This is a genomic window from Planotetraspora mira (assembly GCF_016863275.1).
Lineage (GTDB): Bacteria > Actinomycetota > Actinomycetes > Streptosporangiales > Streptosporangiaceae > Planotetraspora > Planotetraspora mira.
In genome coordinates this window covers 1-85,119 of the sequence record NZ_BOOO01000044.1, presented here as the reverse complement: position 1 = coordinate 85,119, position 85,119 = coordinate 1, and the positions used below count along the sequence as shown (strand labels likewise).

Sequence of the window (85,119 nt, the reverse complement as noted above, 5' to 3'; positions counted from 1 at the left end):
CGCCCGGCAACGGGAGCTGGAGCGCCTCTCTCAACCCTTGTCTCGTCCGGCGGGCTGGTCCGAAGCGCGCGGCGCCAAGCTGCGGCGTGAGGCCGAACAGGTCCGCCACGACATGAGGAGCCGGCTGTCTCGGGAGCGGGGCGTCGCTCGGCGAGCCGCTGCGATCTGTCTCGCACGGCCTTCGTTGATCCGCTATGCCGAGGAGCTCGACTTGGCTCTCTCCGGCTCGGACGGGTGGACCGTACAGGAGGTGGCCGCGCTGTTCACAGCGATGCGAGACCGAGGCCTTCTCTATGGGGATGACGCGTGGCTGTCGCGGGTGGTGGAACTGGCGCTGGGTTTCAGGGACGAGGAGCGAATGGCACTTTGGGAGCACATGAAGCCGCTCATCAGGGCCGTGGCCGACAGCGGCATCGAGGCCGGAAAGCGGCGTCGGCTGCATCGCCTGATCGCGAGCGCCTTCCGGACGGATCCCGACGCGCTGCCGCCATCGGCCCTCGTCCCCTGTGACGAGTGGGCCATGACCCTACGCGATCACCTCGGCGACGCGCCGCCGGCGGACCTGGTGCGGCTCATCGAGCACCTCTGCGAGCTCAACGGGCCACGGCCCACGAAGACCTGGCGAGCCCGCTGCCTGGAGTTGCTCCAGGCAGCCGGCGCCGAGGACCTGGTGCGCACCGCTCTGGACGCCTTCGCCCGCGTCACCGAGTGGAACACCGACTGGGGCACGGCCCGGCTGATCGTCTCGGACCCCAACGCGGACGTGGCCCGCGGGTTCGTCTGGGCCGCCGCCCTGCTCCGGGCGGAAAACGTCGTACCAGCGCTGACGGACCTCGCCCTGCGCACGTCGGGAGCCCGCCGAGACGTGCGGGAAGACCTGAAGCTGGCGGGCGCCGCGATCAACGCGCTGGGCGACTGCCAGGATCCGGCGGCCATCGAGGCTCTGTGGCGGCTGCAGCGATCGATCAGGCATCGTGCACTGCGCAAGCAGATCGACACCGCGCTCAACGCCGCCGCCGGCCGCCAAGGGATCACACCCGGCCAACTGCTCGAGCGCAGCGTCCCCGATCACGGGCTCGGCCCCGAGGGAATGCTGACGCACACGATCGGCGACTGGACCGCGGTGCTCACGGTCGAGGACGCGATGACCGTACGGCTCAGCTTCCGATCTCCGGACGGCACCACGGTTCGCACCGCGCCCGCCGTACTGAAGGAGACCGACGACCTGAAGGCGCTCAAGGCCGTGGCGAAGGAGATCCGCCAGACGCTGTCGGCCGAGCGGGCGCGCCTGGAGGGGCTGTTCACCACGGACCGGGTGTGGCCGCATGAGGAATGGGCCCGCTACTACCGGGACCACCCGATCACCGGCGCCGTCGCGCGCGGTCTGATCTGGGAGGCGGGAGGGAAGGGCTTCCTGCCGGACGAGGCCGCGCCGGGCTCTCCGGTTCAGCTGTGGCATCCCGCCCGCGCCACTCTGGAGGAAGTCACCGCCTGGCGGGAGACGGTGACCGAGCGGCGGCTGCGCCAGCCCTTCAAACAGGCGTTCCGCGAGGTCTACCTGCTCACCCCCGCCGAAGAGCAGACACGCGTCTACTCCAACCGCTTCGCCGCCCACATCGTCGACCACCCGCGGCTGTACGCGCTGCTCAAGGAGCGTGGCTGGCAGACGAACTGGCTGGGGCCCTTCGACGGCGGCTACGACGCCGATGCCAAGAAGGAACTGGCCGAGGGCGCATGGCGGGTCCGGTTCTGCTACGAGACCGCAGACGTCGACGCAGGCCATGAGGTGACGCTGGCCGCCACCGACCAAGTCCGCTTCGACCGGCGGGAGGGGCGTGCTTTCCGCCAGGTCGACCTGGCCGAGGTGCCGCCGCTGGTGTTCAGCGAGGCCATGCGGGATGTGGACCTGTTCGTCGCGGTCACCTCGATCGCCGCCGACCCCGAATGGGTGGACCGCGGCGAGGACCGCTACCGGGACTACTGGCGAGAGATCTCATTCGGCGATCTGCCGCCATCGGCCGAGGTGCGCCGCGACGCCCTGGCGCGGCTGCTCCCCCGTACGGCTGTCGCCGACCGCTGCAGCCTCACCGACCGTTTCCTCGTCGTCCGCGGAGACCTGCGCACCTACAAGATCCACCTGGGCAGCGCCAACATCCTCATGGACCCCGGCGACGTCTACTTGTGCATCGTCTCCGCTCGCAAACGCGACACCAGGTTGTTCCTCCCCTTCGAAGAAGACGGCCGCCTATCCCTCATTCTCAGCAAGGCATTCCTCCTCGCCAACGACAAAAAGATCACGGACGAGACCATCCTCCGGCAGATTTCGCGGGGTTCCGGCTGAAGCAACACTCGGAATCGCACAGCGCTCGCCCATCGGCCGGCGGCATGGAACCGCCTTTCGCTGATCTACTTGCCGGTGGCGGTCCGGTCGAGCCAGTCGCGGTAGCGGATCCGGCCGAGGGCGGCGCCGTCACCCGGCACCAACGTGCGCTCGCCCGGCACGCTGCCGTAGTAGCGGGCCTGCGGGTCGGTGACCACCTCGCGCGGGTCACCCCACGCGGCCAGGGCCTCGCGGAAGAACTCGTCCATCCGGGACTGCTCGGGCCCGCCGATCTCGATCCGGCCGTTCAACGGCGAGCCCACCGCGACCCGGCCCACCGCCTGAGCGACGTCGTCACCCGCCATCGGCTGAAAGAGCACCGGCGCGATCCGCACCTTGTCACCGTCCGTGGCCTCATCGGCGATGCTGCGGACGAACTCGAAGAACTGGGTCGCATGCACGAGCGAGAACGGGATCGACGACTTCTCGATCAGCTGCTCCTGAGCGATCTTCGCCGCGAAGTAGCCGTTCTCCGGCATCCGCTCGGTGCCCACCACCGACACCGCGACATGGTGACCGACACCCGCCGCCGCCTCCGCCGCAAGCAGATTACGCGTGGACGTCTCGAAGAACTCCAGCACCGCGGCCCGCTCGAACGACGGCGAGTTCGACACGTCGACCACCACCTGCGCGCCCGCCAGCACCTCGGCCAGACCTTCACCGGTGAGGGTGTTCACACCGGTGCTCGGCGCCGCAGCCACCGCCTCGTGACCGTGCTCCCCCAGCTTCGCCACCAGCTTCGACCCGATCAGACCGGTCCCACCGATAACCACGATCTTCATGACGATCCCTTTTCCTGTTCGCCGGGGCACTTGATCGCCGCCGGTCGTCAGTTAAGACAGGACAGTCCTCCGGCATGTGACAGCTCAGGCGAAAATTTCTGGGGCGCACACCCGCCGGGTCGGCCCGTGGCCGGTCCACCCGCTGCGGGAAGGCGCGGTTCCGACCTCAGCCCATGCTTTTGGCGCCGTCGAGGGATTCGCGGATGATGTCGGCGTGGCCGGCGTGCTGGGCGGTCTCGGCGATGATGTGGATCAGCACCCTGCGGGCCGACCACCGCGCGCCGGGCTCGAACCACGGGGCCTTCGGCAGCGGCTGAGTGGCGTCCAGTTCAGGCAGGGTGGCTACCAGCTCGTCGGTCCGGTGAGCGACCTCGGCGTAGGCGGCCAGCACACCGGCCAGTGTCTCGCCGGGCAGCAGCCGGAACTCGTCGGCCCTTCGGGTCCAGTCGGCCTCGGTCATGGTGGTGACGTCGTCCATCGCCGACGGGCCGTTCAGGATGAAGTCCGCCCAGGTCCGTTCGACCGCCGCGACGTGCTTGATCAGTCCGCCCAGGCAGAGCTCACTGGCGGTGGTCCGCCGCCCGGCCTGCTCGTCGGTGAGGTCGCGGGTGGTGAAGCGCAGGAAGTGCCGGTGCTTGGCCAGCATCGCCAGCAGGTCGGCGCGCTCGCCCGTGATGTCGCGGGTGGTCGGCTCGTTGACGGTCGTGCTCTCGCTCATGGTCTCCGCGCTCCGTTGTTCTGTTCCGTCGGTCAGAACTCACGCTAGGCCGCATAGCGGTCACTTTCTGGCCTGAATCGCGGAAGAATCAAAACATGGCGAACACCAGCACCCGGACGCTGCGACTGCTGTCCCTGCTGCAGAACCACCGGTACTGGCCGGGCACCGACCTGGCCGAGCGGCTGGGAGTCTCGGTCCGCACCCTGCGCCGGGACATCGACCGGCTGCGGGAACTGGGCTATCCGGTCGAGGCGCACCGTGGCGTGGACGGCGGCTACGAGCTTGCCGCGGGCGCGGCGCTGCCGCCGCTGGTGATCGACGACGAGGAGGCGGTCGCCCTGGCCGTGGGGCTGCAGGCCGCCGCGCAGGGCGCGGTGGAGGGCATCGCCGAGTCCTCGGTGCGGGTGCTGGCCAAAGTGGTGCAGGTGATGCCGGCCCGACTGCGGCGCCGGGTCGAGGCGCTCCGCGCGATGACCGTGCCCGCCGGCTGGGACGGCCCGGCCAGGGCGGGCGTCGATCCGGGCGTGCTCACCGCGGTCGCGCTGGCCTGCCGGGACAACGAACATCTCCGCTTCTCCTACACCGCCGCCGGCGGTCAGCTCACCGACCGGCACGTCGAACCGCTTCGGCTGGTCTGTCTCGGCCGCCGCTGGTATCTCGTCGCCTACGACCTCACCCGGCACGACTGGCGCAGCTTCCGGGTCGACCGGCTCACCACGCCGCACGGCACAGGTTCCCGGTTCCGGCCCAGGGACCTGCCCGCCGCCGACGCCGCCGAGTTCGTCCGTTCCGGCCTGGACAACCTGCCCCGGCCGTACATGGTGGAGGTCCTGGTCGACGCCCCGGCCGCGACCGTGCGCGAACGGATCGGCAGGTGGAGCACAGCCGAGGAGGTCGACGCCGAGCACAGCCGGGTGCGCATGACCGCCGACTCCCTCGACTGGGCGATCATGGCACTAGGCGTGCTCGGCGCCGATTTCCGCGTCCTCGACCCGCCCGAACTGCTCGAGCAGATCCACGACTGGGGCGCCCGGTTCAACCGGGCCTAGGGCCTGGTCCGCTTCCCACGGTCGACGCGCCCGCCGCGTCACCACCCCATCCGCTCATCGGCGGAGTCGAGCAGCTTCGGGCCCTTCCGCCCCATCAGCGGCGGAAGCGGGCGTCGGCGTTCGCCTGCGAACCGTCAGTGGCCCGCGGTGAGGTACCGAACCGCGCCCCAGTAGTCGGCGTTGAACCGCGCCGGGGTGATGCGGACCGGTGTCGCAGCGTCGTACGCCTCGATCATCTGCTGGTCGCCGATGTACATGGCCACGTGGTAGATCGAGCCGGTGCCGTTGTTACGGGCGTAGAAGATCAGGTCGCCGGGCTGCAGGTCGGCCCGGTCCACCTTGGTGCCACCGCCGTAGGTGGCCTGCGCGCCGGAGTCGCGCGGGATTGCGATGCCGTTGGCCTCGTACACGGTGGAGGTGAAGCCGGAGCAGTCGAAACCGAACCCGGCCCGGCCGGCCCACAGGTACGGAACGTCGATGAACTTCTTCGCGAAGTTCACCAGATCCGCGCCGGTCGGGTCGGGGATGTCCGCTTCCGACTTGTACACACTGACATCGGCGGCGGCAAGCCATTTCGTGCCGTGGTCAGGGGTGTAGACCAGGACGGAGTCGCCGACGCGGGCGAGTTCGGGCAGCCGGGTGTTCACGCTGATCTTCAGCGCCTTCGACCGCCGTCCGAGGTCGTTGTACAGCCACGCGGTCGGGGCCTGGTCCACCAGCGCGAAGGAGCTGTGCGCGGCCAGAGCGGCGTAACCGGGGTTGCTGGTGAGCTGCGCCTTGGGCACCCAGCCCGGGTAGCCCAGCGAGTTCTTCGGCGTGGCCTGGCCCGGCACCGCGACCTCGGCCCAGTCACCCTGCTGGGCCAGCACGTAGACGGGATGGCCGTAGAGGACCTGCGTCTGGGTCAGGTTGCCGCTCGTCAGGCCCCGCTTGTCGTCCACCGTCATGCCGGCGAGCCACTTCTCGGGGTCCACCGGGTTGGTCAGCGCGGGAGCGTCGATGGGACGCGGGCTGTCAGGGCTGGTCCAGACAGTCGCTACGGACACATCCACATATTCGATGGGTGGGGTCGCGGGCGCGGACTGGACGGCACCGGCGGCCGGCGCGAACCCGGCCGTGGCGGCGACGGTCGCGACCGCGACCGCGACCGTGGCGAGCCTTCCGCCGAAGCGGAGCTTGCGGGTCATGGGGTTCCTCTCATCGCGGGGGAAGGGATTCGCTGCTGCACTGCGGGCGAGCCCGGCGATGCCGGGCATTCACCGGCCGGGACGATCTTGTCCTCCGTCGGAAGATGTCGATTCCAGCGAGGTCGACCCCGGTGTTGATCAGCACGAAGACGACCACCCACAGCCACCGCGGCACCCCGGCACGATCGCCGCCGCTCCCTCACCGATGACCACGAACCCTCCCGGGGACCCCGAACGGTGCCACCATCTTGATCACTAAAGGGTCGAAAAAACAAGACTATTCGCCAATTTCGGTCAGTCTCTAACACTGACGCCCTGGGGGAACACGCAGTGACGAAGAGGACGTCACCACCGCCCGGCCAGAGATCTGGCTCGAGGGGATCCGGGGCCGGTGCGGGTGGCCGGCGCCGTGGACGATGACGAAGTCACCGTCTGCCTCACAGGTAGGCCAGCAACATATCCAGTGGCCGCGGCACGTGATCGAGATCGAGTGCCGCGACGAGCGGGCCAGAGTAGCGGATCTTGCGGCCACTGCCTGATCCCATGAACCGGCGCAGTTGGTCGTGGGTGGGGCTCCCGCGCCATGTGGGTTGCTTCTGAAGGGTGCGAAATGACCTGAGCTCGCCGGCGGCGTCGACGACGCGCTCGACCGCGGCGGTCCCGAGGGCGCGGATCAGCTCGTCTTCCAGGTCGGCGACACACGCGAAGAATCCGAGCGCCTCCAGATCGCTTCGGCTGAGATCGGATCCAAGGCCGGCGCGCTCGAGCCCCCTCCGGAAGTCGCCTTCCTCCCCGACGTCGTACAGACCGGCCAGCCGTAGATTGCGACCGGAAGGGCCGAACCTGGCGACGTACGTCCCGATGTTCGTGGCACCGCCCATCGCCACAAGGGAGATGCCTTCGGCCGCCAGGTTCCGGCCACGGCGCTCGGCCAACGCTTCGACGGCCGACCTGTCACTGGCCCCCTCGACCAAGACCACGGTATGCGTGTCGCTCACGGGCCCAGCCTCGCACCGAACATGGGGAGGATCATCCCCTTTTGCGCGCTGGAAGGTCACCAGCCGTAGTTCGTTCTCTTGAGCCGGCGGGTCGATGACGCCGGTCAGTGTGCGGTGCACCAGTGCCAACGCAGTCACGTCGGTTCCCGGTTCCCCGGTCCCCGGCCGCCTCCGCGATCCTCACGGAGGCGGCCGTCGCCGTTCGAGGTGTGGGAGACGTGTCATGAGCCCCGCACCTGAAGAAGGGAGGGACGCGTGACCGGGAACGCGGCAGCCCGTCAGGCGTTGAAGCCGCCGTCCACGTTCAGCGTGGCACCGGTCACGAAGGTGGCGTCGGGGCCGGCGAGGAACGCGATGGCGGCGGCCATCTCCTCGGGCCGGCCGTACCGTCCCAGGGCGTTCATCGAGCGCTGCACATCGGCGAACGGCCCGACATCGGGGTTCATGTCGGTGGCGATCGAGCTGGTCTGCACCGCGTTGACGGTGATGCCACGGGGACCGAGGTCTCGCGCCCACGCACGGGTGTACGCGGTGATCGCGGCCTTGGTCGCGGAATAGTCACCGAGGCCGGGGAAGGGGGTGCGGTCGGCGCTCACGGATCCCGCTGAGACGATCCGGCCGCCCTCGCCCATCACCTTGGCGGCGGCGCGCGTGACGGCCACGACTCCCGAGACGTTGACGGCGTACTGCCGGCCCATGGCCGCCTGGTCGGTCTCCTCGGCGTCGATGGGGCCGGTTACGAAGATTCCGGCGTTGTTGACGAGGATGTCCAGCCGGCCGAACGCCGCAACGACCTCGTCGACCAGGTTCGCGGCCTGTTCCGGGTCGGCCTGGTCGGACGCGAAGGCCCTACCCCGGACACCGCGCTGCTCGATCCTCGACACCACACTCCTTGCCCGCTCGCCCGAGGACACGTATGTGATCGCGACGTCCGCTCCATCGTCGGCGAGACGCAGGGCCGTGGCCTCTCCGATGCCCCGCGAGCCGCCGGTGACCAGTGCGACCTTTCCAGCCAGAGGGTGATGAGACATGACACTCCTTCTTTCGTTCATATAGAGGTGCCGCCAGGACGGATTCGGAACCGATCACTCAGTGGCCGTCCACACGACCGGGGGAAGGCGGCACCGGTCCCCCGGGCCGCACGTCAATCGGCCTTCACCAGGTGGTGCGCGGGAAGCGTGCCACCGGGGAACTGGAGGAGACGGGATCCGACGGCGAGCGGACCGAGGTCCAGGCCGAAGAAACCGAGGCGGTCGATCAGCACTCGCACCGTCTGCCGCGCCTCACGGTCGTCTCCCGACAGGAACAGGACCCGGCGACCGCCGCGCGCCGCGGGATCGGCGGTGAGCAGGTCGGGACTCAGGTGTCCGAAGGCCTTCACGACGCGCGCGCCGGGGACCATGCCCGCGAAGACCTCGCTCGACGTCTTGCCGTGCAGTTCGAACGGCTGGAACGACGGCGCCTCGATCGAGTTGTTCGTGTCGATGACGATCCGGCTGTTCCAGTCGGGCAGGCCCGCCACGGCGCGAGGCAGTTTGGACCAGTTCACCGCGACGAACACGACGTCCTGCTCGGCCGCCTGTTCCCGAGTGCCCGCGTGGACGTGGGGTCCCAGACGCTTCGCGAGATCGGCGAGCGTGTCCGGCCCGCGGCTGTTGGAGATGGTGACGTCGAGGCCCGCTCGAGACAGGATCTCGGCTATCGCCGAACCGATGGCGCCGGCGCCGATGATTCCGATGCTCATGTTGTTCCTCAGGTAATTGACGCCGAATCGGCCGAGTGATCGCCCGGACGTCGGCTCCGGGCACGCCGAAAGCCGGCCACCAGTAGTTGAACGAGCACTCTCAAATGAGTTTGAGAGTGTGCGTTCTCAAATATGGACGATACCGGTTTGAGAGCGAGCGTTCAAATTGAGGTATCGTCAGATCATGGCCCGACCTCGAACCTTCGACGAGCAGGACGTCATCGACCGCGCCATGGAGCTGTTCTGGACGCAGGGCTATGAGACGACGTCGGTCACCGACCTGACCTCGGCGCTCGGCGTACATCCGGGCACGCTCTACCGCACCTTCGGTGACAAGCACGCGCTCTTCCTGCGCGCACTCGCCCACTACCGCGCACGCCTGGCCGACGACTTCGCTCCCACGCTGCTGGAGGGAGGCCCGGTCCTGCCGCGGATCCGGGCCGTGCTGATCGGTTGGATCGACCTGGCCGTACAGCAGGACCAGCCCCGCGGATGCCTGATCGCCAACACCGCGGGCGAACTCCTGCCCGGAGACGAAGAGGTCACCCTCAGCGTGCGCGGCATCCTGTCCGTCGTGGAGGACGGCTTTCTGCAAGGTTTGCGGGCCGCCGCCCGACAGGGAGAGATCTCCCCCGCGCTCGACCTCCCCGCCGCCGCCGCCATGCTCACCATGCTCCTCGAAGGACTGCAGGTGATCGTGAAGGCCGACCCCGACCCACGCCGGCTCGTCTCCGCCGTGGACACGGCCCTGCTCTCACTCGCGTCGGTACGCGACTGAGAGCACCGGCGGATGGCAGGCCGACCCGACGGGCAAGGTCGACACCATCAAGGTGGCCGAGACGCCGCCCGCCTGGCCCCGGCACGTCACCCCGGTGCGGGAAGCCTCAGGCCGAGCTGGCTGTAGCACTCCAGTTGGTCGTAGTAGCCGCGGTGGCTGACGATGAGGTCATGCTCCACCGTGAAGACCCAGCAGCAACGCACGCTGACGCTCCGACCGGTCGCCTGGAGCACCTCGCCCTCGGTCAGCAGGAAGGGTCCATTGTGAGTGCCGGTGACCGTTCCCTCGACCACCACGGTGTCGTCGCACACCAGCTTGTCCCACACCGTCACCCGTAAGTCCGGAAAGCCTTCAACGATGTGCCTTTGGAAGGCGATGATCTCGTCCCAGCCTTCTGCCTGCATTTCCGGCGACACGGCGACGGCCCCTGGGGCGTAACACTCCACCAGCGCGCCCTGATCATGGGCATTGACCGCGCTCATCAACCGATCGACGACATCAGGCATCGCGGGCCCCCTTCCCGAACAGAATCACGCTACCAACCTGGGCAAACACACTGACTGGCCCTGCCTGTGACGCTTGACACGCACGTCCCCGGCCCCGGGAAGGCAGGCGTTGTGCCGTGGACGCCCGTTTCGACGGCCGGAGGCGCCCTCACGACGGTCCCTGGGCGTACTCGTGGGCGGCCGGCATCGTGGTGCGCCTTCCCCTGCGCCGGGATCCCTGCCAGTCTCCGGGGAGGTAACTGGCCTCAGGGGCTGAAAGGCGGGTCATTCATGACAGATGCCAGTGACAACAGCGCCCAGGCGACCCCGGGCCGCCATGAAGGGACCGCGGTGCGACGCGCCGCAGGCGGACACACGCCCGGCACCAGCGGCTACGACGCCGAGCTACGGCGGCACAACCAAATGCTGCGCCGGGTCTGTGACGTCCGACTCCACGACCGCGTCCTCGACATCGGCTGTGGGACCGGGCAGACGACCCGGCAGGCCGCGAGGACGGCCCGGGCGGGCAGTGCACTCGGGGTCGACGTCTCGGCGACCGCGATCGAGCGCGCCCGCGAGGTGGCGCGGGCGCAAGGACCCGGCAACGTCACCTTCGAGCATGCCGACGCGCAGGTCCACCGCTTTCCGCAGGAGCACTTCGACCTGGCGATCAGCAGGTTCGGCACGATGTTCTTCGACGACCCCGTCGCCGCCTTCGCCAACATCGGGCTGGCGCTGCGCCCGGCCGGGCGCCTGGTGATGATGGTCTGGCAGACCCACGAGCGCAACGAGTGGGACGTCACCATCCACCGATCCCTCGCAGGACCCGAGGGGCCGGTGGCCGCCGCTTCCGCCGGACCGGATCCGTTCTCGCTCGCCGACCCGCCGACCGTGAAGCGGATCCTTGGCGCCGCGGGGTTCGCCGACATCACCTTCACCGATGTCCACGAGCCGGTCTACTACGGTCCGGACGTGGCCGCCGCCCTCGACTGGGTCCGCGGCTTCACCTGCACCAGCGAGGTGCTGAAGCGGCTGGAGCCTGCCGCCGCTGCACGCGCGGTCGGGCGTCTGCGCGAGACGCTCTCCGCGCACCTGAGCGATGACGGTGTCTGGTTCGACTCCCGCGCCTGGATCATCACCGCTCGTCGCCATTGAAAGGGGACACAACCGCGCTCACGAGTCGCGGCGGGAGAAACTGAGACTTGCCGCCCCCAGTGTCACGACCACGTAGAACGCCAGGACCGCCGCCGCCACCGGAGGTGCCAGCAGATACGCCGACTCGGCGCCCGCGATCTGGGGAGCGAGGTTGGGAATCAGCACCGAGGCCACCCACAGATGGACGGGCTCAGGCAGGACGTGCGCGAACATCGGCACCACCAAGGTGAGCGCCCCGATCACCGCGACCGTCGCCGCCGCCGACCGCAGGACCGCTCCGAGTCCCAGCGCCACGAGGCCGGTGGCCAGGGTGGTGACGGCTGTGCCGGCCGCGGGAGGGACGGCTTCCCACCAGTGCGTCCAGGGATTGAGCGGCGCGGGCCGGTCGCCCAGGATGAGCATGGCGCCGATCTGCGACAGGCTCGCGAACAGCACGCCGCCGGCGAGCGCCACGCAGGTGACCACCACGGATTTGGCGGCCAGAAGCGTCCGCCGCTGAGGTACCGCGACCAGGCTGGGGGCGATGGAACCGGTCGAGAACTCGGTCGTCATGACCAGGGCACTGAGCGTGCCGATGAAGAACGCCACCAACGGCATGACGGCGACCGCTGGATCGGCGCTCTCGAAAGACGCCTGCTGCCCCGGTGTGGCCTGATCGTAGGAGCCCACGTGGCCCATGATGATGATCAGGCCGATCAGCGTGGACACGGCGGCTCCGGCCCAGACCACCCACGCGGCGCGCATGGTCCGGAGCTTGAGCCATTCCGCCGCGGCGACGTCCATCACGGACGCGAGCACGGACACGGTGGTTTCAGCCGAGGCGTTCCTCGACGGTGCGGTCTGCAGCGTCATGAGATCACAGGCTCCTTCTGCCGCCGGCGCGATAGTCGGCGGCCTCATCGGTCATTTCGAGGTAGACGTCCTCGAGCGTGGCGCTGCGCTGGGTCAGCTCGTGGATCGGGATGCGACGCTCAGCGGCGAGATCGCCGATCGTCGCGGTGTCGGAGCCCGTCACGACAAGGCCGCCCCGCGGCTCGGACGACACCGACATGCCTGCGGCCCGCAGGACCCCGCCCAGTTCCACGTGCATCGGGGAGCGGACCAGGATGTCGCGGCGGAAGCGCTTGGCGAGGTCCTCCATCGAGGACTCGGCGATCAACCTGCCCCGTCCGATGATGAGCACGTGGTCGACGGTCAGGGCCATCTCGCTCATCAGGTGACTGGACAGCAGCACCGTCCGGCCCTCCGAGGCGAGCGTGCGCATCAGGCCGCGCACCCAGTGGATGCCCTCGGCGTCCAGGCCGTTCACCGGCTCGTCCAGCAGGACGACGCCGGGATCGCCCAGCAGCGCCGCCGCGATGCCCAGCCGCTGCCGCATACCGAGCGAGAAGCCACCGATGCGCTTGTGCGCCACGTCCTGCAGCCCCACCTGCTCCAGCAGCGTCTTGACCCTTGAGGTGCCGATGCGGTGGCTACGGGCCAGGCAGGCGAGCTGCTTGAACGCGGTGCGGCCCGGGTGCACGGCGCCGGCGTCGAGCAGCGCACCCACCTCGTACAGCGGCCGGCTGATCTCGGCGTAACGACGCCCGTTGACCAGGGCCACGCCGGACGTCGGGCCGTGCAGGCCGACGATGACGCGTAAGGTCGTGGATTTCCCCGCGCCGTTGGGCCCCAGAAAGCCGGTCACCCGCCCGGGGTGAGCTTGGAAGGACAGCCGGTCCAAGGCGAGCGTCGGGCCGTATCGCTTCGTCAACTCTCTTACTTCGATCATGTGAACACGGTGACAAACCATCCCTGCCGGCGCGTCTGACCACGGTCGGAACTTCCGCGTCCGTCCACGGTCATACGTACGCGGCTGCCCGCCGTCGAAGTGAACCTCTCCCGCATTGAGAGGTTCGGACGTTCCCTCTTGGACGTCTTTGCCGCAGCACTGGCACAACCAGGTACGACCCCGGACGGATGCGAGATGTCTTACCGTGGGCAGATGCCAGATGATCTGATGAGGAGATAGCTTCTCGTCATGGAATGGGCTCGGCGGCTCGGTGGAAGGGGCGTTGCCGACGCGGTGGTGGCGGTCATCGTGGCGCTGTTCGTCGTGTACGCCTTCGTCGATCCGCCTGGACCGTCGTCGTCGTGGCCCGCCTGGTCGGCCTGGCCGGTGGCGGCGGTCGTGAGCTTTCCGATCGCGTTGCGGCGGCGCCGACCGTGGGCGATGCTCGGTCTGGCCTGCGCCGCGGGCGTGCTGGCGACCGTGTTCGGTGCAGTCGTGGTGAGCACGATCTCGGTGACTTTCCTCCCAACCGTGCTCGTCCTGTACATGGTGGCCGCCACCGCGTCGATCGCCTGGTCGCTGGCGGGCTTGGCGGGTTGCCTGTTCGCCGCGGTGACCGCGGTCCTGATCTTCTACGGCCAGGTGCTCCCCGGTCTCGCGCCCGCGGCGAACCCCACGGAGATGCCGCCCCATTGGCCGGTGGAGATCGGCGTGATCGGTGTCCTGCTGACCGCCGCATGGGCCATCGGGACGGTCGTCCGTTGGAAGCGGGACACGACCGCTCGTCTCGTCCGTCACCTCGCTGAGGCCGCGGTGGCCGATGAGCGCAGGCGCATCGCCCGGGAACTGCACGACGTCATCGGCCACAGCATGAGCCTGATCGCCGTCAAGGCCACCGTGGCCAACCATGTCGCCGACGCCCGCCCGCAGGAGGTGCGCGCCGCGCTGGCCGTCATCGAGCAGACCAGCCGAAGCACGCTCACCGAGATCCACCGCGTGCTCGACCTCCTGCGCTCCGACGGCGAGCCCCAGCAGCCCCATGTGCCCGCTCCCGGCATGGCGGACCTACCCGAACTGGCCGCCCACGCGCGCTCGGCCGGAGTCGAGGTGGACCTGACCGTCCGCGAAGAGGCCGCGCTGCCTCCTGCGGTCGCGGTGTCGGTGTACCGAATCGTGCAGCAGGCCCTGACCAACGTCGTCACTCACGCCGCGCCCACCCGCTGCTCGGTCAACGTGGACGTCGACGGACGGGAAGCCGTGATCGAGGTCGTCGACGACGGTGGCCGTCATGGCCGGCCGCCGCGAGCGGGCCGCAGCGGACACGGCCTGATCGGCATGCGCGAACGGACCAAGATGTATGGAGGCACATTCAGCGCGGGGCACCGGCCTGAAGGAGGCTTCCGGGTGTCGGCTCGACTGCCCTACGACCTGAACGGCACCGAGGCATGAGCATCGACGGCATGAGCATCGACGCCGCACCGCACGACCCGCCACCGCCCGTCCGGGTCCTGCTCGCCGAGGACCAGGTATTGGTCCGCGACAGCCTCAAAGTCCTCATCGACACCACACCGGGGCTGGCCACCGTGGGCGAGGCGGGTACCGGCGCCGAAGCCGTGCTCCTGGCCCGCCGGCTCCGGCCCGACGTCGTCCTCATGGACGTACGCATGCCGGACATGGACGGCATCGAGGCGACCAGGCACATCTGCGCCGACCCCGCCGGCTCCGGCGTGCGCGTGCTCATCCTCACCACGTTCGACCTGGACGAATACGTGTACGCGTCCCTACGGGCAGGCGCCAGCGGCTTCCTCCTCAAGAGCGCCACCGCGACCGAACTCCTGGCCGCCATCCACGTCGTCGCCTCCGGCGAAGCACTGCTCGCGCCCACCGTGACCCGCCGGCTCATCGCCGAATTCCTGCAAGGCCCCGATCTTGCCCCGGCCGTACGAGACCTCAACGACATCACCCAACGCGAGCGCGAGGTGCTCGCCCTCATCGGCAGAGGGATGTCCAACTCCGAGATCGCCGCGCATCTGCACCTCACCATCGGCACGGTCAAGACCCACATCGGCCGTCTCCTGGCCAAGCTGCACGCCCGGGACCGGGCCCAGCTCGTCATCGCCGCCTACGAAGGCGGGCTCATCACGGATGGCCGCCGCTAGCGGAATCGATCGCCAGGCCCATACGAACCCCGGCGGACCGACTCCAGGCCGCGCCCAGCCTGGACAGCACGCGATCTCCCCCGGCAGGCCGTTGTTCGAGGCGGCCGCGCATGCTCCCAGGCGAGGTGGTCGAGCCGACCGCATTCAAGCGGGCGGCGAGGACGGGCGGTGCGTCGTCGGACAGGCTTCAGCGCACGATGGTGCCGAGCACCTCGTTGAACGCCTCCGTGGAGCTGGGGTGGGTGTAAACGGCGTCTCGCAACTCGGCCGCCTTCATGCCGTGCCGCATGGCGAGCGCGACCGTGTTGATCAGCTCCTGTGCGTCGACGCTCAGCAGCGCCGCCCCGAGGATCTCGTCCGTCTCGGCCTCGATCACGAATTTCATCATCCCGCGCGTCTCCTCCACGACGTATGCGCGAGGCATGGCCACGATGTCGGCCACCAGCTTGCCGGCGATCTTCACCTGGCGGCCCGCCTCGCGGGCCTGCCTCTCGGTGAGGCCGACGGTCGCCAGCGGCGGGGTCATGAAGAGCGTGCTGGGGATCGCCATCCGGTCCGCGGTCGAGCGGCGGCCCTCCCCGACGAGCTGGTCCATGACGATGCGGCTGTCGTCAAGGGAGACGTAGGTGAACTGCGGCCCGCCGTTGACGTCGCCGATGGCGAAGATGTGCGGCCGGCTCGTCCGCAGGTGCTCGTCGACCTCGATCGCGCCGCGGATGGTCGTGCGCACGCCGGCCGCCTCCAGCCCGAGATCGCGGATCGCCGGCACCCGCCCGGCCGCGGCGAGTACGGCGTCGGCTTCGACGGTCTGCCGCCTGCCGTCCTTTTCGTAGACCAGGGTCGTGGCGCTCTCACCGTCACGCACCTCGGCGACGTTCACGCCCGTTACGATCTTGATTCCCTCGCCTACAAGGATGCCCTCGGCCACGGCGGCGACGTCGCCGTCCAGCCGGGCGAGGATATCCGGGGCGGATTCGAGCACGGTGACCCGCGAGCCGAAACGGCTGTAGATCGAGGCGAACTCGATGCCGAGATACCCGCCGCCCAGGATCGCGAGCCGCTCCGGCAGCTCCGTCGTCTGAATGAGGTCGGCACTGGTCACGACCCGCTTGCTCGCGCGCAGGCCGGGGATGTCCGGGATGATCGGCTCAGAGCCGGTGTTGATCAAGATGGTCTCGGCGGTGACGGTGAGCCGGTCCTGGCCTGTGCCTACGGCCACGGTATGCGGATCGACGAATGCGGCGCGGCCGGTGACGACCGTGACGGTGTCCGCGTCGTTCAGCGCGTCGTAGTTGCCGCCGCGGAAGAGCGCGGTGAGCGCCTGGACGCTGCCGACGGCGCGCTCGTACCACTCCTGCGGCGAATCGCCGGCACGGCGCTTGCCGGAGTGATGCACGAGCGCCTTCGTCGGCACGCATCCGACGTTGGGACAGGTGCCTCCGTACATGCGGTCCGACTGCTCCACGAGCACGACGGTTCTGCCGAGGCGGCCCATCTCGGCGGCCACGGTCTTGCCGCCCTTGCCGAAGCCGATGATGAGGACATCGGCGTGGAGTCCGGAGTTCAGGGTGCTCATGGTGCCAGTCTTGAACACTTACAATTGAGCGCGTAAGACGAATTCATCTCACTTTTCTTCTCGAGCGTCTCATCATGGACTGGATCAGCGAGATCGTCCGCCTGGCGAGGCTGCAGGCGATCCTCGACATGCGTTGCCTGCTCGCCGGCGCGACGTCGATGGACGTGCCCGCGTACGGCGAGGGCAGGGCGGCCTTCCACCTGCTACTCGAAGGCGAGTGCACGATCGAACTGCTCGATCGGCGCATCGAATTGAAGGCGGGCGACGCCGTGCTGCTGCCCGGCGGCCAGGCCCACCGCATCCAGACGGCCGGCGCGGACGGCCAAAGCGGGCAAGGCGTCGTCGCGGAGCCGGGCAGCGCCTTCCCGATCGTGCGCAGCCAGAGGGGTGAGAGCGTCATGGACCTGCTCTGCGGCCATTACAGGTTCGGCTCCGGCGCGGGCGCCATGTTGTTCCACAGCCTGCCCGACCCGCTCCACGTCTCGTTCGGGCATACCGATGAGATCGTGCGGATGCTGAGCACGCTCATTCGCCGGGAGGCGTACAACGACGGACTCGGCACCGGGGCGATCCTGTCGTCCCTCTGCACCGCGCTGTTCGCCATGGTCCTGCGGGCCTCACCGAACCGGTTCGTCGGGGCGCCGGCATGGACCGCCGCCGACGATCAGCGGCTCCGACCGGTCATCGAGGTCGTGTTGCGAGATCCCGGAGGCGACTGGACGATTGCGCGGCTGGCGGAGGTGGCGGCCATGTCACGGGCCACTCTCGCCCGGAACTTCTCGCGGTCCACAGGGCTGACGGTGGGCGAGTTCGTCACACACATCCGGCTGATGATCGCGGCCGAGCGCCTCATCGAGACCGATCTCACCGTCGCCGCGGTCGCCGCCGGGGTCGGATACGACTCGGAATCGGCGTTCAACCGGGCCTTCCGTCAGGCCGCGGGCTCCACCCCGGCGCGGTTCCGCCGCGCCGTCCAGCGCGGATCCTGACTCCCCCGCCCTGATCAGCCCGCCGTGCGTGAGCCGCAATCGGCCACGGGTGAGCCCGGCGGCCGACGCCCGGCGGCCGGCTGTCAGGCGGCGCTGCGGGGCGGGGTGGCGGTGCCGTACAGGCGCTTGGCGTAGGAGGCGTAGATCCGGGGGCCGACGAACGGCATCGTCAGACGTGCCATGAACGGCGCGAAGCGGAGGACCTCCTTGATGACCTCGGGGTCGCCCTCGTACATCGCCATGCCGAAAGCCAGCGGCAGCTTCTTCTTCGGCACGTCGTTCATCGCCTGGGTGCCGAGTTCCTGCCATTCCGCCGCGGTGACGTACTTCTCCGCCAGCGGGAGGATGTGTCGCTCCTCCAGGGCGGTGTGCTCCACGAGCACCGAGTTGAGCCGTTCGAGGGCGTCGGCGAGCGCGTCACGGTGGGCGACGTCCGCGTCGGCGCGCCACGGGCCGAGTTCCTTCTGGATCTCCTGGTACGCCGCGTCGATGGCCTCGTGGTGCCCCTCCATGAGATGCACGACGGCGGCGACCTCGTCGGATCCACGATCCAGGAGCTTCGGCCACAGCAGCGCGTCCTCGGCCGCGTGATGGCCGTGGAGGAGGCCGGCGATGAGCGCGATGTGGTCGGAGACCAGTTCCGCCCGGCTCACGTCACCCCCGTCGACCGCGCGGACCACGCCGGGAGCCAGACCGAACTCCCTGCGCATCAGAATGTGCGCCATGTACATGTCGCGGATGTCGGCCATGGGCCCTTGCTCGATCGCCATCTTCGTTCCCCGATGATCGCTGGAACCGTACAGGTCGCTGAGGTGTACGGCGCCTTTGCTGAACAAACAAGGGTGAAGAATGACAGGCAGCCAATATCGGCGTCAAATGCGAGTCCACGCTGGTCAGGCCATTGTTTCGTTTATGTGAACTCTCTTTTTCGGCGATGTGGCCTCGGTCGCTCGGTGCCGAATTCTCGATGTCGACACCGTGAATGTGCTCCGTATGAAAGGCGAAACAATCGGTGAATCGCCGTCTTCCATGGTCAACGGCTCCCGCGGGTCGGCCGTCCGCTTTCAGGCGGGCCGATCACCCTGCCCGGACAGAAGAAGCCGTGGTCAGAGGGGTGCGGCATGTGCTCTCGTGTGGGGACGACGCTGCTGTCACCTCTGGGTGGGGCGCCGGCCGAGTGCGACAGGATCACTTGAGCGTGCGTGCCAGGGTCTGGCGCCATCGGATACGAATCGCAGGCCCACCTCGGCTTCAAGCGTGACGTCCCCGGCGCCCAAATCGGCAGCCCATGTATGGGGCTCTACCACTCCGCGCTCCGATAGGCCGTGCCAGCGCTGGAAGGCCTGGACTGCCGCCCTCGTGGAGGGGCCGAACACCTTGTCGATGAGTCCTGGAGTCGTGATCCATCGCTCGGCGGCGTACTCGGTGAGTGCCGTCTGCAGGCGCACGACGATCTCGCCTCGTGTGCCTTCCGACAGCACCGGCATGGCCCCGCCGGTAGGCAGTTCGGCCCACGTGTCCGGACCGCAGACGCCATCGGGCGTGAGTCCGTGGGCGCTCTGGAACGCGCACAACGCCTGTTCGGTGTCGCGGCCGAACAGACCGTCGATGTGTTGGGGCATGTGCTCGGCGCGATGCAGGGCCCGTTGCAGATGGCGGACCGCCGGCCCCTGGTCGCCGAATTGCAATACGGGTTGCGCCGCGGTCGGGGACGTCACCCCCGGCGCGGACTGGCCGAGTTTCCCTTGCTGGAGCAGATGAAGCATGCGCAGGTTGAGGACGTACACCTCGGCGCTCAGACGATCCAGTCGGTGGCCCAGTGGCGGCACTTCGAGATCGTCTACCGGTACGGTTCCCACGTCACGAGTGAACTGATCGAGTGCCCGCCCGACGGCCGCGTAGTGGTCGTACAACTCTTCCAGTTGCTCCCGTAAGTCACCGCCGAAGTACGCCTCCATCAATGCGATTCCGCGGTTGAGGTTGTCGTTCCAGTCGAGCAGTACCTCTCGGTAGCCGTCGAGAGCAGCAGCCAGACCGTCGTGGGCGCTCCCCCTGATACGACGCTTGGCTGCCCAATGGACCAGCCGCATGCGGTAGAGCCGCTTGTCGAGCAGAGTGCTGATCTCTTCGAAGATCTTGATGGCCCGTTGGCGTTCCTGTTCTTGAAGCTCGACCACCCGCTGATGCTCGCGTTCCTCGCGCTCGACCTCATGCTGATGCGCCCACGTCCTTCTCTGGAAAACGTAGGTCAGCAGGCCACCGGCCACGCTGGTGAGGACGAATCCCAGCCCCAGCAGAATGAGCTGGTCAGCCATTCATCTCCTCCGGGTCTCGCGCCGCTTTCCCAGAATGCGCCGTGATCGAGTCGCGATCAACAGGAGGTGTGGCGATCCCGGTCGATCGTCACGAGGCGCGCTCCCCGGCGGTCCACTCGACCTGCATGCTCACCGGTCCGCGGAACGAGATGTTGCGTGGATAGCGGACCTCTTGGCCTGGAACGTGAGTTGAGCTCGGAGGTTGATGGCGGGAAGGATCACCTCATGCTTATATGTCCGGTCTGCGACAAGAACATCGATCCTGATGGCCCAGGGGTCGGGTCGCATCCGATGGATGACCGGGTCCTTGAGGGCGGATGGAAGGGTTACTGGATCCCCTTCATCTACGACCTGCGCGGCTCACCTCGCCGACTCGTCCATGCGGAGTGCTACGCCGTAGAGCATGGCGTTTCAGCCTTGGTGGCCCTTTTCCATCGCACCGATGAGACGCGCCGCGCGCAGGGTTGCCACCACGGGTCATGATCCTGCCGCCTGTGAGGTTCAAGGCATGGGACCGTACCTACGCCGTGGTCGAGGAGTCCGAACCGTATTGGTAGGAGATGCTCCCGCGATGGCACAGCGAGCACGCCGACAAGACACTCGAGGACCTCACTGGTCGGCACTCCAGGCCCTGAGGCTTGTTTCTTCGGCACTCCGTTCAGCGGAGTCAAGCCGCGCAAGCATCGGCGACGCGTACTCAGCGCGGGTAGGTGAAGTAGTCCGTCGGGGTGGTGCCGAGCGTGCGGCGGAACATCGCGGTGAATGCGCTGGGCGTGGCGTAGCCGAGGCCGGTGGCGATGCTTGTGACCGGTGTCCCCCTGGCGAGCAGGGTCACCGCGTGGATGAGCCTGGCCTGCTGCACCCAGCGGGCGAGGCTCATACCGGTCGCGGCGGTGAATCTGCGCTGCAGGCTGCGCGGACTCATGTGCATGCGGGCCGCTGCGGCCGCGGTGGTCCACTGGTCGCCGGGCTCCCGCTGGATCGCCGCGCAGAGCTCGTCGAGCCGGGCATCGGCCGGAGCCGGGAGGTGCAGTGCCGGGACGGGGTGCGGTGCGAGCTGGAGGAGCAGCAGTTCCATGACCTTGCCGTCACGGCCGTCACGGTCGTACTCGACGGGAAGCCGGGTCGCTTCGTCGATGAGTTCACGCAGCAGCGGGGAGACCGAGACGACGGTGGGAGCCGAGGGCAGGTGCCAGGCCGACTGCGGCTCGATGTAGAGAGTGCGCATGGCGACCGCTCCCGCACAGGTCATCGCGTGGGTGAGACCGGCCGGGACCCAGACTCCCCGAGTGGCGGGAACCACCCAGACGCCATGGTCGGTGACGACGGTGACGGCCCCCGTCGTGCCGTAGATCAGCTGAGCCCACCGGTGGCGGTGAGCGGGGATGTGATGGCGGTCGGGAAGGTCGCGTGCCATCGCCGCGATCGGCCTGGGCACGTCCTGATAGTCGTCACGGTGCTCGCTCTTCCCGTACATGGCGCAATCTCGATAGACGATGGCGTGGCCACGAAAGTATGCCAGTGCGAGTCCGGCCTAACGTCGACTCACGTGATCGAACCCCACTCCGCCCCTGTCCTCGGCCCTGCCCCCGGGGTCCGTGGACCGGACCGGCGACTGACCGTCCTGCTGGCGATCACCAGCGCCGTCACGGCGGCCAACGTCTACCTCAACCAGCCTCTGCTGGGAGCCGTGGCCACCTCGCTGGGAGTCGGCCCGGACACACTCGGGGCCGTCCCCACGGCGACGCAACTGGGTTACGCGGCAGGCATCCTCCTGCTCGTTCCGGCCGGCGACAGCCACGACCGGCGCAGACTGATCCTCTGCCTCGGTACGGCGTCCGCGCTCGCGCTCGCCGCCTGCGCCCTGTCTCCTTCGGCATGGTGCCTGATCGTGTCGAGCTTCGCCGTCGGCCTGCTGTCCCCGATCCCCCAACTGGTCACGCCCCTCGCCGTCGCACTGGCCGCAGGACAGGACGGGCAAGTGGGCCGGGGGCGGATCGTCGGCACCGTTCAAGGCGGACTGTTGGTGGGTGTGCTCGCCTCCCGCGCCTACTCGGGGGCGTTCGCCGAGTTGGCCGGCTGGCGTGCCGTGTACGGCTGTTCCTGCGCGCTCACCCTCCTGCTCATGCTGGTTCTGCAACGGGCGCTGCCCCGCGTCCCGAAGACCGGCGCCGCCGCCTATCGCGCCACGCTGGCGTCGCTCCCGCGGCTGTTCGTCTCCCAGCCGCTGATCCGGCGCATCACCCTCTCGGGGGCGCTGGTCGGGATCGCGTTCGGCGCCTTCTGGACGACGTTGACGTTCCTGCTGCAGCGGCACTACCACGTCGGCTCGACGAGGATCGGACTGTTCGGGCTGGTGGCCGCGGCCAGTGCCCTCGCCTCGCCCTACGCCGGCAGGATGGCCGACCGCCTCGGGCGGCGCGGCGCCCTGGCGGCGCTCATCGGCCTGGTCATCGCGGGGTGGCTGGTGTTGCTGCCGGGCGGCAGCAGCCTCTGGTGGCTGACCGCGGGCGTGCTCATCCTCGATGTCGGCGTCTGGGGCGGTCAGGCCGTATGCCAGACGATCCTGTTCACGCTCGATCCCGCCACCCACAATCGCCTCAACACTCTTTACTTCGCCCTACGCTTCTCGGGCATCGCGCTCGGCTCCCTGCTCGGCTCGCTGGCCTGGGGAGATGGCGGTTGGCCCGCCGTGGTGATCACCGGAGCCGCCGCCGCTCTGGCCGGACTGCTCGTCGGCGTCCTCCCCGTCTCCGCCCGCTCGAGACGACCCGCACGCCGTCCCGTCGGTGACGACGGCGCGGCAAGGCCGTGATGATCGTCCTGACATAGCCGCGCTCTATCACCCGATAGGAGCAAACGCTTTGACCTGTGGATCTTCATGGGCGGAAGGTGAGGGCAACCCCCACCACCACGGAGAAGACATGGTCACCAAGCAGGAAGCAGCAGCCGCCGTACGCCACGCCAAGGTGGTCACCGGCGTGACATGGGCACAACTCGCCCAAGCCGTCGGCCGGCCCCTGGCATGGACCACGGCGGCGCTGCTCGGCCAGCACCCGATGAGCAAGGACGAGGCCGCAACGGCAGCGGCCCTGCTCGAACTCGGAGAGGACGCGGCACTCGCCTTCCAACAGCAGCCCACCCGCGGAGCCCTCGACTCCGCCGTGCCCGTCGACCCCACCATCTACCGGCTCTACGAGGTCATCCAGGTCTACGGGCCCACCGTCAAAGAGCTCATTCACGAACAGTGCGGCGACGGCATCATGAGCGCCATCAACTTCCGCCTCGACGTCCAGCGGGTCCCCGACCCCGCAGGCGACAGAGTCGTCATCACCTTGGACGGAAAATACCTCCCCTACCAGTGGGAATGACTGGCCGCCACCTGATGCGAGCAGCCCGGGCACCCGCACGGGTCTTGCGCGTTACGCCCCTCCCCTAATCAGCGTGGCTCAGGCGGAGCGCAGCGCGTCGGTCGGGGCGAGGCGGGCGGCTCGCGTGGCCGGGTAGAGGCCCGCGAGCGCGCCGATCAGCACAGCGGCGCCGAGGCCGGCGGCGATGCCCGTGGGCGGGATGAGCGGTTGCCAGTGGTGGTTGATCGCGGTGATGTAGGTCGCCCCTGCGCCGAGGATCGTCCCGGTGAGGCCGCCGAGCGTGGCCAGGAGCAGTGATTCGAGCAGGAACTGGGTGGCGATGTGCGGGCGGGTGGCACCGAGGGCGCGGCGCAGGCCGATCTCGGTGCGGCGTTCCAGCACGGAGATGACCATGACGTTCGCGATGCCGATGCCCCCGACGAGCAGGGCGACGGTGCCGAGGCCGAGGAGGAGGGATGTGGTGGAGTCGGCGACGAGCAAGCGGGATTCGAGCGCGTCGGACGGGCGGGTGACCGCGACGTTCTCGGGCGCCTGGGGATTGACGGCACGGGCCAGCAGGCCCGCGGTTTTCGTGACGTGCTCGACGGCCGCGCGCAGGTAGAGGCGGGTGGGGTGCCCGGTGTAGCCGAGTGAGCCGGCCACGCCGGTGCCGATGAGCGCGGACCGGTCGATTTCGGGGGCGAGCTCGACGGGCTGCAGGATGCCCGCGACGGTGAACCATCGGCCGCCGAGCCAGACGCGGGTGGCCGGATCCAGGTGGGCGATGCCCAGCGTGTCCGCGGCCCCGTGGCCGAGCACCACGACCGGGTAGCCGCTGGTGGCCGAGGTGAGGAACCTGCCGGCCGCGAGGTGGCCGTCCAGGGTGGACAGCAGCGTCGTCTCGGTGACCCGGACCTCCAGCCCGCCCGACTGTCCGCCGGGGATGCGATCGTTGCGGTAGACGCCGGTGTCCGGGAGTTGGGCGGTGGCGGTGACGCGTTCGACGCCGTCGGTGCGGGCGATGCTCGTGCGCGCGGTCGGCGGCAGCGGCTCCTCGTTGCCGCCGAGGTCGGCCACGGTCAGCAGGTTGGTGCCGAGACGGTCGATCCGGCTGAGCAGTTCGGACTGGCTCGACCGGGTGATGCCCAGCACCGCCACGATCGCGGCGATGCCGATGGCGATGCCGAGGGTCGACAGCGCGGTCCGCGTCCTGCGGCTGCGCAGCCCGACCGTGGCAAGGGGCACCAGATCACCGGCGCGCAGCCGGGAGACGGGCGTGGTCATGACTCACCGCCGATCCGGCCGTCGTGGATCTGGATGCGGCGGGTACAGGCGGCTGCGACGTGCGGATCGTGGGTGATCACGAGCAAGGTGACGCCGTCGGCGTTGAGATCGCGGAGCAGGGTGAGGATCTGGTCGCCGTTGGCCGAGTCGAGGTTGCCGGTGGGCTCGTCGGCCAGCACGAGGGCGGGACGACCGACCAGGGCGCGGGCGATGGCGACCCGCTGGCGTTCGCCGCCGGACAGGAGGCGGGTCAGATGGCCGACCCGGTGGGACAGGCCGACGCGATCGAGCGCGTCCATGGCGGCGGTACGGCGGCGGCGCGGCGGCAGGCCGCGGTAGAGCAGGCCGCCGGCGACGTTGTCGAGGGCCGTGAGATGGTCGAGCAGGAAGAACTGCTGGAAGACGACGCCGATCGTGTGGGCGCGCAGCCCGGACAGCCGCCGGTCCGACAGCGTCTCGATGCGCTCGCCGGCCAGGTGGACGGACCCCGCGGTGGGACGGTCGAGCCCGGCGGCAAGGTTGAGCAGCGTGGTCTTGCCCGATCCGGACGGCCCGAGGACCGCGACCATCTCCCCGGCCCGTACGGTCAGGTCGACCCCGCGCAGCGACTCGACGGGAGGCGTGCCCGGGTAGGTCTTCACCGCGCCCTCGAAGGACAGCACGACATCGTTCATGGGGCGGTTCATGAGATCGTTCATGAGGCGGTTCACGGGGCGGTTCACGAGACGGGCACCTCCACCTTGGCGCCCTCCTCGACGCCGGTCACCTCGACGGTTCCCGACTGGTCGTCGTAGACCCCGGGCACGACCTGGACGAGCCTGCGAGCGGTGCCGTCCAGCACCGCGACCTGGTAGCCGCCGTTCGTACCGGCCAGCAGGGCGGTGACCGGGACGGTCAGCACGTCCTGTCGCCGCTCGCTGATCACGTCGACGTTGACCGGAGCCTGGTCGAGTTGGGCGAGTTCTCTGCCCGGCTTGACCAGGCTGATCGTCAGCGGGATGGTGGCCGGGCCCTCACTACCCGGCGGCCCCTGCTGCTGCTGGGGCGGCGTGGTCGCCACCTTCCCGATGGAACGGATCCGCCCGTCATAGGTGTGTGAAGATCCGTAAAGGGAGACGCTGACCCGGTCTCCCACATGCACCTGCGACCGCCGATCGGTCGTCAGGGAGACCCGGACGACCTTCGTCGTGGAGCTCACCACGAGCACCTGAGCGCCGGGCCCGGCCAGAGCACCCGCGGGGCTGTGGATCTGCGTGACCCGCACAGCCCCCGGCCGGAAGATCACGTCGCCGGGCTCCAGTCGTCCCGTCCAGGACGCGTAGGGCAGGCCGCGCGCCTTCTGCCAGCGCCGCACGGCCGCTGCGGTGGAGGCGGAGAAATGCCGGTCCACGGTCCCCGGCTCCATGCCCAGCGCGGCCAGGTTGCGTTCGAGTTGCTTGACGTCGGCGCCGTCGGCCATGCCCAGAGCGAAAGCCCGGTAGGCGGGCGTCCGGCCATACAGCAGCACCGTGGACGCAGCCCCGACGGCGAACAGGCGGCGGCCGCGCTTGATCACCGCACCCGGTGCGGGAACCGAGGTGATCACTCCGGGCGGGAGCTGGCTGACGATCGTGAACGACCCGTCGTAGCCGAGGGTCCCCCCGAGCGGCATCCGGGCGACGATGTCACCCCGGCCGACCGTCACCGACGTGACGGCCACCGGCGATCCGCTCACCTTGGGAGCGGCAGGATCTTGACGGGTGATCGCCCAGGCACCGGTCCCGGCCGCCGCGACCACGGCGACGACAACGAGCACGCGCGTGGTCCTCATGAGACACCGATCCTGCCGGACCAGAACTGCTCGCACGCGGTTGCGGCGGTCCTGATGCGGTTCGATTTGCCTTCGGCCTGCAGCGGCGTCCCGGACAGCGGGAACGTCCCGTCGGCCTTGGGATCGGGCCACTCCGGAATTCCGTGCTGGCGCAGGCATTTCGCGAAGTTCCGCAGGGCGGGCACGTCCTTCGGACCCGGGTCCCCCACTCGGGGCGGCCTGCTCTTCCTGGGTGGGGATGCGTCCGACATCTGGTTGAGGAGTGACTTGCACTCGGGGAAGCCCTCCAGCGAGCGGAACACGGTCTTCACATCGCCGTTTCCACCGGGAAGGTTGAAGACGATGTCGTCGCCTTCGACGTTCGCGACCGGGTCGGGGAAGTTCGGGTGGCCGTGGGCCCGGGCGCACTGGGCCATTTTCCTTCCGATCGTCATCAAGCGCTGGAAGTTGTTCTGGCTGGGCGAGGGGGACGGCGTGTCGTCGCCGCCAGCGGCTGAGCACCCGGTGATGCACACCAGGGCCAGGGCCGTACAGGCAAGGATGCGTTTCATGCTCCCAAGGCTGAACGTGCCGCCCGGGCCGCCGCGTCTGCCGTCCGGTGGACCCGGATGTATATCTCACGACAGATCCGCTTTTCCTGCCGGCGCGGATACCCTGCCGCCATGCGCACGTTCCTGGGTGACTGCGCCATGGTCATCGTGCTCGCCGTGACCAGTGCGCTGCTGGGCGCCGACCCCTTCTTCGACACGCCGGCGCAGCGCAAGATGATCAGCGTCTACGGGTCGGTGGACGACTGGCGACTGCAGATTCTCTGCTGGTGGCTGGCGGCCCTGCTCGCGATCGCGGCCGTCTTCGCCCGGCACCGGTGGCCGCTGGCGGCGATGCTGCTCGCCACGGCGTGCGCGGCCTCGCACCTTCTTGGCTGGCCGGCGACGATGTTGGTCTCGCCGAGTCCCAAGGCGGTGCTCGGCAGCGATCTGCTGCCCCTCGACCTGGTCGTTCTGGTCGTTCTGTACGCGCTGGCGAGTGCCGCCGGTACTCGCCGGCTGTCGCTGGCGGTGCTCGTCACCCTCGAAGCCGGGCTGGTCGGCATCGGCCTGTTCGGTCCTCTCTTGGACACCCCGATGCTCACCATCCTGGCGAAGACCAACCCGAAGGGCCCTGTCGACAAACCCGCTCTGGCGGACCCGCTGTCGGACGTGCTGTGGCAGGCTCTGTCGTATGCGGTAGTTCCAGCGCTGCTGCTGGGCATCGCCTGGGCCGCGGGTGACAACGCCCGGACCCGCCGTTTCCACCTGGCCGTCCTTCAGGCGCGGGCGGCCGACCTGGAACGCGAACAGGAGCAGCGGACGGCCCTGGCCGTCGCGACCGAACGCGGACGGATCACACGCGAACTCCATGACGTCGTCGCCCATGGCCTTTCCGTGATGGTCGTCCAGGCCCAGGGGGCGCAGGCGGCTCTGCGCCGGCATCCGGAACGCAGCGAGGTCGCGCTGACCAATGTGATCACGACGGGAAGAGCCTCGCTGGCCGAGATGCGCCGGCTGCTCGGCCTGGTACGCACCGACCCGTCGCTCGCTCCCCAGCCCAGCCTGGCCGCGCTTCCCGACCTGATCGAAAGCGTCCGGTCCAGCGGAACCCCGGTCGAGTTCGCGGTCACCGGCGAGCCCGCCACACTGCCCGCGGGCATCGAGTTGTCCGCCTACCGGATCGTCCAGGAGGCGCTCACGAACGCCTTGAAGCACGCTCCGCCGGGCAGCCGCTGCAGCGTGGACCTGTCCTTCAACGCCGACACCTTGCACATCAGGGTCGCGGACACCGGCACGGCCGGGGAGACACCGGTCTTCGGTAACGGGCTGCGCGGCATCGCGGAACGGGTGAACGCACTGGGCGGGACATTCAGGGCGGGACCGGCCGACCATGGTGGTTTCGAGGTCACCACGGTCCTGCCGGTGGCGGTGCCGGCATGATCCGGGTCGTGATCGCCGACGACCAGGCCCTGGTCCGCACCGGCTTCCGCATGATCCTGGACGAGACCGACGACATCCGGGTGGCCGGTGAGGCCGCCGACGGTCTGGCGGTGTTGTCAGTGGCGGCGCGGGAGGCGCCTGACGTCGTCCTCATGGACGTCCGGATGCCCGGGATCGACGGCATCGAGGCGACCCGCCGCCTGCGCTCCGCGACCGGCCCGCATGTGATCATCCTGACCACCTTCGACCTGGACGAATACGTCTACGCGGGCCTGCACGCGGGTGCCGCGGGTTTCCTGTTGAAAGACACCCTCGCGGCCGACCTGGTCACCGCGATCCGGACGGTCGCCGCAGGCCAGAATGTCGCCGCGCCCACGGTCACCAGCCGCCTGGTCAAGCACTTCGTCGACACGGCGACGCGCCCGGCGGACGGGTCAGGCCTGGCCCTCCTGACGTCCCGCGAACGCGACGTCCTTTCACTCATCGCCCAAGGCATGTCCAACCACGAGATAGCCGACCGTCTCGTCATCGGTGAAGGCACCGTCAAGACCCACGTCAGCCGCATCCTCGCCAAGCTCCAGCTCCGCGACCGCATCCACGCCGTCATCTACGCCTACGAAACCGGCCTCGCCAACTAGGGGCTGTCCTGGCGATCATGAGCGGAGCCAGATGACGAGTGCTGCGGCGGTGACGGTGCCGAGGTAAACGTAGGCGCGTTTGTCGTATCTGGTCGCGACCGCGCGGAACTGTTTCAGCTTGTTGATCGCCCGCTCGACAGTGTTGCGCTTGGCGTACCGCTCCTTGTCGAAGCCGGGTGGCCGGCCACCGGTGCTCCCGCGCCGCAGACGGCCGGCCGCTTGGTCGGCTTTCTCCGGGATGACGTGCCGGATCCCGCGTCCACGCAGGTAGACGCGGGTGCGACGGTTGCTGTAGCCCTTGTCGGCGCTGACGCTGTCGGGTGTCGTGCGAGGCCGGCCGGTGGCCAGGCGGGGCACCCGGATCCGAGCAGTCCTGACTGCCTGGGAGGAGCCCCCTTCGACGCGCGGGGGCGGCGAGTGTCGGGCACCAGCCGCGTGCGGATCCGGTACAGCACCCCGTTCATCACCTGGCGGTGATCCCGCCACCGGCCACACCGCCCGTTGCTCACCGGGAGGAGCGGCGCAAGCCGCTCCCACTGAGCATCCGTCAGCTCACCCCTATGCCCGGCCGTCGACGCGTTCGTCCGACAAATTCGCTACCCGGCGGCCGGAACGCCGTGATACACAACCGACGTGCAAAACATCTTGGAGTTCCCCGAGGTCCTGCGGCTAATCGAAGACCGCTCGGCCGCGTTCCGCGCCGCGATCGCGTCCGCCCCCGACCTTGACGTCCAGGTCCCGACCTGCCCGGCCTGGACGCTGCGCGAACTGGCGCAGCACCTCGGCGACGGCCGCCGCCGCCAGGCCGCCATCGTCGCGGCGGGCCCGGGCGCTGAGCCCCCGGCGAAGACGGACCCGAAGGGCGCCCCGACCGCGCCCCGCGACCACGAAGCCCTGGACGCCTGGCTCGCCGAGTCGACCGAGCTCATGCTCGACGCGATGCGCGAGGCAGGCCCGGACCGCGGCTGCTGGACCTGGTGGGGCCGCTCGCAGGCCCCGGAGACCAGCGGAGCCGTGGCCCGGCACCAGATCCAGGAGATCGCCATCCACACCTACGACGCCCAGCTCACCCAGGGCGCCGCACAGCCGCTGCCGACAGACGTCGCGGTCGAGGGCGTCGACGAGTTCCTGACGACCGTCTCGACGACGACCGTCCCCTGGCCGTTCAAGCCGGCGACCATCGACCTGCACACGACCGAGGGCCGCTCCTGGCGCCTGACCCTCAACGCCGACGGCGTCCGCTGCGACGACCTCGCCGCCGACGCGGAGCCGGGCGACATGGCGATGCGAGGCGCAGCGAGCGAACTGGTCCTCTACTTCTATGAGCGCGTCCCGCTCGACGGCCTGGAGACCACCGGCGACACCGAGCCGATGGAGCAGCTCGCAGACTGGGACCCGAACGCGTAAAACGCGCACTTGGCACTCGTCATCTGGCTCCGCTCATGATCGCCAGGACAGCCCCTAGTGAGTCGGTGCAAGCCGCGTAAGGCCCCACGGCCCCGCCTTTTCCCGTCGCCATGCCGCGGCGGCGTTCCCGGCTCAGGCCCTCGCGCCGCCGTCGACTCGGAGGACCGTGCCGGTCACGTAGGAGGAGCGGTCGCTGAGGAGCCAGGCGGCGGCCTGGGCGATTTCGTCGGGGTCGGCCGCGCGGCGCAGCGGGGTATGCGCCTCGAGCCGCTCGACGAGACCGGGCGAATCCGCTTCCCACGTACGGATCATCTCGGTCAGCGTGGTGCCGGGGGCGATCGCGTTGACGCGGATGCCTTCCGGGCCGTAGGTGACGGCAGCCGACTCGGTGAGGCTGTTGACCGCCCGCTTCATCGCACCGTAGGCGGGCAGTTCGGGATTGCCCATCAGGCTGCCGACGCTGGAGTTGTTGACGATGGCCCCCGTGCCGGCGGTAGCCCGGATGGCGGCGATCTCGGCGACCATGGCCAGCCACGGGCCCCGGAGGTTCACGGTATAGATGTGGTCGAAGTCGGCCTCCCGCACCTGGTCCATCGGTCCGGGCGGCACGATCGTCGCGCCGTTGTTGAAGGCGACGTCGAGCCGGCCGTACAGGTCGACGGCCCGGTCGACGGCGGCGCGCACGCTGGCCGCGTCGGAGAGATCGCACACCACGTAGTCGGCGATGCCGCCCGCTGCCCGGACCTCCACGGTGACCGCCTTCAGTTGGGCCTCAGTCCGGGCCGCGAGCAGCACCCGGGCGCCCTCCCGGGCGAACAGCCGCGCCGCAGCGGCGCCGATACCGCGACCGGCACCGGTGACGAAGGCGACCTTGCCGGCCAGCAGGCCCAGGGCGGCGGGGGTGGATGTGTCGGTGGTGAATGTGTCGGTGGTGGGTGTGTTGTCCATGGCAGCGAGCCTGCCGACAGTCCGCGGAGTGGATCCAGGCACCGGCGGTACCTGGATAGGCTCCGCGACCACCTGCGCATACTGGGGTTGTGGACAGACGAGAATTGGCGGCCTTCCTGCGCAGCAGGCGCGAGCGGATCACCCCCGCCGACGTGGGGCTGCCTTCCGGTCCGCGCCGTCGTACCCCGGGGCTGCGCCGCGAGGAGGCGGCGCAGCTGGCGTTCATCTCGACCGAGTACTACACGCGGCTGGAGCAGGCCCGCGGCCCGCGCCCGTCGCGGGAGGTGCTGGCCGGTCTGGCCCGGGCCCTGCGCCTGTCGGACACCGAGCGCGACCACCTCCACCACCTCGCCGGCGCACCGCCGGGACCTGCGCCCGGGCCCTCGCGCGAGGTGCGGCAGAGCATCCTTGACCTGCTGTACCGGTTGCCGCAGGCCGCCGCGATCGTGACGTCCGCGACCCACGAGGTGATCGCCTGGAATGATCTGGCGGCCGCCCTCATGGAGGACTTCTCCGCCCTGTCGCGGCGCGACCGCAATCTTGTGCGCCGCGTCTTCCTCGGCCCGCACCCGCAGGGGCGGCGGCTGTACGGGGTGTCGGACTTGGACGGGTTCGCCCGCAGCGCGGCCCAGGACCTGCGCGCCGCGGCCGCCCGTTACCCCGGCGATCCCGAGGTGGCCGAGCTGGTGAGTGAGCTCCTCGCCGGCAGCGAGGAGTTCGCCCGCCTGTGGGCCTCCCACGATGTGAGCACCGAACTCACCCTGTGCAAGACTTTCCAGCATCCTCTGCTCGGCCCGATCACCGTCAACTGCGACGTCCTCGACATCACCGACCGGGACCAGCGGGTCGTGATCTACACGGCCGCCCCCGGCTCACCGTCCGAGGAGGCGCTGCGGCTGCTGTCGGTCGTCGGCACGCAGCGCATGGACGTGCCCGGCTGAGCCGTTCAGACCAAACCGTGTCCCCCGTCGATGTAGAGGACCTGCCCGGTGACGTACCCGGACTCCTCGGCGGCGAAGAAGGCGACGGCGTTGGCGACGTCGGCGGGGACGCCGCGAGTCGGCTGGCGCGCCTTCGTCATCGGAACCGAGATCGTCGTGGACGGCGGGATGCTCGCGTAGGGGCTCGATCGACCGGCGATGACCTGGTTCGGTGCGACGGGTTTACCTGATAACTCTATATAGATAGAGTCTTTGGTGTGACTCGGACAAGGCGTCTCTCTCCTCAGGCGGAAGGGGTGCTCCGCGCGCTGGCGGCGGACCCTTCCGAATGGCGTTACGGCTACGAGCTCGGACGGGAGGTGGGGCTCAAGGCCGGTTCGTTGTATCCGATCCTGATGCGGTTGGCCGATCGCGGGCTGCTGGAATCGTCGTGGGAGAGTGTCCCGGTGGCGGGTCGCCCTCCCCGGCACCTGTACCGGCTCACCGGCACGGGGCTGGCGGCGGCCACCGAGGTGGCGGCACCGGCCGTCGAGGAGTCGGCCGCTGAGCGGGACAGGCCCGGCACACGGCGTTCCTTGCGCGGTGCCTGGTGAGCCGCCCCAGAGACGACGCGGCGAGGCGGCTCCTCGCCTTCGCGTCATGGCTCCTGCCTGCCGCCCGGTCCGACTGGGGACTGGCCATGCGGGCCGAACTCGCGCACCTGGAAGGGCGTGCGGCGCGGCTCGCCTTCGCACTGGGCTGCGTCCGGGCGGCGGCGGCGCAGCCGGCGACGCTGCGCCGCCTGGCCGTTTCCGCGGGCGCGGTCGGCGCATTGGCGCTCCTGCTGGCGGGAGGTGTCACGCATCCCGCAGCCCGTCTGGAGTTGGCCGGCCTGCTGTCGGTCGTGGTGGCGCTGGCCTGGCGAGGAGGCCGGCCCGGGCTGCTGGGTCCGGTACGGCCTTCCAGAGCCGCCCGGGTGGTGCGGACGGCCGGCTTCGCGGTCGCGTGCGCGTACCTTCTGGTGGCCTTCCTGGACCATCGTGGTCCCCAACCGCTGGGATCCGGCGACGGCCTGCTGCCGGGCATGATCACGCTCGTGCTGTACCTCGTGGTGACGCTGGCGGTGACCGCACACGCGTCCACGGCGAGTGCCGTCACCCTGATGTCCGGCATCGTCGCCGGTCTGGTCGCGGGGCCGGCGTGCTTCATGCTCATGCCTTTCGAACGTGCTCTGCCGCCGCTCGCGGAGCACCTGCCGGGACAGGGGATCTGGCTGATCGCGATCGTCGTGGCGGCGCCTGCGGCGGCGATGGTCGTGGTCACCCGCCGTACGCGTGACGCCCTTCAGAGCGTCGTGGCCCTGGTGTGCGCGGGAGCCGTCTGCGCCGGCGTGGTCGCGGTGCTGGGTTATGGAGCCTTCCTGCTCTTCCCCGACCAGATGCCGAGTCTGGTTCCGCTCAACGCGGGGCCGCCCGACGTCCGCAGTGCCTTGTCCAGGCTGGAAGCCGGAGACGAGTACGTGGTCGCCCTGATCTGGGGCTGCCTACTCGCAGGTGTGCTCGGCTCGCTGATCCGCGGTGCCGCCCGGCGGAGCACCCGCGTCCTGCGCACCGCGACGATCACCTGTGCGTGCCTGGTTCTCGTGGCCGCGCCGACCGGGCACGTGGAGGCGGCCGTCGTCGCCGCCCTCGCCACCACGATGACGGGGATGCTCACCCTGGTCAGCACGGGGCGAGGTCTCCGTCGCGGCAGCATCACAGCTGGTGGTCAGCCCTGACGCCACACTGGTGCCTGGCCCCCCGTACGACTGCGGTGATGGGCATGGGGGTGGAGGTCATGACTCGGGTCCCGCCGGGCTCTTGTCGTCGTCGATCGCCACCCGCGGCTCCTCGCCGAGAAGCTCTCTGATGTTGTCCGCGAGTTCTTCGAAGATCTCCGTACTTCCGGCCGCCTTCAACGGAAGCCCAGCGGCCTTCGCCCTTCGCTCCGCTTCCGCCCCCGCTTGGGGGTCGTCCAAGGACGAGGCGGGGAAGCGGACCTTGAGCAGCGAGGCGAAGCCGACGGGGAGGACCGGCAATATCGCCTGGATCCGCTGGACGGCGACCCGCTGCTGAGGCATGGCCGACAACGCCGTGTAGTCGCTCCAGGCGTCCCCTGCCCGCTGAAGCTGCTCGATGAGGAAGTCGCGGCGGTCCCGTTGACGCTGCCGCTCGAGCTGCCTTTCCAGGAGTGCTCCCGAGGCTCGGCGTTCGTCCGTCAGGCGCCGATCAGCTTCGGCCCGGTCCTCCTGCCGCTCCTGTTCGCCTTGTATTCGGTCGCGATTCGCGGTCTTGACCGTGACGATGAGCGCCGCCACCGCCACGAGGGCCGCGACCAGGGAGCCCCAGCCCTGCAACTGTTCGCTGATCCACCCGAGGTCGACGGATTCAGACGGAGGTGCGGGGGCGACGGTGACCGTGGCGGTCGCGGTTACTGTCACGGTGGGCAGCGGCGTGGGGATCACTCGTGTCTCTCCTCGAAATCGACTGCGAGACGGAACAGCGCGTCACGCGCGTCGCCCGGGGTCGCGGCGAGCCGCGCCACCGCGGCCCGTACGTCGGCCCGGGCTGAGAAGCAGCGGTCGGCCCCGTCGAAGAACTTCACAACGGCCGAGTCGATGTCCATCATGGCCGCCACTCCTCCATCCACGCGGCCTCACTTGCGTATCGGTAAGCGAGCGCGTGGTGTCCGGCTCCACGCTCCGGAGCTTCTTGATCATGCAGAGTCGGCCGCCGCACCGGCGCGACTCCGCGAGATCAAGCCTCATCCGACGTTCAGGCCCAGGTCATCCGGGGGCCATCGCCTGCGTGAAGGGTGGAACGCGTCCGCCTCTCTCTCCGAGGCAGGACGTCCCTACCCAACAGACGGAGAAAGTACATGCGCATCCGCGCACTGTTCGCTACCGCCGCCGCGGGCGCGCTCGTCCTCATAGGCGCCACGAGCCCCGCGCTCGCAACCTCCGATGCGGCAGGCAACGCTCAGACCGAGAAGGCCGCGGTCGTCACGACAACCCACACCGGTGCGCCCCGCGAGCTCATCGGCGCGCTGCACGAGCACAGCGGCTACTCCGACGGATGGCCCGGCTCCCGGCCCGCCGACTACTTCGCGTCTGGGCGTGACAAGCACGACCTGAACTTCGTCGGTTCGAGCGAGCACACCTCGAACGTCAACTCCCCGCTCGTCTTCAACGAGGAGTGCCTGGACCCGCGGGTCGCGCCGAGCTGCCAGAACGCCGATCCCGTCAACCCGCTCGACGCGCTGCGCAAGTGGGACGCGACGCTCGAGCAGGCCAAGGCCGCGACCGACCCCGCGAAGGACTTCGTCGGCTTCCGCGGCTTCGAGTGGACCTCGGACCGCATGGGCCACATCAACGTCTACTTCTCGAGTAAGAACTCGATGCCCGAGATCGACGGCGGCACCATCGCGATGGATCGCTTCTACGACTGGCTGACGACCACCGGCAAGGACGGCCTGGCGGTGTTCAACCACCCCGGCGACAAGACGCTGTGCGGCCCGCTGAAGTGTGACGTCCGCAGCGACCTCGGCTTCGGTTGGGAGGACTTCAAGTACTTCCCGAAGGCCGACGACCAGATGGTCGGCATCGAGGTCTTCAACGGCGGCAGCGACTTCGGCTCGGCGCCCGGGCACAACGCCCCGCCCGAGGGCTGGTACGCCCACGCGCTCGACAAGGGCTGGCACGTCGGCGCGATCGGCGCCGAGGACAAGGGACACGACCGCACGGACGACTGGGGCGGCTCGCAGTACGCCAAGACCGTCGTCGTGGCCAAGGCCAACACCGAGAAGGACATCAAGAGCGCGATGGCCGACCGCCGCTTCTACGCGGTGCTCGACAACGCGCTGCGACTGGACTTCACGGTCGACGGGCACGGCATGGGCGAGCGGATCCAGACCGACGGCAAGCGCCCGCTGGCCATCGACGCGCACGTCCGCGGCTCGAGCACGCCGCTGCAGTTGGAGCTTGTCAGCAACGGCGGCCAGGTGGTCGCCGGCGCGACCGGTGACCAGCTCGACGCCTCGCTGAAGGCGGCCGACGACAGCTGGTACTTCCTCCGGGTCCGCCGCGACGGGCGTCCGGTCGCGTACTCCAGCCCGATCTGGGTCAACGATCACAAGCAGGCGGGCGCGCCGAACGCGCCCGAGGGCGATCTGAGCACCAAGGACGGCCGCTGGCTGGCGGGCGACCTGAACGTCCACAGCTGCTTCTCCAGCGACGTCTACTGCGCCGGGACCGACAAGGCGAGCGAGGCCGACCCGTTCCGTCAGGGCGTCGACGTCCGCTCGCGCTTCGCCGAGGCGGGCAGCCGCGGGCTCGACTACCTCGCGGTCACCGACGACGACGACGTCCGCTCGGCGGGCGCGCGGGACTCCGGCGGCCACGGCGTGCTCGCGATCCCCGGCTACGAGGACCGCGTCAACGGGTCTGCCCACGTGCTCGGCATGAACCGGCTGCTCAACAACGGCGACGGTTCCGCCGCCGCGATCAACGGGCTCGCGAACGAAGTGCGCGCGAAGGGCGGCGTCTTCCAGATCGACCACCCAGGCTCTAAGATCACCAAGCCGTTCGCCGGCTGCGACGCTTCGACGCTCACCTGGGGATACGGGTTCGACGTGCGGCCGGACACGATCGAGGTCTGGAACCCGGGCTCGAGCATCCGCACCGCCGAGGACTACCTCGACTGCTGGCTGCAGCGCGGCGAACGCGTCGCGCTGACCGGCGGCAGCGAGGCCAAGACGCAGTACGGGCAGCCGCAGGGCGCCGGCTATCCCACCACCTGGGTGCTCGCGCGCAACCACTCGACGGGCGCCGTGCTCGAGGCGCTGCGCGCCGGCCGCACCAGCGTGTCCGCGCTGCCGCCGTCCGTCGGCGGGCGCCCGCTCGTGATCGAGGCCAAGCGCGGCACGAGCTTCGTGCCCGTCATCGGCGACGACGTCCGCCCGGGCGAGACGCTGCGTGTGCGGTCGCTCGACTCGCTCACCGACGGCTCGCTGCGCGTCATCGCCAACGGCCAGAAGCTGCTCGACCAGCACCTCACGCGCGCTGGGGCGATCGAGTTCACCGCCCCGGCCCAGCCGGGCTGGGTGCGTGCCGAGTTGCGCCTCGGCAACGACCTGCTCGAGCAGACCCCGCTGTGCGGACCGATCGATGTCGGCGTGAACCTGTGCCCGTACGACGCGGCGATGGTCGCGATGACCTCGCCCGTCTACGTCCGCTGATCCGTCGATCTCGGTCGAGACTGAAGGCCCCGGTCCGATGACCGGGGCCTTCGTGCGCTCGGCGTGGCTCAGGCCGACCTGAGGCAGAAGGGGTGTCCGGCCGGGGTGGCGTAGACCCGGCCGCCTTTCTGCGATTCGGGGTCGACATCGTCAGTGGGCCGCAGCCGACGTGCACCTGCCTCGAGCGCCAACCTGTCCGCGTCCGCGAGGGCGTCCGTCGTCAGATCGACGTGCATCTGCTGCGAGTCGCCTTCTGGCCACTTCGGGGGGACATGCCCCGGAGCCAGCTGGATCACGAACGTCGGGAAACCGTCGATCCGGAGGAAGTGGTGAGTTGCGGTCTTGGTGATCGAGCCGCCCAGCAGCCGGTGCCAGAACGCACTCTCGGGCTCCAGCTCGGCAGCGTCGATGATCACTGCGCTGAGGTTGATGTTCATGCTTGTTCTCCGTCCGCCCTCTGCTTGGTCTCGGCCTACACCACCGGGATGATGCCGCCGTCGACCCGGAACTCGGCTCCCGTGAGCCACTTCGCGCGGCCGGACGCGAGGAACGCGATCATCTCTGCCACGTCCTCGGGATCGCCGGGCCGGCCCATCGGCACCTTCAGGTGATCCACGACCTGCTGCTGTACCTCCTCCACGCCGACACCCTGCCGATCGGCGATCCGCTGGAGGTGCTCGACGGCGCCCTTGGTGACCACGAAGCCGGGCAGGACGCACACCACGCGCACCCCGTGCTCGCCCACCTCGGTCGCCAGCTCGCGGCTGTAGGCATTGAGCGCCGCCTTCGCCGCCGCGTAGGACGCCTCGGTGCGCTGCGGCAGACGACTCGCAATCGACGAGACGTGCACGACCACGCCGGAACCCCGCTCAACCATCCCCGGAACCAGGGCCCGGTCGAGCCGGACGGCACTGAGCAGGTTCATCTCCAGGTCCGCACGCCACGACTCGTCGGACCGCTTCAGCGTCGGCACCGGGGCACTCGCGGCGCCCGCGTTGTTGACCAGGACATCCACCCCACCCACGCTGTCGATGACCCGTCGGCCGAGCTCGTCTACTCCTTGATCCGTCGCAAGGTCCGCAGGGATGAAGGTGGCCGGCAGATCCGCCGGAGGCGCGCTGCGCGAGGCGGTCAGCACCGTCGCGCCCGCAGCGGCGAATCGACGGGCAGTCGCCTCACCCAGGCCGCGGCTGCCACCGGTGACCAGCACACGAAGGCCGCGGAGCCCCTCTTCCGGGAACGTCATGGAGTGCTCCTTCAGTAAAGTGAACCTGACTCCGGAAACTATACATAAGCTGAACCGGACTCATCTTATGGAGGCACTGTTGCCGTCATCACGTCCGCTGCGCGCCGACGCGCGGCGCAACCGCGAGGCGCTCCTGGCCGCGGCGCGGGAGGCGTTCCTCACCGGCGAGGCCGACGCCCACGTAGAGGAGATCGCCCGGCGAGCCGGAGTGGCGGTCGGGACGCTCTATCGCCACTTCGAGACACGCGAAGCCCTCGTCGAGGAGGTCTACCGCCAGGAGGTCGACGAGTTGTGCGCCGCACCCGCGGAGCTCCTTGACCGGCATGCCCCGGACGAGGCGTTGCGGCGCTTCCTGCTGCTGCTCGTGGAGCACGCGGCCGTGGGCAAGGGAATGGCCGTCGCGCTGGAGAGCATCATGGCGACGGATTCACCGATCTTCGATGACGCCCGCACGCAGATGGCACAGGCTCTCGATCAGCTGCTCAAAGCGGGCACAGCAGCCGGCACCATCCGTGGCGGCGTCGGCGGACGCACACTGCTGCGTGCGCTGGGAGGCATCTGCGGGATGCACGCCACAGAGGGCTGGCAGGACGAAGCCGTGCGCATCACCGCGATCCTCTTCGACGGCCTGCGTTTCGGCGCACAGAACGCAGGCTGAGCCGATGCGGATTCGGCGTGACGCCTCGGCGGGAGATCGTGTCTCCCCATGCCCGTGCGAACAAGCCCCTTGCCTCCGAAGTCGGGCATCATGGATGCCGTGAGTACTCAGAGTTCTGAGTGGATGTTGATTGCCGCCTACGAGAACACACACGGCTGCCCGCAGCCGATGGCATCAGCGCGCGCTTGACTGCGTGACCGGGGAATCGACTGGATGCCGTTCGAGATCGATGAGATACGCGTGGACCTGGCCTGCGGCCCCGCGGCTGACGGCCAGTGGCACGGCTGGTTCAGCGTCCGGATTCACCCCGAGGCCCTCCGACGGGTCGGTCTCCATCCTGATCAGCCCACGTCGAAGATCGTCGGGCCTTCTCCACCTCGATGGTGGCACGAGGCCGCGGAGCGTGCCGCCCACTAAGTAAGTCAGACGCGGTTGCCGCTGATCTCCGCCTGGTAACGGATTTGGCCGAATCCGGCGCCGCCGTACCCCATGATGTCGACGGAGCCCGTGAGGTTGCCGCCCTCATCGACCGTGATGGACATCTGCCCGGACACCGGTGCGTAGATTCCGGCCGCCAGGCCGGAGCCGGCGGTGAAGTTGTTCCCGAGCGTGGCGGCCACCAGTTCGTCCGGCCGGACGGTGACCGTCTGGCCGTCCACCTCAACGTACGCCAGGTCGATGTTGGCGGCGGAGGCCCCCGGATCGCAGCCGGAATTGCTGCTGAACCAGATGGCGCCCGCTTCCGGTTGGGCTCCCGGGAAGCCCGAGATCAGGCAGAGATCCACGACGTTGACCTCGTTGGTCGTCCCCACCTCGGAGATCGTGTCGAGAATGCGCACCGTGCCGGCGCGCTGGAAGTCCGCCCATCCGGTGGTGCCCTTGATCGTCACCTCGTAGCTGCCGCCGACCAGGCTCTTCTCCTGAGGCTGGTCCACGGTCTCCTCGATTTCAGGCGTCTCCGTCGCCGCCTCCTCCGTTGCCGGCGCTGTGGGCTCGTCGGTTGCCGCAGTCGTGGTCTCAGCGATGGCCGTCGGGGACGTCCCCGTGCTCGGCGACGCGCGGTCCGCTCCCGATGAGCAGGAGCAGAGAACAAGGGTGAGGACGACAGCGAGAGATCCCCAGGCGAGGTTCGCTCTTCCTTGTCCGTTGTCAGCACACGCCATGGCCGCGTTCTCCTCGTTCGTGCTTTGTGTCAGACCGAGCAGGCCTCAGCATTCAATGAGCGAGATCGCAAGACACCCGAAAAATACGGATTTCAGAAAAGTCTCGGTATGCGGCATGTCCGGCCACCGATCCTGGCCGGCGACATCTCCCGTCCCGAACCGATGACGTGCGTGTGGCGATCGGAAGGCCTCGGGGTCGAACGGTGTGGCATGGTGCGCGGCGGCGGGGAACCGGAGAGGCCATCCGGGCATCTCACCGTCGGCGCCATTCGTCCGCGAGCAGCCGATAGGAGCGCACCCTGTCCTCATGATCATGGGTGATGGTGGTGATGATCAGCTCGTCGGCGCCGGACGCCTCTCTCAGCCGTTCGAGCTGGTCGGCGACCTGCCCCGCGGTCCCGACGAACTGGGTGTCGACGCGGTCGGCGACCAGTTCACGGTCGGCGGCGCTCCACGGCAGGGCACGGGCCTCTGCGGGGGTCGGGAACGGGATGGCCCCTTCGGCGGTCCGGATGCTGCGCACCCACGGCCCGTAGCCCGTGGCGAGTTCGCGGGCGGCGGCCTCGGTCTCGGCGACGACGACGTCGGCGGAGACGCTGACATAGGGCCGGTCCAGCTCCGCGGACGGGCGGAACGCGGCCCGGTAGCCCTCGGCCGCCTCCAGCACGCTGCCGGGGCTGACGTGGTAGTTGGCGGCGAACCGCAGGCCGTTCGCACCGGCGACGTTCGCACTCTCGCCGCCGCTGCTGCCCAGGATCCAGATCTGCATCTGCGCGCCCTCACCCGGGACCACGTGCGCCTCCTCCCCCTCCGGGGACCGGTAGGTGCCGTGCAACAGGTCGAGAATGTCGCCGACCTGTTCGGTGTAGTTCTGGGAATGCGCGCCGGGCAGTTGCAGGAGCGTCTTCTGCAGCGCGAAGCGCGGCGAGGCGAGCAGGTGGGCGAAGGAGAACTTCGGCGGGATCAGCAACCCGTTCGGCGCCCGGCCGTCGGCCACCAGCACCGGTTCCCGGGTCGGCTCGGTCGGCCGCCCACCTGACCGGCCGAGGCCGAGGTCCAGGCGCCCCGGGTGCAGGGCGTCGATCAGCCCGAACTCCTCGACCGTCGACAGCGCCGTACGGTGGCCCATTTGCACCGCGCCGGATCCGATCCGGATCGTCGAGGTCGCCGACGCGGTCAGCGCCAGCAGCACGGCGGGCGATGTCCCGGCGACCCCCGGGTTGAGGTGGTGCTCGGCGAACCAGTAACGGGCGTAGCCGAAGCGTTCGGCTTGCCGCGCCAGATCGATGCTGTTGCGCAGGGCCTGGGCGGCGGTCGATCCCGAGGAGATCGGGACCAGGTCGAGCACGGCCAGTGGGATGGTGGCCATCTGTCACCCTTCTGGAATGGCGGAAACGGGCTCCGGAGTGACCGGTCCCCACCCCCAGGGCGGGTCCGGTATCTCCCGGCGCAGCACAGGCGCGATGTCGGACTGGAACAGCTCCAGTGAGTCGCGGTGCTGGGCATCGGTCAGACCGCCGGCGTCGGCATGCAGGTGCATGACGCTGTGGCCGAACTGCTCGTGGTAGCGGTGGACCTTCTCGATGATCTGCTGCGGGCTGCCGATCAGGGCGGAGCTGCGCTCGACGAAGTCCTCCAGGGTGGGAAAGACCGGCTCGAGCCCAAGTCGTCGCTGGAAGGCGAGCTGCCCCTCGAAGACCGGCCGATAGGCGGCGACGGCGTCCTGCGACCGGCGGTCCGCGTAGTAGCCGGCGCTGCCGGCTCCGACCACGGCGGCGGCCGGGTCGTGACCGTACTCCGCCCACCGCTCGCGGTAGTGGCGGACCAGTTCCGCGTACGGCTCGATCGCGTTGGTGACGTTCGCCGAGAAGAGCGGGTCGCCGTAGCGGGCCGCCAGGTCGACCGATTCCCGGCTGGTCGCACTGCCGTGCCAGACCCTGATCGGTTGCTGCAGCGGTCGGGGCCACACCTCCGCCTCGGTGAGTCGAGGCCGGAACCGCGGCGTGGCGGTGACCTTCTCCTCCCGCCAGAGCCGGCGGAACAGCTCGTAGCTCTCGGCGTTGCGGTCCCACTGGTCCTCGGACGTGACATGGAAAAGCTCCCGCTGGGCGGTGCCGTTGCCCTTCCCGATGATCAGCTCGAGTCGGCCGGCGGAGAGGTGGTCGAGGGTCGCGTAGTCCTCGTACGCCCGGACCGGGTCGAGCAGGCTCAGCGTGGTGACAGCGGTGAAGAGCCGGATCCGGGAGGTGAGCGCGGCGATGTGGCTCAGCACCACCGGAGGCGAGGAGGAGATGAAGGGCCGCTCGTGCCGCTCCCCCACCCCGAAGCCGTCGAAGCCGAGTTCCTCGGCGATCAGGGCGTTGTCGACGACCTCGCGGAACCGGTCGTAGGTCGACTTGCGCACCCCGGTCACCGGATGCGGTGCGTGCACGATCAAGGTGATCATCAGGAATCTCACGAGCCGGCCTCCTTGGCCGCGCCGGCCCGCCGCGGCTCGGCCAGGCCCAGGTGGTGGCGCAGGGTCGGGCCGGTGTAGTCGGCGCGGTAGACGCCGCGTTCCTGGAGCAGCGGAACGACGGCGTCGACGAACCGGTCGAGCCCGCCGGGGGTGACGTGCGGGACGAGGATGAAGCCGTCGGCGGCGTCGGCCTGGACCAGGTCGTTGATCTGCCGGGCCACCGTCGCGGGCGACCCGACGAAAGACTGCCGGCCGGTGACCTCGATGATCAGTTCACGGATGGAGAGGTTCTTCGCCGCAGCCAGGTCCCGCCACTCCCGGGCGATGGCGAGCGGATCCTTGTGATACCGCACGCTCGCCCGGCCGCGGGAGACGGCGTTCTCCCCCGCCACCGGGTCGATCTCCGGCAAGGGACCGTCCGGGTCGTAGCCGGAGAGATCACGGTTCCAGAGCTGCTCCAGGAACTTGATCGCGGTCTGGCCGCTCACCTGCGCGAGCCGTACCTCATGGGCGAGTTCCTGCGCCTGCGCGTCGGTGTCGCCGAGCACGAACGTGGCCGCAGGCAGGATGAGCAACTCGTCATGGGTCCGGCCGTAGCGGGCGAGCCGGCCCTTGACATCGGCGTAGAAGGCCTGCCCGGCGGTGAGTGTGGAGTGCCGGCTGAAGATCGCGTCGGCCGACGAGGCGGCGAACTCCCGGCCCTCCTCGGAATCGCCGGCCTGCAGGATGACCGGCCGTCCCTGCGGGCTGCGGGGGACGGTGAACCGTCCGGCGATGTCGAAGTCCTCGTCGTGGTGCTCGAAGGACCCCGCCTCCGGGTCGCCGAGGAACACCCCGGCAGCAGCGTCCGCGACGATCTCGTCGCCGTGCCAGGAGTCGAAGAGTTCCCAGGTGGCGCGCAGGAAGTTGCTCGCCCTCCGGTAGCGGTGCTCCTGCGCGAGGAAGCCGCCCCGGCGGAAATTCTCACCGGTGAACGCGTCCCAGGAGGTGACCACGTTCCAACCCGCCCGGCCATCGGAGAGGTGGTCGAGGCTCGCGAACTGCCGGGCGACCTCGTACGGCTCGTTGAAGGTGGAGTTGATCGTCCCGGTCAGCCCCAGCCGCTCGGTCACCGCGGCCAGCGCGGCGAGCACGGTGAAGGTGTCAGGGCGGCCGACCACGTCCAGGTCGTAGATCTGGCCGTTCTGCTCCCGCAGGCGCAATCCCTCCGCCAGGAAGAGGAAGTCGAACTTCCCGCGCTCGGCCGTCCGGGCGAAGTGGGCGAACGAACTGAACTCGATGTGGCTGCCCGCCTCCGGGTCACTCCACACCGTCGTGTTGTTGACGCCGGGGAAGTGGGCGGCGAGATGGATCTGCTTGGGTGGTCTGCTCATGCGCAGGAGGGTCCTTCCACGTTGACTGGCCGGGCTCAGGCGACGGCGTACCGGTTCGCGGGCCGGGGCAGACCGAGCCGGCCCCGCAGCGTCTCGGCGCGGTACTCCGTCCGGAACGCACCACGGCGCTGCAGTTCCGGCACGAGGCCGCGGGTGATCTGCTCCAGGTCGTGCGGGACGGTGCCGGGACGCAGCCGGAATCCGGCCAGGCCGGCCGACTGCCATTCCTGGAGAAGGTCGGCCAACTCGGCCGGCGTCCCGGTGAAGACGCGGGCGTCGCTGCCGTACTCGGCGCCGGCGAGATCGTCGAGGCGAGCCTTGCGCGCGGCCGCCGCGGCGGCGGTGTCGTCCAGGAACACGTCCAGGTCGGCGAAGACCAGCACACTCTCCGCCCCCCGTCCAGCCGCGACCTGCTCGGCGCGGATCTCGTCGACGACGGCTTCGGCCTGGGTCGTGTCGTGGGGCGTCACGTAGCCGATGTCGGCTGAGCGGCCGACAAGCCGGTACGGCACGCTCTGGTGCGCCAGCGCACTGACCAGGGGCTGGCCCTGCGGCGGGCGGGGCGTGATCGAGGGGCCCTTGACGCTGAACCAGCGCCCCTCGAAGTCGATGTAGTGCAGCTTGGCGCGGTCGACGAACCGCCCGGTCGCGACATCTCGGATCTCCGCGTCGTCCTCCCAGCTGTCCCAGAGCCGCCGGATCACCTCGACGTAGTCGGCCGCCTCGTCGAACAGGTCGACCAGCGGCCGCTGCGCCGCCGAGGTGGACACCTCGTCCAGACGGACGAGGGCCGGCGGACGGCGGCCGAAGTGTGCCGTCTCGTCGGGCCGGGTGGACACCCTGACCCGCACGCCGGCGCGTCCGGTCGACACGTAGTCCAGCGTCGCGATCGCCTTGGCGATGTGGAACGGCTCGGTGTGCGTGACGACCACCGTCGGCACCAGACCGATATGGCGGGTCAGCGGCGCGACCCGGGCGGCGATCAGGAGCGCGTCCAGGCGTCCCCGGACGTGGTCGGTGCGCCGGTCCTGCTCGACCGGGCTCGCGGACTGCAACCCGAGCGAGTCCTCGATCGTCACGAAGTCGAGCAGGCCCCGCTCGGCCTCCGCGACCAGATCGGACCAGTAGCGGGCAGTGAGAAGCTCCAGCGGCCGAGCCCGCGGCGCCCGCCATGCGGCCGGATGCCGGCCGGCCCCGTCGAGCGCGACGGCGAGGTGAAGCAGGGGAAACGAATCGGACATGAGCAGTGACCACTTCCTGGTCGGAGGGTGCCACGACGGCCCGTCCGTCGACCGGTGGTCGGCGGCGGGTCGGCTCGGGCGGGGCTCGGTCGGAGAGAGCAGGCGACAGGTCAGCGAGGACACAGCGCGCCGGCGACGCGCTGCAGATCGATGTGCCGACGGGAGACCAGGGCGAAGCCGGCAGGTCGCGACGACACGGCGACGACGACGCGGGGGTCTGCGCTCGGCATGGTCGTCACCTCCTGTCGGCATATCAGTGCGGAACACCGGTACTGCGGGTCGTGCAACGGTCTGACGGCGGATCGCCCTGCCGGGGGGCGCGACCCGCCGGGCGTGGACGGGACGGCCTTGGCCGGAGATTACGCCGACTCAGAATATCTGTCTATACCTACCTAAATGGTGGGCTTTTCTCCAGAGAGCCCAGATGCCGCGCACCCATTGGCGACAGCGGGGCAGGCAATCTCTACTTTTCATGTAGGGATTGACTTAAATATTTCCGGCTGCCTACCATGAGCGCGCCGAGACGGCAGCCTCGGGCGGCACGATGCGGTGCGCCGATGCGAGCCGTACGGTGCGGCCGACGAGGAGGCGAACATGCTGCCCACGCGGGTGTACGTCGTCCGGCCCGAGGCCGCCTCGAGCCGTTCCCTGCTGAGCTTCTCCCGCCGCCACATCGACCTGCTGCGGGTCCGGAGTTCCCTCTGCCGCGGCTGAGAGCCGCCCGCCCGGACAGACAGCACGCCCGCATCAGACCGCCATCCCATCGGGTGATCGCCCATCGGCCAGGCGCACCGGCGCCTGCCCCGACCACGTTCCGGCATCGACCTCCCCACCGATCGGTCCGCTCCCGTCCGGCCCAGCACGGGGGCGACCCCCTCGATTCAAGTGGAGTACACGTGCACCGAGTCCCACAATCCACCGCGGTCCGCCGGCGGCTAATCGCGACGCTTGCCGTGGCCGGGTCGATCGTGCTGACCACCGCCTGCGGCTCGGACGTCGGAACCGCCGGCGCCGCTGACGGCGACGCCGCCAAGGCCGGGGGAACCCTGACCTTTGCGGTCGGGTCGTACGCCGGGTGCGTCGACCCGCAACAGGTCGGCAGCAACGACACCATCTACGCCCTGCGGCAGATCGTCGACTCGCTGACCGACCAGGACCCGGCCACGGGGAAGGTCGTTCCCTGGCTCGCGGAGCGTTGGGAGGTGAGCCCGGACGCGCGGACCTTCACTTTCCACCTCCGTCCGGGAGCCACGTTCAGCGACGGGACGCCCGTCGACGCCCAGGCGGTCAAAGACACCTTCGACGCCGCGCCCAAGCTCGGCGCCAAGGCCGTCCTCGCGATCGGCTACCTCAGCGGGTACACCGGCACCAGGGTCGTCGACGACCTCACCGCGGAGGTCTCGTTCAAGCAGCCCAACGCCCAATTCCTGCAGGCGACGTCGACCTTCTCGCTCGGCCTGGTCTCGTCGGCGAGTGCCCGGAAGACGGCGGACCAGCGCTGCACCGAGGGGATCGTCGGGTCGGGCCCGTTCAAGCTCGAGGGGTACAAGGCCAACCAGTCGATCACCCTGGCCAGGCGCACCGGCTACAACTGGGGGTCGTCGCTGTGGCGCAAGCCCGGCGAGGCCTACCTGGACAAGGTGGTGTTCACCATCGTTCCGGAGGCCGGGGTCCGCACCGGCAGCCTCCAGTCGGGACAGGTCGACGCCATCGGCAGCGTCGGCCTCGCCGACGAGAGCGCGTTGCAGGGCGGCGGCAACGTCGACCTGCGGGCACGGGCCAACCCGGGCGTGGTGTTCAACCTGGGGCTCAACAACTCCCGGCCGCTGTTGCGCGACCTCGCGGTGCGGCAGGCGATCCAGGCGGCGATCAACCGGCAGGAGATCGTCAACGCGACCTTCCCGACCGGAAGCAAGCCGGCGACCAGCGTCCTGGCCCACACCACCCCGTTGTACACGGACCTCAGCGCGCAGCTCGCGTTCGATCCCGGCAAGGCCGTGTCGCTGCTGGAGGCGGCCGGCTGGCGGCTCGGCGCCGACGGCATCCGGGCCAAGGACGGCACCCGGCTGAGCCTGGAGGTCGACTGGTTCGCCAACGCCGCGACGAACCGGCCGACCCTCGAGCTGATCCAGCAGCAGCTCAAGGCGGTAGGCGTCGAGATCCGGCTGCGTGAGCTGCCGATCGCCCAGATCACCCAGATACAGCAGTCCGGCGACTTCGACGCACTGTGGGGGAACATCACCCGGGCCGACCCGGACATCCTGCGCAGCAGCTACTCGACGGCGCTGGCCAACACCTACCGGCTCGACCCCGGCAAGCTGGACACGGTACTGGACGAGCAGGCCGCCACCACCGACACCACGAAGCGCCAGGCCCTGGTCAGCCAGGCCCAACAGCTGATCGTCGAGAACGCCTACGTCATCCCCGTGGTGGAGCTGACCACCGAGCTCGGCGTCGCCCAGCGGGTCCACGACCTGGACTTCGAGGCGTCCAGCCGAATCCAGCTGCACGACACCTGGAAGAGCTAGGGGGCCGGATGCCGGGCGGGAGGAACAACCGAGCATGCGTCGATATCTAGCGGGTCGCCTCGGGCAGGCGGTGGCGGTGCTGTGGGCGGCCTACACGGTCTCCTTCCTGGTGCTCGACCTGCTGCCCGGCGATCCGGTCTCGGCGATGGCCGCCGGCGGGCTCGACCAGGCCGCCATCGAGCCGGCGCAGATCGAGGCGCTGCGCCGGGAGTACGGCTTCGACCAGCCGATCCTCGTCCAGTACCTGAACTACCTGGGCCGGGCGGTGCGCGGCGACTTCGGCAACTCGGTGGCGACCGGCCGGCCGGTGACCTCGACGCTGGCCGACGCGCTGCCGTACACGCTGCAACTGACGGCCGCCGCCCTGGTGCTGGCCGTCGTCCTCGGCGGTGCGGTGGCCCTGTACGCGACCTACACCGCCCACCGCTGGCTGCGTCAGCTGCTGATGTCGCTGCCGTCCTTGGGCGTGTCGCTGCCCACCTTCTGGATCGGCCTGATGCTCGTCCAACTGCTGTCGTTCCGGCTCCGACTGCTGCCCGCGTTCGGCAACGAGGGCGCGGCCAGCCTGATCCTGCCGGCGGTCACCCTCGCCGTGCCGACCGGCGCGATGCTCGCACAGTTGCTCGCCAAGAGCCTGCTGACCACGCTCGACGAGCCGTACGTGCAGACCGCCCGGGCCAAGGGCGCCGGCCGGACCCGGGTCCACCTGCGCCACGCGTTGCGTAACGCGGCCCTGCCGGCGTTCACCATGGCGGGGATCCTGGTCGGCAATCTGATGGCGGGTTCGGTCGTCGTCGAGACGGTCTTCTCCCGCAACGGCGTCGGCCGGGAGACCGTCAGCGCCGTGACGGTGCAGGACATCCCGGTGGTCCAGGGCGTCATCGTCTTCGGCGCGTCGACCTTCGTGCTGGCCAACCTGGCCGTCGACCTGATCTATCCGCTCCTCGATCCGCGGATCGTCGTCGCGGCCGCCCAGCAAAGGAGCACCGGATGAGTCAATCACTGGTCGGCGAAGTGGAGCCGGCGACCGGGCCGGACCCGGACCGCCCACGCCACCCGGAACCGGGCGTCATCCGCGGCGCCGAGGCGCGGCGGCTGGTCCGGTTCCTGCTGCGACGTCCCGGGCTGGTCCTGTCCATCCTCGTGGTCGCCCTCGTCGTGCTGGCGGCCTTCTGGCCGACGCTGTTCACCTCGCGCGACCCCCTGCTCGGGGTGCCCGTCGACCGGTTCCAGGGCCCCGGCGCCCAGCACTGGTTCGGCACCGATGAACTGGGCCGGGACCTCTACGCGCGGGTCGTCCACGGCGCGGCGCTCTCTCTCAAGGCGACGTTGATCGCGGTCGGGGTCGCCTTCGTCGTCGGCGGCACGATCGGTCTGGTGGCCGGCTTCGTCGGCCGGTGGGGCGAGGACGTGCTGATGCGGATCGTGGACGTGCTGCTGGCCATACCCGCGCTGTTCCTCTCCCTCGCCCTGGTCACCGCGCTCGGCTTCGGCACCGTCAAGGTCGCCGTCGCGGTCGGTCTCGCCAGCGTCGCGAGCTTCGCCCGGGTGATGCGGGCGGAGGTGCTGCGGGTGCGCCAGGCCGTCTATGTCGAGGCCGCCCGCTCCACCGGGGCCCGGTGGTACTCGGTCCTGCTCCGGCACGTGCTGCCGAACGCGATCGGGCCGGTGCTCGTCCTGGCCACCCTCGAACTCGGCATCGCGGTCCTGGCCGTCTCGTCGCTGAGTTTCCTCGGGTACGGCGCCCCGCCTCCCGCCCCGGAGTGGGGGACCCTGATCTCCACCGGCCGGAACTACCTGGCGAACGCGTGGTGGCTCTCGACGCTGCCCGGCCTGACGGTCGCGGCCACCGTCCTGGCCACCAACCGGATCGCCCGCGCCCTCGACGGAGAGTCGGCGACCCAGCGATGAGCATGCCGAGCGGTCCGGCCGCGATGCCGGAGAACCTTCTCGAAATCAGCGACCTCGCGGTCTCCTACCGGTCACGGTCGGGGGTGGTGCGCGCCGTCGACGGCGTCGACCTCACGGTCCGCGCCGGTGAGATCGTCGCGGTCGTCGGCGAGTCGGGCTCCGGGAAGAGCACGACGGCACACGCGGTCATCGGCCTGCTGCCGGGCTCCGGCCAGATCGACGCCGGCCGGATCCGGTTCGGCGGGCGGGACCTCGCCGGCGTGTCCGAGCGGGAGTTGCGGCTGGTCCGGGGGGCTCAGATCGGGCTCATCCCGCAGGACCCGACCGTCTCGCTCAACCCTGTGCAGCGCATCGGCGATCAGGTGGCGGAGGTGCTGCGGGTGCACGGTCTGGCGGACCGCCGCTCCGCGCCGCTGGACGCCGTCGATCTGCTGGAACAGGCGGGTCTGCCCGACCCGGCCGTCCGGGCCCGGCAGTACCCGCACGAACTGTCCGGCGGAATGCGTCAGCGGGTCCTGATCGCCGTGGCGATCGCCGCCAAGCCGAAGCTGATCATCGCCGACGAGCCGACCAGCGCGCTCGACGTCACCGTCCAGCGGCTGATCCTCGACCACATCCAGAGCCTGACCGAGGCGCACGACACGGCCGTCCTGCTGGTGACGCACGACCTCGGCATCGCCGCCGACCGGGCGCAACGGATCGTGGTGATGTCGCGGGGCCGGGTGGTCGAGGCCGGACCGGCCCGGCAGATCCTCGATCAACCGAGCCACCCGTACACCCGGCAGTTGCTGCGCAGCGCCCCGAGCCTTGCTGTCGCCCGCCCTACCGCACCACCGCGGCCCGCTCCGGGCCGGGCGGCGGCCGACCGGCCCCTGGTGACGGTCGAGAACCTGGCCAAGGAGTTCCCACTCCCCCGGGTGGCAGGCGCCGCCGCGCGGTCGGTGCGCGCGGTGCACGACGTGAGTTTCTCGATCAACCGGGGCGAGACCTTCGCCCTCGTCGGCGAGTCCGGCTCCGGCAAGTCGACGACGGCCCGCCTGGTGTTGCGCCTGGTGGAGCCGGACGCCGGACGGATCGTCTTCGACGGCAAGGAGATCACCCGGGCTCGGGGGGAGGAGTTGCGCCGGTTGCGCCGGCGCGCCCAGCTCATCTACCAGAATCCGTACGCGTCGCTGGACCCGCGCTTCTCGATCGGCGAGGTGATCACCGAACCGTTGCGTGTGTTCCGCGTCGGCGACCGGGCCTCCCGGCGGGCGCGGGCCCGCGAACTCGTCGAACGGGTCGCGCTGCCGGCCTCGGTCCTGGACCGCAGGCCCGCGGAACTGTCCGGTGGGCAACGCCAGCGGGTCGCCATCGCCCGGGCCCTGGCCCTGTCCCCCGATCTCGTGGTCTGCGACGAGCCGGTCTCCGCGCTGGACGTCTCGGTTCAGGCCCAGGTCCTCGAATTGCTGGCCGAACTGCAGGCGGCCACCGGCGTCGCGTACCTGTTCATCTCCCACGACCTCGCCGTGGTGCGGCAGATCGCCCACCGGGTGGCCGTCATGCAGGCCGGCCGGATCGTCGAGATCGGCGCAACCGGCGAACTCTTCGACCGCCCGAACCACGCCTACACCCGTGACCTGCTCGCGGCCATCCCCGGCGGGCGGTATGCCTGACCGCTGCCGGACCGGTAGGCCTGAGCCGGCCACAGGGACCGGCCAGAACGCCAGGTGCACCGTCACAGTCGCGTGCGAGACGCGCTGATCACCTCGTTCTCAGGAACGCGGAGGGCGTTGAACGACGTCGTGCGCCGCAGGGAGAAGCCGAGCGATTCGTACAGGCGGATCGCGTCGGTGTTACTCGCCGCGGCGTGCAGGAACGGGATCTCCCCTCGCGCCCGGATGCCCGCGGCGACCGCCAGGACCAGGCGGGAGGCCATTCCCTGGCCGCGGAACGCGGCGTCGGTGCAGACGGCGCTGATCTCGGTCCAGCCGGGCGGGTGCGGCCGCTCCCCCGCCATGGCGACCAGCCTGCCGCCGCGGCGGATGCCGAGGTAGGTGCCGAGTTCGAAGGCGCGCGGGAGAAAGGGGCCCGGCCGAGTGCGTTCGGCGAGGTGGAGCATCTCGGGCGCGTCGACCGCGGTCAGCCGCACCGCCTCCTCGTCGGGTGCGCCGGACACCGCGGCACCCGACATCTGGACACCTGGCACGACCTGTACCACTTCCCAGCCGGGCGGGGGCGAGGTCGTGACACCGGCCACGGACACGATGGCACCCGGGCCCGCGAACGCGGCGGCGCCGCCTGGGTGCCGGAGAGTGTCATGATCCCACCGAGCGGAGCGAGGCCGCCTTGGCGCGGTCCCGTTCGGCGACTCCCTCCCGGACCAGCGGGATCACGTGCCGCCCGAAGTCGATCGCGTCGTCGAGGATGTCGTAGCCACGTGCGGAGATGATCTCCACGCCGAGGTCGTAGTAGTCCAGCAGCGCTTCGGCCACCGTTTCGGGAGTACCGACGAGTGCGTTGGAGTTGCCCGCCCCACCGGTCGCGGCGGCGGTCGGCGTCCACAGTGCGCGGTCATGGCGCTCTCCCCTGGCCGCCACCTCCAGCAGCCGTTGTGATCCCGTGTTCTCCGGCTGCCCGGACAGCCGCCGCCTGTTCGCGCCGGCGCGGTGCAGGTCACCGAGGATGCGGTGCGCCTTCTCCCAGGCCAGCTCCTCGGTCGGCGCGATGATCGGCCGGAACGCCACCTGAATCCTCGGCGCGTCCGCACGTCCGGCCCGCCGCGCGGCCTCCCTGATTGAGCCGATCTGCTGCGCGGTGTCGGACAGGGGCTCACCCCACAGGCCGTAGATGTCGGCTTCCGCCCCGCCCGTCGCGTACGCCGCCGGCGACGATCCGCCGAAGGACACCGACGGCCGCGGCTCCTGGACGGGGAACACGTCGGAGACGAAGTCCGTGAAGCTGTAGTGCTCCCCCTCGTGGTCGAAGGGCTCTCGCGAGGTCCAGCCCTTCTTGACGATCTGGATGTACTCCCTGGTTCTCGAGTACCGAGCGTCCTTGGTCAGGAAGTCGCCCTCGCGGCCCTGCTCGTGGTCGTTGCCGCCGGTGATGAAGTGGACGGTCAGCCTCCCGTCACTGATCTGGTCCAGCGTGGCGAACGTCTTGAGGGCGTACGTCGGGTACGACACGTTCGGCCGATGGGCGAGGAGGATGTCGAGATCCGTGACCCGCGTGGCGACGTAGGCGGCCACCTGCGCCGGGTCGGGCGAGCCGGATCCGTAGGCGAACAGCACACGGTCCCAGCCGTACTCCTGGTGGGCCCGGGCAAGACGGAGTGTGTACTGCTTGTCGAACGAGGGACCGGAGCGCGGCGAAGTTTCGGAGCCGTCGTTGGTCCCGCCGATACCGAGAAACTCGACGGGCATGAGTGCTGCCTTTCTGGGTGAGGTGGACAGGTTCACCTCAACACAGCCTCAGATTCCCGTCAAGTCCTACTTGTTTAGTAGGTTTTTTGGAGCGTCCATGCCAAGATGCCGACACCGCCTGCGGAGGTCTAGCGAGGAGCGCCGAGGAAGGCGGAGGCCACATCGCGGAGAGACCCGGTGAGACGTGCCACTCCGCCGTCGTTCATGACATGCCTGACCAGATCGGCGTCGAACATGGACAGCAGGGTATGGCCGACGAATTCGGCATCGAGGTCAGGCCGGGCTTCGGCGAGCAGCGTGGTGATGTGGCGGTGCCAGCGCAGATAGATCGGGTCGGAGAACTTGTCCTCCGCACAAGCACGGTCGTGTGCCGCGAGCAGCGCGACATTACGGGTGGCGAGGTCGGCCAGGGCGTCGAGGAAGGCCAGTAGCCGCTCGCGGGGCGGCACTCCCGGACCCAGCGGCGGCGGCCCGGAGACGATGCCTTCGCTCAGCATCACCGCACGCTCCTCGAGCAGTGCGCGCATGAGCCCGGCACGGTTGCCGAAACGGCGGAACACCGTGCCCTTCCCCACGTCGGCGGCGGCCGCGACCTTGTCGAGGGACACGTGGTCGAATCCATTCTCGGCGAGAAGCGTTTCCGCCGCCTGCAGGACCGCCCGCCGGTTGCGCGCGGCGTCTGCTCGTTCCTGTCGCTGTGCGCCCATCACGCTCCCCCTTGGACAACTCGGACCGTCGGTCCGTATATTACTTCCATCACCATACGGACCGACGGTCCGCTTACTTCGGTCGACGTCAGTCGGACGAAATGTGTGAGGAGACAACGATGAGTGTCCGTGCCCTGGTCGTCGCCCCAGGCTCCCCCGGCGGCATGCGGATGGCCGACATTCCCGATCCACGACCGGGACCGCACGAGGCGCTCGTCGATGTGCGCCACGTGTCGGTGAACCACGGAGACCTGCGTGCCGACGTGCGCCCGCCGGGCACCGTCCCCGGCTGCGACGCCTCGGGCGTCGTCGCCCAGGCGGCGGCCGACGGCAGCGGGCTTCCGGTGGGCACGCGTGTGGCTGTCTTCACAGTGGGTGCGTGGGCGCAGCGGCTCGCCGTCGGCGTGGATGATCTGGCCGAGGTGCCGGCGTCGACCGATCTGGCCGACGCCGCCGCGCTGCCGCTGGCGGGCATCACGGCACTGCGCACGTTGCGAGCCGGTGGACCGATCCTGGGCAAGAGAGTGCTGGTCACGGGCGCCTCCGGCGGTGTGGGCCGGATGGCCGTGCAGCTCGCCGCGCTGGGCGGGGCGCACGTCATCGCATCGGTCGGGTCGCCGGTTCGGGGTGAGGGCCTGTCTGGGCTGGGCGCCCACGAGGTGCTGGTCGGCCTGGACGGCGTCGACGAGCCGGTCGATCTGGTCCTGGACACCGTCGGAGGTTCGCAGCTCGTCAGCGCGTGGAACCTTCTCGCGCCCGGCGGCGCCCTGCAGAGCATCGGCTGGGCATCCGGCGAACCGGCCGCATTTCCGCCGTACTCGACCTTCGCTCTCGGTCCCGCCAGGACACTCAGCTCTTTCGGCGACGCCGTGGACGTCGGGCCCGACCTCGCCACCCTCATCGGACTGCTCTCCGCCGGCAGGTTGACCGTTGACATCGGGTGGCGCGGCCCGTGGGACCGCGCCGGCGAAGCCGCCGAAGCCGTCTCCCGCCGCAGGGTGGCGGGCAAGGCCGTCCTCGATCTGGAGCCGTACACCTCCTGAGTGTCTCCCGGCCTGTCGGCCGGGGGACGTCGACGGATGAGGCCGCCGCTCAGGCGGCGATGGGCGAGTAGGCGCCGGCGTCGCCCTTGCGGACCACGCTGGTGTCACCGTTGATGCCGATCGGGATGTCGCCGGCCAGCGTGATGCGGTGCAGAAGCCGGGGCAGGTCGTCATAGTCCGCGACGGCGTAGTGCTGGGTGGCCCGGTTGTCCCAGATGGCGATGTCGCCGTCGCGCCAGTTCCACCGCACCGTGTTGTCCAGACGGGTGATGTGCCGCTGCAGCAGAGAGAACAGGTCGTGGAAATCGGCGCTGCTCAGGCCCGTGAACGACCTGACGAAGTGGCCGAGCAGCAGGGACGGCTCGCCGGTCTCCGGGTGGATGCGGACGACGGGGTGCTCGGTCTCGAATTCGCTGCTCCGGAACTGCTCGCGATACTCCTGTTCCTTGACATCGATCCCGCCGATCTGGGGGCGCTGCGCCGCGTAGTCGTAGAGGTTCGAGTGCACTGCCCGCAGGTGGCCCACCAGCGCCTGCAGGCCGGGGTGCAGCCGCCGGTATGCCTCCACCGTGTTGGCCCACACCGTGGTCCCGCCGTAGGGCGGCAGCGTGATGGCACGCAGCACGCTGATCGCCGGGATCCGGTCGACGAAGGTCACGTCCGTGTGCCAGCTGTTGGCCTTGCCCTGCTCGGAGTCGATCGGGAGCACGGCCTCGCCGTCGCCGGTCACCGTCGGGTGCGGCTTGGTGACGGTGCCGAGCAGCTTGGTGAATGCGTGCTGGTCGGCGTCGGTGGCGTGCCGCTGGTCGCGCAGGAAGACCACACGGTGACGCAGTAGCGCGGCGCGCAACTCGGCGACCGCTGCCGCGTCGGCGTCGCCGCCCACCCGGATGCCGCCGACGACCGCGCCGATCACGCCGCCGACCTGCGTCACGTCGATGTGCTGGTAGGAGTCGTCGGCGACGTTAGGCGTCGCGTGGTCATGGAGCTGGGTCATTCGCTGACACCTTTCGATGGGCGATGTGCGGGTGGACCGTATCCCAGCGTGTGTCGACAGGAGGGCAATGTCAACTATTCCTATAGGTTGACTAGGGAATTTCGCACAGGCCTATGGCCGGAGCACGATCTTGCCGTGGGTGTGCCCCCGCTCCAGCTCGCGGAAGGCGTCCCGCACCCGCTCCAGCGGGTAGGTGCGGGCGATCGGCACCTCGATCTCCCCCCGCTCGGCGAGCCGGGCCAGCTCGCCGAGCACGACCCCGCACGCCGCCGCGCCTTCTCCGTAGGTCCGCGCACCGACCTTGGCCGCGGCCCGCCAGTCGCGGATCGTGTCGATCCGCGCGGGCCGCACGCCCAGCTCCACTGCCAGCTCCACGTAGCCGTCGCCGACCGTGTCGATGAACGCGTCGACGTTCCCGCCGGAGGCCTGCCGGATCCGCTCGGCCACACCTTCCCCGTACTCGACGGGGACGACATCGCGATCCTTCAACCAGGCGTGGTTCGGCTCGCTCGCCAGCCCGATCACCGCGGCGCCGCGCCGCCGCGCGAGTTGCACGGCGATGGACCCGACGCCACCGGCCGCACCGGACACGACGACCGTGTCGGCCGGTCCGGGATCGACCGCGAACACGGTCGCGTATGCGGTCGTGCCGGCCACGTACAACGACCCGGCCGCGTCCCAGGACAGCCCCTCCGGACGCGGGGTCAACGTCACGTCGTCGACCACGACGAACTCCGCGTGGCTCGCCCGGTTGTGGGTGAAACCGAGGACCTCGTCACCCACCGCGACACCGCGCACCTGCGGGCCGACCTCCGCCACGACGCCGGCCAGATCGCTGCCCTGCCCGGAGGGGAACGTCGCCGGCCACCGCTCGTGCAGCTCGCCGGTCCGGATATGGGCCTCGCCCGGGTTGATCCCGGCCGCCATCACCCTGACCAGCACCTGCCCGGGGCCGGGCACCGGACGCTCCACCTCCTCAACTCGCAGGACGTCGATGCCGCCGTACTCGTGGAACCGCACCGCCTTCATCGCGTGATCACCGCTCTTCCTCGTTCGGACATGCCTTGGACGGCCACACCTCCACCATGGCTTCGCCCTCGACGGCCCAAAAGCGGAGCGGTCTCCCTAGGATCGACGGTCCCAGGATGCGTTTGACGAACGGTGATATCACTACCGATATGGGGATGCACCGCGACGAACTCGCCGATTTCCTGCGCCGGTCCCGGGGACGGCTGACTCCACGGGACGTCGGGCTGGTCGAAGGCCCCAGGCGGCGGACGCCGGGACTGCGCCGTGAGGAGGTTTCGGCGCTCGCCGGGATGTCGGCCGACTATTACATGCGGCTTGAGCAGGCCAGGAGCCCGCAGCCCTCGGTTCAGCTGCTGGCCGCGCTGACGCGCGCGCTGCGGCTGACCATCGACGAGCGGGACCACCTGTATCTGCTCGCCGGGCACCGCCCGCCGGAGGGGGCGCGAGCCGGGGAGTACCTGCGACCGAGCATGCTGTACCTTCTCGACCGGCTGGACGGCGTTCCGGCCCAGATCCTGAGTGATCTGGGCGACCTGCTGGCGCAGAACGACATGGCGCAGGCGTTGTTCGGGTGCGTGTGCAGGGTGGCCCAGGAGGACCGCAACATCGTGCTGCGCTGGTTCACCGAGCCGGACGTGCGGAGCCACTTCGCAGTCGAGGAGCACGAGGAGCACGCCCGGCAGATGGTCGCCGATCTGCGCGCCGCGGTTGCCCGCCGTGGGGACGACGCGGCATCCCGCGCACTCGTCAAGCGGCTCCAAGTGGCCAGCGCCGAGTTCGCGGCGCTCTGGGACCGGCACGAGGTCGCGGTGCGCAGGTCACACCCGTACCGGCTCATGCATCCCGAGCTCGGCAGGATCGAGTTCGACTGCGAGGTGCTGGCGACGCCCGCGGCGGACCAGCGGCTGCGGGTCTTCACCCCGCCGCCCGGCGGCACCGAGGCGCTGGACATGCTGCGCGTCCTCGGCCCGCAGCACCGGCACGACACCGCCGCGACGCGGGCGACGACGAGGACGAGCGCGGCGACGAACGGCGACGGCGACCCGCGTACGTCGTGAGCACGTTCGGCTTGGTGATCGCGCTCGGAGGAACAACGCCGGGCCCACACGGCGATGCAACCGATCCGCGGCAGATCCGATCATTCAGTCGGTTAGGGTCGCGGGGTGGGTCCTCACCGCATGCCTGCCGCCGAGGTGGACGTCTCCCCGGGTCTGGTTCGCCGGCTCTTGGCCGCCCAGCAACCCGACCTCGCCCACCTGCCTGTCGAAGTGATGGCAAACGGGTGGGACAACGTCATGTGCCGCGTCGGCGACGTGCTGGTCGCCCGGCTGCCGAGGCGTGAGGTCGCCGCCAGGTTGCTCGTGCACGAACAGCGGTGGCTCCCCGTTCTCGAGCCTCGGCTGCCGCTGCCCGTACCTGCGCCGGTGCGGAACGGGCAACCGGACCTCGGCTACCCGTGGCCGTGGAGCATCGTCCCGTTCCTGCCCGGGGACGTCGCCGCACGGAAGCCGCCCGCCGACCTGCGAGACGCAGCGGTCAGCCTTGCCGGGTTTCTGGGAGCCTTGCACACTCCCGCCGCACCGGACGCCCCCGTGAACCCCCACCGCGGCATCCCGCTCGCGGACCGCAGCGCGACGGTCACCCAGAACCTGAGCGTATTGGGCCGCCTGGTCGACCACAGGGCCGTGATGCGCGTATGGGAGGCCGCAGCCGCAGTGCCGACGTGGGGCAGGCCCCCGTCGTGGGTGCACGGCGACCTTCACCCCGCCAACATCCTGATAGACCGCGGCCGCATCAGCGGCGTGATCGACTTCGGCGACATCACCTCCGGCGACCCTGCCACGGACTTGTCCGTGGCCTGGATGCTCCTGCCCGCCGACTGCCACGATGCTTTCCAGAACGCCTATCGGGCGGCGGCCGAGTATGTACCCGACGACCACATCTGGGCACGAGCGCGAGGGTGGGCGCTGGCGCTGTCGCTCGCGTTTCTGGCCCATTCGGCTGACAACCCGCTGATAGCGGAAATTGGCCAGCGCACCATCAATGCCGTGCTCGCATAGGCAGCGCGGCCGAATATCGGATGCCATGCGCGAGCGAGGCAGGCGACGCTCCTCAGACGGCTGACGGGGACCGGCATGGACTCCACGCGAAGGCGATATTCGCTGGCAGGCCGGCCCCGCAGGCTGCCAGGCTCCGCATATGAGTCCCCAGACCAACGGCGTGTCCGACACCTCCTGGCTCGGCGCACCGATCGACGCCCGCCCTCTGTTCGTGCCGGAGTCGGCGTCGCTCCTGGACCTGCTGCGCACGCTGACAGCGGCCGAATGGAACGAGACGGCAGTCCCGGGCTGGAGCGTGCAGGACCTTGCCGCACACATCCTTGGCGACTACCGCGGCCGCCTCGGCTGGAGCACAGACGGATTTCGGCCTGCCTTCGCCCCCGGCGAGACCCTGGAAACGTTCATCCATCGCGTCAACCAGGACTGGATCGACCTCCACGCCGGCCACAGCCCGGTCGAGCTCATCGACGCCCTAGAACTGGCAGGAGCCCAGGTCAACCGTCAATTCGAGTCCGCCGACCTCGGTACGGCGGGCCTGGGAGTGTCCTGGGCGGGGGCAGACCCGGCACCCACCTGGCTGGACGTCGCACGGGAGTTCACCGAGTACTGGACGCACCGCCAGCAGATCCGCCATGCCACCGGCCGCCGCACGGATCCGGAGCCTCGGGCCCTGAGCACGGTCCTGGAGGTCTTCATGCGGGCCCTGCCCCACACGATGCGCGGCACCTCCGCGGCCGTCGGGACGCAGGTGCAGGTGGCCATCAGCGGTCCGGTCGGCGGCGTCTGGAACGTGACGGCGATGAAGGACCGATGGTCACTGGCCGCGGCGCCCAACGGGCAGCCGACGGCATCGGTGACGCTGGACCCGGAGACGGCCTGGCGCTTGTGCACGCGTGGCATCGAGCCCAGTACTGCCCTGACACGCGCGCAGATCCGGGGGGATCGTCGGCTTGCCGAAGCCGTCTGCCAGATCGTGTCCATCGTCTACTGAGCACCGGGTTCGCATCCGCCGTCCCAGCTGATGCGGCGGGCCACCGAGCATGCGGAATCCGCCTCGACGGCCATGACCCGTGACACCGACGGCGTCCGTTGAGGGGGCGGGCGATGATCTGGCCCGAGGTCGAACATCTGTTGCCAGCACGGCGTTGGGCCGACCATTCCGGCCGCCCTGTTCAGGCTGGTCAGGCGCGTAGCGGGCGGAAGAACCCGCGGATCTCGGCGACCAACTCTTCCGGCCGCTCCAATGCCGCGAAATGGCCGCCTCGGTCGAACTCGGTGAACCGGGTCAGGCGGTAGCAGCGCCGTACCCATTCCTCTGGCGGCGTGAAGTTGTCCTTCGCGAAGGAGGCGAACCCGGTCGGCGTGTCGACATAACCGGGCACAAACCTGCCAAGCATGCCCTCGGTGTGCATGGTCTCGTAGTACAGGCGAGTGGAGGTGGCGATGGAGCCGGTCAGCCAGTAGAGGGTGATGTCGGTGAGCAGTTCGTCCTTGCTGAACACCGACTCGACGTCGCCGCCGCAGTCGCTCCACGCCCGGAACTTCTCCACGATCCACGCGGCCAGCCCGGCAGGGGAGTCGGACAATCCCGCAGCCAGCGTGGACGGCCGGGTGCCCTGGATCTGGGCGTACCCACCCTCCTCGGAGAAAAAATGCTCGGCCTCGGCCACGAATGCCTCTTCGGCGGGCGTGAGCGGGGCCGAGTTCTCATCCAGCACCGGCGTCGCCCCGATCAGGTTCAGGTGGATGCCGGCCACGGTTTCGCCGTGGTCGCGGCCGAGACGGCTGGTGATCTGCGCGCCCCAGTCGCCGCCCTGCGCTCCGTAGCGCGAATAGCCGAGCACCTCGGTCATGAGCCGATCGAACAGGGTCGCCATGGCCGTCGGGGTCATCCCGGGCGTGCCGGGATGCGGGGAGAACCCGTAGCCGGGCAGGCTCGGCGCGACCACGTCGAACGCGTCGGCCGGGTCCCCGCCGTGCGCTGCCGGGTCGGTCAACGGCCCGATGATCTTATGCACCTCCCAGAACGAACCCGGCCAGCCGTGCGAGAACAGCAGAGGGAACGGGCGCGGCCCCACTCCCCTGGCGTGGACAAAGTGCACGGTGTGGCCGCCGAACTCGGCGAGGAACTGAGGGAGCGCGTTGAGTCGCTCCTCGGCCGCGCCCCAGTCGAACTCGGTGCGCCAGTACTCCAGCAGCTCGGCGAGGTAGCCGGGTGGGGTGCCGTGCGTCCAGTCCTGTCCGGACAGTGCCGGCGCGAACCGCGTTCTGGCCAGCCGCTCCCGCAGGTCGGTGAGCTGCTCGGGACTGGTTTCGCTGCGGAACGGACGTAGCTGCGCCATGTGACCTTTTCCCTGAACGTCGAAATGCCTCGTGTCGGCATGCCAGCGCGCGGGCGTGCGCGCAATCCATGGGTCGCGGCCGGTGCTGCGCTGGGCGGGTGCCCCCGGGCGTTTCGTCGGGGACACAGTCAGGTTTACGCCGGCTGTGCGGAGTTACCCAGACCCCCGCTCTGCCTACGTCCCATGTGACTACCACCAGCGGGGACAGGCTGACGGACCCAATCGGGAGCACTGACTCGCCGCTTCCACTCGACCGGCCGGTAGGCGGATTCGCCGAACTCGAAAAGCGGAAACATCATCCCTAATTGGACATAAGGTCTATTTCGTATCAGAGTAGCCGATACTGGCTTAACTTAATTAATAAGTAGATAAGCAATACACAAAAGCCGTTAATCGCTGTTTACTGCCCAAGCGATCAGGAAACCATCATTTTGCGCGAATAGACAGACAAGTGCGCCAAAGGTTCATTTCTTGGCTATTCAGCGAAATCCGAGCATAAAGCACTCGTGCTTTCCAAGGGGGAATTAGATGCCCAACATCAAGAGCCTCGTCGGAGTTCTCGCCATCAGCGCCGCGCTGACCGGCGGGGCCCTCACTGTCAGTACCGCCGTCACCGCCGGCGCCGCGAACGCCGCCACCGTCGCGGGCTGGGGCGACTGGGGTGGTGGCGGCAACTGCGGCGGGGTCGGCGGCTGGGGGCGGGGCCTGGGCAACTGCGGCCGCAACAACAACTGGACCACGGACGACAGCGGGCGCGAAAGTGACTGTGGCCGCGACAGCAACAGCGGTGCCGGCAGCAGCAGCAGCTGTGGGGGCAGCAGTTGCAGCCGCCACAGCGGTCGCTCTTGTGGCCGCTCATGCGGCCGCTCGTGCGGCGGTCGATGCGGCGGATGGGGCGGCGGTGGTGGTTGCGGGCGAGGAAACCACAATCGGAACCGCAATCACGAATTCCAGCACGCCAGCCAGCACGAGAACCAGAGTCAGCACCTGATGCGTGACTTCACCCTGGTCGTGTCGCCGTTCCAGGAGAGCAGCAACCAGGCCGCTCCGTGGCAGAAGCAGGACAGCGACTCCGCGGCCCGGGTGCCGACGATGCCGGTGATGTAGCGGTGGCGTGATCCCATGATGGAGGCCTCCCTGGTAGCCGCCAGGGAGGCCGGCCGCATGCGGCACGGCAGGCGGTTCCGGTGATACCGGACGGAACGCTATAGCGTGACCGCGTGGATCTTCTCGTGGTGGGTGGCAGCGGCTTTCTCGGACTGGAGATCATCCGTCAGGCGCGGCGTGCAGGCCATGGCGTCGTGGCGACGTTCCACAGTCGCGTTCCCGCCGTCGCCGACGTTGACTGGCGAAAGCTGGATGTCCGCGACCGCGACGACGTCACGGCCTTGGTCCTCGAGGCACGGCCTGATGTGATCGTCAATGCCGCCTACCGGCAATCCGACTGGGCGACCACGGCCGAGGGAGGCATGCACGTCGCCCTCGCCGCGGCAGTGGCAGGAACCCGCCTTGTGCACGTGTCCAGCGATGCGGTCTTCTCCGGTACGGCGGCCCACTACGACGAGACGCACGCACCGGATCCCACGTCGCCGTACGGCGCCGCCAAAGCCGCCGCCGAGACGGCGATCAAGGGCATAACGCCGACCGCCGTCATCGCCCGGACCTCGCTGATCATCGGTGACGGCGGATCTCAGCACGAGAGATTCGTGCACGCACTGGCAGCCGGTGCCGTGACCGGTGTCCTGTTCACCGACGACGTGCGCTGCCCCGTGCATGTCACCGACCTCGCCTGCGCCCTGCTCGAACTGGCCGCGTCGCCGTACTCCGGGATCCACCACGTCGCCGGCAAGGATGCCGTCAGCCGCTACGAGCTCGGAGTGCTGATCGCACGCCGGGACGGTCTCGACCAGGCCACTTTCCCTACCGGGCTGCGCGCCGGCACCGGCATCCCCGGACCCATCGACGTGCGATTGGTCGGCACCGACACCCAAGCGCGGTTGAGCACCCGTCTACGAGGTGCGCGCGAGTTCCTCGCACCACGGAACGCGGTCGCGTCGGAAGGCGTGCCGCAGAGCGAAGGTCCGCTCGACGACCCAGCGGTGTTTCTTCACGATTCGGCGTCGCCGTCTGCGGGTCGCAGAGGAACCCGCAGGACGAAGTGAGCGCCCCGGTCGCTGTCCTGAATCGTCAGCGTGCCGCTATGGCTCTCCGCGATCTGCCTCGCGATCGGAAGGCCGAGTCCGGTGCCGCCGGAATCCTTCCTGCGCCCGGCCTCCAACCGTACGAAACGCTCGAACACCGCCTCGCGATCGCCTGGAGATATCCCTTCGCCGTCATCGATGACCTCGAGCACCGCCGTGCCGGCGTCTGACCCGGTGTCGTCGCCCTCACGGGACACACGGACGATGACCTTGGAACGGGCATGCCGTTGGGCGTTGGCGACCAGATTGTTGACCAGCCGCGTGAGCCGTACGCGGTCGCCTTTCACCACCGCTCCCGGGGTCACCTCGCAAATGATCTGTTTGCCGGAGCGGCGGGCGCATTCGGCGGTGGCGAGCTCCGCCAGATCGACCCACTGGCAGGTGGTCGGCGCCCCGGCGTCCAGCTTGGCCAGCGTCAGCAGGTCGGACACGATCGCCTGCAACCTGTCCAGGTCGGCGAGCAGGGTCGTGCCCAGCTTGACCACGTCGACCTCGTCCGGGGCCAGCAGCCCGTCCTCGATCTCCGTTCGCATCGCGGTGATCGGGTTACGCAGGTCATGAGAGACGTCGGAGGTGAACTGACGCTCCCGCTCCATCATGGCCTGCAACTGATCCAGCGTCCTGTTCACCGTCGTCGCCAGATCATGGGCCTCCCGGTGGGAGCGTGACGGCACCGGGACCCGCTCACTCAGCCGTGTGGGTCGCAGGTGACCCAGCTCGGCCCGGATGAGTCTCACAGGCTCGATGTATCCGACGATGATCCGATAGCTGGCGAAGATGATGAGGCCGACAATGATCACCGTACCGGCGACCAGCAGCAACGCCAGAAGGGGATCGACGTAGAAGGGGACCGAGGGCGCGGCGCCGTAGACGGTCCACGACCCGCCGTTGTCGGTGGCTTGGACGGCGACGACCAGGGCGCACTCCCCTGTCGGGATCGCCTTGCCGCAGATGACCTCGGTCCGCTCGCTCTCGGTGTTGGCGGGCAGGAAGCTCGCGATGGGCGGCCGTCCGCGCAAGTTCTCGGTGGAGGCGATGACCCTCCGCTTTGAATCGAGTACCTGGACGTAGGGGATCACCTGCTCAGAGATCGGATTTCGCAATTCTCCCCGAGGGACGAGAGAGGCGATCTCGGTCGCCGTCCCGTTCACCGTGGCCGTGCGCGACTCAGTCGCCAGGCGATGGACGATGAAAATGACCATCCCGGACATGAGCGTGCTCAGCAAAGCCACCGCCACGCCGAGGAACAGCATCAGGCGAGCTCTCTCCGTATACCGCCGAATGCTCACAAACCGGGCCCCCTTTCCCGTGACCAGTCCAACACGTGGGCTGTGCCCCCTCTGAGCAGGGGGTGGCCTTGGACGGACCTTTACCGTCATGCGGGGGACGCTGACGAGCGGAACCTGCACGACAAGAGGTCCGTAGCCGCATCTTTCGGCGATCCCGAGTACGGCCAAGCCCGGCGGGGGCCCCTTGATCAATTGGGCGGGTTCAGGACACGCGAGCGCTGCTGGATGCCTGGTGTGCCGTACGGATAGACGGACACGATCGGCGAACTGGCCTCGGTGAGCAGGTCTGTCTCCTTCTCGGACAGGTGCAACTCGGCGGCGCCGAGATTGTCGTCGAGTTGTTCAAGCGTGCGTGCGCCGAGGATCACCGACGTGACCGCAGGCCGGCCCGCCGTCCAGGCCAGCGCCACCTGCGACATGGACACGCCACGCGCCTCGGCGACCTGCCGCACCGCATCGATGACCTGCCAGGTGCGCTCCTGCGCGTTGCGTGCGGCATAAGCCTCCATGCCACGCTGGGGGTTCTCGCCGAGCCGAGTCGCACCGGTCGGCACATGGTCACGCGCGTACTTCCCGGTCAACCAGCCACCGGCCAGCGGCGACCACGGCAGAATCCCGATGTTCTCGTTGCGGCACACATCCACCAATTCGAACTCGATGTCACGCACCAGCAGGTTGTACTGGGGCTGCAGCGTCACGATCGGCGCGAGCCCACGGAACTGCGTCAGCAGCGCCGCCTTCTGCAACTGCCAGCCGAGGAAGTTGCTGACGCCCGCGTAACGGATCTTGCCGGCGCGCACCGCGTCATCGAAGAAGCCGAGCGTCTCCTCGATCGGGGTCAGGGGGTCCCAGGCGTGCGCCTGGTAGAGGTCGACGGTCTCGACCCCGAGCCGCCGCAGACTCGCTTCCAACGCCCGGGACAGGTTGGTGCGGGTCAGGCCCGCATCATTCGGCCCGTCCCCCATCGGAAAACGGCCCTTCGTCGCGATGACGAGCTGATCCCGTACCCCCGGCCGGGCCGCCAACCAGCGACCGATGATCTCCTCGGACAATCCGCGGGAGTACACGTTGGCGGTATCGATGAAGTTCCCCCCGCGCTCGACGAACCGGTCGAGCTGAGCATGCGACACCTCCTCGCTGCTCTCATTGCCGAAAGTCATCGTGCCCAGGCACAGCGAGGACACCACCGTGCCGGTGCTGCCCAAGGTGCGGTATTCCATCGTTCTGCCCCTCACTACGAGATCCATATCGGCGTTCTGCGCGACCCCGGATCTTGCCGTCCAACAGAGGAAACCGATCCAGCTTCGACATCGATGATGCCTGGTCGACATGAATTCGGGCTGTGAGACGAAGTCAGATACGTCTCACTGCTGCGCACTTTGAGAGAACTGGGCGTCGCGAGGCAGGTCGAACGGCGTGCCGTTCGGTGCAGGCACCGCGAGAGTTACGGCCACCGCCGCCGAGAGCACGCCAGGCCCACGCAGAACAACGCGCCGAAAGCCCCGTCGTTGTCATGCCGGCCGGGAAACACCGCCGGATTATTCGCCTCAACCGTCACGGCGAAGCTGAACACCACCAGGAACGCCGCCACCGCGTAGACCGCGGCCATGCCACAGGACTTGGCGACGGAGTCCGCTCACCTCGCAGTCATCGGATGAGGCCTTCCGAAGACCACACCGAGATGAGATCCATTGTCCTCAGTACATGAAAAAGGTGTCACATGATCACGCGACACCCTATCCGACCAGCCAAAACCTGGTCGGGACGACAGGATTCGAATCTGCGACCCCTTGCCCTTGCGGGGCCCTGTCACTCGGTCGGTCACCCATCTCGATTGCTCCGAGAGGTCTCTCTGTCGGGCAATAGTCGCGAGTTGTGCGCGGTGTCGGCCACATTTCAGCCCGGTGGATCATGCGGTGACCCTGTCAACCGGAGACCTGGGCAGGCTGTGCGTCCGAGTGTGCACTGACGGTCTCGCCGCCTCCCCTATCGGCTACCTGGGCGACCAGGAGAGCGAAAAAGGCGAGCGTCGCCATCGCAGTCCGGACCGTGTGCAGCGTCCACCAACGCAGGCGGACATCCGCCCAGTCGGTCGGCAACTCATCGACGTTCCATGAGTTCGCAAGCTGATTGAGTGGATCCAATTGGGTCAAGGTGAGCGCGATCGTAGCCACGAGTAGCAGCAAGGCGGCGATGCTGAGCCAAAATACGAGCCAGCCACGCTGGTAGGACACAACACACGTCGTCACGAGCAGAGCGAGGCAGGTGAGCAGTAACACCGGCATGGCACGGCCGTAATCCACATTGAGCGCCTGCCAGTACCGCACGTACGCGGGTCCGGGTAACGAACGCAGTGATGGAGCCAGCACGGTGAAGACGAGGCCTCCGGCGAAGAGGCCGAGCAGCAACGTCGCCCCCGTCCGAGCGACCTCCAACAGCACGACACGCATGCTCCACCCCCGGCGAACCCAGTGATTGGCTAGATGCATAAAATTTCATTTGAATCAGATAAAGTCAATACGACGGCACGGTGATCATCCATGGAGCAGAAGCCCAAGCGGCGATACGTCAGTGAGATACGGCGGGAGAACGCGGAGGCGACCCGGCTACGGATCGCCGAGGCGGCACGTGCACTCATGTTGGAACACGGCTATGCCGCCACCAAGATGGCTGACGTCGCACGGGCCGCAGGCGTCGTCGTGCAGACCCTGTACACGTCCTGTCCTGGCGGCAAGCCGGGCTTGGCGAAGCTCGTCTGGGACGTGACCCTGGCTGGTGACGCGCAGGCCGTCCCGCAGAGTGCCCGGCCACAGGTACAGGCGATCATCGCCGAACCTGACCCCGTGCGGAAGCTGCTCGCCTTCGCGGAGATGGCGCTGGCGATTTATCAACGTGTCGGTCCGGTGCATCGCGTGCTGCGCGCCGCCGCAGCGACCGATGTCGGCTTGGCCCGCCTGTTATCCGACACAGAAGAGCAGCGATTGACAGGCAGCCACGGACCTGCAGAACACCTTGCGGCCGTGGGCGCACTGCGCACCGGACTGAGCGTCGAGCGGGCCGCCGATCAGATCTACGCCCTGACCTCGATCGAGTTGTTCGAGCGACTGACCGAGTTCTGCGGCTGGACTGTGCGCGACTGCCAGGACTGGCTGGCCCGGACCCTGAGCGAAACCCTGCTCGGACCGACCGACAGCCGACCGAGCACCTCGGCGTGACCGAGCCGAACGCGCCCGGGCGCCACTACCGGCACACGTCGCCCGCGAACCATTCAAGGCGCTCACCAGCAGAAACAACACCACTGAACGCCTTCGAAGCGCCGCTGGACAAGCACAGGAGCGTCGGAGCGATTCAGTTAGAGGCCCGTGCGTGCGAGCGTTGCTCCTGTGCTGGGGGTGTCTGCGGACACGGGACGCAAGGACCGTGCGGAGGGTTTGCGTCCGATGCCGAAGCGTTAGCACTTGGAGCAGCGTCTTATCGAGCCACATGATCACGCTTCGATCCGCAATTGGCCAATCCGCGGAGCTCCCGGCAACCGGTGAAACCCGGGCGAGGGCGCCGTGAAACCGGTGGCGCGGAGAGTGAAGCCATGAGCATCACAGAACTCGGACGTACCGGGGGCGGCCCGGCCCCCAACGGGGGCACCGATCTGGCCGTGCGTGCGGAAGGGCTGATGAAGACGTTCGGCGAGCACCGTGCCGTCGACGGGATCGACCTGCACGTACGCCCCTGTGAGATCTTCGGCATCCTCGGCCCGAACGGCGCCGGTAAGACCACCATGCTGCGGATGCTGGCCACCCTCTTGAAGATCGACGCGGGCCGTGCCGAGATCTTCGGGGTCGACGTGGCCGGCAACCCGCACGTGATCCGCCAGTTGGTCGGCGTCACCGGACAGTACGCGTCGGTCGACGAGAACCTGACCGCCCGCGAGAACCTCTGGCTTTTCAGTCGCCTGCAGGGCATCGCCGCGCCGCGTGCCCGGCGTATCGGCACTGAGCTGCTGGGCCAGTTCGGCCTGGAGGAGGCCGCCGACAAACCGGTCGCGCAGTTCTCCGGCGGCATGCGCCGGCGCCTCGACCTGGCGGCCAGCCTGATCACCAGGCCACCGCTGATCTTCCTCGACGAGCCGACCACCGGTCTCGATCCGCGCACGCGCGGCCAGATGTGGGACACCATCCGCAGTCTGGTCACCGACGGCTGCACGGTGCTGCTGACCACGCAATATCTGGACGAGGCCGACCAACTCGCCGATCGCGTCGCCGTCATTGACCACGGCCGCAAAGTCGCCGAGGGCACCCCGGACGAGCTGAAGACCGCGGTCGGCGACTCCACCCTCCAGTTGCTGCTCGCCGAGCCGGGCGAGGTGCTCGCCGCCGTGGAGGTCGTGCGGCGCGTCCTCGGCTCCGACCCGGTCATCAGCCCGGAGCGGGGCCGCCTCAACGTCGCCCTCGACCAGGCCGACCTGGCCGCGGACGTGCTGATCGCACTTCGCACCGCCGGAGTGTCGATCTCCTCGGTGAGCGTGGCCAAGCCCAGCCTGGACGAGGTGTTCCTCGCCCTCACCGGCCACGAAACGGACGAGCACGACGAGACCGGCACGGAGGAGAACCGATGAGCACCCTGATCGCGCCCGCCCGCGAGGCGGTCACGGCCGCCGACCGCGTGGCCGCCGCCCGGCGGCGCATCTCCATGGCGGAGACCCTCGGCCAGACCCTGATGATGGCGTGGCGGGCGCTCAAGAAGATGCGCCGCAACCCGGAGCAGTTCTTCGACGTGGCGCTGCAGCCGATCCTGTTCACCGCGATGTTCGCCTTCATCTTCGGCGGCGCCATCGCCGGCGACGTGCAGAGCTACCTCCCTCTGATGATCCCCGGCATCCTCGCCCAGACCGTGCTGACGACGTGCATGGCCACGGGCACGCAACTCCGTGAGGACATGGAGAAGGGTGTCTTCGACCGGTTCAAGTCGTTGCCGATCGCCCGGATCGCGCCTCTCGCCGGCCCGATGGTGGCTGACCTGCTGCGCTATACGATCGCGGCCACGCTGACCTTCGGCATGGGACTGGTGATGGGCTACCGTCCGGGCGGCGGAGCGGGCGGCGTGCTCGCCGCGATCCTGCTGGCGATCTTCACGGGCTGGTCGCTGGCGTGGGTCTTCACCTGGGTCGGCACGATCGCCCGGAGCGCCCAGGCCGTGCAGGGCATCTCCATGATGATCTTGTTCCCCTTGACGTTCCTGTCGAACGCGTTCGTCCCCGTCGACACCCTGCCCGGGTGGCTGGCCGCGTTCGTACGGGTCAACCCGGTCTCACATCTGGTCACGGCCGCCCGCGACCTCGCCAACCGCGCCGTCGTCAGCGGAGAGGTCGCCTGGACGATCCTGGCGTGCCTGATCGTCATGGCGATCTTCGCGCCGCTGTCGGTACGCAGCTACAAACGGCACATGTGACCTCCGTCCGTCACGGCCGGAGACCTGCTCGACGAGACTCCGTGCCTCGTCGAGCAGGTCGGAGCCGCGTCGATCGCCGTAGTGGGCCCGCACGGCGGCGATCAACCCGGGCGCGGCCCGCTCCGCGTACGGTTCGATCCGCTCGAAGGCCATGCTGGGCATGAGGCTGTTGTACGCGAACCGCTCGGCGAGCACCAGCAACCCGATCGAGTCGCCGGGGGGCATGGCTCCCCGCAGCAACCCCCAGGCGCCGAGCGCGAAGAGCATCGAGCCGCACAGCGGGTAGTCGAGGACGGGGTTCTTCACCGCCAGCAGGTCGTAGCCCCGGACGGCGGAGAACAGCTCCTCGCCGTACCGGACGTCTTCCGGCGGGGCGTGGTACGCGTACGCCGTCAAAGTGACCGAGACCGCGACGAGCGACCACGGCGTGAACTCCGCGCTCGACATCCCGGGCAGGCGCAGGTCGCGTGCCCGCTGGACGGCCAGGCGGTATTCCGCGAGCGCGGCGGCCGTCTCGCCTCGGGCGAGGGCGAGCTCGGCCGCGCACAACAGGACGATCGCCGCCCCGCCGAACACCGCCTCGTTGTCGTTGATCCGGGTGATCTCGGCGAGCTCGGCCTCCGCGGCGTCGAGATCGCCGTCGGCGAGCGCGGAGGTCAGCAGCAGCGCGCGTAGCTGGGTCTCGTCTTCGGTGGCGCCCAGCCGGCTCAGCACCGGGATGGCGGTCCGCGCGTGCCCGACCGCCCGCCGGCGGTCGCCGAGCTGCATGACCAGGTGGGCCAGCACGGCGCGCATGATCGCGGCGAACCACGGGCCCTCGTCCTCGCGAAGCATCGCCAGGGTCCGCTCGGCGGCCTCGACCGCCCCGATCACCTCACCCGCGTTCTCCAAGACGTGGACACTCATCTGCGTCGCCGCCAAGGCGACGTCACGGTCTGTGCTCCGGCACAACTCCGCCAGCCGGCGATGCATCTCGGCGCCGTCGGCCGCGTCGCACGCGAGCAGCACCGTGGCCATCGCCGTCACGCGGGGATCCGTCGTGCCACTGGTGGGCAGCGTACGGAGGAGATCGCGCAACGGATCGCCGCGGCGATCGGTGATGATCGCGATGTTCATGAGCGTGATCAGCATGGCGGCCCTGGTCACCTCGACGAGGTGCGGCGGCGGCACCCAGCCGGTGATCATCTGGGTGATCGCGTCCCAGTGAACGAGGATCCGGAAGTGATCACCACGGATCGACCACAGCGCGCCGAGGCCGGTCAGCAACTGCACCGTCGTAGCGGGATCGGACTCGCCGAGAGCCTGCCGAAGCAGATCGGCGAGGTTGCCCTCCTCGACGCGCAACGCGTCGACCGCCGCGAACTGCGTCAGGCTGAAGATCTGGAAGGCGTGTTCGAGGGCGTACGCCGTCGCCCAGGCCCGCTGCGCCGTCCGAGCGAGCGCCTCCTCGCCGGCCTCCTTCAACCGCATCCGCCCGAACTCCCTGACGGTCTCCAGCATCCGGTAGCGGAGGCCGTACGGCGTCTCGCGGACGCTCAGCATCGACTGCTCGGTCAGCGCGTCGACGACGTGCAGGGCGTCAGGGCCGAGTACGTGCTCGGCCACGGCCAGCGTGAAACCGTCGCCGAACAGCGACAACCACCGCAGCGCCTGCCGTTCCGGCTCGTCCAGCAGATTCCACGACCAGTCGATGACCGCGAGCAGCGTCTGGTGCCGGTCGGGGGCCGTACGGTTCCCGCCGCGCAGCAGGGCGAACCGGTCCGCCAGGCGCCGCGCGATCTCCTCCACCGACATCACCCGCACCTTGGCCGCGGCCAACTCGATCGCGAGCGGCAGCCCGTCGAGGCGTGCGACGACCTCCTCGACCACTCCCCCGTCGATCCGCACACCCGGGCGGGCGGCCGTGGCGCGCTGGCGGAACAACTCCACCGCGTCGCCTGTGGGCAGCTCGCCGAGCAGGTAGACGCGTTCGGCGGGGATCGACAAGGGGGCGCGCGAGGTGATGAGCACCCGCAGGTCGCGGGTCGTCACGGATAGGAACGCCACCAGATCGGCGACGGCCTCGATCACATGCTCGCAGTTGTCCAGGATCAGCAGCGCCGGAGCCTGGTCGAGATGCTGGGCGATCCGGGCGCGAACGTCGGAGCGCTGCTCGGCGGTCAGGGCACGACGCCCGCTGACCGAGTCCCGGACCCCGAGCGCCGAACCCACCTCGCCCACCACACCCTCCGGCAAGGAGACCCCGACAAGCTCGACGAAGTGGGCGATGGGCTGCACGGCGTTCCTGCCGACGACATGAGCCAGCCGCGTCTTGCCCAGCCCGCCGGGGCCGATGATGGAGACCACCCGGCTGGTCTGCAACAGGGCGTGCACCGCACGGATGTCGCCGTCGCGGCCGAGCAGCGAGGAACCGTCGAACAGGATTCCCGCACGCACCGGCCGATCCGCGGCGAGGAGTTCGGCGTACACGCGGGCGAGCTCAGGCCCCGGTTCGGTGCCCAGCCTCGCGACCAGGCCCGCACGGTACCGCTCGTAGCGCTCCAGAGCGGCGGCGGCACCTCGTACGGCGGCCTCGCTGCGCAGCAGGCAGGCGAGCAACTCCTCGTCGTACGGCCGATCGGCCGCGGCCTCCTCCAGCAACGGCAGCGCTCCCTCATGGGCGCCGCTCCGGCTTCGCGCGATCGCCGCCACGCGTCGCGCCTCGGCCGCCCACCCGGTGGCGACGCCTCTCAGCTCGGCGAGTGGGCCCGTGCCGCCGTCCAAGCCGCCGGCCACGAGAGCCATGGCCTCTTCGGCACGGCGGCGCGCGAGCGCCACGTCGTCTTCGCCGAGTGCGGCCCGCGCCTGCTCCACCAGCGCGCCGAGCAGCAGCACGTCCACCTGACCGGCGGGCAGCCCCAGCCGATAACCACGCGGGATCCGCACCACGATGTCCGCGCAGGTCGCCGCCCTGGTCCGCGAGACGACCACCTGTAGCGCCTTCGTCGGGTTGGCCGGCGCCTCATCAGGCCACAACTCCTCGACCAGGCGCTCGTCACTGAGCCCTGTACGCCCGTGTACGGCGAGCACGGCCAGCAGGGTCTGTGCGCGGTCGCCGACCACGCGCACACCCTGCCAGCGGACGCCGTCGAGCAGGACCAGTGCGGGGGACACACCTTCAGCTTACGGACGAGTGACGTCTGAGGAGCATGACCGCGTGTGCCATCACCGTCAGTCGACGACTGTGAGGACGATCTTCCCGTTCGTACGGCCGGCCTCACCGACCTCGTGGGCCTTGGCGGCCTGCTCCAGCGGGAGGACCGTGTGGATCTCGGGTATCAGCCGACCGGAGTCCACGAGCGCGGCGATCTCCCGCATCCCCGCCTGGTCAGCCTCGACGATCATGAAGATCGAGCGGAATCCGAGGGCGCGCGCCTGAACCGACAACCGCGCCTCGGCCGGAGACGCGAGCGAGACGACGATGCCCCCCTCGCGCAGAGTACGCAGCGAGCGCGGGCCGTACTCGCCGCCGATGGTGTCGACCACGATGTCGATGTCACCGACCGCCGAGGCGAAGTCGACGCCGGTGTAGTCGATGACCTCGTCGGCGCCGAGGCGCCGCACGAAGTCGTGCTTGGCGCTACTGGCGGTGCCGATGACGTGGGCACCGAGCGCCTTGGCGATCTGCACCGTGACATGGCCGACTCCGCCCGCCGCGGCATGGACGAGCACGCGGTGGCCGGGGCGCACGTGGGCGGTGTCGACCAGCGCCTGCCATCCGGTGAGCGCGACCAACGGCAGCGCGGCGGCCTGAACGTGGGACAGCGAGGCCGGCTTGTGGACCAGATGCCGTGACGGGGAGACCACGTATTCGGCATAGGTGCCGGCGGGTCGTGGCTGCAACGGCATGCCGAACACCTCCTCGCCGGGCTCGAACAACGTCACGCCCAGCCCGACCTCCTCGACCACGCCGGAGACATCCCACCCCAGCCGAATCGGCCCTGCACCCCCCGCCAGCCCACCGGTGGCCCTGTGCCAGAAATCGGTCGGGTTGACCGACGTCGCATGGACCCGGACGAGCACCTCACCGGGGCCCGGCTCCGGACGTTCCACCTCGACGATCTTCAACACTTCCGGGCCGCCGAGGGAGTCCTGACCGATCGCGCGCATGCTCATGTTCCTCTGCTCTCGAGGGCCTCCCCCTCGTGGGCTGCCCGCGTACGGCAAGGCTGCCAACGCCGAGGCACCCCCGGCGATTGGCCAGACTGCCAACATTTGCAAGAATCTGGCCATGCATCGCGTCGTCGTCCTGGCGCTCGACGGGGTCTACCCGTTCGAGCTGAGCATTCCCGTGAGGATCTTCGGCACCGCTGCCGGCCCCGATGAGACGCCCCTGTACGAAGTGCTCACCTGCAGCATCGACGGCGGACCGGTCAGGACCGCCGCCGACTTCAGCGTCACGGTGGAGAACGACAGCGGAATCCTCTCGACGGCTGACACGCTGGTGATCCCCCCGTTCTCCTGCGGCCCGCAGGATGAGAGACTCTGGCCCCCCGTTGAGGTCGACGGGATATTCGACCATCTCCGGCCCGGCGCTCGCATCGTCTCGATCTGCACCGCCTCCTACGTTCTGGCCGCCGCCGGCCTGCTCGACGGGCGTCCAGCGACGACGCACTGGAACGAAGCGGAGCATTTCCAGCGGATGTTCCCCAACGTCAAGGTCAACCCTGACGTGCTGTTCGTGGATGACGGTGAGGTGCTCACCGCGGCCGGCGTCGCATCCGGCGTCGACCTGTGCCTGCACCTGGTACGTCGCGACCACGGCAGCGAGGTCGCCAACCGTGTCGCCCGGCTCTGCGTCGTCCCGCCCTGGCGGGACGGCGGCCAGGCGCAGTTCATCGAGCGGCCGGTGCCCGAGCCGTCAGCGGCCACCACCTCCGAGACCCGCGCCTGGGCGCTGGAGCGACTCCATCGGCCCATCCCGCTGATCGAGATGGCTGGACGCGCAAGGATGAGTGTCCGCACCTTCACCCGGCGCTTCCGCGACGAGGTCGGGACGACTCCCGGCAAATGGCTGATCCAGCAGCGCGTCGAGCGCGCACGTCACCTGCTCGAAACCACCGACCTTCCCGTGGACCGCGTCGCCGAGGAGGCCGGCTTCGGGACCGGCGCATCCATGCGCAAGCACCTGACCACCATGATCGGCGTGTCCCCCACGGCCTATCGGCACACGTTCCGCGCCGACGTCTCCCTCCGCTGACCGAGCACGCACTCGACGGCGCCCTGAGTGGGCCGGCGTGGCGACCGCCGGCGCTCATGCGGCCGACCGACGCCCGCCGCCCCGCGCGGGACGCGCACGTCGTCAGATGGCGGCATACAGGCCTGTACGGCCGAAAACCGGTTGCCTCGCCTGGTGGGCTCAGGAAAAGTGGCGTCCATGATGCTCTGACGGACAGCACCCCGCTACTCCGAGGCCACGGCGCCGACGCGCGCCGTGATGCCGTCCGCCCGTACCTTTTTCAGCGAAGAGAGCTCTTTGTCTCAGCAACACTCCCGGCCGGAGTCACCGCTGCCGTCCGCCCCGGCCATGGGTTCGGCCACCGTCACCGTGTTCGCCTCCCCCGCAAGCTGGATCGAGTCCGATGCCCTCGCGCAGTGTCACCAGGTGGCCGCTCTCGACGGCATGACGCACGTCGCCGCGATGCCGGACCTGCACCCCGGCAAGGGCGCCCCCATCGGGGCCGCCATGGCGTCGACCGTGTTGTATCCCTTCCTGGTGGGCTCCGACATCGGTTGCGGCATCGCCGTGTTCCCCCTCAAGCTCAAGCGCGCCGAACCCACGAAGGTCGCCGCTCGATTCCCCGACCTCGATCGCGCCCTGGACCCTGAGCGGGATGCCGACGACCCGGCCTGGGCCGTTGTGAAGGGCGACATTCCCGCCGGCCACCTCGAGGGCCTCGGGACGGTCGGCCGGGGCAACCACTTCGTCGAACTGGCGCGGATCGGGACCGTCTTCGAGCCGGGCCACGCGAGCCGCCTCGGACTCGCCGCCGGCGACCTGGTTCTCATCGTCCACAGCGGTTCCCGAGGGCTGGGCGAACGGATCCTGCGGGCGCACACCGCGGTCCACGGCGCGGGCCCCGCCCCTGATCCCGGCGCCTACCTGGCGATGCACGACGAGGCCGTACGCTGGGGATCGCTCAACCGGCGGCTGATGGCCGCCCGGGTCGCCCATGCCCTGGGCATCGAGCCCACCGAGCCGCTCGTCGACCAGTGCCACAACCTGGTCGAGATCCGCGACGGGGTCTACCTGCACCGCAAGGGGGCGGCGCCGGGTGACGGCCGTGACGTGCTCATCGCCGGTACGCGAGGCACCCATTCCTACCTCGTGGCCGCCCACGCCGGGCCGGACGCCAACCATTCCGTGGCGCACGGCGCGGGCCGCAAGATGTCGCGTGCGGACGCCCTGCGCCGGGGCCGGGCCAAGCACACGGTCGAGGAGCTGCGCCGCACGCCGGTGGGGTCGGTGGTGGTGTGCGGCGACCGCCAACTGCTCTTCGAAGAGGCGCCGACGGCCTACAAGCGCATCGAGCAAGTCATCGCCGACCTCGTCGACCATGACCTGGCCACGCCCGTGGCCACCACGGTCCCGCTGGTCACCTACAAGACGCCCGACCTCGGGTCCACGCCCCAACGGGGCCACCGGGACCAGCGCCGCAAGCGAGGCCGGCCATGAGCGTCCACCTGCTCCTGTCGGCCGGGCGTGGCCCGCAGGAGTGTGCCTGGGCGCTGGCCCGGCTGCTGCGTCGCCTGGAAGCCGACGCCACCCGGCGGAATCTGGAGACCCGCCGGGCCGAGACCGTTCCCGGTGACCGGCCCGGCACCTACCGATCGGTCCTGATCCAGATCGCAGGAACCGGCGCCGAGGCGTTCGCCGCCTCGTGGACGGGAACTCTGTGCTGGCAGGCCCCCAGCCCTTACCGGGCCGGCACCGGCCGAAAGAACTGGTACGTCATCGCCCAACCGTGCCAGGTCGACACCCCGCGCACGACGTTCGCGGAAGCAGACGTCGACATCGTGGCCTGCCGTACCGGCGGCCCCGGCGGTCAACATCGAAACAAGGCCAGCACGGCGGTACGGGCGACCCACCGGCCATCGGGGATCGTCGTCGTGGTCGACACCGAGCGGCAGTTCAGCCTCAATCGCCGCATCGCCATGCAGCTGCTGCGACAGCGCATCGAGCACGGCGAGGAGCAGGCAGAGCGCGCCGTCACCACCGCCCGCTGGCGCATCCACGATGAGCTCGTACGTGGCGATCCCACCCGTATCGAGCGACCGGAAACGTCGAAGCAGGATCCGACGAAACGCTCCCCATGAACATGCGGTGATGAACAGGTCGAGGGCCGCGCGGGTCCAGCCCGTGCGGCCCTCGACTCGGGTGTGCTTACGCCACCGGTACGTCCCTGCGGTGCAGGCCCGCGAGGCCGACCGCGCCGAGGGCGAGCGCGATGGCGGTGAGCCACAACATCGGCGTCACGGTGAACGCGGAGCCGGGCAGCTTCGGCACGTGCGCGAACGGGGTGGCGTCGACGATCCACTCGCTCAGCCCGAACAGCGCGCCGAGCTCGACGAGCAGGACGGACACGATGAGCGCGGCCCAGGCCAGCGCGCTGAACCTCGGTGCCAGGCCGATCAGGGCGGTGCCGAACCCGGCCAGCACCCAGGTGGCCGGCAGTTGCACCAGCGCGGCGCCGAGCAGCCGTCCGATCTGCCCCCCGACGTCGTGGATCTGCACGCCGTACCCGAGACCGCCGGCGACGCCTGCCACGGCCAGCAGCAAGGCCGTACCCAGGAGCGCGAACACCAGGTGGCTCGCCGCCCAGCGGAGCCGGCCGACCGGCGTGGCCAGCAGCGCCTCGACCCGCCCGCTGCTCTCCTCTTGGCGCAGCCGCAGTGTCGCCTGCACCGTGTAGGCGGCGGCGACCATGCCGGTGATGCCGAAGATCGCGGCCAGGAAGGCGTCGGTGAGGCCGTTACTCCCGCCCATCCGGGTCAGGATGTCGGTCAGCTGCTGGTTCGGCGACTGCAGGTCCCCGATGCCGGCGGCGGCGCCACCCATGACGGCCCCGGTCAGCGCGAGCCCGATGGTCCAGCTCAGGAGCAGGCCGCGGTGCAGCCGCCAGGCCAGCGCGAGGGGGCTGCGCAGCGCCGGGGAGGCCTCGGCGGGCCCGAGCCGCTGCGGCAGCAGGCCGGCGCCCACATCCCGGCGCGCCACGAGCCGGTACGCGACGATGGCGAAGACGGCCGCGATCCCGATGAACAGCCCGGCCACCCACCAACGTTCACCGGCGTATGGGCGCAGGTGCAGGGCCCAGCCGGTCGGGGACAGCCAGCTCAGCCAGGTCGGCCCGGTGTCGCCGACAGCACGCAGCAGGTACGTCCCGCCAAGGACGGCGCCGGCCAGGCCGCTGGCCGCCCGGGCGCTCTGGGTGAGCTGCGCGCTCGCGGCCGCGACCGCGGCGAACAACATCCCGACAAGGCCGGTGGCGAGGCCCAACGCGAGCGATCCGCCGGCCGGCAGCCCGGTCGCCAGCAGCCCGAGGGTGATCAGCACCGCGATGGCCAGGTTCGCGAGTGCGGTGACGAGCAGGGCGGCGGTGAGCGGCGCATACCGGCCGACCACGGTGGCGCCGATGAGCTCCAGCCGGCCGGTCTCCTCCTCAGTCCGGGTGTGCCGTACGACCGTGAGCAGACTCATCAGACCGACCAGGATGAACTCGGTCACGCCGATCTTCCACGCGGTGAGCCCACCGATCGACACGCCGAACAGCGGGCCGCTCAGCGCGACGAGCGACGGGTTGGCGAGGACGGCGCTCACCGCGCGCAGGTCCGCCTCGGTCGGGTACAAGCTCAAGTAATTGGCCGCGGTCCCCATCGGCATCACCGCGAGCCCGAGCACCCACACGGTCAGCCGGACGCGGTCGAGCCGCAGCGCCAGCCGCGCCAGGGCGCGCGTGCCGGTCAGCGAGTTCATCGGGCCACCCTCGTCTGGTGCTCTCCGTCGGCCTGCGTCCGGTCGTAGTGACGCAGGAACAGCTCCTCGAGGGTCGGCGGCTGGCTGGTCAGGCTCAGGATGCCCACGGTGGTGAGCTGCCGCAGCACCGCGTCGAGAGCGGCGGTGTCGACGTCGAAGCGCACGGTCCCATTGTGGATCTGTACGTCGTGCACGCCGGGCAGCGTGTCCAAGCCGGTCGCCGGCCCGGCCAGGCCGACCACGATCGAAGTGCGGGTCAGGTGGCGCATGTCGGCGAGCGTGCCGGTCTCGACCGCCCGCCCGTCGCGGATGATGGTGATCCGGTCGCAGAGCGCTTCGACCTCGGCGAGGATGTGGCTGGACAGCAGGACGGTGCGGCCATCGCGCTGCTGCTCTTCGCGGATCACCTGGCGGAAGACCTCTTCCATGAGGGGGTCGAGGCCAGAGGTGGGCTCGTCGAGAATGAGCAGGTCGACGTCCGAGGCGAGAGCGGCGACGAGGGCGACCTTCTGCCGGTTGCCCTTCGAGTAGGCCCGGCCCTTCTTACGCGGGTCGAGGTCGAAGCGCTCCAGCAACTCGTCTCGGCGCTTGGTGTTGAGGCCGCCGCGCAGCCGGCCGAGCAGGTCGATGACCTCGCTGCCGGACAGGTTGGGCCAGAGGGTGACGTCGCCGGGCACGTATGCGAGGCGGCGGTGCAGTTCCGTGGCGTCGCGCCGCGGGTCGCCGCCGAGCAGCCGGGCGGAGCCGGAGTCGGCGCGCAGCAGTCCGAGCAGGATCCGGATGGTGGTGGACTTCCCCGCGCCGTTGGGACCGAGGAAGCCGTGCACCTCCCCTGTCCGCACAGACAGGTCGAGCCCGTCGAGCGCGCGGGTGGGCCCGAATGTTTTGACCAGTGCGTCTACGTGGATCGCCTCGGTCATGGTCCTCATGCTCCTTCAGCCCCGGGGTCGGTCCCCGTGGCGCTAGGGGGGTTGGGTGCCCGCAGTGGCTCCATCGCCGCGCGGGCTTTCGTGACGAACTCGGGATCGAGCAGCGAGTGGGAGTAGAAGTCGGCCAGCGCGCCGGCCATGCGCAGGTGGCCTTCAGTGGTGAAGATGTCGACGCCCAGCGCGCGGGACACGTGGTCGTGCATCGCGAGGAGCCCGGACTGCATGCCGACGAGCACCGCCGCGTATGCCCGGTAGTCCTCGGTGACGGCCGGCGCGTGCTTGCTGACCCACTGCTCGCTCAGCGTCACCATGTCGTCGAACATCGCCGCGGCGCCCGACGAGCCGTCGAGCAGGGCACGGGTGAGGTACTTGTACAGCAGCACGATCGTCGGATGGACCGACGGGAGGAAGCCCGGGTTGGCCACCTTGCCCTCGAAGAGCAGATCCTCCTTGATCTTGACGAGCCGGTCCAGCGCGTAGGCGTCGCACACCTCGCGCAACGCCTCCTTGGACCCGAAGTGGTGCCGAAGCAGGCCCGGTGACACGCCTGCCTCCTGGGCAATGTCGCGGACCGTCGTGCCGTCGATGCCTCGCTCGGCGAACAGGCGGATCGCGGCGTCCCTGATCCGCGCACGAGCCGTCAGGTCCTCGAACGCCGCATCGCCAATCGGGCCTCCCACCACTCGCCACTCCTTATACAAACATGTTGCAAGCTACTCGGCCAGATTGCCCACTATACGCTCATATAGTGCCAACACAAGAGTGGCCGTGACGCGGCCCGGCTGCCGGTCGGCCATGAAACTGAGCCGGTACGCCGGACGGAGGCGAGAGTGTGATCCACACCTCCGCGAGCTGCGGCATCGCCATGACAACCAGCGCGGAATCTCGCTGATCGATCGAAGCTGGGTCAGTCCGGTCATGGATCAGTCGCGTTCCACCGGCTCCTGAGTGCGCAGGAGCTGTCGCAGACCGTCGGCCAGTGGCGGTTCCGGCGTGGGGGTCCCGGCCGCGGTCTCGGCAGACGCGGAGGCGGGCGCAGATGCAGGCGCGGAGGCGGGCGTAGATGCAGGCGTGGCCCGGTCGAAGAAGCGCAGGAGCTCGACGGGGAACGGCATGACCAGGGTGGAGTTCTTCTCCGCCGCGACCTCGACCACGGTCTGCAGGAGCCGCAGTTGGAGGGCCCCGGGGGTCTCGGACATGATGGCGGAGGCGTCGGCGAGCTTCCGGGCCGCCTGGAACTCGCCGTCGGCAGTGATCACCCGGGCCCGCCGTTCGCGTTCGGCCTCGGCCTGGCGCGACATGGACCGCTTCATGGCCTCGGGGAGCTGGACGTCCTTGATCTCCACCCGGTCGATGTGGATGCCCCAGCCGAGCGCAGGGCTGTCGATCATCAACTCCAGGCCCCTGTGCAGTTCCTCGCGGTTGGACAGAAGGTCATCCAACTCGCTCTTGCCGATGATGGAACGCAGGGACGTCTGGGCCACCTGCTCCACGGCGAACAGGTAGTTCTGAACCTCGATGGCCGCTTTGATCGGGTCCTCCACGCGGAAGTAGACGACGGCGTCGACCCTGACCGAGACGTTGTCACGGGTGATGCCCTCCTGCGTGGGCACCGGCATCGTGACGATCTGAACATTGATCTTCTTCATCTGGTCGATCAGCGGGACGAGGAGCGTGAGCCCCGGCTGCCGCACCTTCGGCAACGTCTTGCCGAAGCGGAAGACGATGCCGCGCTCGACCTGGTTGACGACCCGAACACCGGTGACGAGCCAAGCCACGAGGACCGCGACGATCGCGAGCGGAATATAGCTGCCCATGGGGGGACCCTTCCGCCGCAGGGCTAGGACCGGTCGCAGTGGCGCGGGCGTAACGAAGCGGCGCATCGACCGTACGACGGAGATCGCACGAAAGGGGTGATCTTTACGCCATTACTACGGCGATCTCCCCCGCGCACGCACGACTGCAGGCCCCACGCATCGCCAGAGCACGCGGCATCCCCGAAGACGTGGCAGCGAAGGCGATCACGGCCGACGAGGACGGCCGCGTCCTCGGCGTGGGTCGGCGGGTGGGCGCTCTCCGCGGTTCGAGCCCCAGACGCCGATCACCGTCCGTGCGACGTCCGGATTCTCTGAGAGATGTTGCACGCGTGGCGCCCCCTCTTGCACAGGGCGGACTGCGTGTTGGTTCTCCCGCTGATGCTGATCGACACGTTCTGCTGGCCGCGCATGATGGTCGGGCTTCTCACCGCCGAATAATTCTTGTTCCTGACGCCGTTGCCGTTGCGCACAGGCCCACGGTCGTCGATGGAGGTGGCCGTCGTGCCCACGCGGGGCGTTACCGCGCTCGCGCTCGCATGGGGCGACGCCGTGACCCCCGATATCACGACCAGCAGCAGGGCCAGCGCCGGCCGCCGTGTGGTGATGACCGCGCCGGCAGGCGGATCCTCCGCAAAGTGACGACTCATTCGGTTTCTCACCTGCCTCTGCAGTCATGTGGTGGCGGGCACTTCGACATGACCGGTGCCATACCCGGGGACGCGGTGCCGCCCGCGCACTTCATGATCAAATACGCGAAAGATTAGTCGAGCTTTGTCATCGCGGGAGCCGGAGCCGCCGGTTGCCCGACCGTTCTCCACTCGTCGACGAAGCGCTGGGCCTGGCGGTCGAGGTGACCTCATCCGCGTCAACGTCACGCAGGGATTTCATCGTGAACGCGTTAAGCGGCTTGCGGGGGCCGTTATAGGAGGTTCTACGTTCTACAGGCACCCTTGGAGTGGAATTTATGGTGACCCCCGGTGACTGTTGAAAACCTTATCGGCCTAATCGTTTCGGTCGCTCTGCTTGTGTATCTCCTTCTCGCGATCCGCTCCTCTGAGAGGTTCTGATGGCCGTCGAAGCGCCGGTCGCACCGGATACCCACGTTGAGGAGCCCCGGCCTGGCCACAGGGTGGCCGCCGGACTGCTCGATCCACGCCAACTCTGGAAGGCACTGCCGGAGGCACTGCGCAAGCTCGACCCGAGAGTCCTCTGGCGCAACCCCGTCATGTTCGTCACCGAGGTCGGCGCGCTGCTGACCACGGTGTTCACCATCCTCAATCCGTCGCTCTTCGGCTGGCTGATCACCGTCTGGCTCTGGCTCACCGTGATCTTCGCCAACCTGGCCGAGGCGGTGGCCGAGAGCAGGGGCCGCGCTCAGGCGGCCACGCTGCGCCTCACCAGGCAGCAGACCGTCGCCCGGCGCGTCGTGGGATGGGCCGAGGATGTCCCGTCGTCCGCGATCCGCGCTGAGGAGATCCCCGCCGGGCTCCTGCGACGTGGCGACGTCGTGGTCGTCGACGCCGGTCAATTGATCCCGGGGGACGGCGACGTGGTCGACGGGGTGGCCAGCGTCGACGAGTCCGCGATCACCGGCGAGTCCGCCCCGGTCATCCGGGAGTCCGGCGGCGATCGTTGTGCGGTGACGGGCGGTACCCGCGTCCTGTCCGACCGGATCGTGGTGCGGATCGCCCAGGACCCGGGCGAGAGCTTCCTCGATCGGATGATCACTCTCGTGGAGGGCGCCAAGCGGCAGAAGACCCCGAACGAACTCGCTCTCAACCTGCTCCTGGTCGCGCTGACCATCATCTTCCTGATGGCCACCGTCACGCTCCAGCCAATGGCGATCTTCTCCAAGGGCGTGATGGCCGCCGCCCCCGACACCCTTGCCATCACCGGCGAGGGCGTCGCCGGCGTCGTGCTGGTCTCGCTGCTGGTGTGCCTGATCCCGACCACGATCGGCGCACTCCTGTCCGCGATCGGCATCGCCGGCATGGACCGGATGGTCCAGCGGAACGTGCTCGCGATGTCGGGCCGGGCCGTCGAGGCCGCGGGCGACGTGCACACGCTGCTGCTGGACAAGACCGGCACCATCACATTCGGCAACCGGCAGGCGGACGCCTTCATCCCGGTCGGTGAGACCGGGGAGGCCGATCTCGCGCACGCCGCCCTGTTGTCCAGCCTCGCCGACAGGACACCAGAGGGACGGTCCATCCTGGATCTGGCCCGCCGTCGCGTCGGCCCCGCCGCGGGCGCCGAGGCGGACGGGGTGTGGGTGCCCTTCTCCGCCGTCACCCGGATGTCGGGAGTCGATCTCTCCTCGCGCAGCCTGCGCAAGGGCGCGGCCGCCTCCGTCTCCTCGTGGGTGCGAGAACACGGCGGGTCGGTGCCACCGGAGCTCGACGAAATAGTCGAAGGCGTGTCCGCATCCGGCGGCACTCCCCTGGTCGTGGCGGAGCAGACGCGCGTGCTGGGCGTCATCCACCTCAAGGACGTCGTGAAGCCCGGCCTGCGCGAGCGGTTCGAGGAGATGCGCCGGATGGGCATCCGCACCGTCATGATCACGGGTGACAACCCGGTC

The 85,119-nt window shown here is 69.4% G+C and carries 80 protein-coding genes and 3 pseudogenes; 35 read left to right on the top strand and 48 right to left on the bottom strand.

The genetic code is table 11. The features are described 5' to 3' along the window. The first annotated feature begins 211 nt into the window (after positions 1-211). Entirely contained in the window at positions 212-2,341 is a 2,130-nt protein-coding gene (locus Pmi06nite_RS36710) for a DUF4132 domain-containing protein (RefSeq protein ID WP_203957821.1), read from the top strand. 65 nt (positions 2,342-2,406) lie between these two features. Here Pmi06nite_RS36710 and Pmi06nite_RS36705 read toward each other — a convergent pair whose 3' ends face one another. Together Pmi06nite_RS36705 and Pmi06nite_RS36700 are read right to left on the bottom strand one after the other, a co-directional pair. Beyond that, positions 2,407-3,162 (bottom strand): SDR family oxidoreductase, encoded by a 756-nt coding sequence (locus Pmi06nite_RS36705; protein WP_203957820.1) that lies wholly within the window; start codon positions 3,160-3,162, stop codon positions 2,407-2,409. Positions 3,163-3,328: 166 nt separating this feature from the next. Beyond that, positions 3,329-3,880, bottom strand: coding sequence for a DinB family protein (locus Pmi06nite_RS36700; RefSeq protein WP_203957819.1), 552 nt, complete (start codon positions 3,878-3,880; stop codon positions 3,329-3,331). Positions 3,881-3,975: 95 nt separating this feature from the next. On the opposite strand from Pmi06nite_RS36700, the gene Pmi06nite_RS36695 reads away from it, so the two are divergent. Beyond that, the gene (locus tag Pmi06nite_RS36695) at positions 3,976-4,929 is read left to right on the top strand and encodes a helix-turn-helix transcriptional regulator (protein ID WP_203957818.1); all 954 of its coding nucleotides are present in this window, start codon (positions 3,976-3,978) and stop codon (positions 4,927-4,929) included. Positions 4,930-5,063: 134 nt separating this feature from the next. Here Pmi06nite_RS36695 and Pmi06nite_RS36690 read toward each other — a convergent pair whose 3' ends face one another. From Pmi06nite_RS36690 to Pmi06nite_RS36675, 4 genes are all read right to left on the bottom strand, one after another. Further along, entirely contained in the window at positions 5,064-6,116 is a 1,053-nt protein-coding gene (locus tag Pmi06nite_RS36690) for a C40 family peptidase (protein ID WP_203957817.1), read from the bottom strand. Positions 6,117-6,553: 437 nt separating this feature from the next. Next, positions 6,554-7,234, bottom strand: a complete 681-nt coding sequence (locus tag Pmi06nite_RS36685; RefSeq protein ID WP_239114453.1) for a TOPRIM nucleotidyl transferase/hydrolase domain-containing protein — start codon at positions 7,232-7,234, stop codon at positions 6,554-6,556. Positions 7,235-7,392: 158 nt separating this feature from the next. Continuing rightward, positions 7,393-8,145: an SDR family NAD(P)-dependent oxidoreductase gene (locus Pmi06nite_RS36680; protein ID WP_203957816.1), complete on the bottom strand. Its 753-nt coding sequence runs from the start codon at positions 8,143-8,145 to the stop codon at positions 7,393-7,395. Positions 8,146-8,258: 113 nt separating this feature from the next. Next, on the bottom strand, positions 8,259-8,858 hold the full coding sequence (locus tag Pmi06nite_RS36675) for an NADPH-dependent F420 reductase (RefSeq protein WP_203957815.1): 600 nt from the start codon (positions 8,856-8,858) through the stop codon (positions 8,259-8,261). 184 nt (positions 8,859-9,042) lie between these two features. On the opposite strand from Pmi06nite_RS36675, the gene Pmi06nite_RS36670 reads away from it, so the two are divergent. Beyond that, positions 9,043-9,636 (top strand): TetR/AcrR family transcriptional regulator, encoded by a 594-nt coding sequence (locus tag Pmi06nite_RS36670; RefSeq protein ID WP_203957814.1) that lies wholly within the window; start codon positions 9,043-9,045, stop codon positions 9,634-9,636. A gap of 86 nt (positions 9,637-9,722) precedes the next feature. Here Pmi06nite_RS36670 and Pmi06nite_RS36665 read toward each other — a convergent pair whose 3' ends face one another. Then, positions 9,723-10,142 (bottom strand): nuclear transport factor 2 family protein, encoded by a 420-nt coding sequence (locus tag Pmi06nite_RS36665; RefSeq protein ID WP_203957813.1) that lies wholly within the window; start codon positions 10,140-10,142, stop codon positions 9,723-9,725. Positions 10,143-10,412: 270 nt separating this feature from the next. On the opposite strand from Pmi06nite_RS36665, the gene Pmi06nite_RS36660 reads away from it, so the two are divergent. Then, a complete protein-coding gene (locus Pmi06nite_RS36660) occupies positions 10,413-11,276 on the top strand; it encodes a class I SAM-dependent methyltransferase (RefSeq protein WP_203957812.1) in 864 nt (287 codons plus the stop codon). Between the two features lie 18 nt (positions 11,277-11,294). Here the strand turns inward: Pmi06nite_RS36660 and Pmi06nite_RS36655 are convergent, their stop codons facing one another. Then, a complete protein-coding gene (locus Pmi06nite_RS36655; protein ID WP_203957811.1) occupies positions 11,295-12,128 on the bottom strand; it encodes an ABC transporter permease in 834 nt (277 codons plus the stop codon). 4 nt (positions 12,129-12,132) lie between these two features. Then, positions 12,133-13,047: an ATP-binding cassette domain-containing protein gene (locus tag Pmi06nite_RS36650; protein ID WP_203957810.1), complete on the bottom strand. Its 915-nt coding sequence runs from the start codon at positions 13,045-13,047 to the stop codon at positions 12,133-12,135. A 249-nt stretch (positions 13,048-13,296) separates the two neighbouring features. Here Pmi06nite_RS36650 and Pmi06nite_RS36645 point away from each other — a divergent pair, with 249 nt between their 5' ends. Continuing rightward, positions 13,297-14,496, top strand: coding sequence for a sensor histidine kinase (locus Pmi06nite_RS36645; protein ID WP_203957809.1), 1,200 nt, complete (start codon positions 13,297-13,299; stop codon positions 14,494-14,496). Between the two features lie 11 nt (positions 14,497-14,507). Continuing rightward, positions 14,508-15,206, top strand: coding sequence for a response regulator (locus Pmi06nite_RS36640; RefSeq protein WP_239114452.1), 699 nt, complete (start codon positions 14,508-14,510; stop codon positions 15,204-15,206). Positions 15,207-15,393: 187 nt separating this feature from the next. Here the strand turns inward: Pmi06nite_RS36640 and Pmi06nite_RS36635 are convergent, their stop codons facing one another. Beyond that, on the bottom strand, positions 15,394-16,782 hold the full coding sequence (locus tag Pmi06nite_RS36635) for an FAD-dependent oxidoreductase (RefSeq protein WP_203957807.1): 1,389 nt from the start codon (positions 16,780-16,782) through the stop codon (positions 15,394-15,396). A 74-nt stretch (positions 16,783-16,856) separates the two neighbouring features. Here Pmi06nite_RS36635 and Pmi06nite_RS36630 point away from each other — a divergent pair, with 74 nt between their 5' ends. Beyond that, positions 16,857-17,771: a cupin domain-containing protein gene (locus Pmi06nite_RS36630; RefSeq protein ID WP_203957806.1), complete on the top strand. Its 915-nt coding sequence runs from the start codon at positions 16,857-16,859 to the stop codon at positions 17,769-17,771. 83 nt (positions 17,772-17,854) lie between these two features. Here Pmi06nite_RS36630 and Pmi06nite_RS36625 read toward each other — a convergent pair whose 3' ends face one another. The 3 genes from Pmi06nite_RS36625 to Pmi06nite_RS36615 all read right to left on the bottom strand — a co-directional run bounded on the left by Pmi06nite_RS36625 (position 17,855) and on the right by Pmi06nite_RS36615 (position 21,563). Next, a complete protein-coding gene (locus Pmi06nite_RS36625; RefSeq protein WP_203957805.1) occupies positions 17,855-18,541 on the bottom strand; it encodes a hemerythrin domain-containing protein in 687 nt (228 codons plus the stop codon). Between the two features lie 381 nt (positions 18,542-18,922). Further along, positions 18,923-20,086 carry a peptidoglycan-binding domain-containing protein gene (locus Pmi06nite_RS36620; protein WP_203957804.1) on the bottom strand — a complete coding sequence of 388 codons (1,164 nt, stop codon included), beginning with the start codon at positions 20,084-20,086 and terminating at the stop codon, positions 18,923-18,925. A 697-nt stretch (positions 20,087-20,783) separates the two neighbouring features. After that, positions 20,784-21,563, bottom strand: coding sequence for an AraC family transcriptional regulator (locus tag Pmi06nite_RS36615; protein WP_203957803.1), 780 nt, complete (start codon positions 21,561-21,563; stop codon positions 20,784-20,786). Between the two features lie 72 nt (positions 21,564-21,635). Between Pmi06nite_RS36615 and Pmi06nite_RS36610 the strand changes: the two genes are divergently transcribed. Next, positions 21,636-22,901: an MFS transporter gene (locus Pmi06nite_RS36610; RefSeq protein WP_203957802.1), complete on the top strand. Its 1,266-nt coding sequence runs from the start codon at positions 21,636-21,638 to the stop codon at positions 22,899-22,901. A gap of 109 nt (positions 22,902-23,010) precedes the next feature. Beyond that, positions 23,011-23,457 carry a cyanase gene (gene cynS, locus Pmi06nite_RS36605; protein WP_203957801.1) on the top strand — a complete coding sequence of 149 codons (447 nt, stop codon included), beginning with the start codon at positions 23,011-23,013 and terminating at the stop codon, positions 23,455-23,457. 78 nt (positions 23,458-23,535) lie between these two features. Here the strand turns inward: cynS and Pmi06nite_RS36600 are convergent, their stop codons facing one another. Genes Pmi06nite_RS36600 through Pmi06nite_RS36585 form a run of 4 tightly spaced genes read right to left on the bottom strand, consistent with a single transcriptional unit; the run spans position 23,536 to position 27,081 of the window. Continuing rightward, positions 23,536-24,720: an ABC transporter permease gene (locus Pmi06nite_RS36600; protein WP_203957800.1), complete on the bottom strand. Its 1,185-nt coding sequence runs from the start codon at positions 24,718-24,720 to the stop codon at positions 23,536-23,538. Further along, complete coding sequence (locus Pmi06nite_RS36595; protein WP_203957799.1) at positions 24,717-25,394, bottom strand: ABC transporter ATP-binding protein; 678 nt, start codon at positions 25,392-25,394, stop codon at positions 24,717-24,719. The genes Pmi06nite_RS36600 and Pmi06nite_RS36595 overlap by 4 nt, the downstream gene beginning before the upstream one ends. Positions 25,395-25,438: 44 nt before the next feature. Next, positions 25,439-26,530 carry a peptidoglycan-binding protein gene (locus Pmi06nite_RS36590; protein ID WP_203957798.1) on the bottom strand — a complete coding sequence of 364 codons (1,092 nt, stop codon included), beginning with the start codon at positions 26,528-26,530 and terminating at the stop codon, positions 25,439-25,441. Beyond that, positions 26,527-27,081, bottom strand: coding sequence for a hypothetical protein (locus Pmi06nite_RS36585; RefSeq protein ID WP_203957797.1), 555 nt, complete (start codon positions 27,079-27,081; stop codon positions 26,527-26,529). The genes Pmi06nite_RS36590 and Pmi06nite_RS36585 overlap by 4 nt, the downstream gene beginning before the upstream one ends. A 111-nt stretch (positions 27,082-27,192) precedes the next feature. On the opposite strand from Pmi06nite_RS36585, the gene Pmi06nite_RS36580 reads away from it, so the two are divergent. Then, positions 27,193-28,500 carry a sensor histidine kinase gene (locus tag Pmi06nite_RS36580; RefSeq protein ID WP_203957796.1) on the top strand — a complete coding sequence of 436 codons (1,308 nt, stop codon included), beginning with the start codon at positions 27,193-27,195 and terminating at the stop codon, positions 28,498-28,500. Next, the gene (locus Pmi06nite_RS36575; RefSeq protein ID WP_203957795.1) at positions 28,497-29,138 is read left to right on the top strand and encodes a response regulator; all 642 of its coding nucleotides are present in this window, start codon (positions 28,497-28,499) and stop codon (positions 29,136-29,138) included. Before Pmi06nite_RS36580 ends, Pmi06nite_RS36575 begins: the two co-directional genes overlap by 4 nt. A gap of 15 nt (positions 29,139-29,153) precedes the next feature. Here Pmi06nite_RS36575 and Pmi06nite_RS43195 read toward each other — a convergent pair whose 3' ends face one another. Together Pmi06nite_RS43195 and Pmi06nite_RS43190 are read right to left on the bottom strand one after the other, a co-directional pair. Further along, entirely contained in the window at positions 29,154-29,495 is a 342-nt protein-coding gene (locus tag Pmi06nite_RS43195; RefSeq protein ID WP_444544161.1) for a transposase, read from the bottom strand. Positions 29,496-29,572: 77 nt separating this feature from the next. Then, positions 29,573-29,731, bottom strand: a pseudogene (locus Pmi06nite_RS43190) (transposase); the annotation flags it as partial. Between the two features lie 40 nt (positions 29,732-29,771). Between Pmi06nite_RS43190 and Pmi06nite_RS36565 the strand changes: the two are divergent. After that, on the top strand, positions 29,772-30,545 hold the full coding sequence (locus Pmi06nite_RS36565; protein ID WP_203957794.1) for a maleylpyruvate isomerase family mycothiol-dependent enzyme: 774 nt from the start codon (positions 29,772-29,774) through the stop codon (positions 30,543-30,545). A 132-nt stretch (positions 30,546-30,677) separates the two neighbouring features. Here the strand turns inward: Pmi06nite_RS36565 and Pmi06nite_RS36560 are convergent, their stop codons facing one another. Then, positions 30,678-31,493, bottom strand: coding sequence for an SDR family NAD(P)-dependent oxidoreductase (locus tag Pmi06nite_RS36560; RefSeq protein WP_203957793.1), 816 nt, complete (start codon positions 31,491-31,493; stop codon positions 30,678-30,680). An 89-nt stretch (positions 31,494-31,582) separates the two neighbouring features. Here Pmi06nite_RS36560 and Pmi06nite_RS36555 point away from each other — a divergent pair, with 89 nt between their 5' ends. Next, complete coding sequence (locus Pmi06nite_RS36555) at positions 31,583-32,434, top strand: helix-turn-helix transcriptional regulator (RefSeq protein WP_203957792.1); 852 nt, start codon at positions 31,583-31,585, stop codon at positions 32,432-32,434. Between the two features lie 5 nt (positions 32,435-32,439). Here Pmi06nite_RS36555 and Pmi06nite_RS36550 read toward each other — a convergent pair whose 3' ends face one another. Further along, on the bottom strand, positions 32,440-32,574 hold the full coding sequence (locus Pmi06nite_RS36550; RefSeq protein WP_203957791.1) for an SDR family oxidoreductase: 135 nt from the start codon (positions 32,572-32,574) through the stop codon (positions 32,440-32,442). Between the two features lie 117 nt (positions 32,575-32,691). On the opposite strand from Pmi06nite_RS36550, the gene Pmi06nite_RS36545 reads away from it, so the two are divergent. Together Pmi06nite_RS36545 and Pmi06nite_RS36540 are read left to right on the top strand one after the other, a co-directional pair. After that, positions 32,692-33,027 (top strand): PadR family transcriptional regulator, encoded by a 336-nt coding sequence (locus tag Pmi06nite_RS36545; protein WP_203957790.1) that lies wholly within the window; start codon positions 32,692-32,694, stop codon positions 33,025-33,027. Next, positions 33,024-34,190 carry a hypothetical protein gene (locus Pmi06nite_RS36540; protein ID WP_203957789.1) on the top strand — a complete coding sequence of 389 codons (1,167 nt, stop codon included), beginning with the start codon at positions 33,024-33,026 and terminating at the stop codon, positions 34,188-34,190. The genes Pmi06nite_RS36545 and Pmi06nite_RS36540 overlap by 4 nt, the downstream gene beginning before the upstream one ends. A 57-nt stretch (positions 34,191-34,247) precedes the next feature. On the opposite strand, the gene Pmi06nite_RS36535 is transcribed toward Pmi06nite_RS36540, so the two are convergent. Together Pmi06nite_RS36535 and Pmi06nite_RS36530 are read right to left on the bottom strand one after the other, a co-directional pair. Beyond that, positions 34,248-34,916 carry a hypothetical protein gene (locus tag Pmi06nite_RS36535; protein WP_203957788.1) on the bottom strand — a complete coding sequence of 223 codons (669 nt, stop codon included), beginning with the start codon at positions 34,914-34,916 and terminating at the stop codon, positions 34,248-34,250. Further along, complete coding sequence (locus Pmi06nite_RS36530; RefSeq protein WP_203957787.1) at positions 34,913-35,080, bottom strand: hypothetical protein; 168 nt, start codon at positions 35,078-35,080, stop codon at positions 34,913-34,915. Before Pmi06nite_RS36530 ends, Pmi06nite_RS36535 begins: the two co-directional genes overlap by 4 nt. 249 nt (positions 35,081-35,329) lie before the next feature. Here Pmi06nite_RS36530 and Pmi06nite_RS36525 point away from each other — a divergent pair, with 249 nt between their 5' ends. Then, a complete protein-coding gene (locus tag Pmi06nite_RS36525) occupies positions 35,330-37,687 on the top strand; it encodes a CehA/McbA family metallohydrolase (protein ID WP_203957786.1) in 2,358 nt (785 codons plus the stop codon). Between the two features lie 68 nt (positions 37,688-37,755). Here Pmi06nite_RS36525 and Pmi06nite_RS36520 read toward each other — a convergent pair whose 3' ends face one another. Both Pmi06nite_RS36520 and Pmi06nite_RS36515 read right to left on the bottom strand, forming a co-directional pair. Next, positions 37,756-38,124, bottom strand: coding sequence for a VOC family protein (locus Pmi06nite_RS36520; RefSeq protein WP_203957785.1), 369 nt, complete (start codon positions 38,122-38,124; stop codon positions 37,756-37,758). 35 nt (positions 38,125-38,159) lie between these two features. Further along, positions 38,160-38,933, bottom strand: a complete 774-nt coding sequence (locus Pmi06nite_RS36515) for an oxidoreductase (RefSeq protein WP_203957784.1) — start codon at positions 38,931-38,933, stop codon at positions 38,160-38,162. 79 nt (positions 38,934-39,012) lie between these two features. On the opposite strand from Pmi06nite_RS36515, the gene Pmi06nite_RS36510 reads away from it, so the two are divergent. After that, the gene (locus tag Pmi06nite_RS36510; protein WP_203957783.1) at positions 39,013-39,591 is read left to right on the top strand and encodes a TetR/AcrR family transcriptional regulator; all 579 of its coding nucleotides are present in this window, start codon (positions 39,013-39,015) and stop codon (positions 39,589-39,591) included. A 422-nt stretch (positions 39,592-40,013) separates the two neighbouring features. On the opposite strand, the gene Pmi06nite_RS36505 is transcribed toward Pmi06nite_RS36510, so the two are convergent. The 6 genes from Pmi06nite_RS36505 to Pmi06nite_RS43120 form a co-directional block, all read right to left on the bottom strand. Beyond that, on the bottom strand, positions 40,014-40,526 hold the full coding sequence (locus Pmi06nite_RS36505) for a hypothetical protein (protein ID WP_203957782.1): 513 nt from the start codon (positions 40,524-40,526) through the stop codon (positions 40,014-40,016). 481 nt (positions 40,527-41,007) lie between these two features. Continuing rightward, complete coding sequence (locus Pmi06nite_RS36500; protein WP_203957781.1) at positions 41,008-42,123, bottom strand: LLM class flavin-dependent oxidoreductase; 1,116 nt, start codon at positions 42,121-42,123, stop codon at positions 41,008-41,010. Between the two features lie 3 nt (positions 42,124-42,126). After that, on the bottom strand, positions 42,127-43,212 hold the full coding sequence (locus Pmi06nite_RS36495) for an LLM class flavin-dependent oxidoreductase (RefSeq protein WP_203957780.1): 1,086 nt from the start codon (positions 43,210-43,212) through the stop codon (positions 42,127-42,129). Beyond that, positions 43,209-44,585 carry an NtaA/DmoA family FMN-dependent monooxygenase gene (locus Pmi06nite_RS36490; RefSeq protein ID WP_203957779.1) on the bottom strand — a complete coding sequence of 459 codons (1,377 nt, stop codon included), beginning with the start codon at positions 44,583-44,585 and terminating at the stop codon, positions 43,209-43,211. The genes Pmi06nite_RS36495 and Pmi06nite_RS36490 overlap by 4 nt, the downstream gene beginning before the upstream one ends. Before the next feature lie 35 nt (positions 44,586-44,620). Further along, positions 44,621-45,826 (bottom strand): LLM class flavin-dependent oxidoreductase, encoded by a 1,206-nt coding sequence (locus Pmi06nite_RS36485; RefSeq protein WP_203957778.1) that lies wholly within the window; start codon positions 45,824-45,826, stop codon positions 44,621-44,623. Positions 45,827-45,936: 110 nt separating this feature from the next. Next, positions 45,937-46,056: a putative leader peptide gene (locus Pmi06nite_RS43120; RefSeq protein WP_373317356.1), complete on the bottom strand. Its 120-nt coding sequence runs from the start codon at positions 46,054-46,056 to the stop codon at positions 45,937-45,939. A 666-nt stretch (positions 46,057-46,722) separates the two neighbouring features. Between Pmi06nite_RS43120 and Pmi06nite_RS36480 the strand changes: the two genes are divergently transcribed. From Pmi06nite_RS36480 to Pmi06nite_RS36465, 4 genes are read left to right on the top strand one after another with little or no spacing between them, the layout of a single operon-like run. Then, positions 46,723-48,354: an ABC transporter substrate-binding protein gene (locus Pmi06nite_RS36480; RefSeq protein ID WP_239114451.1), complete on the top strand. Its 1,632-nt coding sequence runs from the start codon at positions 46,723-46,725 to the stop codon at positions 48,352-48,354. Between the two features lie 34 nt (positions 48,355-48,388). Beyond that, positions 48,389-49,348: an ABC transporter permease gene (locus Pmi06nite_RS36475; RefSeq protein ID WP_203957776.1), complete on the top strand. Its 960-nt coding sequence runs from the start codon at positions 48,389-48,391 to the stop codon at positions 49,346-49,348. After that, positions 49,345-50,265: an ABC transporter permease gene (locus Pmi06nite_RS36470; protein ID WP_203957775.1), complete on the top strand. Its 921-nt coding sequence runs from the start codon at positions 49,345-49,347 to the stop codon at positions 50,263-50,265. Before Pmi06nite_RS36475 ends, Pmi06nite_RS36470 begins: the two co-directional genes overlap by 4 nt. Further along, positions 50,262-51,920 carry a dipeptide ABC transporter ATP-binding protein gene (locus Pmi06nite_RS36465; RefSeq protein ID WP_239114450.1) on the top strand — a complete coding sequence of 553 codons (1,659 nt, stop codon included), beginning with the start codon at positions 50,262-50,264 and terminating at the stop codon, positions 51,918-51,920. The genes Pmi06nite_RS36470 and Pmi06nite_RS36465 overlap by 4 nt, the downstream gene beginning before the upstream one ends. 62 nt (positions 51,921-51,982) lie before the next feature. On the opposite strand, the gene Pmi06nite_RS36460 is transcribed toward Pmi06nite_RS36465, so the two are convergent. From Pmi06nite_RS36460 to Pmi06nite_RS36450, 3 genes are all read right to left on the bottom strand, one after another. Then, the gene (locus Pmi06nite_RS36460; protein ID WP_239114449.1) at positions 51,983-52,510 is read right to left on the bottom strand and encodes a GNAT family N-acetyltransferase; all 528 of its coding nucleotides are present in this window, start codon (positions 52,508-52,510) and stop codon (positions 51,983-51,985) included. Positions 52,511-52,562: 52 nt separating this feature from the next. After that, positions 52,563-53,669 carry an LLM class flavin-dependent oxidoreductase gene (locus Pmi06nite_RS36455; protein WP_203957774.1) on the bottom strand — a complete coding sequence of 369 codons (1,107 nt, stop codon included), beginning with the start codon at positions 53,667-53,669 and terminating at the stop codon, positions 52,563-52,565. Positions 53,670-53,797: 128 nt separating this feature from the next. After that, complete coding sequence (locus tag Pmi06nite_RS36450; RefSeq protein ID WP_203957773.1) at positions 53,798-54,376, bottom strand: TetR/AcrR family transcriptional regulator; 579 nt, start codon at positions 54,374-54,376, stop codon at positions 53,798-53,800. A 119-nt stretch (positions 54,377-54,495) separates the two neighbouring features. Here Pmi06nite_RS36450 and Pmi06nite_RS36445 point away from each other — a divergent pair, with 119 nt between their 5' ends. Further along, positions 54,496-55,419, top strand: a complete 924-nt coding sequence (locus Pmi06nite_RS36445) for a zinc-binding dehydrogenase (protein WP_203957772.1) — start codon at positions 54,496-54,498, stop codon at positions 55,417-55,419. Positions 55,420-55,468: 49 nt separating this feature from the next. Here Pmi06nite_RS36445 and Pmi06nite_RS36440 read toward each other — a convergent pair whose 3' ends face one another. Together Pmi06nite_RS36440 and Pmi06nite_RS36435 are read right to left on the bottom strand one after the other, a co-directional pair. Continuing rightward, positions 55,469-56,416, bottom strand: coding sequence for a TauD/TfdA dioxygenase family protein (locus Pmi06nite_RS36440; protein WP_203957771.1), 948 nt, complete (start codon positions 56,414-56,416; stop codon positions 55,469-55,471). Positions 56,417-56,527: 111 nt separating this feature from the next. Then, on the bottom strand, positions 56,528-57,445 hold the full coding sequence (locus Pmi06nite_RS36435; RefSeq protein WP_203957770.1) for an NADP-dependent oxidoreductase: 918 nt from the start codon (positions 57,443-57,445) through the stop codon (positions 56,528-56,530). Positions 57,446-57,594: 149 nt separating this feature from the next. On the opposite strand from Pmi06nite_RS36435, the gene Pmi06nite_RS36430 reads away from it, so the two are divergent. The 3 genes from Pmi06nite_RS36430 to Pmi06nite_RS36420 all read left to right on the top strand — a co-directional run bounded on the left by Pmi06nite_RS36430 (position 57,595) and on the right by Pmi06nite_RS36420 (position 60,496). Further along, entirely contained in the window at positions 57,595-58,503 is a 909-nt protein-coding gene (locus Pmi06nite_RS36430) for a helix-turn-helix transcriptional regulator (protein WP_239114448.1), read from the top strand. A gap of 105 nt (positions 58,504-58,608) precedes the next feature. Beyond that, positions 58,609-59,505: an aminoglycoside phosphotransferase family protein gene (locus Pmi06nite_RS36425; protein WP_203957769.1), complete on the top strand. Its 897-nt coding sequence runs from the start codon at positions 58,609-58,611 to the stop codon at positions 59,503-59,505. A gap of 139 nt (positions 59,506-59,644) precedes the next feature. Continuing rightward, a complete protein-coding gene (locus Pmi06nite_RS36420) occupies positions 59,645-60,496 on the top strand; it encodes a maleylpyruvate isomerase family mycothiol-dependent enzyme (protein WP_239114447.1) in 852 nt (283 codons plus the stop codon). A 190-nt stretch (positions 60,497-60,686) separates the two neighbouring features. Here the strand turns inward: Pmi06nite_RS36420 and Pmi06nite_RS36415 are convergent, their stop codons facing one another. After that, positions 60,687-61,847, bottom strand: coding sequence for an epoxide hydrolase family protein (locus Pmi06nite_RS36415; RefSeq protein ID WP_203957768.1), 1,161 nt, complete (start codon positions 61,845-61,847; stop codon positions 60,687-60,689). Positions 61,848-62,375: 528 nt separating this feature from the next. On the opposite strand from Pmi06nite_RS36415, the gene Pmi06nite_RS36410 reads away from it, so the two are divergent. Then, positions 62,376-62,954: a hypothetical protein gene (locus Pmi06nite_RS36410; protein WP_203957767.1), complete on the top strand. Its 579-nt coding sequence runs from the start codon at positions 62,376-62,378 to the stop codon at positions 62,952-62,954. Between the two features lie 113 nt (positions 62,955-63,067). Further along, entirely contained in the window at positions 63,068-64,009 is a 942-nt protein-coding gene (locus tag Pmi06nite_RS36405; protein WP_203957766.1) for an SDR family oxidoreductase, read from the top strand. Here Pmi06nite_RS36405 and Pmi06nite_RS36400 read toward each other — a convergent pair. The 4 genes from Pmi06nite_RS36400 to Pmi06nite_RS36385 form a co-directional block, all read right to left on the bottom strand. Then, positions 63,955-65,301: a sensor histidine kinase gene (locus Pmi06nite_RS36400; RefSeq protein WP_203957765.1), complete on the bottom strand. Its 1,347-nt coding sequence runs from the start codon at positions 65,299-65,301 to the stop codon at positions 63,955-63,957. The two genes, Pmi06nite_RS36405 and Pmi06nite_RS36400, sit on opposite strands and share 55 nt — an antisense overlap. A 224-nt stretch (positions 65,302-65,525) precedes the next feature. Then, complete coding sequence (locus tag Pmi06nite_RS36395; protein WP_203957764.1) at positions 65,526-66,557, bottom strand: aldo/keto reductase; 1,032 nt, start codon at positions 66,555-66,557, stop codon at positions 65,526-65,528. Positions 66,558-66,781: 224 nt separating this feature from the next. Beyond that, complete coding sequence (locus tag Pmi06nite_RS36390) at positions 66,782-66,946, bottom strand: hypothetical protein (protein WP_203957763.1); 165 nt, start codon at positions 66,944-66,946, stop codon at positions 66,782-66,784. Positions 66,947-67,262: 316 nt separating this feature from the next. Next, the gene (locus Pmi06nite_RS36385) at positions 67,263-67,787 is read right to left on the bottom strand and encodes an anthrone oxygenase family protein (protein WP_203957762.1); all 525 of its coding nucleotides are present in this window, start codon (positions 67,785-67,787) and stop codon (positions 67,263-67,265) included. Between the two features lie 90 nt (positions 67,788-67,877). On the opposite strand from Pmi06nite_RS36385, the gene Pmi06nite_RS36380 reads away from it, so the two are divergent. The 3 genes from Pmi06nite_RS36380 (at position 67,878) to Pmi06nite_RS42325 (ending at position 70,782) form a co-directional block, all read left to right on the top strand. Then, positions 67,878-68,552, top strand: coding sequence for a TetR/AcrR family transcriptional regulator (locus Pmi06nite_RS36380; RefSeq protein ID WP_203957761.1), 675 nt, complete (start codon positions 67,878-67,880; stop codon positions 68,550-68,552). A 371-nt stretch (positions 68,553-68,923) separates the two neighbouring features. Further along, positions 68,924-69,949: an ATP-binding cassette domain-containing protein gene (locus Pmi06nite_RS36375; RefSeq protein ID WP_203957760.1), complete on the top strand. Its 1,026-nt coding sequence runs from the start codon at positions 68,924-68,926 to the stop codon at positions 69,947-69,949. Continuing rightward, positions 69,946-70,782 (top strand): ABC transporter permease, encoded by an 837-nt coding sequence (locus Pmi06nite_RS42325; protein WP_239114446.1) that lies wholly within the window; start codon positions 69,946-69,948, stop codon positions 70,780-70,782. Before Pmi06nite_RS36375 ends, Pmi06nite_RS42325 begins: the two co-directional genes overlap by 4 nt. Positions 70,783-72,798: 2,016 nt before the next feature. Here the strand turns inward: Pmi06nite_RS42325 and Pmi06nite_RS42320 are convergent. Both Pmi06nite_RS42320 and Pmi06nite_RS36365 read right to left on the bottom strand, forming a co-directional pair. Next, a pseudogene (locus Pmi06nite_RS42320) lies at positions 72,799-73,656 on the bottom strand (BTAD domain-containing putative transcriptional regulator); the annotation flags it as partial. Positions 73,657-73,992: 336 nt separating this feature from the next. After that, positions 73,993-74,931 (bottom strand): NADP-dependent oxidoreductase, encoded by a 939-nt coding sequence (locus tag Pmi06nite_RS36365; protein ID WP_203957758.1) that lies wholly within the window; start codon positions 74,929-74,931, stop codon positions 73,993-73,995. Positions 74,932-75,052: 121 nt separating this feature from the next. On the opposite strand from Pmi06nite_RS36365, the gene Pmi06nite_RS36360 reads away from it, so the two are divergent. The 3 genes from Pmi06nite_RS36360 (at position 75,053) to prfH (ending at position 78,138) form a co-directional block, all read left to right on the top strand. Next, positions 75,053-76,021, top strand: a complete 969-nt coding sequence (locus Pmi06nite_RS36360) for a GlxA family transcriptional regulator (protein WP_203957757.1) — start codon at positions 75,053-75,055, stop codon at positions 76,019-76,021. Positions 76,022-76,297: 276 nt separating this feature from the next. Then, on the top strand, positions 76,298-77,497 hold the full coding sequence (locus tag Pmi06nite_RS36355) for an RNA ligase RtcB family protein (protein ID WP_203957756.1): 1,200 nt from the start codon (positions 76,298-76,300) through the stop codon (positions 77,495-77,497). Further along, the gene (gene prfH, locus Pmi06nite_RS36350) at positions 77,494-78,138 is read left to right on the top strand and encodes a peptide chain release factor H (RefSeq protein ID WP_203957755.1); all 645 of its coding nucleotides are present in this window, start codon (positions 77,494-77,496) and stop codon (positions 78,136-78,138) included. Before Pmi06nite_RS36355 ends, prfH begins: the two co-directional genes overlap by 4 nt. Before the next feature lie 67 nt (positions 78,139-78,205). On the opposite strand, the gene Pmi06nite_RS36345 is transcribed toward prfH, so the two are convergent. From Pmi06nite_RS36345 to Pmi06nite_RS36330, 4 genes are all read right to left on the bottom strand, one after another. Continuing rightward, entirely contained in the window at positions 78,206-79,795 is a 1,590-nt protein-coding gene (locus tag Pmi06nite_RS36345; protein ID WP_203957754.1) for an ABC transporter permease, read from the bottom strand. Beyond that, entirely contained in the window at positions 79,792-80,715 is a 924-nt protein-coding gene (locus Pmi06nite_RS36340) for an ABC transporter ATP-binding protein (protein ID WP_203957753.1), read from the bottom strand. Before Pmi06nite_RS36340 ends, Pmi06nite_RS36345 begins: the two co-directional genes overlap by 4 nt. Before the next feature lie 5 nt (positions 80,716-80,720). Beyond that, positions 80,721-81,404 carry a TetR/AcrR family transcriptional regulator gene (locus Pmi06nite_RS42805; RefSeq protein ID WP_275409645.1) on the bottom strand — a complete coding sequence of 228 codons (684 nt, stop codon included), beginning with the start codon at positions 81,402-81,404 and terminating at the stop codon, positions 80,721-80,723. Between the two features lie 243 nt (positions 81,405-81,647). Then, on the bottom strand, positions 81,648-82,541 hold the full coding sequence (locus Pmi06nite_RS36330) for a slipin family protein (protein WP_203957752.1): 894 nt from the start codon (positions 82,539-82,541) through the stop codon (positions 81,648-81,650). A gap of 110 nt (positions 82,542-82,651) precedes the next feature. On the opposite strand from Pmi06nite_RS36330, the pseudogene Pmi06nite_RS43115 reads away from it, so the two are divergent. Next, positions 82,652-82,768: pseudogene (locus tag Pmi06nite_RS43115) on the top strand (potassium-transporting ATPase subunit C); the annotation flags it as partial. 57 nt (positions 82,769-82,825) lie between these two features. Here Pmi06nite_RS43115 and Pmi06nite_RS42310 read toward each other — a convergent pair. Then, the gene (locus Pmi06nite_RS42310; protein ID WP_239114445.1) at positions 82,826-83,188 is read right to left on the bottom strand and encodes a hypothetical protein; all 363 of its coding nucleotides are present in this window, start codon (positions 83,186-83,188) and stop codon (positions 82,826-82,828) included. A gap of 419 nt (positions 83,189-83,607) precedes the next feature. On the opposite strand from Pmi06nite_RS42310, the gene kdpB reads away from it, so the two are divergent. Further along, positions 83,608-85,119, top strand: a 1,512-nt coding sequence (kdpB, locus tag Pmi06nite_RS36320) for a potassium-transporting ATPase subunit KdpB (RefSeq protein WP_203957751.1), incomplete at its 3' end; no start/stop codon positions are given.

What these genes read in the sequence shown, in the direction of transcription:
- Pmi06nite_RS36705 (WP_203957820.1), bottom strand. Translation starts at nt 3,162, where the DNA reads ATGAAGATCGTGGTTATCGGTGGGACCGGTCTGATCGGGTCGAAGCTG.
- Pmi06nite_RS36700 (WP_203957819.1), bottom strand. Translation starts at nt 3,880, where the DNA reads ATGAGCGAGAGCACGACCGTCAACGAGCCGACCACCCGCGACATCACG.
- Pmi06nite_RS36695 (WP_203957818.1), top strand. Translation starts at nt 3,976, where the DNA reads ATGGCGAACACCAGCACCCGGACGCTGCGACTGCTGTCCCTGCTGCAG.
- Pmi06nite_RS36690 (WP_203957817.1), bottom strand. Translation starts at nt 6,116, where the DNA reads ATGACCCGCAAGCTCCGCTTCGGCGGAAGGCTCGCCACGGTCGCGGTC.
- Pmi06nite_RS36680 (WP_203957816.1), bottom strand. Translation starts at nt 8,145, where the DNA reads ATGTCTCATCACCCTCTGGCTGGAAAGGTCGCACTGGTCACCGGCGGC.
- Pmi06nite_RS36675 (WP_203957815.1), bottom strand. Translation starts at nt 8,858, where the DNA reads ATGAGCATCGGAATCATCGGCGCCGGCGCCATCGGTTCGGCGATAGCC.
- Pmi06nite_RS36670 (WP_203957814.1), top strand. Translation starts at nt 9,043, where the DNA reads ATGGCCCGACCTCGAACCTTCGACGAGCAGGACGTCATCGACCGCGCC.
- Pmi06nite_RS36665 (WP_203957813.1), bottom strand. Translation starts at nt 10,142, where the DNA reads ATGCCTGATGTCGTCGATCGGTTGATGAGCGCGGTCAATGCCCATGAT.
- Pmi06nite_RS36660 (WP_203957812.1), top strand. Translation starts at nt 10,413, where the DNA reads ATGACAGATGCCAGTGACAACAGCGCCCAGGCGACCCCGGGCCGCCAT.
- Pmi06nite_RS36655 (WP_203957811.1), bottom strand. Translation starts at nt 12,128, where the DNA reads ATGACGCTGCAGACCGCACCGTCGAGGAACGCCTCGGCTGAAACCACC.
- Pmi06nite_RS36650 (WP_203957810.1), bottom strand. Translation starts at nt 13,047, where the DNA reads ATGATCGAAGTAAGAGAGTTGACGAAGCGATACGGCCCGACGCTCGCC.
- Pmi06nite_RS36645 (WP_203957809.1), top strand. Translation starts at nt 13,297, where the DNA reads ATGGAATGGGCTCGGCGGCTCGGTGGAAGGGGCGTTGCCGACGCGGTG.
- Pmi06nite_RS36640 (WP_239114452.1), top strand. Translation starts at nt 14,508, where the DNA reads ATGAGCATCGACGCCGCACCGCACGACCCGCCACCGCCCGTCCGGGTC.
- Pmi06nite_RS36635 (WP_203957807.1), bottom strand. Translation starts at nt 16,782, where the DNA reads ATGAGCACCCTGAACTCCGGACTCCACGCCGATGTCCTCATCATCGGC.
- Pmi06nite_RS36630 (WP_203957806.1), top strand. Translation starts at nt 16,857, where the DNA reads ATGGACTGGATCAGCGAGATCGTCCGCCTGGCGAGGCTGCAGGCGATC.
- Pmi06nite_RS36625 (WP_203957805.1), bottom strand. Translation starts at nt 18,541, where the DNA reads ATGGCGATCGAGCAAGGGCCCATGGCCGACATCCGCGACATGTACATG.
- Pmi06nite_RS36620 (WP_203957804.1), bottom strand. Translation starts at nt 20,086, where the DNA reads ATGGCTGACCAGCTCATTCTGCTGGGGCTGGGATTCGTCCTCACCAGC.
- Pmi06nite_RS36615 (WP_203957803.1), bottom strand. Translation starts at nt 21,563, where the DNA reads ATGTACGGGAAGAGCGAGCACCGTGACGACTATCAGGACGTGCCCAGG.
- cynS (WP_203957801.1), top strand. Translation starts at nt 23,011, where the DNA reads ATGGTCACCAAGCAGGAAGCAGCAGCCGCCGTACGCCACGCCAAGGTG.
- Pmi06nite_RS36600 (WP_203957800.1), bottom strand. Translation starts at nt 24,720, where the DNA reads ATGACCACGCCCGTCTCCCGGCTGCGCGCCGGTGATCTGGTGCCCCTT.
- Pmi06nite_RS36595 (WP_203957799.1), bottom strand. Translation starts at nt 25,394, where the DNA reads ATGAACGATGTCGTGCTGTCCTTCGAGGGCGCGGTGAAGACCTACCCG.
- Pmi06nite_RS36590 (WP_203957798.1), bottom strand. Translation starts at nt 26,530, where the DNA reads ATGAGGACCACGCGCGTGCTCGTTGTCGTCGCCGTGGTCGCGGCGGCC.
- Pmi06nite_RS36585 (WP_203957797.1), bottom strand. Translation starts at nt 27,081, where the DNA reads ATGAAACGCATCCTTGCCTGTACGGCCCTGGCCCTGGTGTGCATCACC.
- Pmi06nite_RS36580 (WP_203957796.1), top strand. Translation starts at nt 27,193, where the DNA reads ATGCGCACGTTCCTGGGTGACTGCGCCATGGTCATCGTGCTCGCCGTG.
- Pmi06nite_RS36575 (WP_203957795.1), top strand. Translation starts at nt 28,497, where the DNA reads ATGATCCGGGTCGTGATCGCCGACGACCAGGCCCTGGTCCGCACCGGC.
- Pmi06nite_RS36560 (WP_203957793.1), bottom strand. Translation starts at nt 31,493, where the DNA reads ATGGACAACACACCCACCACCGACACATTCACCACCGACACATCCACC.
- Pmi06nite_RS36550 (WP_203957791.1), bottom strand. Translation starts at nt 32,574, where the DNA reads ATGACGAAGGCGCGCCAGCCGACTCGCGGCGTCCCCGCCGACGTCGCC.
- Pmi06nite_RS36530 (WP_203957787.1), bottom strand. Translation starts at nt 35,080, where the DNA reads ATGATGGACATCGACTCGGCCGTTGTGAAGTTCTTCGACGGGGCCGAC.
- Pmi06nite_RS36525 (WP_203957786.1), top strand. Translation starts at nt 35,330, where the DNA reads ATGCGCATCCGCGCACTGTTCGCTACCGCCGCCGCGGGCGCGCTCGTC.
- Pmi06nite_RS36520 (WP_203957785.1), bottom strand. Translation starts at nt 38,124, where the DNA reads ATGAACATCAACCTCAGCGCAGTGATCATCGACGCTGCCGAGCTGGAG.
- Pmi06nite_RS36515 (WP_203957784.1), bottom strand. Translation starts at nt 38,933, where the DNA reads ATGACGTTCCCGGAAGAGGGGCTCCGCGGCCTTCGTGTGCTGGTCACC.
- Pmi06nite_RS36500 (WP_203957781.1), bottom strand. Translation starts at nt 42,123, where the DNA reads ATGGCCACCATCCCACTGGCCGTGCTCGACCTGGTCCCGATCTCCTCG.
- Pmi06nite_RS36490 (WP_203957779.1), bottom strand. Translation starts at nt 44,585, where the DNA reads ATGAGCAGACCACCCAAGCAGATCCATCTCGCCGCCCACTTCCCCGGC.
- Pmi06nite_RS36485 (WP_203957778.1), bottom strand. Translation starts at nt 45,826, where the DNA reads ATGTCCGATTCGTTTCCCCTGCTTCACCTCGCCGTCGCGCTCGACGGG.
- Pmi06nite_RS43120 (WP_373317356.1), bottom strand. Translation starts at nt 46,056, where the DNA reads ATGCCGAGCGCAGACCCCCGCGTCGTCGTCGCCGTGTCGTCGCGACCT.
- Pmi06nite_RS36475 (WP_203957776.1), top strand. Translation starts at nt 48,389, where the DNA reads ATGCGTCGATATCTAGCGGGTCGCCTCGGGCAGGCGGTGGCGGTGCTG.
- Pmi06nite_RS36470 (WP_203957775.1), top strand. Translation starts at nt 49,345, where the DNA reads ATGAGTCAATCACTGGTCGGCGAAGTGGAGCCGGCGACCGGGCCGGAC.
- Pmi06nite_RS36465 (WP_239114450.1), top strand. Translation starts at nt 50,262, where the DNA reads ATGAGCATGCCGAGCGGTCCGGCCGCGATGCCGGAGAACCTTCTCGAA.
- Pmi06nite_RS36455 (WP_203957774.1), bottom strand. Translation starts at nt 53,669, where the DNA reads ATGCCCGTCGAGTTTCTCGGTATCGGCGGGACCAACGACGGCTCCGAA.
- Pmi06nite_RS36450 (WP_203957773.1), bottom strand. Translation starts at nt 54,376, where the DNA reads ATGGGCGCACAGCGACAGGAACGAGCAGACGCCGCGCGCAACCGGCGG.
- Pmi06nite_RS36445 (WP_203957772.1), top strand. Translation starts at nt 54,496, where the DNA reads ATGAGTGTCCGTGCCCTGGTCGTCGCCCCAGGCTCCCCCGGCGGCATG.
- Pmi06nite_RS36440 (WP_203957771.1), bottom strand. Translation starts at nt 56,416, where the DNA reads ATGACCCAGCTCCATGACCACGCGACGCCTAACGTCGCCGACGACTCC.
- Pmi06nite_RS36435 (WP_203957770.1), bottom strand. Translation starts at nt 57,445, where the DNA reads ATGAAGGCGGTGCGGTTCCACGAGTACGGCGGCATCGACGTCCTGCGA.
- Pmi06nite_RS36430 (WP_239114448.1), top strand. Translation starts at nt 57,595, where the DNA reads ATGGGGATGCACCGCGACGAACTCGCCGATTTCCTGCGCCGGTCCCGG.
- Pmi06nite_RS36420 (WP_239114447.1), top strand. Translation starts at nt 59,645, where the DNA reads ATGAGTCCCCAGACCAACGGCGTGTCCGACACCTCCTGGCTCGGCGCA.
- Pmi06nite_RS36415 (WP_203957768.1), bottom strand. Translation starts at nt 61,847, where the DNA reads ATGGCGCAGCTACGTCCGTTCCGCAGCGAAACCAGTCCCGAGCAGCTC.
- Pmi06nite_RS36410 (WP_203957767.1), top strand. Translation starts at nt 62,376, where the DNA reads ATGCCCAACATCAAGAGCCTCGTCGGAGTTCTCGCCATCAGCGCCGCG.
- Pmi06nite_RS36400 (WP_203957765.1), bottom strand. Translation starts at nt 65,301, where the DNA reads ATGCTGTTCCTCGGCGTGGCGGTGGCTTTGCTGAGCACGCTCATGTCC.
- Pmi06nite_RS36395 (WP_203957764.1), bottom strand. Translation starts at nt 66,557, where the DNA reads ATGGAATACCGCACCTTGGGCAGCACCGGCACGGTGGTGTCCTCGCTG.
- Pmi06nite_RS36390 (WP_203957763.1), bottom strand. Translation starts at nt 66,946, where the DNA reads ATGGCCGCGGTCTACGCGGTGGCGGCGTTCCTGGTGGTGTTCAGCTTC.
- Pmi06nite_RS36385 (WP_203957762.1), bottom strand. Translation starts at nt 67,787, where the DNA reads ATGCGTGTCGTGCTGTTGGAGGTCGCTCGGACGGGGGCGACGTTGCTG.
- Pmi06nite_RS36380 (WP_203957761.1), top strand. Translation starts at nt 67,878, where the DNA reads ATGGAGCAGAAGCCCAAGCGGCGATACGTCAGTGAGATACGGCGGGAG.
- Pmi06nite_RS36375 (WP_203957760.1), top strand. Translation starts at nt 68,924, where the DNA reads ATGAGCATCACAGAACTCGGACGTACCGGGGGCGGCCCGGCCCCCAAC.
- Pmi06nite_RS42325 (WP_239114446.1), top strand. Translation starts at nt 69,946, where the DNA reads ATGAGCACCCTGATCGCGCCCGCCCGCGAGGCGGTCACGGCCGCCGAC.
- Pmi06nite_RS36365 (WP_203957758.1), bottom strand. Translation starts at nt 74,931, where the DNA reads ATGCGCGCGATCGGTCAGGACTCCCTCGGCGGCCCGGAAGTGTTGAAG.
- Pmi06nite_RS36360 (WP_203957757.1), top strand. Translation starts at nt 75,053, where the DNA reads ATGCATCGCGTCGTCGTCCTGGCGCTCGACGGGGTCTACCCGTTCGAG.
- prfH (WP_203957755.1), top strand. Translation starts at nt 77,494, where the DNA reads ATGAGCGTCCACCTGCTCCTGTCGGCCGGGCGTGGCCCGCAGGAGTGT.
- Pmi06nite_RS36345 (WP_203957754.1), bottom strand. Translation starts at nt 79,795, where the DNA reads ATGAACTCGCTGACCGGCACGCGCGCCCTGGCGCGGCTGGCGCTGCGG.
- Pmi06nite_RS36340 (WP_203957753.1), bottom strand. Translation starts at nt 80,715, where the DNA reads ATGACCGAGGCGATCCACGTAGACGCACTGGTCAAAACATTCGGGCCC.
- Pmi06nite_RS36330 (WP_203957752.1), bottom strand. Translation starts at nt 82,541, where the DNA reads ATGGGCAGCTATATTCCGCTCGCGATCGTCGCGGTCCTCGTGGCTTGG.
- Pmi06nite_RS42310 (WP_239114445.1), bottom strand. Translation starts at nt 83,188, where the DNA reads ATGAGTCGTCACTTTGCGGAGGATCCGCCTGCCGGCGCGGTCATCACC.